The organism is Streptomyces sp. CNS606, assembly GCF_000426325.1.
On record NZ_AUFD01000005.1, the window covers coordinates 171,482 to 283,817 of the forward strand.

Consider the following 112,336-nt stretch of genomic DNA (forward strand, 5'->3'; position numbering starts at 1 on the left):
GAGAGCGTGCTCGCCGGTGTCCGTGCGCTGCAGCGGGAGATGCACGCCGTCGACGGCCCGGCCTGGGCCGCGGACCGCGTCGAAGCAGCCGCCCGCGGCTGACCCGCCGCGCGCCGGGGACCATGCGGAGCCCGGGGGCGGCGGAGCCCGCGCAGGAGGGGCCGTGCGAAGGTGGTCCGGATGACCACTCCACCCCGCGCAGGCAACGGACTCGTCTACGGATGCATGGGTCTCGGCGGCAGCTGGCAGCCGGAACCGTACGGTCCGGCCGACGTCGACGCCGCGGAGGTGGCGGTCGCGGCCGCGCTCGACAGCGGCATCACGACCTTCGACCACGCCGACATCTACCGGCACGGCAAGGCGGAGGCCGTCTTCGGCGAGGTGCTCGCCCGCAGCCCCGGCCTGCGTGAACGGCTCACCCTGCAGACCAAGTGCGGCATCCGTCTCCCCGACGACGACCGTCCGGGCCACTACGACCTGCGGGGCGCGTCCGTCGTGCGTCGCGTCGAGGAGAGCCTGACCCGGCTGCGCACCGACGTCGTCGACGTCCTGCTGCTGCACCGACCCGACCCGCTCGCCGACCCCGACGACGTCGCGGAGGCGCTCACCTCGCTGCACCGGCAGGGGCTGGTGCGCCGCTTCGGCGTCTCGAACATGAGCGGCCCGCAGATCGCCCACCTCCAGGCGTCGCTGCCCTTCCCGCTGGAGGTGAACCAGCTGGAGATGAGCCTGCACCACCGGGACTGGCTGGAGTCCGGCGTCGTGGTCAACACCGCAGAGGCCGCCGGCAACGGCTTCCCGCACGGGACCCTCGAGCACTGCCGGGCTCACGGGGTCGCGCTGCAGGCCTGGGGTTCCCTCGCCCAGGGCCGGTACACCGGCCGCCCGGCCACCCCGGAGGACCGGGAGACCGCGGCGCTCGTCCGGCGGCTGGCCCGGGAGAAGGGCACCACGCCCGAGACGGTGCTGCTGTGGTGGCTGCAACGCCACCCCGCGGCCGTCGTCCCGGTCGTCGGCTCCACCCGCCCGGAACGCATCCGTGCCTGCCGTGATGCGGCGCTGGCCGCGCCCCGCCTCGACCATCAGGAGTGGTACGACCTGTGGCTCGCCGCCCGCGGCGCCCCTCTGCCCTGACCGGTCGCGCCACCACGGCCCGCGCCACCACCGGATGGGCCCGCCGCGCGGGCCCGTTCGTCCGCTTCGGCTCACCTCCGGCGGCGCAGCGCGGCGGCGAGTTCCGCGCCGAGTGGCTGGGGCAGTCTGGTGCGGCCCTGTGCGGTGGCGACCAGGGCCATGGCGACGTCGCGCAATTTGGTGTTGGTGTGCTGCGAGACCTCCACCAGTACCTCCCAGGCGACCTGCGGAGGGCAGCGGGCCATCACCATCACCATGCCGCGTGCCTGGTCGATGACGCTGCGGCTCGCCATCGCGTGCCGCAGCTGCGTCACCTCGGTGCGCAGCCGGTCGATCTCCGCCTCCAACTCGGCCACGGTGAGGCCGCTTTCGGCCTCACCGTCGGCCGGCACCCGCGCCGGTGAGGTCACCTCGCGGTCGGCGGGGTCGATCGTGCTCATTCCTGATCCCTCGGGGGTGGTGACCGGAGACGACTCCGGTGCGAGGCGGTGGCGCCGGGGACCGGTCCGTCGGCGGCCGGCGGCGCGTGTCGCGCCGCCACGGACGTGCGGGCGTGCGGAAGGGCCGGCTGAAGGGCGCGTGACAGGGCGGAGGAAGGCCGGTGCTGCGGCGGAGAGAAGGGGCGCCGGGGGTGGGGGCCTGCCACGGCGGTGTGACGACCGTCGCCGGGGCCGGGCGGCTCGACCTCCCGGGCCGCTCAGGCGGGCACGGGCCGCCCCCCGTGGCTTCCGGAGCCGGGGAACGGGCAGGGCCGGGGGCGGCGCCGCGTGCGGGCGGCCGGCGGAACCGGTGTACTGATCACGGCGGGGTCCTCTCCCGTCCAACTGTCCGGACAAGCAGACAGCGCGGGAGAAGACACACCCGGCCACGGCGTCCCGAAGGTCCACGGGAGGCGCCCCGGCCTCGCACGGGGCCGCATCGGCTCCGCGCTGTGTGCCTCTCGATCTGAAGCACTAGAAGAAGTCGCCGCCCCCGCCGTGACCTGCGCGAACATCGCGCCGGTGAGGTGCCGGAGGAAGCAGAGACAGGCGTGGGAAGCCTACACCACCGGGAACGGAGTGATCTCGTTCCCGGTGGCCGGCTCCCGTTGTGCCGGGCGGCGGACCCGGCTACTTCGGGTCGTCGTCGAACCAGGCGTCGAGGACGGCGTCCAGGTCCTCTGCCCACTGCTGGAGGGTCTTGCGGGTCGGCGCGATGACCTCGGCGTCGAAGCGCCGGCGCGGATCGCGCGTGCCGACGGCGACCTCGAAGCGCTTCGCGAAACGGGAGGCGCCGATCTCGACGGAGCCGATGTCGGACCACCGGAAACGCGCCTCGGTGTCGTCCAGCCGGAAGACCACGCCGCGCCCGTCCGCGAGGATCGCCCCCCGGTGGTCCCGCACCTCGAACGCGGGCCCCTCGGGCGGCTCTTCGTCGTCGTGGGGGTCGTGTTCCGCCGGGCCGTCGGCGTCCGCGGTCCCGCCGTCGGCCTCGGCCTCGCGGTCGGTCTCGGCCTCGACGTCCGTCTCGGTGTCCGGCTCGTCGTCGCCCTTGACGTCGTCGGGGGCCGCGCCGGGGGAGTCGTCGGTCCGGGGCGGCTTCGGTGCCTGCGGCTCGTCGTCCGGTCCTCCGTCGGTGGCGGGCTCAGCCTCCGCCGCCGTCGCGTCGGGGGACTGCTGCCGTTCCGCCGCCGCGGTGGCCGGTCCGGGCAGGCCGGGGATGTGCGTCGGGTCCGTGCCGGCGCTGAGCACGGCCGGTTCGGGGGATTCAGGTCGTTGCTCCACGAGGGACAGTATGGCCGTGCCGCCACCCCCCGGGTCCAGCCGCCCCACCCTCCGGCGCGCGGCCGTGCGTCTGCGGCGTGTCCGGGCGCGTTCAGCCCAGCAGGTCGGCCTGGTCGGCCAGCGACCGCAGCCGTTCGGCCGGGTCGGGGACGAGCTTGCGCGTGGCGAGGTCGAGGATGCCGGCGAGGGCCGTGACCTCCGCGGCCACGGCGTCGTCCACGGTCAGGATCTCCTGCCGGATGCGGAACGTCCGGCTCCGGGTGAACTCGAACCGGCAGGTGACCCGTACCTCGTCGCCGCCGCGGAGCTCACGCCGGAATTTCAGCGTGGTCTCCAGCGCCACCGGCCCGACCCCGTCCGCCAGGAGCTTGTCCTGCGGCAGCCCGGCCGCCCGCAGCAGCTCCCACCGTGCGTGCTCGGCGTACTGGAGGTAGACGGCCTGGTTGAGGTGCCCCTGGGTGTCGAGTTCGTAGCCACGCACGGTGACCGGCACGGAGAACGTCATGCGGACGCCAACGTCCGCGCACCGGGGCATATTCCCGGGCTTCCGCGATCCGCTCCGCTCCTCTTGACGGGCTCCGGACAATCATTAAGGTCTAGACCAACGGTGAGGTTGGTCTGTTCCTTTGGCTGCTCCTGCGGACCCGCTCCGCCCCCACCGGACCCTGGCCCGTGCGTCCTCGACAGCGAAGGAGTCGGCATGAACCCGAAGCGAAGACTGGCGGCCGTGATCGGTGCGGGCATCGCACCCCTGCTCGCGGTGAGCCTCCCCGCCCAGACGGCCAGCGCGCACGGCTACGTCTCCACGCCCCCCAGCCGCCAGGCCCAGTGCGCGGCCGGCGACGTCGAGTGCGGCCAGATCAAGTACGAGCCGCAGAGCGTCGAGGGCCCCAAGGGCCTGCGCAGCTGCAGCGGCGGGAACCAGCAGTTCGCCGAACTCGACGACGACGGCAAGGGCTGGCGCGTCACACCGGTCGGCAGCTCGACGCACTTCTCGTGGACCCTGACGGCCCGCCACGCCACCAGCACCTGGCAGTACTTCGTCGGCGGCCAGCAGGTCGCCGAGTTCAACGACGGCGGCGCGCAGCCGGGCGCCACCGTCACCCACCGGGTCGACTTCGGCGGAATCTCCGGGCAGCAGAAGGTCCTCGCCGTCTGGAACATCGCCGACACGGCCAACGCGTTCTACGCCTGCATCGACGTCAACATCGGCGGCGGCGGCGACCCGGGCGACCCCGGCGACCCGGACCCGGGCGACTGCACCGCGCCCGCCTGGAACCCCACGGCCACCTACCTCGGCGACGACCGCGTCACCTGGGAGGGCCACACCTGGCGCGCCAAGTGGTGGGTCAAGGGCGACGAACCCGGCACCACCGGCGAGTGGGGCGTCTGGGAGGACCTCGGACCCTGCGCCTGACCCCTCACCGACCCGCGCCCCGGGGCCGACGCGCCCCACTCGTGTGGGAACGGCAACCCGATGGCCGTTCCCACACGACCGCGCACGCCCGGGCGCGGGCGCGGACGTCCGGCGCGCCGCGTCAGACCCCCGCGGCCGTACGGTCCAGGGCCAGCCGCGCGTAGAGCGCCGCACCGTCCGCCAGCACCGCGTCGTCGAACGCGGCGTGCGGTGAGTGGTTGTTCGCCGACGTCTCCGGGTCGGCCCCCGCGGGCGGGGCACCGAGCATCGTCATCGCCCCCGGCACCTCGTCCAGGACCCGCGAGAAGTCCTCGGCCCCGGCCAGCGGGTGCGCCATCGGCTCGAAACGCTCCTCCCCGTGCAGCTCGGCGACGGTCCGCTGAACGAACGCCGCCTCCCGGGCGTCGTTGACGGTCACGGGGTAGAGCTCGGTGAACTCCGCGTCCACCCGCAGCCCGTGGCCCGCGGCGATGCCCCGGCACAGCTCGACGGTTCCGTCCTTCAGCCTGGCCTGCGTGGCGGGGGAGAACGAGCGGACCGTCGCCTCGAAGGTGGCGGATTCCGGAATCACGTTCTGCTTGGTACCCGCGTGGAAGCTGCCGACGGTGAGCACGACCGGGTCGAAGACGTCGAAGGTGCGGCTGATCCAGGTCTGCAGCGCGGTCACCATCTCGCACGCCGCCGGCACCGGGTCGGCGGCGCGGTGCGGCATCGAGCCGTGCCCGCCCGCGCCCCGGACGGTCACGGTGAGCACGTTCGACGCAGCCATCGCCGGCCCCCCGCGGGTGAAGAACCGGCCGGAGGCGTGCCCCGCCGACAGCACGTGCACCGCGTAGGCGGCGACCGGGCGCGTCCCCGAAGCGTCCAGGACTCCGTCCTCGACCATCAGCCGCGCCCCGTCGAACCCCTCCTCGCCCGGCTGGAACATGAAGACGACGTCGCCCGCCAGCCGGTCCCGGTGCGAGGCCAGCAGGCGCGCGGCCCCGGCCAGCATCGCCGTGTGCAGGTCGTGGCCGCAGGCGTGCATCGTGGACCCGGTCCGGGAGGCGTAGTCGAGTCCGGTGCGCTCCGCGACCGGCAGGGCGTCCATGTCCCCGCGCAGCAGCACGGTGGGGCCCGGCCGCGCCCCGCGCAGCACCGCCGTCACGGAACTGAGGCGCCGTCCCGTCGTGACCTCCAGGCCCAGTCCGTCGATCTCGGCGAGCACCTTCTCCTGGGTGTGCGGGAGGTCGAGTCCGGTCTCCGGGTGCTGGTGCAGGGCGCGCCGCAGCCGTACCAGGTCGTCCTGGACGGCGGCGGCGTCCTCGCGCAGATTCATGATGTTCCTCCAGTCGCTCCGTACGGGGTCGGTCCGGCCGTCAGGCGTGCGCCGGGCGGCGGATGAGGAAGGTCGCTGCGAAGGAGACGGCGCACGCCGCCGCCGCGAGCCACGGCACCATCGCGATGTGCCCGGCGCCGGCGAGTGCCTCCGCGACCATCGGGAAGGTGCCGCCGAACAGCCCGACGGCGGCCGTGAACGGCAGGCCCATCGCGACCACCCTGATCTGCACCGGGAACAGCCGGGCGAAGAAGACGTTGAACAGCGCCAACGGCGCGGCCAGGCACAGCAGGTGCAGGACCGTCGCCACCCACACCGGCAGCACCTCGGCCTCCATCGCCTGGAAGACGGGCACGGTGCAGACGGCCAGCAGCCCCAGCCCGGTGCGCACGGTCCGGGTGGATCCGACGCGGTCCGCCAGGATGCCGGACGCGGCCATCGCGACGATCAGCAGCGTGAGCGGCACCAGCATGGCGGCCGTGCCCTCCGCGCCGGAGCTGAGACCGAGCCGTTCGGCGTACTGCGGCAGGTAGGTGGTGCCGAAGTAGTAGCTGACCGTGATGCCGAGCGTCGTGAGGAACACGGCGGTCATGTTCCGCGCCGAGACACGGAACAGCGCGCGCCGCTCCGCCGCCGCCACCGCGGACGGGGCGTCCGTCGTCCCCGCCGTGAACTCCTCGGACTCCCGCGCGGTGCGCCGCACCCACAGCGACAGCAGGCCCAGGAGACCCGCCACCACGAAGCCGATGCGCCAGCCGCCGTCCGCCACGCCGTCCTCGCCGAGCACGGCCAGCATCACCGTCAGCACGCCGAAGCACAGGATGTTGCCCAGGATGATGCCGCTGTAGCTGATGCCGCTGTAGAGGAAACGGAGCCGCTTCGGCGCGGTCTCGGTGACGTACGCGGCGACGCTCGGGTTCTCCCCGCCCATCGACAGGCCCTGGACCAACCGGATCGCGACCAGCAGGAGCGGCGCCATCACCCCGATCTGTGCCGCCGTGGGCAGCGCGGCCAGCAGGAACGACGCACCGGAGATGAGGATCATCGACAGCATCAGACCGAAGCGGCGCCCCCGCCGGTCGCTGATCCGGCCGATGACGTAGGAGCCGAAGGGCCGGACCACGAACCCGACCGCGAAACCCAGGTAGGCGCCCAGCAGCTTGGCCACCGGATCGTCGCCGGGGAACATCTCCGAGGCGAAGTACGGGGCGAGGACGGCGTAGATCGTCCAGTCGAACGACTCCACGACGCCGCCGACCGTGGCGGCCAGCAGCTCCCGCCGCCCGTTCCCGCCCGCCGCCCTCGGGCCCTTCGTCGCGGGCGGTGCGGCAGCCGCCTGTGCGGCTGTCGCCTGTGCGGACACCGAGCCGGCGTCGGCCATGGTGTGTCCCTCCCTGTCGGTGGAGTGCGGCGCGCCGACCGGGGCGTGTGCCCCGGAGCACGCGGGTTGCAGGAAAAGGTGGAGGGCGACGACGGATACGGGAAGGTCTACGCTGCACATTGCAGGAATCCCGCAGAATCAACGTCGGAACGCAGGATATGGACACTGCCGATCACTCTTCCGGGTCGACGGCCGGCCCTCTCAACGCCCACGACGAAGCGCTGATCCACGCGCTCCAGATGGCTCCCCGGGCCTCCTGGAGCCTGCTCGGCAAGGTCCTCGGAGCGGATCCCGTGACCGTGGCCCGCCGGTGGGAGCGGCTGCACGGCACCGGGCGCGCCTGGATCACCGCATACCCCGGGCTCTCCCTGCGCAAGAGCCTCGAAGTGGCGCTGGTGGAGGTCGACTGCCGGGCCGGGCGGGTCGAGGCCGTCGCCGACGCCCTCGCGCGGGAACCCCAGATCGTCACGGTCGAGCACATGGCGGGCGGCCGGGACCTGCTGGTCACCGTCTTCGCCCCCGGGCTCACCGGCATGTCACGGCTCATCCTGGACCGGATGTCCCGGCTGCCGGGAGTCGTCGGCACCCGCGCCCAGCTGGCCACCCAGGTGTTCGGCGACGGCAGCCGATGGCGGCTGCGGACCCTCACCGAGCAGCAGCAGAGCCGCCTGCGGGCCGCCGCGCCCGCGCCCGGCCCCGCCCCCGGTCCGGGCCCCGGCCCCGCTCCGGGTTCCGCAGCGGGCCGTACGACCCTGCGCCCGGACGCCGTGACCCGCGCGCTGATTCCCGCCGTCGCCGCCGACGGACGCCGCTCCGCGTCGGAGCTGGCCGCAGCGGCGGGCGTGAGCGCGGCGACGGTGCGGCGCAGGCTCCACCAGCTGATCGAGGCCCGCGACCTCGTACTGCGCTGCGAGGTCGCCCGCGAGCTCACCGAATGGCCGGTGTCGGCCACCCTGTGGGCGAGGGTCCCGGCCGACCGGGTCGCCGCGACGGCCCGCGGCCTGCTGTCCATGGCGGAGGTCCGCCTCTGCGCCTCCGTCACCGGACCGCAGAACCTCCTCTTCACCGTCTGGCTGCGTTCCGTCGCCGACGTGCAGCGCCTGGAGGCCCAGCTCGCCGAGCACCTGCCGGAACTGACCCTGGTGGACCGCGCCATCGCGCTCCGGCAGACCAAGCTGATGGGCCGCCTGATCAGCCCCGCGGGCCGCGCGGTGGACGTCGTCCCCCTGGACATCTGGGCCCCCGGCTGACCCCGCCCTGAGACCGGAGTTGGATAGCGGCTACAGAGACGAGTGCTGCTCGACCCGGCCTGCACGGCCGTCGCAATCTCGGAGTGGCGCGAAATACCCGCTTGTATGTTCTGCCCTCTTTCCTCCCCTGGGGTGTGGCGGGCACCGTGGTGCCCGCCGCGGGGGACTGCGAAAGGCGGGGGATGGGGCTCGGCACCGGTTTCGAGAACATTGACGACGGCGAGGCGCTCGCGGCGGGGCGCGAGAGGAGAGCGCGAGTCAGCCTCCGCAAGCCGCCCACGATGCCGAGGCCAACCTGCTCGCCGGAGGAGGCGGGCGCTCATGAGCAGCGGGACGCGACTCAGGTGTCACCGGAGAATGCGCTGTCCGACGTCGCCGGCTGGCTATGTGCTGCTGCGTACTTGCGGCACGACCATGTTGCTGCAGTCGCCCGGATCTGTTCGCGTTATGTGCGTGTCGCACCGCGCGCGTTGTGGATCGTCCTCACGCGTCGGCGAGTGAAGCGCAAGCCCGCGCTGAAGAAGATCGCTGTGCGTCTCACGGCTGACAAGGATCAGCCGGGCATCCTGCTCGGTCACGAATACGCGAGCTGGGTGCGGCGCCGAATCGCGGTTGGCCATCCGGTGCCGCCGCACGGCTTCCACCTGACTCCTGTACTTCAGACGGCTGCGACGGCAGAAGGACTCACTCATCTTCGACGGCTCCTGCTGTGCGTGGCCGTGGTCGGGACTACCGTCGCAGGCATCCGATTCGACCTCACTGCAGCCACCGCGGCTGCCCTCGCCGGAGGGTGGGCCGCCTGCTATATCGACCGGATGTGTGCACGCCGTCGAGTACGGATCGGCCGGTGGGCGTCTCGACGATCCGGTTCGGACCTGCGGTGGTGGGTGGGGCGGAAGCGCCGTCTAGCGCTCCATCGTTCCCCGCCATTCCGCGATGGCCGTGTGGTTCCCTACCGTCTCAACCTCCGCCGGTACCGGTCGCCCACCCATGCCGTCGTGGGTGCGGGGCGGCTTTGGTCGGAGCACGCGATCGGCATCGACGTGGCTCCGGCGGTGTCGGCCGATGTGGAGCAGAACGAGACAGAGGAGGAGCGTCTCGTTCGCCAGGTTTTTCGAAGCGTTGCCGACATGGTTCACGGCAATACCCGTGGTTTCGAGCCGTTCACTCCGGACGAGTTGCATCGCCACGTGGGTGAAGAGCTCGAGAAGCTGCTGGACCCGCAGTCGGACTACCAGCCTGAGAACCGGCTCGATACGTTCGATGTAGCAGCCGTGTCGGCGACGGGCTGGGATCGGATTAGTCAGGCCGAATGGGATTCTCTACAGACGTTGGCTGCCGACGGTGCCCAATCGTTTGGTGCGGCCCGGGAGACTCAACGGGCACGCAGGCTGTTGTGCACGCGCATTGTGTCCTGGGACGGAGACCTGGTCACGCTGCTGTACGTCAGTTTCGCATACGAGCACCACTATCTCCGGATCACGGTGCGCCCGCACGTGGTCAACCCTGTCAACACCCGGCTCAGGAAGGCGCTCGCGGCTGCGAGACGCAGCGGGCCGCGTCGAGAGGCTCAAGAGGCGCTCAATGCTCTTCTCGACGTGTTCGTGCTGCTCGGTCGGCTCCGCCGGCCTTTCACCCGTGCCCGTCCGGAGGAAGACAGGGAGGACCCCGCAAGCCTGCGAGAGGCATACTCCTGCAGTCATATGGACGACATGCTGCAGTACGACGACGCCAGGCGCCACGTCGCGTGGATGGAGCGCTGCGTCTTCCGAGCCGTCCTCGACTTCCTCCAGAAGAAGGGGGTTGATGTCAGCGCCTTCCTGAATCAAGCCACCTACATCCTCCAGAACTCCGGCGTCGTCAACACCGGAACCATGGGCGACGTGCAGAACCGACCCGGAGAATTCCACCCGACAGCGACGATGAACTCCACCCCCTTGACCGAAGGAGGCGCCTGATGAGCATCTTCAACCGCCGCTCAGCCGATCCGGCATCGCGCGGATTCCATAACTCCGGAGTGGTGAACTCCGGATCGATGGGCAACGTTCAGAACCAGCCGGGAGCTGTCGGCTCCCACCAACGCCAGATTGACGTCGCAGCAACTGAGGACGCTGTGGCGAAGTGGCCTCAGCTCATGGAGAACCTCGAGCAGGCCCTGACGGATGGGCAGAATCACGTCACCGATCCTGAAGTGTGCCGTTCCCTGCTCACGGTCCTCCGCGAGCAGGACCTCTCCCGCGCGGAGGACCAGCAGATGGCGCGATCGCTGCTCGGCAGACTCTCCGAGAGGTGTGGAGGGGCTCCCGGTATCTCGACCCTGATCGCTTCGGGAATGTCTCTGCTGAGCGTTGCTATGGGGTGAGATCCAGCTTGAACTGCGCGGGCAATCCCTCCTGGAGCACCGCGAGGCAACTGTCACTCTGGATGGTTCACGTCGTACTCCGCCCAGACCGTCTTGCCGGGCGCGCCGACGCGGCGGCGGTAGTCCCAGCGGGACGCGAGGGCGTCGACCAGGATGAGCCCGCGGCCCCGGGTGGAGTCGGTGCGCGGGGTCAGGGCGACCGGGAGGCGTTCGGAACGGGTGTCGGTCACCTCGACGCGGACGGTCGCCGGTCCCACCGTCGAGAGGTCGAGGCGGAAGTCCCGCCCGGCCACGCGACCATGGCACGCGGCGTTGTTGCACAGCTCCGCGACGATCAGCGTGAGCGCGTCGTGTGCGGTGCCGCCGTAGGGCAGCCCCCACGTGTCGAGCCATTCCCCGGCAAGGCGCCGGGCGAGCCGCGCTCCGCGCGGAGTGGAGCTGAAGAGCATGCTGAAGTGCCGTGCGGGCCGCAGGGCGCCGCTCCTGCGGCCCGAGGGGGCGGGGCGGACGGGGGAGGTGAACTCACTGGTCATGCCTTCACCGTTCCGCCCGACGGCGTAGCGTGACCAGGGGTGACCCGCTGCACATGAGCCTTTGTGTGCGGTGCCCTGCGGCCTGTGTGCGGTGAGCGGCGTGACGAGCCGTCACCTCCGGGTGTTGGCCGGTAGAGGCGGTTGCGTGGGGACGAGAGGTGCCATGGAGAACGGTGAGTACGAAGGCGCGGGAGACCGTCCGGACGACGAGGGCGGGACGGGCGTCGTCACCGCCTTCGGGCGGCAGTTGAAGCTGTTGCGGACGCGTGCGGGCCTGGACCGCTCCGAGTTCGGCGGCAGCACGGGCTATGCGGCCCCGACCATCGCGGCGTTCGAGCAGGGACGCCGCATCCCGCCGGCCCGGTTCATCGACCGGGCCGACGAGGTCCTGGACGCAGGGGGAGTGCTCAGGGCCCTGAGGGAAGAGGTGCTCCGGGCCCAGTACCCGTCGTACTTCCGGGACGCGGCAAGGCTGGAGGCGGGTGCCGTCGGAGTGTGCGTCTACGCGGCACACCTCGTTCCCGGACTGCTGCAGACAGAGGACTACGCCAGGGCGGTCTTCCAGTGGCAGCGGCCCTTGCTGGAGGAGGACGTGATCGAGCAGCGGCTCGCTGCCCGCATGGCACGCAAGGAGGTCCTGAGCCGTCACCCGGCTCCACTGCTGAGCTTCGTGATCGAGGAAGCCGTCCTGTACAGGACCGTCGGCGGCTCTGCGGTACTCGACGGGCAGCACGACCACCTTCTCGACCTCGGGCAAGCCCGCAACGTCGAGATCCAGGTCATGCCGACCACCTGCACGGATCATGCAGGTCTCGGTGGCCCGTTCAACCTGATCCAGACCGAGGACGGGCGCCGCATCGCCTACACGGAGGTTCAGGACGACAGCCGTCTCTACACGGACCGACGCAAGGTCCACGAACTGGAGGCGCGCTATAACCTGTTGAGGTCGCAGGCACTCACTCCCAGTGAGTCACTGGCCTTCATCGAGAAACTGCGGGGAGACGCATGACACTTCATGGCGCCGAGCCGACCGTGCCCGAGTCTGCTTGGTCGAAGAGCAGCTACAGCAGTGGCGGGGGCGGCGAATGCGTGGAGGTCGCAGCCGCTCTCGCCACCGTGCACGTGCGTGACTCGAAGGACCCTGACGGGCAGGTACTCACTGTCAGCCCGGCGGCCTGGAGCCCTTTCGTCCGGCTGGTCGGCGAACGGCTCGGCTGACGGTCTCGGCCTGCGGCTGGAAGGCAGGGTAAGGGCATGCCCGCGTACGAGACGATGCCGTTCCACCTGGAGACCGAGCGGCTGTGTCTGCGGCCGTGGGCCGAGTCGGACGCCGAACCGCTCCGCGACCTCCAGTCCGAGCGCGGCAACGGGACGCCGACCCTTGAGCACACCCGGGCGGTCATCGCGAAGCAGCTCGCCGCAGCGGCGACGACGGGGATCGCCCTGCTGCCCATCGAGCGCCGCAACGAAGGCGACTTCATCGGCTACTGGGGGCTGATCGTCGGTCGTACCACCGTGGAGGAGCCCGAGATCGCGTACGAGCTGTTCCGGCGCGTGCACGGGCACGGCTACGCCACCGAGGCGGCCACCGCGGTGCTCGGCGCCGCCACGGCCACCGGGCGGCAACGCCTCTGGTCCACCGTCGGCACGTGGAACACGCCTTCGCTCCGTGTCCTGGAGAAGCTGGGGTTCGAGCGGGACCACGTCTCCACCGAGGACAGCGGCGACGTCGTATGGCTCACCCGCGCGCTGTCGTGAAGCGGGCCGGCGCCCCGGGGCAACGGTGACCGCCTGCTCCGGGGCGGCGTGTACGGGCTCGCGGGCCGGTGACGGTGAAGCGTGGAGCCGTCGCCGGCCGTGACGAAGTGGCCGGCCCCTGTGAACCGCCTTATGGTCGATGCGTGGCGGAACCGAAGCGGCTCAGCCCCGACGACGCCCGGCTCCTGGCGCTCGAGTCGGCGGCGATCGCCGGCCACACGCTGAAGATGATCGTGGTCGAGCCCGGCCACGACGCGATGGACCTCGACCGGCTGCGCGCCCACGTCGATGCACGCCTCGGCGCCGGTTCACGTGGCCGCGAGCGGGTGGCGCTGCCCGAACCGCACTGGATCACCGACGACGCGTTCGACGTCGCCGCCCACGTGCGCCGCCGCGACGGCACGGCCGGGATCGACGAGCGCGGCGCGTGGGCGGTGGCGGGTGAGCTGATGTCCGAGCGCCTCGATCACCGTCGCCCGCTGTGGGCGTTCGACCTCGTCGGTCCGCTCGCCGACGGCCGCGAGGTGATCGTCTCGCGGATCCACCACGCCATGGCCGACGGCATCAGCTGCCTGCGGTTCCTCGACGAGGTCCTGTGGGAGCAGGCGGGCGGCGCCCCGCCTTCGCGCCGGGCCGCGCCCACCCCGTCGGCGCAGGAGGCGGTCCGCACGCGCCGTCACGAACTGCGACGGCTCCCGGCCACCCTGGTGCGCGAGTTCGGCCACCGGGCGAGGAGGTCCGCCCTCGACCGCGAGATCGGTGCCGCGCGCGAACTGGCCGTGACCTCCGTGCCGCTCGCCGAGCTGAAGGCGATCGGCGCCTCGCGACCGACCCGGGCCACGGTCAACGACGTCCTGCTCGCCTCCGTCTGCGGCGGTCTGCACGCCTGGCTGGACACCGTCGGCGGCCACGCCGTCCGGCTCCGCGCCCAGGTCCCGGTCAGCCTCCACCACCGTGAAGAGGACCCGGCCGACCTGGGCAACCGCGACTCGTTCCTGAACGTCGACCTGCCGCTCGCCGAGCGCGATCCGCTGGCCCGGCTCGACCGGATCAGCGGCGAGACCGCAGTCCGCAAGGCGGCAGGTGACGCTCAGGAGCTCTACGACCTGTTCCATGCGCTCGCCCGCTGCTCGCCGTTGGAGCGTGCCGCCGGACGCATTGCCGCCGGCCCGCACGAGTTCAGCCTCGCGATCTCCAACGTGCCCGGCCCGCGCGGCGCGCTCACGGTGGTCGGCCGGCCGGTGGGAGCCCTGCACTCGGTCGCCGAACCCGCGCAACGGCACGCCCTGCGGGTCTCGGCGCTCTCCTACGCGGGAACCGTCGCCGTCGGCGTGTGCACCGACCCCGAGGCACTGCCCGGCATCTCGGGCCTGGCCGACGCCATCGGCGCCTCCCTCACCGAACTGCGTCACGCCACGACCGCCTGAGCCAGCTGCGCGCCGCTTGGTTTCAGCGAAGCTGCGCCGCATGCATAGGTCTCGTTCTCGTCCGTTCGTGATGGCCATGAAGGCACAGAACTTCCCCGCTGACGAATCGTTGTCGGCTCGCGGCTCTTTGCAGTCTCGGGCCTGGTGGCGCCCCTCCTTCGCCGTCCCCCGCCGTAGCCTCGCGCGTACACTTCGACAGCTGAATATCCGGGACGGAGAGGCCCGTCGTGATCTGCGCCAGTGACGCCTTTCTCCCGGTTACATGCTACGCGCACGAATGAGCGACCCGCGGTGCCTGACCCCGGCGGCTGTCGGATAGTCGGTGTGTACGATGAGCTGTGCTGAATGAGGCGCCGATCAGCTCCAGTCGAGCCGGCGGTCGCCGCGCGAGTCGTCGACAGGGGATCACCACGTGACCGTGCAATGCTGTTCTGCCGTCCAGCCGACAATCAAGAGTCTTCCGATCCGGACTGCGACAGCCGTCGGTCAGCTACCTGTCGGTGATGGCTGCGGCGGTGAAGTGCGGTGAGAGTCGTGGTCACTCTAGCGGCGCCTCATGCCGATGGCTCTCTCCCGATCTGGGGGTGGGTTATCGTCGGCGTCCTTGGTGCGTTGGGAGCGAGCGCGCTGATCCTGTCTTTTGCCGAAGGAGTTAGAGGCCGCAAGGTTCCAGTGGGAACCCAGGAAAGGAAACTCACCGAGGACCTGAATGCGGCGCTCGTCGACAGGCGCGGCTATGTGCGACTCAGTCGTGGACGATACCCCAGCCTGACGGAAGCAGAGGCGGAGCGCATCGCGGCGCAATCCGGCTTCTCCAGGCAGAAATTCGGTACGAAGGCGGGGACCTGGTTGTTCCGGCCGGCGCGTGACCGGGCGGAGGACGGCACTCTCGTTCCGGGGTCCGGTGCCACTCCGGTGGGAGAGCGAGCGGATGGATGCTCCTCTCGTCCACGGAACACGGACGGGAGGATCATGGGGGGTACGTTGCTGCTCCTCGCCGGTGTAGCTGCAGCCCTCGCGCATATCACCAATTGGCTCAACGGGAACATGATCGAGTTCATCGAGCTCGGTGACGGGCCATCGCTCCTGGTGACGCACGCAGTCACCATTCTGGTGTTGGTTTGGGGTATCCGGATCACGTTTACGCCTCCCAAGCGGTAATCCCGTCCTGTGGGAGGCGCTGACGTCTGACTCATCCAGCGAGTCATGGAGGGGGAAATGTCAAGCTCCAGTTTTCAGGTCGATCTCGATGAGTTGCGCACGTTGAAGAGGAAGCTGCAAGACAGCAAGGAACGACTCGAGGAATCCCTTCGTCGCATGAAGGACACAGGGCCGAAGAATCTCGGTAAGCGATCTCTCGACAGTGCATGCGAAGACTTCGAGGATGACTGGGAGCACGGTCTCAACGAGACGAAGAAGCGGATCCAGACGCTGGAAGAAGGCGTCGATCGAATCCTGAGGAACTACGAAAAGACGGAAGCTGAGATTCAGAAGAGTCTGAGTTCGAGTACGGGGGGTCGGTAGTGAGCGAAGACTGGAGCGGGCTGGGGTGGAATCCAACCCCGGGGCATCCTCGCTTGGCGACGAACCTTGCGAACCACTTGAAGGGCACAGCAGAGGTTCTGAAGGAGACTCACAGCCTACTGGACTCCCTGCACAAGGAGAGTTCGCACTGGCGAGGCGACGCTCGAAACACTTTCGTCGAGAAGATGTCGGATCTCCCGAAGTACCTCGCTGACGCGAAGGACTCTCTGCGTTCTGCCGGGAAGGAGATCCAGTCGTGGAGCGACGACCTTGAAGAGATGAAGTCGAAGGCCGCGAGCTATGAAAGTGACGCGAAGGCGGCGCGTGGACGAGTTGCTGCCGAGGAGAAGAAATACGAGAACGCACGTAACGACCCGGACCTGCGTCTAGCGGGCCAGAGGTTCTCAACTCAGCCTGAACTCGACGACGCGCAGCGGCGGCTGGACCTCGCGAACGGTGAGGTTCAGTCGGCATGGAACCGTCTCGACGCCGCGCAGACGGAACTTCAGGACCTGATCGATGCTGCGGAGACGCTCGAACGGAACCACTCCGACACGGCGCAGACCCATGCCGACCAGATTCGTAAGCACGCTGCGGACTACGCCCCCGAGAGCGGCTGGCTGGACGGTCTCTCCGACTGGTGGGACAAGCACGGTGGTGACCTGCTGACTGTGGCGGCTACGGTGGCCGGCATCGTAGCCATCTTCGTGCCGCTGCTTGCTCCCGTGGCTATTGGTCTCAGCCTGGCCGCTGCAGCGCAGCACACCTATCAGTACTCGAAGAGCGGAAAAGACATGTGGCCGCCGACATCCAGCAACCTGGGTGAGTGGGCGACCATTGGCGGAGACCTTCTCGGAGCTGTTCCTGGAGTGGGCCCCGCCGTGCGCGGCGTCCGAGCCGGCATCGCTGCGACTCGAGGAGCCAACGGGGCGCGCCTGGGGGTGACCGGGGGGTCGCGAGCCGTTCAGGCCATGAAGAGCGGTGCTACTCACTTCAAGGAGTACGCCAAAGCGGCGGATCCCTCGAACCCCTTGTTCAACAAGCCCATTGGCTGGGCGACACGAGCCCTCGGAGGGTCGGATGCCGCAGCGGTGATGGTTCCGGACGTCACACAGGCTGTGGTGACCGGTGGTCTGGCGGCGCCGACCGCTGCCACGCTCTGGGACTCCAGTGACTCGACGGCCAACCTGGCGAAGTGGGGCACGGTGATCAATGACGGAGTCGTAGCGGGTGGGACGGTGGCAGGTCCACTCGGAAAGATCGGCGCGATCGCGAAGGCCCTGTGATGAGCGAGTTTCCGGACCGTGGCCAGTTCGCTGCGATACCCCTGCCTCTCTGGTACCGGGTGCCCGAGGGGTTCCATCCCATCGACCTGGAGCAAGACCCCGACGAACGTCTGGAACAGACGGCAGATGCCCTGGCCCGCGTCTATCCGTTGGCTACTCGTGAGCAGCTCGTCGCCACTACCCTGGGGTTCGAGCTGACGTTGGCGAGGGTTACTTCCGCTGGAGTGGTCTTCTTCAGCTCGTTCGTTCTCCGGACGGAAGAGGACGAGCTTGTCGCAGGCATTTGCCAGCTGTCCGTCGCCGAACGTCCACTTGGCGACCCGAACCTCTACCCGCTCAACGTCCTGGAAGCTGCGTCACCGCCCGAACAGGGTGTCCATCAGGGCATCGTGGAGCTTCCGGGAGGCCTCGCCGCCGTTACGGTCGCCGGTCACGAGACGTCGGTGCCCGGGGTGCTGTTCGGGGTCGAGGGCGTCGTCAGCTCCTTGGTTCGGACCGTCACCTTTCAGATGGCCATGCCGCACTCCCCGGAAGCGGTCACGATCTCCTTCGCCACCGAGGATCTGGAACACGATGACGAATTCCTCGAACTCGCCACGGTCTTCGCAGCCGGCGTTTCCTTCAGGCGACCCCCCGAGCCTCCGAGTGGGGAGGATGTCGCTGCGGCGGAGCGCGTTCAGAATGATGTGAGAGCGACTTTCGGCTGACCCGGAGGGGCGGCCCCAGGTGTCGGGGCCGCCCCTCCGCGTATGAGCCGCCGTCCTCAGGACTGGGGGCGGCTGCCGTGGTTGGCGCCGTTCTTGCGGCGGGCCTTCTTCTTGCGGCGACGCTTCGAGGACATCGCGACCTCCTGTTCCACTGGACTGATCGGTGCTGGATCAGGGGTATCACGTGGCGGTGTGCGCACGCGAAACCCGGGGGCCTGCCGGAGGGCTACTCGCGTTCCAGGGCGGCTTCCTCGAGGTCGAGTTCGCGCATGACGCGGCGCATGACCTCCTCGTCGATGCGGCGCTCGTTCCGGAGGCGGACGAAGACCTCGCGTTCGGCGGCGAGCATCTCGCGGCGCAGGCGGCGGTGGACGACGCTGGGGCGTTCGGCCCCTTCGGGTTCGGGGCGGCCGAGGCGTTCCCATGCGGCGTTGCTGCGGGCCTCCGCCTGGCGGCGCAGGCTGTCCAGGACGGGCTGGTGGGCGGGGGTGTCGTCGGCGAGGGAGTCGAGGCGCGCGAGTGCGGCGCGGGCCGCGTTGTGCTGGGCCTCCGCCTCGTGCAGACGGTCCAGGTAGTCCTCGCCGCCCTGGACGCCCAGGCGCCGGATGAGGGCGGGCAGCGTCGTGCCGTGCAGCAGCAGGGTGGCGACGGTGACGAAGAAGGCGAGGAAGACGATCTCCTCGCGGGCCGGGAAGGGCGCACCGGAGTCGACGGTCCGCGGGATCGCGAACGCGGCGGCCAGCGACACCACGCCCCGCATCCCGGCCCAGGAGAGCACGGTCGGGTACTGCCACGGCGGCGCCGGGTCGCGGGTGCGGAGGCGTGCGGAGAGCCGGCGGGGCAGGTAGGTGGCGGGGAAGACCCAGGCGAAGCGGGTCAGCACGATGACGACGGTGAGCAGCGCACCGGCCGCGAGGAGGTGTGGGAGGCCGGTGTCGAGGTCCTCGACGATGCCGCGGAGCTGGAGGCCGATCAGTGCGAAGACGAACGCCTCCAGGACGGTGTCCGCGGCCTTCCACACCGCCGCGTCCTGGAGTCGGGAGGCGGCCGCGACCTCCGGTGCGCGGTGGCCCAGGTAGAGCCCGGCGACGACGACGGCGAGCACGCCCGAGGCGTGCACCTCCTCGGCGACGAGGTAGGACCCGAAGGGCACCAGCAGGCCGAGCGCGCCGGCCAGGTCGCCGGGCAGTACCCGGCGGAGGCGGTGCACCGTCCAGCCGACGACCCAGCCGATCGCCGCCCCGCCCAGTGCCGCCAGCGCGAACACGCCGAGGCCGGACAGCAGCGTGTACCCGGCGCCGACGACGGAGGCGACCGCGACCCGGAACGCGGTGAGCGCGGTGGCGTCGTTGACCAGGCTCTCGCCGCTCAGCACGGTCATCACGCGGCGCGGCAGTCCCAGCCGGCGGCCGATCGCCGTGGCGGCCACCGCGTCCGGCGGGGAGAGGACGGCGCCGAGGACGAGCGCGGGACCGAGCGGCATCCCCGGCACGATCCACCACGCCGCCAGACCGATCATCAGCGTGGTGAACAGCACCAGGCCCACCGCCAGCAGGCCGATGGGCCGCAGGTTGTCGCGGAAGCGCAGATAGGAGCTGTCCAGCGCGGCCGAGTACAGCAGCGGAGGGAGGACGAGCAGGAGGACCAGTTCCGGTTCGATCCGGTAGTCCGGGATGCCGGGCAGGAACGAGAGCGCGAGCCCGACCGCGACGAGCAGCAGCGGGGCGGACACGCCGAGGCGGCGGGCCAGCGCGGAGACGGCCAGCGCTCCGGTCAGCAGCGCGATCAGCGCGGGGCCTTCCACGTCACGATCCTCCCGACGGCGCGTTCGTCGTACCGTTACAGCATGGCCGCCTGTCACGATCTCGCCGACGCGCCGGAGGACACCGCCCCGGCGCCGCCCACCGACGGCTGTGCGGACTGCCTCGCCGAGGGCCGCCGCGACTGGGTGCACCTCCGGCTCTGCCTCGCCTGCGGGCACATCGGCTGCTGCGACAGCTCGCCGGGCCGGCACGCCACGGTGCACTACGGCGCGGCCGGGCATCCCGTCGTACGGTCGTACGAGCCGGGCGAGGCCTGGCGCTGGTGCTTCACCCACGCGGCGATGGGATGAGCCCGGCAGCGGGGGAGCGCCCGGCGCGGGCGCGCGACCTCGGCCTGCTGGCGGACGCCGGCACACCGGGGCCGCTCGGCGCGATCACCGACGTGCCCGGCGTGGCCGTCGGGCACCGCACGCTGCGCGAGCCGCCGGACGTGCACACCGGGGTGACCGCGCTCGTGCCCGCCGGGATCGGTCCGGTCCCCGGCGGCCGGCGCCCGGCCGGGCTGTTCGCGGGAAACGGCTACGGGAAGCTGATCGGCGCCACGCAGGTCGCCGAGCTGGGCGAGATCGAGTCGCCCGTCGTCCTCACCTCCACGCTCTCCGCGTTCCGTGCGGCCGACGCCGTGGTCGGCTGGATGCTGGACCGGCCCGACTGCGCCGACGTGCTGTCGTTCAACCCGTTCGTCGGGGAGTGCAACGACGGCCACCTGTCCGACATCCGGCGCCGTCCCGTCCACGAGGAGCACGTGCGGGACGCGCTGGCCGCGGCACGCGGCGGTCCGGTCGAGGAGGGATGCGTCGGCGCCGGGACGGGCACCTGCGCGCTCGGCTTCAAGGCCGGTGTCGGCACCGCCTCCCGCCTCACGCGGGTCGACGGCGAGCAGGTCACGCTGGGCGTGCTCGTCCAGGCGAACTTCGGCGGCACGCTGCGCGTCGGCGGTGTGCCGGTCCGGCCGGAGGCGGAGCCGCCGCCGGACGACGGCTCCTGCATGATCGTCGTGGCCACGGACGCCCCGCTCGACGCCCGGCAGCTCACCCGGCTGGCGCGCCGCGCCGTCTTCGGACTCGCCCGCGTCGGGGCGTCCTACGGGAACGGCAGCGGCGACTACGCGCTCGCCTTCACCGTCCGCGAGAGCCCCATGTCCGTCCCGGACCGACACCTCGACCCGCTGTTCGTCGCCGCGCTGGAGGCCGTCGAGGAGTCGGTGCTCAACGCCCTGTGCGCGGCCGTCACCACGACGGGACGTCTCGGCCGGGTCGCCCGGGCCGTCCCCCACATCCGCCTGCGGGCGGCCGTGGGCGGGCCCTGAGCAGTCCCCGGACGCGTCCGGGCGCGGAGGCGGCACGCGAGGTGCGCGGGACGGACCGTTCGCCTCGGCGGCACTCTCGGGCCCTGGCCCGCGCACCGGCCGCCCGGCCCGGAAATCGCGGGTGCACCCGGCGGACGGCGGGGTACTCGGCGGCGCGCCAGGGTCCGGGGCGGATGTCCCGGAGGGGACCAGGCCGGCTGAGCGAGGGCGGACTCACCGGGAGACGCACCACGGCAGCGGGCCGTAGCCGACAGCCACCGCAGGAGGTGTGCCGTGAAAGCAGTCGTCTACAAGGAGCCGTTCGACGTCGCCGTGGAGGAGGTGCCGGACGCGAGGATCGAGCAGCCGACCGACGTGCTCGTCAAGGTCACCACGTCCTGCATCTGCGGCTCCGACCTGCACATGTACGAGGGGCGCACAGGCGCCGAGCCGGGCATCGTGTTCGGCCACGAAAACATGGGCGTCGTCGAGGAGGTCGGCTCCGGCGTCGCCACCGTGCGCAAGGGGGATCGCGTGGTGATGCCCTTCAACGTCGCCTGTGGCTTCTGCAAGAACTGCCTGGCGGGCCGGACGGGCTTCTGCCTCACCGTGAACGAGGGGTTCGCCGGCGGGGCGTACGGCTATGTCTCGATGGGGCCCTACCGGGGAGGGCAGGCGGAGTACCTGCGCGTGCCGTTCGCGGACTTCAACTGCCTCCAGTTGCCTCGTGGCGAGGAACACGAGAACGACTTCGCACTGCTCGCCGACATCTTCCCCACCGGCTACCACGCCACCGAACTGGCGCAGGTGTCGCCGGGCGAGACCGTGTGCGTCTTCGGTGCCGGGCCCGTGGGCCTGATGGCCGCCTACTCGGCGATGCTCCGTGGTGCCTCCCGCGTGTTCGTCGTCGACAGGCAGCCCGACCGGTTGCGGCTGGCCGAGCGCATCGGTGCCACACCGATCGACTACAGCAGGGCGGACGCTGCCGAGCAGATCAAGGAACACACCGGTGGCGAGGGCACCGACAAGGGCATCGACGCCGTCGGCTACCAGGCCACCGTGCCCAGTGGCGAGGAGCAGCCCGCCATGGTGCTCAACACCCTGGTGGAGTCCGTGCGGCCGACGGGCATGCTGGGGGTGGTCGGGCTCTACGTCCCCGCCGATCCAGGCGGCCCCACCGAGGCCGCGCAGCACGGCCAACTGCTGTTCGACGTAGGCCGGTTCTTCGAGAAGGGCCTGCGGATGGGTACCGGTCAGGCCAACGTCAAGGCCTACAACCGGCAGCTCCGCGACATGATCATCAGTGGCCGGGCGGAGCCGGGGTTCGTCGTCTCCCACCGCGTGCCCCTGGCGGAGGCTCCCGACGCGTACCGGCACTTCGACCACCGTGACGACGGGTGGACCAAGGTGCTGCTCGCGCCGGGCACCAACGGCGCGAAGGCGGCCTGACCGCCCACGGCCCGGGACGGCGACGGTCCTCGCCCACCGCTCCGGGCCCCGGCGACCGTACGGGTGATCACCCGTACGGTCGCGCCGCCGGGGTACCGGCTCTAGAGTTGAGTGGCGCATAGCACATAATTCGGGCGCCGCTCGGTCGCGCCGCGCCTCGCTCGTCCCCCAGGGAGGGCACATGAACCACATCTCGGTGAAGGTGGACGGCACCACGTACGAGGACGAGGTCGAGCCGCGGCTGCTGCTCGTGCATTACCTGCGCGACCGCCTCGGCCTGACCGGCACCCCCATCGGCTGCGACACCGGCAACTGCGGGGCCTGCACCGTCGACGTCGACGGCGAGAGCGTCAAGAGCTGCTCGGTGCTCGCCGTGCAGACCGACGGGTCCACTGTGACGACCATCCAGGGCCTGGCGTCCGACGGCGAACAGCACCCTCTCCAGGAGGCCTTCCACCGGCAGCACGCCCTCCAGTGCGGCTACTGCACGCCCGGCATGATCATGGCGGCACGCGACCTGCTCGCGGAGAACCCCGACCCCTCGCCCGACGACGTCCGGCAGGCCCTCGAGGGCAACCTGTGCCGCTGCACCGGCTACCAGAACATCGTCCGCGCCGTGCTCGCCGCAGCCGGCGAGCTGCGCCGCCGCAAGGCGCCGCCCGCGCCCGAGGACGGCGCTTCGCGCGACGTCGCGCCGGCCGGCACCGCGGCCACCGCCGCGCAGAGCGACACACGCGGAAAGAAGGCGTCGGTATGACCACGCAGGAACGCCCCGCCGAGGCACCGGAACGCGAGGTCGGCCGAGCGCGGGTGCGCCGCGAGGACGCCCGCCTGGTCACCGGCCAGACCACGTGGACGGACAACATCGCCCTCCCCGGCATGCTCCACATGACGCTGCTGCGCAGCCCCATGGCACACGCCCGCATCGACCGCATCGACGTCGCCCCCGCCCGGGAGAGGCCCGGAGTGGTGGCCGCGTTCAGCGGCCGGGACCTCGCCGCCGAACTGGGTTCGCTGCCCTGCGCCTGGCCGGTCACCGAGGACATCGTGCTGCCCGACCACCCGCCGCTCGCCGTGGACGAGGTGCGGCACGTCGGCGACCCGGTCGCCGTCGTCATCGCGCGCGACCGCTACGAGGCGGCCGACGCGCTGGAGGCCGTCGAGGTCGACTACACCCCGCTGCCGCCCGTCCTGGACATGGAGGCGGCGCTCGCCGAAGGGTCCCCGCTGGTCCACACCGACAAGGGCACCAACCGCTGCTTCGACTGGCCGCTGACCGCCGGCGACTACGACGACGCCCGCGGCCGCGCCGACGTCGTCGTCCGGCGCCGCTTCCGCCAGCAGCGGCTCATCCCGAACGCCATGGAGCCGCGGGCCGTGGTCGTCACCCCCCTGACCGCCTCGGGGGAGTACACCGTCCACTCCGCGACCCAGGTGCCGCACATCCTGCGCGTCATGCTGGCCATGGTCACTGGAATCCCCGAGCAGAAGCTGCGCGTCGTCGCGCCCGACGTCGGCGGCGGGTTCGGCTCCAAGCTCCAGGTGTACGGGGAGGAGGCGCTGGCCCTGGTCGTCGCACGGCGCCTGGGCCGCCCCGTGAAGTGGACCGAGTCCCGCTCCGAGGGCTACCAGGCCACCCACCACGGCCGCGACCAGATCCAGGACGTCGAGATCGCGGCGACCTCCGAGGGCAAGCTGCTCGGCCTCAAGGTCGACCTGCTCGCCGACATGGGCGCCTACCTGATGCTCGTCACCCCGGGCATCCCGATCCTCGGCGCGTTCATGTACCCCGCCATCTACAAGATGGACAGCTACGCGTTCCACTGCACCGGGGTCTTCACCACCAAGACCCCCACCGACGCCTACCGCGGCGCCGGCCGCCCCGAGGCGACGTACGCCATCGAACGGATCATGGACGACCTCGCCGCCGAACTCGGCCTCGACCCCGTCGAACTGCGCCGCCGCAACTGGATCGGCCGCGAGGAGTTCCCGTACACCACCGTCGCCGGGCTCACCTACGACAGCGGCGACTACGAGGCCGCCACGGACAAGGCCCTCGGCCTCTTCGACTACCGCCGCCTGCGCGACGAGCAGCGCGAACGCCACGACCGCGGCGACCCGGTGCGCCTGGGCATCGGCGTCTCCACGTACACCGAGATGTGCGGACTCGCGCCCAGCCGGGTGCTGCGCGACCTGCGGTACGCGGCCGGAGGCTGGGAGGCGGCGAGCATCCGCATGCTGCCGACCGGCAAGGTCGAGGTCGTCACCGGCACCAGCCCGCACGGGCAGGGCCACGTCACCTCCTGGAGCCAGATCGCCGCCGACGTGCTCGGCGTGCCCTTCGAGGACGTCGAGGTCGCGCACGGCGACACCCGCATCGCCCCCCAGGGCATGGACACCTACGGCTCCCGTTCCCTGGTCGTCGGCGGCGTCGCCGTGCACCACGCCGCGCGGAAGGTCGTCGAGAAGGCCCGGCGGGTCGCCGCCCACCTCCTGGAGGCCAACGAGGACGACCTGGAGTTCTCCGGCGGCGCCTTCGCCGTACGGGGCTCCCCGGAGGCGCGGAAGACGATCCAGGAGGTCGCCTTCGAGGCGTTCTCCTCCCACGACCTCCCCGACGGCATGGAACCCACCATCAACGCCGAGCACGTCCTCGACCCCGACAACTTCTCCTACCCGCACGGCACCCACCTGTGCGCCGTCGAGGTCGACACCGAGACCGGACGCGTCCGCATCCGCTCCTACGTGTGCGTCGACGACGTCGGCAAGGTGATCAACCCGATGATCGTCGAGGGGCAGGTGCACGGCGGACTCGCCCAGGGCATCGCCCAGGCGCTCTACGAGGAGGCCGTCTACGACACCGACGGCAACCTCGTCTCCGGCACCCTCGCCGACTACCTGGTGCCCTCCCCGCCCGACCTCCCGGACTTCGTCACCGACCGCACCGAGACCCCGGCGACCTCCAACCCGCTGGGCGTCAAGGGCGTCGGCGAGGCGGGCACCATCGCCTCCACCCCCGCCGTCGTCAACGCCGTCGTGGACGCGCTGCGCCCGCTCGGCGTGACCGGCATCGACATGCCCTGCACGCCGGAACGCGTCTGGCGGGCCGTCCAGGAAGCCCGCCGCGGCGCCCCGGAGGCGTCCGGCACCGAGGGAGGAACGGCATGATCCCCGCCGCGTTCGACTACGCACGGCCCGAAACCCTCGACGAGGCCGTCACCACCCTGGCCGAGGGCGGCGAGGACGCCAAGGCCCTCGCGGGTGGCCAGAGCCTGCTGCCGATGCTCCGGCTGCGCCTCGCCTTCCCGGAACTGATGGTCGACCTGTGCCGGGTCCCCGGCCTGCGGGGCGTCCGCGACGAGGGCGACCACCTCGCCATCGGCGCCATGACGACCCATCACGACGTGCTGGCCGACCCGCTGGTACGGCGGCACGCCGCGCTGCTCGCGAAGGCCACGGCGACCGTCGCCGACCCGGCGGTGCGGCACCGCGGCACCCTCGGCGGCTCCCTCGCGCACGCCGACCCGGCCGGGGACCTGCCCTCGGTGGTCCTCGCCATGGACGCCGAACTCGTCGCCGCGGGCCCGCGCGGCCGCCGTACCCTCCCGGCCCGTGACTTCTTCGACGACTACCTCCAGACCGCCCTCGAACCCGACGAACTGCTCGTCGAGATCCGGGTGCCGAAGACCGACGGCTGGGGCTTCCACTACGAGAAGTTCCACCTCTCCGCCCAGGCCTGGGCCGTCGTCGGGGTCGCCGCCCTGGTCCGCCGCGACGACGGACACATCGCCGAGGCGCGGGTCGGGCTGACCAACATGGGCCCCACCCCGCTGCGCGCCGCCGCCGCGGAGGCCGCCCTGGCCGGCGCCGACGCCACACCGGACGCCGTCGCCCGCGCCGCGGACCTGGCCGCGGAGGGCACCAGCCCCGCCGCCGACCTGGGCGCCACCCCCGCATACCGCGCCCACCTGGCCCGCGTCCTCACCCGCCGCGCGGTACTCGCGGCCGCGGGAGTGGAATGACGCGGCCCCCCGACGACAGCCCCCCGGCGGCACGGGAAGCGGCCCACGCGCCGGACGGCCCGCCGCCCGGCCCGGCCCCGGAACCGTCGATCCCCGGCGGGCCGGACGGCGTACGGGCGCGGCTGGAGGAGACCGGGTACCTCGTCGACGAGGGGCTCGCCATCGCCTGCCACCTCGCGCTCACCCTGCACCGTCCGCTGTTCTGCGAGGGCGACGCCGGCGTCGGCAAGACGGCCCTCGCCACCGCCCTCGCCCGCGCCCTGGACGCCGAACTGATCCGCCTCCAGTGCTACGAGGGCATCGACGTCTCCCAGGCCCTCTACGACTGGGACTTCCCCCGCCAGCTCCTCCACCTGCGCGCCGCCGAAGCCGTCGGCGCCACCGACGCCGACCGGCTGGAGAACGAGCTGTACGCCCGCCGGTTCCTCATCGCCCGCCCCCTGCTGCGGGCTCTGGAGACCCGGCCCGCCGTGCTGCTCGTCGACGAAGTCGACCGCGCCGACGACGAGTTCGAGGCGTTCCTGCTGGAACTCCTCTCCGACTACGCCGTCACCGTCCCCGAGCTCGGCACGCTGCGCGCCGAGACCCCGCCCGTCGTCGTCCTCACCTCCAACCGCACCCGCGAGGTGCACGACGCGCTCAAACGCCGCTGCCTGTACCACTGGTTCGACCACCCCGGCTTCCACCGCGAGCTGGCCATCGTCCGCAGCCGTCTGCCGCGCGTCACCGCACGCCTCGCCGCCCAGGTGACCGCCGCCGTGCAGGCCCTGCGCCGGGAGGACCTGCTCAAGCCGCCCGGCGTCGCCGAGACCATCGACTGGGCCGAAGCCCTCGACGCCCTCGGCGCCGACGAGCTCGACGCCGAACTCGCCGTCACCACCCTCGGGTCGGTCCTCAAATACCGCGAGGACATCGACCGGGCGCGTACCCTCGACCTCACCGCCGTCCTCGCCGCCCCCGGGGGAGCGTGACCGCCGTGCACCGCGAACCGGCAGCCCTCACCGCCGACGCCCCCGCCGTGCTGGTCGGCTTCGCCCGCGCCCTGCGCGCGGCGGGCGTGGACGCTGGACCCGACCGCGTGCAGACCTTCCTCACCGCCGCAGCCCACCTCCGGCCCGAGCACCGTGGCGACGTCTACTGGTCCGGACGCCTCACCCTGTGCGGCGAGGAGGACGACCTCGAACGCTACGACCGGGTCTTCGCCGCCTACTTCGCCCCGCGCGGCGACCGGCCCGGCCCTGTCCGCCGCACGCCGCCGCCCACCCGCCTGCACGTCGCGGACGACTCCGGGCCCGGACCCCGCGCCGACGGCGGGACCGACGACGCGCCCGGCCCGCCCGCAGCGGCCCTGGCCAGCACCGCCGAATTCCTCCGGCACCGCGACGTCGCCGCCCTCGACCCCGCCGAACGCGCCGCCCTGCGCCGCCTGCTCGCCGCGTTCGCCCTTCCCGGCGTCCAGCGCCGCACGCCCCGCCGCCGCCCGGCCGCGCGCGGCGACGTCGACCCGGGGCGCACCGTCCGCGAGCTGCTGCGCGCCGGCGGAGAACCCGCCCGGCTGCGGCACCGGGCACGAACCCGCACGCCGCGCCGCGTCGTCCTCCTCGTCGACGTCAGCGGCTCGATGACGCCCTACGCCGACGCGTTGCTGCGCTTCGCGCACGCCGCCTCGCACGGCGGGCGGCGCGGCCCCCGGGGCGCCGCCCGGGGCCGGGCCCGCGCCGAGGTCTTCACCCTCGGCACCCGCCTCACCCGGGTGACCCGCGAGATGAGCCACCGCGACCCGGACACCGCGCTCGCGGCCGTGGGAGCGGCCGTGCCCGACTGGAGCGGCGGGACCCGGCTCGGCCGCATGCTCCGCGGCTTCCTGGACCGCTGGGGTCAGCGCGGCACCGCACGCGGCGCCGTCGTCGTGGTGCTCTCCGACGGCTGGGAACGCGACGACCCCGCGCTGCTCGCGGCACAGATGAGCCGCCTGCACCGGCTCGCGCACCGCGTGGTGTGGGCCAACCCCCGCAAGGCCAGGCCCGGTTACGCACCCCTGGCCGCCGGGATGGCCGCCGCCCTGCCCCACGTCGACACCTTCGTCGAAGGGCACAGCCTGGCCGCTCTGGAACACCTCGCGGCCGTCGTGAGGGGAGCCGTCGATGCGTGAGATCCTTCCCGCCCTCCACCGCTGGTACGCCGCCGGCGAGGTGTTCGGGCTGGCCACCGTCGTGGACGTCAGCCGCAGCGCACCGCGCGGGCCCGGCGCCGCCATGGCCGTGGGCCCTGACGACGAGGTGGTCGGCTCCGTCTCCGGCGGCTGCGTCGAGGGCGCCGTCTTCGAACTCGCCAAGGACGTCGTCGAGACGGGCGAGGCACGCCTGCAGACCTTCGGCTACAGCGACGACGACGCGTTCGCCGTCGGCCTCACCTGCGGCGGCGAGATCACGCTGCTGGTGCGCCGCGTCTCCGCCGCGGACGACCCCGCGCTCGGCGACGTCGCCGCGTCCGTCGCCGCACACGAACCGGTCGCCCTCGCCACCACCCTGGACGGGCCCGCCCCGCGCGGCGCGGCGCTCGCCGTCTGGCCCGACCGGACCGCGGGGACGCTCGGCGCCGAAGGGCTCGACGCCGCCGTCACCGACGACGCCCGCGGCGAACTCGCCCAGGGCGCCACCGGCCGCCGCCACTACGGCCCGGAAGGCGAGCGCCGCCGCGACGACGTCGCGGTCTTCCTGCACTCCTTCGCCCCGCCGCCGCGGATGCTGGTGTTCGGGGCCATCGACTTCGCCGCCGCCGTCGCCCGCATCGGCGTCTTCCTCGGCTACCGGGTCACCGTGTGCGACGCGCGACCGGTGTTCGCCACCCCCCGGCGCTTCCCCGAGGGCGTGGAGGTCGTCGTGGAGTGGCCGCACCGCTACCTGGAACGGACCGAGACCGACGCCCGTACGGTCGTCTGCGTCCTCACCCACGACCCCAAGTTCGACGTGCCGCTGCTGGACGTCGCGTTGCGCGCGCCCGCCGCCTACATCGGCGCCATGGGCAGCCGCCGCACCCACGACGACCGGACCGCCCGGCTGCGCGACGCCGGGCTCGGGCCGGACGCACTGGGACGGCTGCGCTCGCCCATCGGCCTGGACCTGGGCGCCCGCACCCCCGAGGAGGTCGCCGTCTCGGTGGCGGCCGAGATCGTCGCCCTGCGCTGGGCCGGCAGCGGCGTGCCGTTGACCGAGACCGGCGGCGCCATCCACGAGACGAGGAGCTGAGGACACGATGGAACTGCGCCACGAGTTCACCGTTCCGGTGCCGGCCGACGAGGCGTGGCGCGTGCTGCTCGACATCGAGCGGGTCGCGCCCTGCATGCCCGGCGCCACGGTGAACAGCTTCGACGGCGAGACGATCGACGGCATGGTCAAGGTCAAGGTCGGGCCCATGTCGGTCACCTACCGGGGCACGGCCGCCTTCCGGGAGCGCGACGAGGCCCGGCGCCGCATCGTGCTGGCCGCCGACGGCAAGGAGGCACGCGGGCAGGGCACCGTACACGCCACCGTCACCGGCTCCCTCCTCCAGAACGGCGAGGGCGACGACGCCGTCACCACGGTGACCGTGACGACCGACCTGACGGTGACCGGGCGGCCCGCGCAGTTCGGGCGCGGCGTGATGGCCGAGGTGGGGGACCGGCTCATCGGGCGGTTCGCGGACTGCCTGGCCGGCGAGGTCGCCGGAACGCTGCCCTCCGAGGAGGAGGCGGCGGCGCACGGCGCGGCCGTACCCGCCGCGGGGGAGCCGCACCCGAACGGCGGGGCTCCGGCCGCGGTCGCCGGGGCGGCGGGCGACGAGGAACCGCTCGACCTGCTGCGCCTGGCCGGGATGCCCGTCGCCAAACGGGCCGCCGCGGCCCTCGCCGGCATGGCCGGGCTCGCCGCCCTGCTGTCCTACCTGCGCCGGCGCCGCAAGCCGCACCGCCTGGCCCGCGCCCGCCGCTGAACGTCACCCCTGCCGACGGAGCCGCCCGCCGGGCCGAGCGCGGCATGGACGTCGCGTAGGGGCCGCCGCCCGACCGACCGGAGAGGCAGCGGCCCGGGGCGCTCAGCGGACGGTGAGGACCACCTTGCCCCGGGCGCGGCGCTCGTCCAGCTCCCGGAGGGCCTCGGCCGCGCCGTCCAGCGGGTACGTCGCACCGAGCAGCGGGTCGAGGCGGCCCGCCTCCAGATGCGGCATCAGGCCGTCCCACTGCTCGCGCAGGTACGCCGGGCGAGGCAGCCAGAAGGCGCCCCAACCGACCCCCACGACCTCGATGTTGTTCAGCAGCAGCCGATTGACCTTCACCGTCGGGATCTCGCCGCCGGTGAAGCCGATGACCAGCATCCGCCCCTCGGGTGCCAGGCTGCGCAGCGAATCCGTGAACCGGTCGCCGCCCACCGGGTCGACCACCACGTCCACGCCGCGGCCGTCCGTGAGCGCCGCCACCGCCGAGCGGAACCCCTCGGCCGGCACCGTCTCGTGCGCCCCGGCCCGGCGGGCGGTCTCCGCCTTCGCGTCGGAGGACACCACCGCGATCACCCGCGCGCCCATGGCCCGCGCCAACTGCACCGCGGCCGTGCCGACGCCGCCCGCCGCCCCCTGCACGAGCACCGTCTCGCCGGCCCGCAGCCGTCCGCGCCGCACCAGGCCGAAGTGCACGGTCAGGTAGTTCATCGGCAGCCCCGCCCCCGCCGCGTACGACATGCCGTCCGGCAGGGGGAAGACCATCGCCGGGTCCACGGCGGCCTGTTCGGCGAAGCCGCCGAAGGCGGGGAACGCCGCCACCCGGTCCCCGGGCGAGAAGCCGGACCCCTCGGGTGCGCTGCGCACCGTCCCGGCGACCTCCGACCCGGGCACGAACGGCAGGTCCGGCTTGATCTGGTACTGACCGCGGGTCAGCAGCACGTCGGGGAAGGTCACTCCGGCGGCGTGCACGTCGATGACGACCCGGCCTGCGCCTGCCCCCGGGTCCTCGACGTCCGCGACGCCCACGTCGTCCGGGCCGGTCAGGGCGGTCACCTGCACTGCGCGCATCTGGGCGTTCCTCTCGTCACTCCGGTCGGCGGACCGGTCCGGGGCCGGTCTGTCCCGGACCCTAGCCCGAGGTCCGTGGCCGCACCAACCATTCCTCGCCCTCCCGCCCGGCGCCGGGGCCGCCGGAAAACCCCGTGGAACGGCCCCGGTCCGGGATGCGAGGGTGTCCGCACCGAGGGGTGTAGCTCAGCCAGGTCAGAGCAGCGGACTCCAAACCCGCGAGCCGCAGGTTCGAATCCTGCCGCCCCTGCTTCCGGCTCGCCTGCTTCCGTCCGCCGGCTTCCGCGCCGTCGCGTTGCGGCGCGCCCCCGTCAGGCGTCGGCGCCCACGTAGCTGCGCAGGTGACGGGCCGTGAGGGTGTCGCCGTGCGCGACCAACTCCGCCGGGGTGCCGGTGAAGACGACCTCGCCGCCGTCGTGGCCGCCTCCCGGCCCCAGGTCGATGAGCCAGTCCGCGTGCGCCATCACCGCCTGGTGGTGCTCGATGACGACCACCGTGTTCCCCGCGTCGACCAGCCGGTCCAGCAACGCCAGCAGCTGGTCCACGTCGGCCAAATGCAGCCCGGTCGTCGGCTCGTCCAGCACGTACGTCGCCGCCCTGGACGCCATGTGGATGGCGAGCTTGACCCGCTGCCGCTCGCCGCCGGACAGCGTCGTCAGCGGCTGGCCGAGGTGCAGGTAGCCCAGACCGACGTCCATCAGCCGGCCCAGGACGGTGTGCGCCTGCCCGGAGGGGAAGAAGTCGTGCGCCTCGGCGACCGACATGCCCAGCACCTCGCTGATGTTGCGGCCGCGCAGCGTGTAGCCCAGCACCTCCGGGGTGAAGCGCCTGCCCTCGCACTGCTCGCACACCGAGGCCACGCCCGCCATCATCGCCAGGTCGGTGTAGACCAGCCCGATGCCGTTGCACTTCGGGCAGGCGCCCTGCGAATTGGCGCTGAACAGGGCGGGCTTGACGCCGTTCGCCTTCCCGAAGGCGGTGCGGATGTGGTTGAGCAGCCCGGTGTACGTCGCCGGGTTGCTGCGCCGGGAGCCACGGATCGGCGACTGGTCGGCCACGACCACGCCGTCCCGTCCGGGCAGCGAGCCGTGGATCAGCGAACTCTTGCCCGACCCGGCGACACCGGTCACGACGGTCAGCACACCCATCGGGACGTCCACGCTCACGTTCTTCAGGTTGTGCAGCGAGGCGCCCTCGATCGACAGCTGCCCGGTGGGCTTGCGCACCTCCTCACGCAGCCGCACCCGGTGTCCGAGGTGCTCGCCCGTCAGCGTGCCGGACCGGCGCAGCCCCGCCACGTCGCCCGTGTAGCAGATCCGGCCGCCCTCGCTGCCCGCGCCCGGACCGAGATCGACGACGTGGTCGGCCATGGCGACGACCTCCGGCTTGTGCTCCACCACCAGCACGGTGTTGCCCTTGTCGCGCAGCCGCAGCAGCAGGCCGTTCATCCGCTGGATGTCGTGCGGGTGCAGGCCGATGGTCGGCTCGTCGAAGACGTAGGTGACGTCGGTGATGCTGGAACCGAGGTGGCGCACCATCTTCACCCGCTGCGCCTCGCCGCCGGACAGGCTGGCCGAGGCGCGGTCCAGGCTGAGGTAGCCCAGGCCGATCTCCACCAGCGACTCCAGCAGGTGCCGCAGACTCGCCAGCATCGGCGCCACCGATGGCCCGTCGACGCCGCGCAGGAACGCGGTGAGGTCGCTGATCTGCATCGCCGAGCACGCCGCGATGTTCACCCCGCCGATCCGGGACGAGAGCGCGGCGGCGTTCAGCCGGGTGCCGCCGCAGGCGCGGCAGGCCGTGAACTTCACGGCGCGGTCGACGAAGGCGCGGAGGTGGGACTGCATCGAGTCCCGGTCCTTGCTGAGGTAGACCCGCTGCACCTTCGTCAGCAGGCCCTCGTAGGTGATGTTGTGAGACCCGATCTTCAGCTTGGTGGCCGGCTTGTGCAGGAAGTCCTCCCACTCGGTCTCGGTGAAGTCCTCGAGCCGGGTGTCCGGGTCGTACAGGCCGGACTCCGCCAGCACCTGCCAGTACCAGGAGCCGACCGAGAAGCCGGGAGCCCTCACCGCGCCCTCGTTCAGCGACAGGCTCCGGTCCAGCAGTTCGTCCAGGTCGATGTCGGAGACCTCGCCGACGCCCTCGCAGTCCGGGCACATCCCGTCGGGGGTGTTGAAGCTGAAGGCGGTGGACGGGCCGACGTAGGGGGTGCCGAGGCGGCTGAAGACGATCCGCAGCATGGTGTACGCGTCGGTCGCGGTGCCGACCGTGGAGCGGGAGTTGGCACCCATCCGCTCCTGGTCCACCACGATCGCCGCGCTGAGGTTGTGCAGGCCGTCCACGTCCGGACGGCCCAGGCTGGGCATGAAGGACTGGATGAACGCGGTGTACGTCTCGTTGATCAGCCGCTGCGACTCGGCTGCGATGGTCCCGAACACCAGCGAGGACTTCCCGGAGCCGGAGACGCCGGTGAACACGGTGAGCCGGCGCTTGGGCAGGTCCAGCGACACGTCCCGCAGGTTGTTCTCCCGCGCTCCCCGCACCTGGATGAACCCGTGCCCGTCCGCGGGGTGGACGGGGCCCGATGCCCCGGACTGCGGGGCGGGCCCGGAGAGTCCGGGATCTTCGGAGGGTCGGGGATCTGCGGACGGTACGGGCAGTCCGGGCTCGGCGGGTGCGGGCGGCATGGGCGGATCCCCCTGACGGTGGCGGCTGAGCGGTGCTGCGGCGGACCGGCGCGTCCCGGCCCGCACCCCGCAGCGTCGCCCAACCTACCGACCGCCACTGACAACCCGCCTGACGTGCGGTTCCACCGCCCGCGGGGCGCGCTTCACCCGTCGCCGCAGCCGTCCGGCCGGTGCGGACAGCCGTCGGCTCAGACCTTCTCGAGCGGCCGGTGCGGTGCGGCGGGGAGCTCGACGGCGATCGGGTCGCCGGGGCGCACCACGCCGCCGGCCCGGACCACACCCATGATCCCGGACTTGCGCACCAGACCGCCGTCCTCGTCCCGGTGGACCATGCGCTTGAGCAGGCCGTCCTGGAAGCCGTCGATCTGGACGCACGGGTTGCGCAGCCCGGTCACCTCCACGACGGCGTCCGCGCCGAGCCGCAGCAGCGTGCCGGTCGGGAGGGCGAGCAGGTCGACGCCTGCCGTCGTGACGTTCTCCCCGAGATCGCCGGGGCGCACCGCGAAGCCCTCGGCGGCCACCTCGGCGAAGAGCTCCTCGTGGATGAGGTGGACCTGCCGCAGGTTCGGCTGCGTCGGATCCTTCGCCACCCGGGAGCGGTGCCTCACGGTCTCCCCGGCGTGCACGTCGCCCTCCACGCCGAGCCCGGCCAGGAGCGTGACGCTCGCCCGGTTCGGTTTGGTGAACGCGTACTCCGGGTTGCTGCTGACCGCCCTGACCGTTCCGCCCGTCATCCGGACCCCCTCGCATCGCGGTGCCTGAAGGCACATGACCGCCTCCGATCCTAGTCCCGCCCGCCGACGCGTCACGGAGGCGGCGGGCTCCGGGAGGCAGGCGGAGCACAGAGCACCCCTGGCACACGGTTAACGCGGTGTCATGGGATTGCTACAGTCGGATATCATGTCGCCCGCGACACGGCCCGGGGGTGGGGAAGAGACGTGAGCATCGACAGGGAGATGCGGCGGCAGTGCGGCACGGTGCTCCGCCTGTCGGGAATCGACCGGCTGCCCGACCCCGTCACGCCGGCGGACCTGTTCGGCGCCCTGTGCGCCGGGATGACCGCCCAGCGCGGCCGGCCGGTGCAGTTCCGGCTGGTGCCCTTCCCCGCCGGTACCGCCAGCGGGCTGTGGCTGGCGACGGACGACCGGGACCTCGTCGTGGTCGAGGAACGCACCGACCCGGACCACCAACTCCTCATCCTCGCGCACGAGTTCGGCCACATGGTGCGCGGTCACGCCGGGCACCGGCTGGACGGGGCGGCGGTCGCCGCGAGGCTGCTCGCCGACGACGTCGACCTGCGGCAGACGGTGGCCCGGGTCGCCGCCCGCACCCATCTCGGCGAGCCGGAGGAGCGGGAGGCCGAAGCGTTCGGACTGCTGCTGAGCACCCGCTGCCGCGCCGTGCTCCAGGGCCGGGGGCAGCGTGGCGACGGACCCGGCGGCCGGATCGGCACCTCGCTGGGCTACCGCGCCCGGCTGGACTGACGGCGTGCACGCCCTCGCGTACTACGTCCCGGCCGCCGTCGCCGCCACCGCGTTCCTCTGCCGGCTGCCCGGGCTCGTCCGCGACCGGCGCGATCCGCTGATGCTCTCCGTCGGCGGCCTGCTGCTCATCGCCGCCGCCGTGTTCTGCCTCGCCGCACCGCCGACCATCGCCGCCGTCAACGACGTCACCGGCGTCCCCAACTTCTCCGCCCCGCTGGTGTACTCGGTGCTCACCGCGTTCTGCGCGAGCTGCCTGATCCTCGTCGTCAACTGGCGCGGCGGGGACCCGCGGGCCGTCCGCCGCGCGACGCGCTGGTGCCTCGGCGTCTACAGCGCGGTCGTCGTGGCGCTGGTGGTGCTGTTCGCACTCGCGGAGGCCCCCGTCGAACGGCTCCGCGACCTCGACACCTACTACGCGCGCACGCCCTTCATGCGCGAGATGATCGTGCTGTACCTCACCGCGCACAGCGTCGCCGTCGTCGCCACCACCGTGCTGTGCTGGCGCTGGGTGCGGCACATCCACGGCTGGCTGCGCGCCGGCGTCGTCCTGATGGTCCTCGGCTACCTGCTGAACATCGTCTACGACTCGGTCAAGTTCGCGGCCGTCCTCGCCCGCTGGGCCGGCCGCGACTGGGACTGGCTGAGCACCGACGTCGCGCCGCCCGTGGCCTCGCTGTCCGGCGTGGTCATCGGGATGGGTTTCCTGCTGCCGATGACCGGCCAGCGGGCCTCCGCGCGATGGCGGGCGCACCGCACCTACCGGCGGCTGGAGCCGCTGTGGCGGGAGCTGCGCGACGCCGTGCCCGGCACGGGAGTGGTCCGCATGCCCCGCTGGTCCCCGCCCGAACTGCTGCTGACCCAGCGCCGCGCCGACATCCACGACGGACTGCTGTTGCTCACTCCGTACTTCGACGCGGACCTCCGGCGCCGCGCGCACGCGACCGCCCTGCGGTACGGGGCGACGCCGCAGGAGGCCGACGCCATCGCCGACGCCGCCGTCACGGTGGTCGCCGTCCGGGCCAAGACCGGCCGCCCGCCATCGTTACCCGCGGCCGCGCAGGGCGGAGACCCTCAGCCCTTCGCGCCCGAGCGCCCGTTCGACCTCGTCGAGGTGTCCGGGGCACTGCGCCACCCCGTCGTTGCAGATCTCCGTCATCGCGCGGACCGGCAAGGAAGCGTCGCCGCCTCATGAACGAGACCCCGGCCCCCGCACCCCCCGGAGACAGAACCGGCCCCGGCAGGGCCGTCGTCGTGGGCGGCAGCCTCGCCGGCATGCTCGCCGCCGCCGCCCTCGCCCGGCGGGCCGACGAGATCACCGTCGTGGAACGCGACACCCTGCCCCGGCACCCGCAGTCCCGCCGGGGACTGCCGCAGGCCGCACACGTGCACCTGTTCATGCCGGGCGGCGTGCGGGCCATGGAGCGGCTGCTCCCCGGCGTGACGGAGCGTCTGGAGGAGCGCGGGGCACGGCGCCTGGCGATGCCCACCGACATGCTCGTGCAGTCGCCGCAGGGCTGGTTCCCCCGCTGGCCGCAGACCCACAGCATCCTGCTGTGCAGCCGCGACCTGCTCGACCAGGTGGTGCGCCGTGAACTGGCCCGGCAGCACCCCCACGTGGCCGTGCTCGACAGCGCGGAGGCGCTCGGCCCCACCGGGGACGCACGCCGCGTCACCGGCCTGCGGCTGCGCACCGCCGGCGGCGAACGCACCCTCGGCGCCGACCTCGTGGTGGACGCCTGCGGGCGCGGGTCGCGCGCCCCCGCCTGGCTCGCCGGGCTGGGGGCCGCGGTTCCGCGGGAGACCCGGCTGGACACCGGCCTGGTGTACGCCACCCGCTGTTACCGGGCGCCCGAGGGCACCGAACCCTTCCCCGTCGTCTTCGTCCAGGCCGATCCGCGCTCCGGCGTCCCCGGGCGGGGTGCCGTCCTCGAACCCGTGGAGGGCGGGCGCTGGCTGGTGACGCTCTCCGGGACCCGCGGCGGCGAGCCGACGGCAGACCCGGACGCCTTCGTGGACTTCGCCCGCTCCCTGCGCCACCCCGTCGTGGGAGACCTGATCGCCGGCGCGGAACCGCTCACCGGCGTGGTCGTCACCCGCACCACCGCCAACCGCCGCCGGTACTTCGAGCGGCTGTCCGCGTGGCCCGACGGGTTCGTGGTCGTCGGCGACGCGGTGGCCGCGTACAACCCGGTCTACGGGCACGGCATGGCGGTCGCCGCGCAGGGCGCGGCCGCGCTCGGCGACACGGTCTCCGCGTGGGGCCTGCACGCCCCCGGTACGGCGCGGCGGGCCCAGCGGGCCGTCGCGCGGCACGCCTCCGCCGCCTGGGACCTGGCCGTCGGCCAGGACGTCTTCTACCCCGGCGCCGCCGGGCGGCGTCCCACGATCCGGGAGCGGCTCGCCGCCCGCTTCGTCGGCCGGCTGATGTCCACCTCCACCGGTTCCGGCGAGACGGCCCGGGCCGTCAACGACGTGATGACGCTGGAGAAGCCGCCCGCCAGCCTGCTCCGGCCGCGGGTGCTGGCGGCCGCGCTGCGCGGCCCGCGTGCGCCCGCCCCGCCGGGGCCTCCGCTGACCGCACGGGAGCGGGCCGCCGCACGGCTCAGTCCGGGCCCCCGGTCCGCCGCCTGACCTGGTGCGGCGGCTGCTGCGGGCGCGGCGGCGGCTCCGCTCCGGGAGCCGCCGGACCGTCGGCCGGTTGCGGTTCCCCCTCCAGTACGTTCTCGACGATCCGGGTCACGGCGGCCAAGCCCTCGGGCGACAACTCCAGTGCGCGCAGGGCGAGGTGGCGCACGCCCAGGTTGTGCGCCACCCGGGCGAGCTGGATCTCGGCGTCCGTGCCCGCGGCCGTGGGGTCGTCGAGGAAGTAGGCGACGGGGACGCCGAAGAACCGTGCCAGCGCGGCGAGCAGTTCGGTGGCGGGATTCCGCTTGGTGCCCTTGCGGAGCGCCGACAGGTAGGCGCCGCCCACCCGGATGCCCGGGTTGGCCCTGCGGATCGCCGTGGCGACCTCCTCGTTGGTGTAACGGCGGCCCCCGGCGCCGTGCGGTCGGATGTCCTCGAACAGCCGGTCCAGGTGCTCGGCCAGCGTCGGTCGCCCCTCCTGCTCGGGCACCGCTCCCTCACCTCCACGACGCACCGCTCGATCTCCCGACGATCTCACGTCGTCATTTTCAACCAGTGGTTGACATGAGCGGTCGTCACAAGTCTAGACTCACACAGTGCGACTGCTCAACTACGGGTTGAGTGGAACGGGTTGATGCACCAGACGGAAGTTGTTGCCGTTCACGGGGCGACGCGCAGCAGACCCGCGCTTCCCTCACGTCGGGAGAGGCCATCGATGACCACCGCTCACCGGGCGGCCGAGGAACACCCGGCGCCGTCCCCCGCCGACGCGTACTGCGAGACGTGCCGCAAACCCCTCGTCGACGGGCTCACCGGGGTGCTCGACCGGCACGAGTGGGACCGGCGCGCGACGGAGGCCGTCGCGGCCGCGCGGAACGGCGGCCTGCCGGTCGCACTGATCCTCGTCGACCTCGACTCCTTCAAGAGCGTGAACGACACCTACGGCCACCTCGCCGGTGACGCCGTGCTGCGCGCCGTCGCCGGCGTCCTCGCGGACGTCGAGGGCGGCATCGTCGGCCGCTACGGCGGTCACGCGGGCGACGAGTTCCTGATCCTGCTGCCCGGCGCCACGGCCGCCCAGGCGGCCGTCACGGCCCGTCGAACCCAGGCAGCCGTCCGGGCGCTGGTGATCCCGGCGCGCGCCAGCCGCAGCGCGACCGTCACCATCGACGGGCAGACCGTCTCCATGGGCATCGCCGCGGAGCAGTCCGCCGCCGGTGCAGCGGTGCGCACCGGCGCCGACGCGGTCTGCGACCTGCTGCTGGACGCCGACGTCGGCCTGCGGGCCGCGAAGCGGGCCGGCGGCGACCTCGTCTGCGGCGTGGACGGCGCCCCGGGGGAGGCGGCCGGGTCGTCGCTGCCGCGGCCCCGGCGCTCCCGCGTCCGGCGGCCGGCGCGACCCGTGCGCGGCGGCGGGGCGGGCGCTCCGGTGGGTGTTTCCGGGGGCGGTCCCGGTGCCGACGAGGTGCGGATACCCCTCGCCTCCTTCGGGCAGGACGCCCGCGGCGGGCCCGACGAACTCGTGCTCAGCTCCGCCGCGGCGGAGCACCTGCACCGGGTGCTCACCGAGGCGCTGGGGCGGCCACCGTCGCCACGCGTCGGGTTACCGTGAAGTAACCTCTGTCGGGTCCGCGGATTCCACGAACGGAGACACCGTGCCCCACCCCGACCGTACGGCGCGCCGCCTGGCGGCGCTGCTCATCGGTGCCGGCGCCCTGCACTTCGCTCGCCCGGAGCCGTTCGACACGATCGTCCCGCGGTCCCTCCCGGGTCCGCCCCGCCGCTGGACCCACCTGAGCGGCGCGGCCGAACTCGCCGTCGGCGCGGCCGTGGCCCACCCCCGCACGCGCAGGCTGGGCGGCTACGCGGCGGCGGCGCTCTTCGCGGCCGTCTTCCCGGCCAACGTCCGCATGGCCCGGGACTGGCGGGACCGCCCGGCGCCCCTCCGGTACGGCGCCTACGCCCGCCTCCCCCTGCAGGCCCCGCTGGTCCTCTGGGCCCTCCACGTCGCCCACCACGCGGAGCGCTGAGGCGCCCGCGCCCGGCGGGTCACGCGTCGACGTACAGGCAGAACGGGTGGCCGGCGGGGTCGAGCAGGACCCGCACGTTCGGCTGGGGCTGGTGGGAGGCCGGCTCGGCGCCCAGTTCGCGGGCGTGGGCCACGGCCGCGGTGAGGTCGGACACCTCGAAGTCGAGGTGCATCGTGATGCGCGGCTCGCCCTCCCGTGCCGGCCAGACGGGCCGCACGTACCCCGGCGCGTGCTGGAAGCCGAGATAGGCGACCCCGTCCGGCGGGATCAGCGCCGCGCCGTCCGCGTCCTCCTTGGCCAGCTCCCAGCCGAGCAGCTCGGCGTAGAAGCGGGCCAGGGCGTGCGGGTCCGGGCACTCCAGGACCGGCCCCCAGTAGTCGGCCCGTGCCGCCCGCGGCGCGCCAGGCGCCGCGACCCGTCGTCCCCGCATACCCCCGTCACCCTTCCCCGGCGACCGCCCCGGTGCCCGCATCCGACGACGTCCCGCCGGCGCGCAGCACCAGCGCGTACGAACCCAGCCCCGTCATCCGGCCCGCATCCAGCGCCTGTTCGCCGACCAGGACGGTGAGCAGCGCGCCGGACTCCGGGTCGAACTCGGCGTCGGTCGCCTCGCCCACCTCCTCGCCCCGGTCGGTCAGCACCCGTTTGCCGAGCACCTCGCCGTGCTTGACGGCGTGCTTGCTCAGCGCGGGCCCCTCGGCCGTCTCCGTGCCCTCCGCCGCGTCCGCGGGGGCGACCACCGCCATCACAGCGTCGGCGCCCACCGCCCGCACGCGCGCCCACGGCAGCACCGCGCCACGCCCTCCGGGGCGCCGCAGCCGCAGCGCGGCGAGCTGCGGTTCGTCCGGGCGCACCACGAAGCCGGACACCGTGCCCAGCGTCGACGCGTCGTCGACGCCCACCACCTTCCGGCCCAGCGCCTGCGTCAGCAGCATCACGGCGCTCCCTTCCGGAGCCGTTCACGGAAGGCCCGGACCGTCTCGGCGAAACCCGGCAGGTCCTCGGCGACGAACTCGGCCGCGACGGCCGGCACCACCAGCGACTCGCCGGAGACGGCGAGCGTGTCGGGCAGCGACAGGTAGACGCGGCGCTCCTGGCGGCCCAGTGCCGCCGTCGAGGCGATCTCGTACCCCACGGCCTTCGCGACCCCGGCACCCGTCTCGAGGACCACGTCGACGACCTCGCCCAGATCGGTGCCGTCGTCGGTCAGCACGCGCGCGCCCAGCACGTCCCCGCCCCGGGCCTCCGCCCGCGCCACGACGTCGCCCCGGCTCTCGAACACGTCCTCGTCCCGGATCATCACCGCGTCCCGGCCCAGGGCGTGGACGCCGGACCACGGCAGGCTCCTCCGCTTGGGACCGGAGAACAGACCGCGCCCGCTGAGCGTGAAACCGGCGACCGCGCCCGCCGCGCGGTCGAACACGGTGTCCTTGATCTGCGCCACCGCCTCGCCGCCCAGGGTCACCACCGGCCGCTGCGTCAGCTCGCCTGCGAGCAGCAGGGCGGTCACCTCGGACCCCTCCGGCCGCCGCGGCCGCGCCCGGTCGCGATCACGCCGCCCTGCCGCCTCCGCGCCTGCACCCACAGCAGGGAGCCGGCGAGGACGGCCGCGACCACCACGATCAGGACCACCCAGAGCCACCAGTCCATCGCTCGTCCCTCCGCATCACGGGGAAAGGGCCGGCACGGGCCCGTGCACAAGCCCTTCCCATGATCGGACGCCGGGCGCGCGCTGTCCACGGGGGCGGGACGCGGGCGGCCGGGCCGGGGCCGCGGCCCCGGCCCGGCACGGCGCGCGCCTCCCCGCAGCCGCCCCTACGCTCGAGCCCGGGACCGCCCAGCGAAGGGGATGCCATGGCCGCCGCCACCGTCGCCGACCAGCTCGTCCAGGTGCTGATCCAGTCGGGTGCCCGCAGGGTCTACGGAGTCGTCGGCGACAGCCTCAACCCGCTCGTCGACGCCATCCGCCGCTCCGGCGGTGCACTGGAATGGGTGCACGTGCGCAACGAGGAGGCCGGGGCCTTCGCCGCGGCCGCCGAGGCGCAGGTGACCGGCCGGCTGGCGGCGTGCGCCGGTTCCTGCGGCCCGGGCAACACCCACCTCGTCCAGGGCCTGTACGACGCCCGCCGCAGTGCCGCCCCCGTGCTCGCCGTCGCCTCCCACATCCCGGCCGTGCAGATCGGCACCGGCTTCTTCCAGGAGACCCACCCCGAGCAGCTCTTCGGCGAGGCCGCCGGCTGGTGCGAGCTGCTCTCCCAGCCGGAGCAGATGCCCCGCCTGGCGCGCATCGCCGCCCAGCACGCGCTCGGCGGCTCCACGGTGTCGGTGCTGGTGCTGCCCGGAGACGTCGCGGCGAAGCCCGCCCCGCTGCCCACCGGGCAGAGCGCGCCCACCCCGGCGTGCGGCACCGTCGTCCCGGCGCCGCACGCCGTCGAGGAGCTGGCCGGGGTGCTCAACGCGTCGCGGAAGGTCGCCCTCTTCTGCGGAGCCGGGGTCCGCGGCGCCCACGGGCAGGTGATGCGGCTGGCGGAGACGCTCCACGCGCCCGTCGGGCACACGCTGCGCGGTAAGGAGTGGGTGCAGTACGACAATCCGTACGACGTCGGCATGATCGGTCTGCTCGGCTACGGCGCCTGCCACGACGCCGTGCACGAGGCCGACCTGCTCGTGATGCTGGGCACGGACTTCCCCTACGACGCGTTCCTGCCGCAGGCGCACACCGTGCAGATCGACCACGACGCGCGGCGCCTGGGCCGCCGCACCCCGCTGCGGCTGGCCGTGCACGGGGACGTCGCCGCCACCCTGGAGGCCGTGCTGCCCCTGCTGCGCCCGTCCGCCGACGGGCGGTTCCTGGAGTCGATGCTGCGCCGCCACGAACGGGCCCTGACCACGGCGGTCGAGGCGTACACGCGCAACGTCGACCACCACGTGCCGATCCACCCCGAGTACGCCGCCAGCGTCCTGGACCGCCTCGCCGCCGACGACGCGGTGTTCACCGTCGACACCGGCATGAACAACGTGTGGGCGGCCCGGTACCTCACGCCCAACGGCCGTCGGCGCGTCATCGGTTCGTTCTCGCACGGCAGCATGGCCAACGCCCTCCCGCACGCCGTCGGCGCGGCGTGCGCCGACCCCGCGCGGCAGGTGGTCGCCCTCTGCGGGGACGGCGGACTGGCCATGCTGCTCGGCGAACTGCTGACGGTGCGGCAGTACGACCTGCCGGTGAAGATCGTGGTCTTCAACAACGCGTCGCTCGGCATGGTCCGGCTGGAGATGATGGTCGACGGCTTTCCCGCCTACGGCACCGACAGCCCCGCCGTCGATCACGGCGCCCTCGCGGAGGCCGCAGGCATCCCCGCCTGGCGCGTCGAGCAGCCCACCGGCGTGGCCGACGCGCTCCGCGAGGCCTTCGCCACGCCGGGCCCCGCCCTGGTCGAGCTGGTCACCGACCCCAACGCGCTGTCCGTGCCGTCACACGTCAGCCTGCAGCAGGTGCGTGGCTTCGCCCTGGCCGCCGGGCGGACCGTGCTGGAGGGCGGCGTCGGCGACATGCTGAACCTCGCCCGTGCCAACCTGCGCAACATCCCCCGGCCGTAGCGGGCGGAGGGGCTGCGAGGGCGGGCAGGCTGCGAGGGTCAGGCCGAGGTGCGCGCGACGGGGTCGCAGGCTCACTTCAGCAGCCGCGACATGCGCCGGTCCGCCAGCGGCCGGCCGCCCGTCTGGCAGGTGGGGCAGTACTGGAGCGAGGAGTCGCTGAACGACACCTCCCGCACGGTGTCGCCGCACACCGGGCAGGGCAGCCCGGTACGGCCGTGCACCCGCATGCCGGTCTTCTTCTCCGCCTTCAGGTCGCCGGCCGCCAGCCCCCGGGACCGCTCCACCGCGTCCCGCAGCGTGCCGACGACGGCGTCGTAGAGCCGGTCCGTCTCCTCCTCGGTGAGGTCGGCGGCGAGGCGGAACGGCGACATCCGCGCCACGTGCAGGATCTCGTCCGAGTACGCGTTCCCGATGCCGGCGATCGTGCTCTGGTCCCGCAACAGGCCCTTGGCCTGACGCCGTTCACCGCGCAGCAGTGCGCCGAACGCCTCCCGGGTGAAGCCCTCGCCGAGCGGGTCGGGTCCCAGCCGGGCGACGCCGGGCACCTCCTGCGGATCCCGCACCAGGTAAACCGCGAGACCCTTCCGGGTGCCGGCCTCGGTCAGGTCGAACCCGTCGCCCCCGGCGCCCGTCGCCGGGTCGTCGGCCAGCGCCATGCGCAGCGCCAGCGGCCCCCGCCCGGGGCGGGGCGGTGCGGCCGGCAGCGCGTCCTGCCACCGCAGCCACCCCGCTCTGGCCAGGTGCACCACCAGATGCAGCGCGCCGCCGTCCCCCGACCAGGCCAGGTCGAGGAACTTGCCGTGCCGCCCGGCCCCGGAGAAGGTACGGCCGTGCAGCGTCGCCGGCGGCGGGTCGTACGTCTTCAGCACGCTCACCGCCACCGGCAGCACGCGGTCGACCGTGCGGCCCGCGAGCCGTTCGGTCAGAAAACCGCGCAGCGCCTCGACCTCGGGCAGCTCCGGCACGGGGAACCTCCGGTGGTGCGCCGGCCGTCAGGCCAGCTTGGCCGACAGGGTGATCTCGGTACCCGTCAGCGCCTGGCTGACCGGGCAGTTCTTCTTGGCGTCCTCGGCCGCCGAGACGAAGGCGTTCTCGTCGAGGCCCGGCACCTCGCCCTCGACGGTCAGGTGGACGCCGGTGATGCCGGTGCCCGGCTGCAGGGTCACCTCGGCCTGCGTGGTGAGGCGGGTGGGCGGCGTGCCCGCCTTGCCCAGACCGGCGGACAGCGCCATCGAGAAGCAGCTCGAGTGGGCGGCCGCGATCAGCTCCTCCGGGCTGGTCCTCCCGTTCGGCTCCTCCGCACGCGACGGCCAGGAGACCGGCTGCGAACCGATGCCGGACGAGTCGAAGGTGACGGTTCCCTCGCCGTCCTGCAGAGCGCCGTTCCATACGGTGTGTGCGGTGCGCGTGGTGGCCACGATCAGTCCTTCCCTCTCATCCGTCCGGTCTGCGGGGCGCGGCAGCAGCCGCGGCGTCCCCGCGCCCCCGATCCTCTGCCCCCACGGGCGTGAAGTCGAGCGCGGCACGCGGCCGGAGCGTTCCCGCGCCGTCGTCGCGTCTTCGCCCCACGGCCACCGGGGGAGAGGCCGGCGGCGGAGTTCAGGGGGCCCACACCCCGGGTCCCCTGTCCTGTCACGTCGAATCCAGGCCGGTCCGGCATCAACGGGGGCATGACCACCACCGCTCCGCCCCCGCCCGCCGCCGCACCCACCCGCTACACCGTCTCCCTGGCCCGGGACGAGGCCCAGGTACGCGCCGCGCAGCGCCTGCGCCACGACGTCTTCGCCGGTGAGCTGGGAGCCCGGCTCACCGGCCCGGAACCGGGCCTCGACATCGACCCGTTCGACGCCTACTGCGACCATCTGCTGGTGAACGACACCCTCACCGGGGAAGCCGTCGGCACCTACCGGCTGCTGCCGCCCGAACGCGCCCGGATCGCGGGACGCCTCTACGCCGAGACCGAGTTCGACCTCTCCGCGCACGCGGGCCTGCGGCCGGACCTGGTCGAAGTGGGCCGCTCCTGCGTGCACCCCGCCCACCGCGACGGCGGTGTCATCTCCCTGATGTGGGCCGGCATCGCCCGCTACCTCACCGACCGCGGACTCGACTGGCTGGCCGGCTGCTGCTCGCTGCCGCTCGCCGACGGCGGCGCGGAGGCGGCCGCCGTATGGCGGACCGTGGCCGCACGCCACCTCGCGCCCGAGACGTACCGCGTGCGCCCGCACCTGCCCTGGCTGCCGCCGCGGAGCCACGACACGGCACCCGTCGCGGCGCACCGGCTGCCGCCGCTGCTCCGGGGCTACCTGCGGCTCGGCGCCCAGGTGTGCGGCCCGCCCGCGCACGACCCCGCGTTCGGCGTGGCCGACCTGTACGTGCTGCTCGACGTGCGCCGCATCAGCCCCCGCTACCTGCGGCACTTCCTCTCCCTGGTCCCCGCGTGACCGGCGCGGGCGTGACCGGCGCGGGCGGGGACGGCTGCCGGGGGAGCGGCACCCGAGCCGGGCCACACCCCTGGCTGCCCGTCCCGGCGTGCACCACCGCCCGCTGCCTGCCCGCCGCCACGCCCCTCGTCGGCCCCGCCCGGCGCCTGGCCCGGTGGGGCGCGCTGGCCGCCGTCCTCGCCGCGGGCCTCGTCTGCGCCCCCGCGGTCCGCGGGCGGCCCGTCGCAGCGGCCGCCGCCCGCCTCTGGGCCCGGACCCTGCTGCGCGCCCTCGGCGTCCACCTGCGGCCGACCGCCGTCCCGCCCCCCGCCGGGCCGGTGCTGGTGGTCGCGAACCACATCTCGTGGCTGGACGTCGTGCTGCTCGCGGCCGTACGGCCCGGACGGATGCTGGCCAAGGCGGAGATCGCGGGCTACCCGGCGCTGGGCCGGCTGGCCGCCTGGGGCGGCACGGTGTTCGTGGACCGGGCACGTCTCCGGGCGCTGCCCGGCACGATCGCCGCACTGGCGCGGCTCCTGCGCGCGGGATCCACCGTGGTGGCCTTTCCCGAGGGCGGCACGTGGTGCGGCCGCGGCCGGGGAGGCCGGTACCGGAACGCCGTCTTCCAGGCGGCCCTGGACGCCGGGGTGCCGGTGCAGCCCGTCGCCGTCCGCTACCTCCGGCGCCCGCCCGGCGCCGGGAGTCGTTCGCCGCGGGGCGGCGGGCGCCCGGACGGCACCGCGACCGTCGCCGCGTTCGTCGGCGACGACACCCTGCTCGCGTCCCTGCGCCGGGTGATCGCCGCGCGGGGACTGGCCGCCGAAGTCGCGGTGCTGCCGGTGATACCGGCCGGCGCGCACCGCTCCCGCGCCGCACTCGCCGGGGCGGCCGGGCGGGCGATCATCCGTGCGGGTAACCTCCCCTTCCCGGGCCACCGCAGGGGGCCGGGGGAAGGGGAAGGTGAGGTTCGGCGATGGCCGCGCACGGGGACGACCAGGTGGACGGCTCGGAGGAGCGCCGGGGGGAGGACCGTACCGTCGAGGAGCCCGCGGGTGCCGGCGCCGCGCCGCCCGTCTCGCTGACCACGAAGAGCCCGCCGACGCCTCCCGGCACCGCATCCCAGGACGGGCCCGGCGAGGCGTCCGACGGGGACCGCGAGTGCGACGGGGGCGACGCGGAAGGCGACGAGGACGAGGCCGAACTCCCGGAACCGCGCACGGGAATGACGCCGCGTCAGGCGCGCCGGGTGCGCGCGGTGGTGTCCGGTGTGGTCATGTGCGTCGTCGCCGTGGCGCTGGTGCTGCGCCTCGGCAGCGCCCCGTCCCTGCTGACCGTCGGCGGCTACGGCGTCGCCCTCATACTCTCCGGCACCGCGATCGTGCTCAGCCGCCGCGGCCGCACCCGTGTCGCCACGGCCGTCCTGGCGTGCGGATTCGTCACCATCATCCTCGCCGAACGGGCCCTGGCCGGCGCCTGACGTGACGTCCCCGCCCGCCCGGGAACCGTCCGGACGGGACGCTGGCGCGGCGCCACCGCGTGGGCTAGGTTCCGTGCCCATGACAGGCATGGGCAAGCTGAGGCGTACGGTGTCGGCCACGGTGTGCGGGGCGGTGACGGTCGCGTTGCTCGGCACGGGCGCGGCCACCGCGGACGAGCGGGGCGCGCGCGAGGCGCGCGGCGACCTCGCGAGGCTGCTGGGCGGCGCGGATTCGGGCTCCGTCTGGTCGCTGAAGGACACCGGTACCGACTCCCGCTTCCGCGGCCTGGACGCGGTCGACCGCCGGACCGCCTGGGTGGCGGGCAGCGGCGGCACGGTGCTGCGCACCACGGACGGCGGCCGCGGCTGGCAGGACGTCTCTCCGCCCGGGCAGGAACTGGAGTTCCGCGACGTGGAGGCCTTCGGCGCGCGCAGCGCCGTGGTGCTGGCGATCGGGGCGGGGGAGGACTCCCGGGTCTTCCGCACCGACGACGGCGGCGCCACCTGGAAGGAGACCTTCCGCAACGACACGCCCACGGCGTTCTACAACTGCATGACCTTCTTCGACCGGCGTCACGGACTGGCCGTGAGCGACCCCGTCGACGGCCGTTTCCGCATCCTGTCCACCGACGACGGCGGCCGGAGCTGGGAGGTGCTCCCCGACGACGGCATGCCGCCCGCGCAGACCGGCGAGTACAACTTCGCCGCCAGCGGCCAGTGCCTGGTCGCTCACGGCTCCCGCGACGTGTGGATGGCCGGCGGAGGCGCGGAGACGGCCCGGATCTACCACTCCGCCGACCGCGGCCGCACCTGGACCGTCTCCGACGCCGCGATCCCGGCCGGCGAACCGGCCCGGGGCGTCTTCGCCCTCGCCTTCCGCGACCGGCGGCACGGCCTCGCGGTGGGCGGCGACTACGAGCCGGGCGAGCCCTCGCCGAACGCCTCCGCCGTCAGCACCGACGGCGGCGCCACCTGGCGGGTCAGCGACCGTCCGGTGCCCGAGTACCGTTCCGGCGCCGCGTGGCTGCCGTGCTCCCGTCACCTCGCGCTGGCCGTCGGCCCCACCGGCACCGACGTCACCCTGACCGGCGGCCGCACCTGGCACACCGTCGACGACGGCTCGTTCGACACGGTCGACTGCACCGCCGACCTCGCCTGCTGGGCGTCCGGCGAGGACGGCCGCGTCGCCCGTCTGGGCTGGTAGCGCGCTCACCGCGGCGCGCTCTGCCGCCGGACGCCGGACGCCGGGACCGCCCCTGGCCCTGGCCCGGGCCCGGCGTCCGGCATCCGCGTCCGGCGGGGATACTGGACGGATGGACGATGCGGCGGTGGCGGCGTACCTGGAGCGGATCGGAGCCGAGCGCCCGGAGGGCGCGACGGCGGAGGCACTGCGGGACCTGCACCGCCGTCACCTGACCACCGTCCCCTTCGAGAACCTGTCGATCCACCTGGGCGAGGACATCGTCCTCACCGACGAGGCGCTGGTGGACAAGATCGTCGGCGCCCGGCGGGGCGGCTTCTGCTACGAGCTCAACGGGGCCTTCGCCGCGCTGCTGGACACCCTCGGCTACCGGGTGACCCGGCTCGCCGCGCGGGTGTTCTCCGACGGGCGCCCCGGCATCCCGTACGACCACCTGGCGCTGCGCGTCGAGGCCGCCGACGGATCGGCGTGGCTGGCCGACGTCGGGTTCGGCAAGCACAGCCACCACCCGCTCGACCTGGCCGGGACCGGTGACCAGCACGACCCCGGCGGGACGTTCCGGCTGGTCCCGGCCGCCGAGGGCGACCTGGACGTGCTCCAGGACGGCAGTCCGCAGTACCGGTTGGAGCGACGGGCCCGCGCGCTCCGGGACTTCGAGGTGGGCTGCTGGTACAACCGGACCTCGCCGCGGTCGCACTTCACACGCTCCCTGGTCTGCTCCCGGCTCACCGCTGAGGGTGGACGGGCCACCCTCAGCGGCCGGACCCTGGTCCTCAGCGCGCCCGACGGCCGGCGGGAGGAACGCGAACTCGCGGACCAGGACGAGGCGCTGGCCGCCTACCGCGACCACTTCGGCCTCGCCCTGGACCGCGAACCCGTGCTGCTCAGCGCGTCACGACCGTGAAACCGCCGGGAGCCAGGGCCACCCTCACCTCCGTACCGGGCCGGCTGTGCGACCGGTCCACGAGGCGGCCGGTCGCGTCGTGGACGCTCACGGTCGCCGGGCCGTCGCCGGGCACGGCGAGCATCACCGTGCGGCGGTCGGTGGCGAAGCTGCGCAGCAGGGCGCGGCCGTGCCGGCCGTCCTCGCTCGCCGTCACCAGGTGCTCGACCAGCGGTTGCAGCACGACCGCGTCGACCCGTGCCTCCGCGCCGCCCGTGCTGCGCGCCGTGACCGTCAACTCCCCCTCGCCGTCGGCCAGTACGCGAGGCAGGGTGACCATCTCCAGGGCTCCCGGTACGGCGGTGACGCCCTGCGTCCCGGCACCGTCGTGCCGCACCGTGCCCAGCGTCCGCCCGTCGCCGTCGCCGTCGCCGTCGCCGTCGCGCCAGCGCGTGTCCCCACCCGTGCGGTTCTCCGCCCGGTGCACGACGGGGAGCACGAGCCGGTCCTGCCCGCCGGCTTCGCCCGCGCCCACGCGCAGTCGCCCGCCGTCGGCCAGGGCGACGTAGGCGCCGCCGCTCCATTGACTCTCGCCGGTCCAGGCGGACCCGGGGGTCACGACCCGGGCCCCCTCGCCGGGACGGGCGTCCTCGGCCTCGACCGTCCGCCCCGTCTCCCGCGCCGTCACCCGGGCGACCCGGGCGCCGTCGCGCACGCCCGGGGCGTCGTCCAGGGCGAGCATCGTCAGCAGTCCGTGGATGGTCGACTCGGCACCGGAGTTGCGGTTCACCGTGCCGTCGGCGTTCACCCCGTCGTAGGTGCGGCCGGTCGCCGGGTCGTACATCCGGGCGCCGGCCGGGTTGGCGCCGAAGTACCAGGACGCCGCCGCGGCCGCGACGGCGCGCAGGCCGGGGCGCCCGGTCTCCCCGGCGACGGCCAGCAGGGTCTGCACCCGTGAGTCGGCGCCGTAGGCGATCTGCGAACGGTCGCCCGGGGTGGGGAGCCACCCGTTGTCCGGCCCCCCGGCGACCAGCAGGTGCGGGGTGAAGGAGGCGGCGTCCCGGACGGCGGGCCGCAGCAGCGTGCGGTCGTCCAGCACGTCGGCGGCGCGGGCCAGCCCGGCGGGGGCGAGGCCGCCCCAGCCGTGCCACATCGTGCGGGACTTCGCCCACGGCAGGACCGCGCCGAACGGCCACGTGCGGGTGCCGCCGGCGGACTGCTCGGCGACCCCGCGGGCGAACTGCCGCAGCGCGCGCCGTACCGCGCGGTCCTCTCCGTCCTCCCCGCCCTCGCCGACCTCGTCGCCGCTTCCGTCCTCCGCGGCCTCGAGGTACGCCGACAGGCCCAGCAGCGCCTCGCCCGTGGCGTCCGCGCCGTCCGCGATGAGCCAGGCCGGCACCCGCCGTCCGTCGGCCCGCAGGTACGTGTCGTAGTGCGGGTCCAGCACCTGCCGGTCCAGCGCGTCCACGGCCAGCAGCAGCCGTTCACGCAGGAAGCGGGCGAAGTCCGGGTCGGTGTCCTTCAGCGCCGCGTACCCCTCGCCGAGCGCCCACACCGTGCGGGCCAGCCAGTACGAGGGCGCCGAGTCGGAGGGGTCGGGCTCCTCCTTCGGCTCGGCGCTGCGGTTGAGGGTGCCGTCCGGCTGCATCCAGAGCACCACGTTCCCGGCGTCCGGGCCGGTGGTGGTCTGGAGATAGGTCAGGCCGCGCAGCAGGTCGCGGGCGGCGCGGCGGCTGTGCTCGTCGCCGTGGGCCCGGTGGTGCCGCAGGTGGACGACGGCCGCGCGGGAGACGTCGTCCGCGTTGAAGGCGCCCTGCGACCAGGTGCCGGTCTTCTCGTCGTACGTACCGCCGCCGATCCTGCGGTACGGGCCGTCCGGATGGGCCGGGTCCGGTTCCGCGTACGTCCACAGCACGCCGACCGGCTCGTCGGCGGGCCCGTACGTGGAGTGACCGTCCTGGACGGGCGGAGTGACCGAGTCCCGGAGGAAGTCCAGGTGCGCCAGGTTGGTGAGGCGGTCGTGCCGCCCGGCCGCCGAGCCGGCCGGGCGCAGCTCGGGAACGGCCGCCGGGGCGACCGCGACGCCGGTCACCAGACCCAGTGCCACCAGCAGCGACACCGTCACGCCGCGCCCTCGCACGGCTCTTGCTGAACGTACCCGCATGCCCGGCCTCCGCTGTCCTCGGGGCAGATCGTGTCGGGGTAGGTCCTATCTTCAAACCGGTTTGAAAACAAGGCGCGGAACGTCTTGACAGGGAAACGTTCAAACCGGTTTGGTAACCCACGAGCACCACGCAGCGTGACCGCCGCCCGAGGTCCCCACGGCCCTCCGGCGCCCCGCAGACCGCCCGCCGACCCCGGCCCGCCTGGAGAGCCCGTGCGCAGAAGCCCGACGATCGCCGACGTCGCCCGCGCCGCGGGCGTCTCCAAGGGCACGGTGTCCTTCGCGCTCAACGACCGGCCCGGCGTCGCCCCGGCCACCAAGGCCCGCATCCTCGCCGCCGCCGAGGAACTGGGCTTCCGCCCCAGTCACCGGGCCCGGGCGCTGTCCCATTCCCGCGCCTTCGCGCTCGGCCTGGTGATGGCCCGCCCGCCCGAACTGCTCGGCGCCGACCCGTTCTTCCCCGCCTTCATCGCCGGCGTCGAGACCGAACTGGCCGAGGCCGGGTACGCCCTGCTGCTGCGCGTGGTCACCGGCGGGTGGGAGGAGGAGGCCGAGGGCTACCGGCGGCTCGCCGCCGACGGCCGCGTCGACGGGGTGTTCCTCACCGACCTGCGCGTCGGGACCGACCCGCGGCTGAAGCTCCTGACCGATCTGCGACTTCCCGCCGTCACCCTGCAACTCCCCCACGCCGACGCGCCGTTCCCGGCCGTCACGCTGGACGAGCGCAGCGGCGTCAGCGCCGTCGTCGAGCACCTCGCCGGGCTCGGCCACCGGCGCATCGCGCACGTCGCCGGACCGCAGGAGTTCGTGCACGGCAGCGGCCGTCGCGCCGCCTTCCGGGAGGCGATGACGGGCCTCGGCCTGCCGCCCGGCCCGGAGGTCGTCGGCGACTTCACCGCGGCCGGCGGCGCCACCGCCACCCGCGGGCTCCTCGCATCCCCCGAGGCACCCACCGCCATCGTCTACGCCAACGACCTGATGGCCATCGCCGGCATCACGGTCGCCCACGAGCGGGGCCTGCGCATCCCCGACGACCTCTCCGTCACCGGCTTCGACGACACCGAACTCGCCGGCCACGTCCATCCGCCGCTGACGACCGTGCGGGTGGACGCGCTCGGCATGGGCCGGGCCGCCGCCCGCCTGCTCCTGCGCCACGTGGAACAGCCGGACGGCGGCACCACGGACCACGTCGCGCTGCCGCCCGCAGAGCTCGTCCCACGGCGCTCCACCGCACCGCCGCGGAGCACCCCCGGCACGCCCGCCTCCCCGCCCCCGCTCTCCCCACCCTCCGCGCCCACCGCACCCGAACCAGGGAGTCCCGCATGAAACGCGCCCGCGCCCTTCCCCTCGCCGCCGCACTGCTGGTGCTGCCACTGGCGGCCTGCGGCACCGGTTCCGGCCAGAGCAGCGACGAGGCCGCGAAGTCCCGGGGGCCGATCAAGATCTGGTACGCCAACAACCCGGAGGAGATCGCCTGGGCCGAGCAGATGGTGAAGGCGTGGAACGCCGACCATCCGGACCAGAAGGTCACCGCCCAGGAGATCCCGGCCGGCAAGTCCTCCGAGGAGGTCATCGGCGCCGCCATCACCGCGGGCAACGCGCCCTGCCTGGTCTTCAACACCGCCCCGGCCGCCGTGCCGAAGTTCCACAAGCAGGGCGGGCTGGTGCCGCTGAACGACTTCCCCGGCGCCGCCGAGCACATCGAGAAGCGTTCCGGGGCGCTCGCCGGTCAGTACACCTCCGAGGACGGCAAGTACCACCAGCTGCCGTGGAAGTCCAACCCGGTGATGATCTCCTACAACAAGAAGGTCTTCGAGAAGGCCGGACTGGACCCCTCGGACCCGCGCCTCGCCACCTACGACGACGTCCACGCCGCCTCGAAGAAGCTGGTGGAGGACGGCGGCGTCAAGGCCGCCCTCTGGCCCGCTCCCAGCTCCGAGTTCTTCCAGCCCTGGTTCGACTTCTACCCGCTGTTCGCCGCGGAGAGCGGCGGCAGCCAACTCCTCGAGGACGGCGAGGCCACCTTCGACGGCCCCGAGGGGCGGCGCGTCGCCGACTTCTGGCACACCATGTACGCCGAGGGGTACTCGCAGAAGGAGAAGTACAACGGCGACGCCTTCGCCGACGGCGAGGCCGCGATGACCATCGCCGGCCCGTGGGCGCTCAAGGTGTACGACGGCAAGGTCGACTTCGGCACGGTGCCCGTCCCCACCTCGAAGGGCGTTCCGGCCGAGCAGACCCGCACCTTCAGCGACGCCAAGTCCGTCGGCATGTACACCTCCTGCCAGAACCGGGCCACCGCCTGGGACGTGCTGAAGTTCGCCACCGGTGAGCAGCAGGACGGCAAGCTGCTGGAGCTGACAGGCCAGATGCCCGTGCGCGAGGACCTCACCACCGCGTACGCGGACTTCTTCGAGAAGAAGCCGCAGTACACCCCGTACGCCGAGGCCGCGTCCCGCACCGTCGAGGTGCCCAGCGTGCCCAACTCGATCACCGTCTGGCAGACCTTCCGCGACGCCTACTCGCGCTCGGTGATCTTCGGCAAGGAAGACCCGTCCGACGCGCTGCGGAAGGCCGCGGACCAGGCCGAGAAGCTGGCGGCGCGGCAGTGACGCGCGGCGGAGCCCGGCCCGGGGCGGCGCGGCGGCCCACGGGGGGCGCCCTGGGCCGCAACCTCCTCGGGCTGGGGTTCGTCGGCCCCTACCTCGCCTTCGTGGCCGTGGTGTTCGCCTATCCCTTCGGCTTCGCGGTGTGGATGTCCTTCCACGACTACTTCTTCGCCGCGCCCACCGCGGTCGTCGAGCACCCCTTCGTGGGCCTGGACAACTACGCGACGGTGCTGACGGACCCCGACGTCCGGCAGGCGTTCGGCAACGTGATCGTCTTCCTGCTCATCAACGTGCCGCTGACGGCCGGTCTCTCCCTCGTGCTGGCCGCCGCCCTCAACGCCAAGCTGCCGCTGCGCGCCTTCTTCCGCGCCGCCTACTACGTGCCCTACATCACGGCCTCCGTCGCGGTGGTGGGCGTGTGGCTCTGGCTGTTCAGCACCGGCGGACTGGTCAACGAGGTGCTCGGCCCGCTCGCCCCCGAGCCGTCCTGGCTGGTCAACAGCACCCTGGCCATGCCGCTGATCGCCGTGTTCGTCGCCTGGAAGCAGCTCGGGTTCTTCATCATGCTCTACCTCGCCGCGCTGCAGAACGTCCCGAAGGAGCTGTACGAGTCCGCGGGCATCGACGGCGCCTCGCGGCTGCGCACGTTCTGGGCGGTGACCGTCCCCGGCGTACGGCCCGCCACCACGCTGGTCGTCATTGTCGCGACCATCACCGGCGCCAACCTGTTCACCGAGCCCTACCTGCTCACCGGGGGCGGCGGACCGGACGGCGCCTCCGCCTCGCCGGTGCTGCTGATGTACCAGCGCGGCATCGAGCAGGGGGAGCCGGACGTGGCGGCCGCGATCGGCGTGCTGCTCGTGCTCTTCGTGCTGCTGGTGTCGCTGGTCAACCGCAAGCTGCTGGAGAGGGGCTGACACGGCATGCACGCCACCACCGCCGCCGCCACCACCGGGCCCGTCCGGCGTCGCGGCAGGAGCCGGACCGTACGCCTGCTGCTGCTGACCGCCGGCGCCGTCGTCTTCCTCTTCCCCTTCGCCTACATGGTGATCGGCTCGCTGCAGCCCGAGCCCAGCTCCGACCCGTCGGCGATCGTGCCCGACCCGTCGTCCCTGACCTTCGCCAACTACGCGGCCATCAACGAACGGGTGCCGCTGCTGCGGGCGCTGGCCAACTCCGGCGTCTTCACCGGGGGAGTGCTGCTGTGCACCGTCGTGTTCGGCCTGATGGCCGGATACGCCCTGGCCCAGATGCACTTCCGGGGGCGCGGCGCGGTCTTCGGCACCGTGCTGTTGGTGCAGCTCGTGCCGTTCCACCTGTTGATGATCCCGCTGTACGTCCTGATCGTGCGCGGCTACGGCCTCGCCGACACCCACCTCGGGATGATCCTGCCGTTCGCGATCAACTCCACGGCGGTGTTCGTCTTCCGGCAGTTCTTCCTCCAGCTCCCGCGCGAGCTGTTCGAGGCCGCCCGGATCGACGGCGCGAGCGAGCTGAAGATCATGCTGCGGATCGCCGTCCCGCTGTGCAGGCCCGCGCTGCTGACGACCGTTCTGCTCACCTTCATCGGTCCGTGGAACGAGTTCCTGTGGCCGTTCCTGGTCACCAAGGACCCGGACATGCAGCCGCTCGCGGTCGCGCTCGCCAACTACATCTCCAACGTCGCCGGGCGGGCAGCCAACCCGTACGGCGCGATCCTCGCCGGGGCGTGCGTCCTCGCCGGCCCGGCCGTGGCGCTGTTCCTCGCGTTCCAGCGCCGCTTCCTGTCCACCGACATCGGCTCAGGCGTGAAGGGTTGACCTCTTGAGCACCGACATCTCCACTCGCACCGACATCCCCTACACCCTCACCCGCCTCGGCATCGTCATGGCGCCCGACCCCGCGGACCCGAACGAGGCCGAAGGCGTCCTCAACCCGGCCAGCGGACGCACCCCCGACGGCCGGCTCCACCTGCTGCCCCGCATCGTGGCGGAGGGCAACGTCTCCCGTGTGGGCCTCGCGGAGGTGACCCTCACGGACGGCGTGCCCACGGGCGTCGAGCGGCGCGGCGTCGTCCTCGCCCCCGACGAGGGCTGGGAGCGCGGGCTGAACAACGCGGGCACCGAGGACCCGCGCATCACCTGGGTGCCGCGCCTCGGCCTGCACGTGATGACCTACGTCGCCTACGGGCCGCTCGGCCCGCGGCTGGCCTTCGCCGTGTCCGAGGACCTGCGCGACTGGCGGCGCCTGGGGCCCATGCACTTCGCCTACCAGGCCGGCCTGGACACCGACCTGAACCTCTTCCCGAACAAGGACGCCGTCCTCTTCCCCGAGCCGGTGCCCGGCCCCGACGGCGAACCCGCCTACGCCATGCTGCACCGTCCGATGTGGGACCTCGGCTGGTTCCGCGACGGCGAGGGCGTCCACCTCCCGGCCGGGGTCACGGACGACCGCCCCGGCATCTGGGTGTCGTACGTGCCCGCCGCCGAGGTGGAGCGAGACGTCACCGCGCTGGTGCGGCTGCGCGACCACCGGCTGGTGGCGCTGTCCGAACACCCCTGGGAGGAGCTGAAGATCGGCGCCGGCCCGGCACCGATCCGGGTCGAGGAGGGCTGGCTGCTCCTCCACCACGGCGTCGCCGGGGCGATGGCCGACAGCCACGACCCGCAGGACCAGCAGCGGCTCACCTACTCCGCCGGCGCGATGATCCTCGACCCCGAGGACGTCAGCCGGGTGCTGGCCCGCAGCGACGCGCCGATGCTCGCCCCGGAGACCGAGGAGGAGAAGTCCGGCACCGTGCCCAACGTCGTCTTCCCCACGGCGATCGAAGAGGTCGACGGAGTCCGGTACGTGTTCTACGGCATGGCCGACGCGCACATCGGCGTCGCCCGCCTGGACCGCGTCGGCGGCTGACCGCGGGCAGCGTTAGGGTGCGCGGTCATGGACGTGATCACCGGCCGCGGGACGCCGCCCGGCGCGCCCTGGCCGCGCACCGAGGCGGAGGCGCTCGCCGTGCAGGACGCGATGCGGCAGCGGGTCGAGCGCGCGGACCGGGCTCCGGCCCCCGGCGCCCCCGGGACGCTCGTCACCGGCGTCGACGTCGCCTACGACGACGACCGGGACGCCGTGGCCGCCGCGGCCGTCACCCTCGACGCGGCGACCCTGGAGGTCGTCGAGCAGGCCACGGCACGGGCCCGGGTGGCGTTCCCCTACGTGCCGGGGCTGCTCGCCTTCCGCGAGATTCCCGCCGCGGCCGACGCGTTGTCCCGGCTGCGGCACCGGCCCGGCCTGCTCGTCTGCGACGGGTACGGGCTGGCGCACCCGAAGCGCTTCGGACTCGCCAGCCACCTCGGCGTGCTGACCGGCGTCCCCTCGATCGGGGTGGCCAAGTCGCCCTTCCTCTACCGGCACGGTCCGGTGGGGGAGGAGCGCGGCGACGGCGCACCGCTGCTGGACGGCGAGGAGGAGGTCGGGTGGGCGCTGCGGACCCGGGCCGGGGTGAAGCCGGTCTTCGTGTCCGTCGGCCACGCGGTGTCCCTGCGCGCCGCGTGCGCGCACGTGATGGCGCTGGCGCCGCGGTACCGGCTGCCGGAGACCACGCGGCGCGCGGACGCCCTCTGCCGCGCCGCGTTGCGCGCGGCGCCGTAGCGCCCCCGGCCCCGCCCGGTCACCGCTGCCGGGGACGGCCCTGCGACCCCGGACCGCAGGTCGGGCCGAGGTCGGGCCGAGGTCGGGCCGAGGTGAAGAAGCCCGATACGGGGGCCGATACGGGGCGCATGTCGGCGGGGGCGCGTACCGTGAGGGCGTGAGCCCCAAGAAGGAGACGCCCGGACCCCCGCCGAAGGCGGCGGTGCGCGCACGCGACGCGGTGCGGGACTTCGCGCTCGGCCTGCCCGGCGCGGCCGAGGAGTTCCCGTGGGAGGACGACGCCGTCGTCAAGGTCAACAAGAAGATCTTCGTCTTCCTCGGCAACGACGGCGGCGACTACCCCCTCGGCGTCACCCTCAAGCTCCGGGATCCCGACCTCCACGAGCACGCGCTGTCCTTCCCCGGGGCGGCGCCCGCCGGCTACGGCCTGGGACGGTCGGGATGGGTGTCCGTGCCGCTGGAGGAGAAGGGTGCGCCCGCCCCGGACCTGCTGTGCGAGTGGACCGAGGAGAGCTACCGCCTCATCGCGCCCAAGAAACTGGTGGCACTCCTCGACTCCAGGTGAGGCGGGGGACCGAAACCGGCCGCGCGGCCTAATCTGTGCGCCTCCACAGCGCGAACAGGGAGGCGCACGTGACGGACGGGCAGAGCAGCGCAGGCGGGGTCGCCGTCGTACTGGGCGGGAGCATCGCGGGGCTGCTGGCCGCGCAGGCGCTCACCGAGGCGTACGGCGAAGTGATCGTGTGCGACAGGGACGCACTCCGCACCGAAACGAGTTCGGAGCCGCGGCGCGGGGTACCGCAGGGGCGGCACGCGCACGGCCTGCTCGCCGCGGGCCGGGAGGCCATCGAGGAGCTGCTGCCGGGTGCCACCGGCGAACTCGTGGCGGCCGGTGTGCCGACCGGCGACGTCCTCGGCGACCTGCGGTTCTTCACCATGGGCCGCCGCCTGAAACAGACGCCCATCGGGCTGACGGGCCTCGCCGCGAGCCGCCCGTTCCTGGAGAGCTACGTGCGCCGCCGTCTCGCCGCCCATCCCGGCGTCCGGTTGCGCGAACGCACCGAGGTGGTGGGCCTGGAGGCATCGGACGACCGCACCCGGGTGACCGGCGTACGGGTGCGGCCGCTCGCCGAGGGCGCCGCGGAGGAGAGCCTCGCCGCCGACCTGGTCGTGGACGCGACCGGCCGCGGCTCGCGCACGCCGCACCGGATCGCCGAGCTGGGCTACGACGAGCCCGTCGAGGAACGGGTGGGCGTCGACCTGGCGTATGTCACCCGGCACTACCGCCGGGAGCCGGGCATGCTCGACGGCGACGTGGCGGTGATCCTCGGGCCCACACAGGACAGCCTGCGTGGCGCGTTCGTGCAGGTCGTCGAGGGTGACCGGTTCGTCGTCACGCTCTTCGGGCTGCTCGGCGACCACCCGCCCACCGACGACCAGGGCTACCGCAACTTCGCCAAGTCGCTGTCCCGGCCGGACGTGCACGAGGTGGTGGAGGCCGCGGAGCCGCTCGACGACCCGGTGCTGCACCGCTTCCCGTACAGCGTGCGCCGCCGGTACGAGCGGCTGCGCCGGTTCCCGGCGGGGCTGCTGGTGGTCGGCGACGCCGTGTGCAGCTTCAACCCGCTCTACGGGCAGGGGATGAGCGTCGCCGCCCTCCAGGCGCGGGTGTTGCGGCGACAGCTGGCCGGAGGGGCGGCACCGGATTCCAAACGCTTCTTCTCGGACATTCGGCCGGTTGTGGACGCCCCGTGGCAGATGGCCGCCGGGGCGGACCTCGCCTTCCCGGGCGTCGAGGGGCGTCGGACCGCCGTGAACGGACTGGTCAACCGCTATATGGCCCGCCTGCAGGCGGCGGCCGAGCACGATGCCTCAGTGGCCCGGACCTTCACCCGTGTGTCCAATCTGCTCGATCCGCCGAGCCGGCTCATGCGGCCCGACATGGCCCTCCGTGCGCTGGTGGGAGGCGGGTCGCGGACGTGACCGGAAACACACCTTGCCGCCGCTTTGCCATTCCGTGATGCTGGCTAACGCCTGGCGCAGACATGTCAATGTAAGCGCTGGGCAACGGCCGTCCCCACCGGCCGTTCCCCCACATCACCGGAGGATTTCCGTGAGGATCAGATTCGCAGGGCGCGCGCGCACCATGGCAGTGGCCACCGGACTCCTGGCGGTCGGCGCGCTCGTCACCCCCACCGCGGCAGCGGTCGAGAACGACGGCCCCAAGGCCACGGCGGCTCAGCTCAAGGCGGTCGACAGCGCCGTGCTGAAGTCGGACATCGCGGGTACCGCCTGGTACACCGACGCGAAGTCCGGCAAGGTCGTCGTCACCGTCGACAGCACCGTGAGCAAGGCGGAGATCGCGAAGATCAAGCAGACCGTCAGGACGGACTCCGCACTCGAGATCAACCGCACCAAGGGCGAGTTCACCAAGCTGATCGCCGGCGGCGAGGCCATCACCACCGGCGGCGCCCGCTGCTCGCTCGGCTTCAACGTGCAGAACGGCAGCGGCACCAAGTACGCGCTGACCGCGGGTCACTGCACCAACATCGGCAGCTCCTGGTCCATCGGCACCCGCGCCGGCACCAGCTTCCCGGGCAACGACTACGGCATCATCCAGCACTCCAACCCGGGTGCCGCGGACGGCCGTGTCTACCTGTACAACGGCAGCTACCAGGAGATCACCGGGGCCGGGAACGCCTCGGTCGGCCAGTCCGTCCAGCGCAGCGGCTCCACCACCGGCCTGCACGGCGGCTCCGTCACCGGCCTCAACGCCACGGTCAACTACGGCGCCGACGGCATCGTGTACGGCATGATCCAGACCAACGTGTGCGCCGAGCCCGGCGACAGCGGCGGCGCCCTGTTCTCCGGCAGCACCGCGCTCGGTCTGACCTCCGGCGGCAGCGGCAACTGCTCCTCCGGCGGCACCACCTTCTACCAGCCGGTCACCGAGGCGCTCAGCGCCTACGGCGTCAGCATCATCTGACGGGCAGTACACCAGCACCTCCGCACCACACGGCGGGCCGTCCCTCGGGGCGGCCCGCCGTCGTGTGTCCGGCGGGGCTTGTGCGAGGGCAAGCGGCTGCTTAGCATCATCGGTGTTACATCATTGGTGTCATACAGATGGTCGACGGGCGTGCCGCCGCCGCCCGGAACCGGCTGGGGGTTCGATGACTGCGGAGCACGGCACGGCCCGGGACACCGGCGTAGGCGGTCCGCTGGCGGGTGTCCGGGTGGTGGAACTGGCCGGAATCGGCCCCGGCCCGTTCGCCGCCATGCTGCTCGCCGACCTCGGGGCCGACGTGGTCCGCGTCGACCGGCCGGGCGGGCCCGTGCTCGGCATCGACCCGGCCGCCGACCTGACCAACCGCAACAAGCGGTCCGTCGTCCTCGACCTCAAGACCCCCGCAGGCGTCGCCGCCGTGCTGGACCTGGCCGAACGCGCCGACCTGCTCGTCGAGGGCAACCGGCCCGGGGTGGCCGAGCGCCTCGGCGTCGGTCCCGACGAGTGCCTCGCCCGCAACCCCCGCCTGGTCTACGGCCGGATGACCGGCTGGGGACAGAACGGGCCGCTCGCCCCGCGCGCCGGACACGACCTCGGCTACATCGCCGTCACCGGCGCCCTCGGCCTCGCCGGACCGGCCGGCGGACCGCCGTACGCCCCGGCCAACCTGCTCGGCGACTACGCCGGCGGCTCGCTCTACCTGGTGATCGGTCTGCTCGCCGCCCTCCAGCACGCCCGCACCCCCGGCGGCGCAGGCCAGGTCGTCGACGCCGCCATCGTCGACGGCACCAGCCACCTCACGACCATGATCCACGGCATGCTGGGCGCCGGCAGCTGGCAGGACGCCCGCGGCGCCAACCTGCTCGACGGCGGTGCACCGTTCTACGGCACCTACGCCACCGCGGACGGCGGGCACATGGCCGTCGGAGCCCTGGAACCCGCCTTCTACGCCGAGTTCCTGGACCGCCTGGGCCTCGGCCCCCACGAGCTGCCGCCGCGCGAGGACCCCACCCGGTGGGCGGAACTGCGCGAGCAGATCGCCGCCCGCTTCCGCACCCGTACCCGCGACGAGTGGAGCGACGCCTTCGCCGGTTCGGACGCCTGCGTGGCGCCCGTCCTCTCCCTCACCGAGGCCCCCCGGCACCCGCACCTCGCCGCCCGCGGCACCTTCGTCGAGCACGACGGCCGCGTCCAGCCGGCCCCGGCACCCCGCTTCTCCGCCACGCCCGGAGCCGTGCGCACCCCGCCCGCCCGGCCCGGTGCGCACGCCGCCGAAGTGGCCCGCGACTGGGACCTGCCGGCACACGCCACCCCGTGGAAGGAAGCCACCGCCTGATGCAGCGACAGATCTTCACCCCGGACCACGAGGCGTTCCGGCAGACCGTGCGCACCTTCCTCGCCAAGGAGGTCGAGCCGCACTACGCGCAGTGGGAGCGGGACGGCATCGTCTCCCGCGAGGCCTGGCGCGCCGCAGGGCGGCAGGGCCTGCTCGGCCTCGCCGTCCCCGAGGAGTACGGCGGCGGCGGGGAGCCCGACTTCCGCTACGCCGCCGTGCTCGCCGAGGAGTTCGCCCGCGCGGGAGCCCCCGGCCTCGCGATCGGCCTGCACAACGACGTCATCGGCCCCTACCTGACCTCGCTGGCCACCGATGAGCAGAAGCGTCGCTGGCTTCCCGGTTTCTGCACCGGTGAGAGGATCACCGCCGTCGCCATGACCGAACCCGGCGCCGGCTCCGACCTCCAGGGCATCCGCACCACCGCCGAGGACCGCGGCGACCACTGGCTGCTCAACGGCGCCAAGACCTTCATCTCCAACGGCATCCTCGCCGACCTCGTCGTCGTGGTCGCCAGGACCACTCCGGAGGGCGGCGCCAAGGGCCTGAGCCTGCTCGTCGTCGAACGCGGCGCGCCGGGCTTCACCCGCGGCCGCAACCTCGACAAGGTCGGCCAGAAGTCCCAGGACACCGCGGAGCTGTTCTTCGACGACGTCCGCGTGCCCAAGGACAACCTGCTGGGCGAGCTCCACGGCGCCTTCGTCCACCTGATGACCAACCTGGCGCAGGAGCGGCTGACCATCGCGGTCTCCGCCGCGGCGGCCGCCGAACACGTGCTGGACCTCACCACGGCCTACGTGAAGGAGCGCCAGGCGTTCGGCCGTCCGCTGGCGAAGCTCCAGCACGTCCGGTTCCAGATCGCCGAGATGGCCACCGAGTGCGCCGTCACCCGGGCCTTCGTCGACCGGTGCATCGCCGACCACGCGGCCGGCACCCTGGACGCGGCACACGCCTCCATGGCCAAGTACTGGGCCACCGAACTCCAGGTGCGCGTCACCGACCGCTGCCTCCAGCTCCACGGCGGTTACGGCTACATGAACGAGCAGCCCGTCGCCCGGGCGTACACCGACGCGCGCGTCCAGACCATCTACGGCGGCACCACCGAGATCATGAAGGAGATCATCGGCCGCTCCCTGCTCTCCTGACGATCCGGCGACCCCGACCCGACCGGATCCCGGACCCCCTTCCCGAGCACGCACGAAAGGCTGCTGACCTTGAGCACCGAAGCGTACGTCTACGACGCCATCCGCACCCCGCGCGGGCGCGGCAAGGCGAACGGCGCCCTGCACGGCACCAAGCCCATCGACCTGGTCGTCGGGCTGATGCACGAGATGCGCCGCCGCAACCCCGGCCTGGACCCGGCCGCCATCGACGACGTGGTGCTCGGCGTGGTCGGGCCCATCGGCGACCAGGGCTCCGACATCGCGAAGATCGCCGCCATCGCCGCCGGGCTGCCCGACACCGTGGCCGGAGTGCAGGAGAACCGCTTCTGTGCCTCCGGCCTGGAAGCCGTCAACCTCGCGGCGGCCAAGGTCCGTTCCGGCTGGGAGGACCTCGTCCTGGCCGGCGGGGTGGAGTCCATGTCCCGCGTGCCGCTCGGCACCGACGGCGGCGCCTGGGCCATGGACCCCATGACCAGCTTCGAGACGGGTTTCGTCCCGCAGGGCATCGGCGCCGACCTCATCGCCACCATCGAGGGCTTCAGCCGCCGCGACGTGGACGAGTTCGCCGCGCTCTCCCAGGAGCGGGCGGTGGACGCGTGGAAGGAGGGGCGCTTCGAGAAGTCCGTCATCCCGGTGAAGGACCGCAGCGGCCTGGTCGTGCTGGACCGCGACGAGCACATCCGCCCCGGCACCACCGCCGACACCCTCGCCGGGCTCAAGCCCTCCTTCGCCGACATCGGCGACCTCGGCGGCTTCGACGCCGTCGCCCTCCAGAAGTACCACTGGGTCGAGAAGATCGACCACGTCCATCACGCGGGCAACTCCTCCGGCATCGTGGACGGTTCGTCGCTGGTCGCCATCGGCAACGCCGAGGTCGGCACGCGGTACGGCATGCGGCCGAGGGCACGCATCGTCTCCGCCGCCGTTTCCGGCGCGGACCCGACGATCATGCTGACCGGACCCGCACCCGCGTCGAAGAAGGCCCTCGCGAAGGCGGGTCTGAGCATCGACGACATCGACCTGGTCGAGATCAACGAGGCGTTCGCCGCGGTCGTGCTCCGCTTCGTCCGCGACATGGGCCTCTCCCTGGACAAGGTCAACGTCAACGGCGGCGCCATCGCGATGGGCCACCCGCTCGGCGCCACCGGTGCGATGATCCTCGGCACGCTCGTGGACGAGCTGGAGCGGCGCGACCAGCGGTACGGCCTCGCCACGCTCTGCGTGGGCGGCGGCATGGGCTGCGCCACCGTCGTCGAACGCCTCTGAAACGCCGGACCGCCCCCTTCGCCACCCCTTACGGAGTTCACACCGCCATGGCAGAAACCGCCGCGTCCTCCACCATCCGCTGGGAGCAGGACGACACCGGAATCGTCACTCTCGTCCTCGACGACCCCGACCAGTCCGCCAACACCATGAACGAGGCGTTCAAGGCCTCGCTCGCCGCGACCGCCGACCGTCTGGAGGCCGAGAAGGACTCCGTGCGCGGCATCGTCGTCACCTCCGCCAAGAAGACCTTCTTCGCCGGCGGCGACCTGCGCGACCTGATCCGGGCCCGACCCGAGGACGCCCGGCGGGTCTTCGACGCCGGCATGGGCATCAAGCGCGACCTGCGCCGCATCGAGACCCTCGGCAAGCCCGTCGTCGCCGCGCTCAACGGCGCCGCGCTCGGAGGCGGTCTGGAGATCGCCCTCGCCTGCCACCACCGGGTCGCCCTCGACGCGCGGGGCTCCAAGATCGGGTGCCCGGAGTCCACCCTCGGCCTGCTGCCCGGAGGCGGCGGAGTGGTCCGCACCGTCCGCCTGCTCGGCATCGCCGACGCGCTGCTGAACGTCCTCCTGCAGGGGCAGCAGCACCGGCCGGAGAAGGCGAAGAAGGTCGGACTGGTGCACGAGGTGGTGCAGACCGAGGAGGAGATGCTGGCCGCCGCCCGCGCCTTCATCGACGCGCACCCGGAGTCCGCCCAGCCCTGGGACACCCCCGGCTACCGGATTCCCGGCGGCACCCCCTCGAACCCGAAGTTCGCCGCCAACCTGCCCGCCTTCCCCGCCAACCTCAGGAAGCAGACCAGCGGCGCCCCCTACCCCGCGCAGCGGAACATCCTCGCCGCCGCCGTCGAGGGCGCGCAGGTCGACTTCGAGACCGCGCAGGTCATCGAGAGCCGGTACTTCACCGAACTGGTCACCGGCCAGATCGCCAAGAACATGATCCAGGCGTTCTTCTTCGACCTCCAGGCCATCAACTCCGGCCGCAGCCGCCCCGACGGCGTCGAGGAACGGACCGTGCACAAGGTCGGAGTGCTGGGTGCGGGCATGATGGGCGCCGGTATCGCCTACACCTGCGCCCGCGCCGGCATCGACGTCGTCCTCAAGGACGTCTCCCGGGAGGCCGCGGAGAAGGGCAAGGGCTACGCGGTGAAGCTGGAGGACAAGGCGCTGTCCCGCGGCCGCACCACCGAGGAGAAGCGCGCGGCGCTCCTGGCCCGCATCACCCCGACCGCCGACCCGCAGGACCTCGCCGGCTGCGACGCCGTCATCGAGGCGGTGTTCGAGGATCCGGCGCTCAAGCACAAGGTGTTCCAGGAGATCGAGGACGTCGTCGCCCCCGACGCCCTGCTGTGCTCCAACACCTCCACCCTCCCCATCACCGCGCTCGCCGAAGGCGTGCAGCGGCAGGAGGACTTCGTCGGCCTGCACTTCTTCTCGCCGGTCGACAAGATGCCGCTGGTCGAGATCATCAACGGCGCCCGCACCGGTGACGCCGCGCTCGCCCGCGCCTTCGACCTGGTGCGGCAGATCCGGAAGACCCCCATCGTCGTCAACGACTCGCGCGGCTTCTTCACCTCCCGCGTCATCGGCCACTTCATCACCGAGGGCGTGGCCATGCTCGCGGAGGGCGTCGAGCCCGCCACCGTCGAACAGGCCGCCGCCCAGGCCGGCTACCCCGCCAAGGTCCTCTCGCTGATGGACGAGCTGACTCTGACTCTGCCCCGCAAGATCCGCAACGAGACCCGGCAGGCGCTCGAGGCGGAGGGCAGGACCCTGCCGGACCATCCGGCGGACGCGGTGATCGACCGGATGGTCGACGAGTTCGGCCGCACCGGCCGCAGCGGCGGCGCCGGCTTCTACGACTACGACGAGGACGGGAAGCGCCTCGGCCTCTGGCCCGGACTGCGCGAGCACTTCGGTGCCGGCACCCGGGCGGGGGAGCGGACGGACCTGGCCGAACTCCAGGAGCGCATGCTGTTCGTCGAGGTGCTGGACACCGTCCGCTGCGTGGAGGAGGGCGTGCTCACCTCCGTCGCCGACGCGAACATCGGCTCCGTCATGGGCATCGGCTTCCCGCCGTGGACAGGTGGCGTCCTCCAGTACGTGAACGGGTACGCGGGCGGCCTGCCCGGCTTCGTGACCCGCGCCCGCGAGCTGGAGGCCCGCTACGGCGAGCGGTTCGCCGTACCGCCGCTGCTCGCGGCGAAGGCGGAGAAGGGCGAGACCTTCACCGACACGCCGTAGGGCCCGGCCGCCGGTTCAGCCGTCCCGTGGTCCGTCGCCCCCCGCCGGGGCACGGGACGGCGCGCCCTCAGGCGCGGCCTCGGCGGGGAACACCTCGCGCAGCTCCTCCTTCATGGAACGCTGGAAGGCGGTGACGAGCGCCTGCACCACCATCGGCTGCATGTGCGCGGACAGCGACTTCATCCGGGCGACCTGCTCCGGGTCGTCCTCCCGCTCGCGGTAGGGCTGCCACACCTCGTCGCGGAAGAGCGTGCTCAGCGCACGCGCCGCCGACCGGGTGTGCTCCAGCATCACGTCCCGCGCCGCGAGGATGGCCTGCTGCGAGATGGGCACGTCCAGCAGCCGGACGCCCAGGTGGATCATGCCCGGGTCGACCCGGAACAGGTCCGGGTCACCGGTCGGCTCCAGCACGCTCAGCGCCTCCAGTCGCCGCAGGTCGTCGTCCGTCAGCGCTCTGCCGACACGGCTCTCCAGCTGTCCGCGCGTCGCCTCGTCCACGGTGTCGGGCATCCAGGAGGCGACCATCGCCCGGTGCAGGGCCAGCTCGTGCGGGGAGATGTCGTCCGGCAGACGCTGGAGGTAGCGCTCGATCGCGGCGAGGGTCATGCCCTGCGCCTGCAGTTCCTCGATGAGCGCCAGCCGCGACAGGTGGTCCGGGCCGTACCGGCCCACCCTGCGGGGGCCGATGGCGGGCGGCGGGAGCAGCCCCCGGGTGCTGTAGAAACGGATGGTGCGCACGGTGACCCCGGCACGCGCCGCCAGCTGGTCGACGGTCAGCGCGTCCGCCTCCGGCGGCGCGCCGCGCGCGGCCCGTGCACGGTCCCGGCCGTCCTCGTGCTCGTCCATCGCCGGCGCCTCTCCGTTCCTCGCTGACCGCCCGTGGTGCAACAGTATGGCTGTCTCACCATCACTGTAAAAGCCTGCGGGAGTCGGTCGCGCAGGCGCATCATGGGAACGTGCACGAGGACACCGCCGCCGCACGGCCGGTGCGGCGCCCGCCGCTGGAGCCCGGGCCGCCGCCGCCCGGCGGCCTGCTCTGGGACCTGACCGGCGACGTGCGCACCGTGCTCACACTGCCGCCCGCGATGGCCCTCCAGGTCGCCCACCCCGCCGTCGGCGCGGGCGTCGACGAGCACTCCGTCTTCCGCACCGACCCGTGGGGCCGCGCCCGGCGGTCGCTGGACAGCGTGCTGCTGTGGGTCTACGGCGGCGACCGGGCGCGGGAGGAGGGGCGACGGCTGCGCACCCTGCACGCCGGCGTCCGCGGCACGGACGCGCACGGACGGTCCTACCGGGCCCTCGACCCCGCGACGTACGCCTGGGTGCACGCCACCGGCTTCCCGGTGATGCGGCACGCCCGCGGCTACCTCGGCCGTCCGTTCACCGAGGAGGAGGAGCGTCGGCTGTACGCCGAATGGCTCCAGGTGGGCCGCGTGCTGGGCCTCCGGGACCGCGACATGCCGCCGACCCCCGCCGCGTTCTGGCCCTACTACCGGCGGATGCTGGACGACGAGATCGAGAGCACTCCCGTGCTGCGCGAGCTGGTCTCGCTCACGGCCGCCGTACCCGCACCGACCGGTGGTCCGGCGGCGCTGCGGGCGCCACTGCGGGTGTTGTGGCCGCTGCTGCGGCCGCCGTTCCTCCGGCTGCGGGCGTTCGTCACCGTCGGGCTGCTGCCGCCCGAGGCGCGGCAGGCCGCCGGACTGCCCTGGACGCCCCGGCAGGAGCGGCGGCTGCGCCGCTTCGGGTGGGCCGTGCGCGTGACCGCGGCCGTCCTGCCGGAACGGCTGCGGTACTTCCCCGCGGCCCGGCGTGCCCGCGCGCAGCACCGCGCGGGCACGTACCCCGGCTGACGCCCCCGAGGAGCACCCTCAGCGGTGGCCGTGGCCTCCCTCGTGGGCGGCCTGGATCTTCTTCCACGACTCCGGCTGGTCCGGCACTCCCGCGGACGCGGCGCTGCGGTCGGCTCCGCCGGCCCCGCCGTTCGGCCCGACGGCCGGCTTCGACGGCTGGAACAGCCAGGTGTCGAACAGCGCGTCGAGCTGTGCGCCGGACTTCCGCTCGGTGTAGGCGACGAACTCGTCGATCGACGCGTCACCGCCGGCGTGCTTGCGCTGCCAGCCCTTCAGTACGGCGAAGAAGTCCCGGTCCCCGATCTCGGTGCGCAGCGCCTGGAGGGCCATCGCGCCGCGGTTGTAGACCGCGCCGTGGAACTGGTTCTCCGGGCCCGGGTCGCCGGGTTCGACCGTCCAGAAGTCGTCGTCGGCGGGCACGGAGGCGTAGGCGTAGGCCGCCAGTTCCTCGACCGTGCCCTCACCGGCGTGTTCCGACCACATCCACTCCGCGTAGCTGGCGAAGCCCTCGTTGAGCCAGATGTCGCTCCAGCGTTCCAGTGACACGCTGTTGCCGTACCACTGGTGCGCCATCTCGTGCACCACGACCGAGACGTTGGAGCCGTGCTGGAACTTGCGCGGGCTGTAGAAGGGCCGGGTCTGGGTCTCCAGGGCGTAGCCGGTGTCGGTGTCGGGCACGTAGCCGCCGATCGCGTGGAACGGGTAGGCGCCGAAGTATCCCTCCAGCCACTCGGTGACCTCGCCGGTGCGCTCGATGCTGGCGCGCGCCGCGCCCTCGTGCGGGCCCAGTGCGCGGCTGTAGGCGTTGAGCACGGGCAGTCCGCCGGCGGTGGTGTCGGTGGTGAGGTCGAACTCTCCCACCGCCAGCGTCGCCAGGTAGGTGGCCTGGGGCTCGGTCGACCGCCAGTTCCAGCGGGTCCAGCCGGCCTCGGAGCGCTGCGAGGCGAGCACGCCGTTGCTGACGGCCTGGGTGCCGTCCGGGACGGCGACGCTGACGTCGTAGGTGGCCTTGTCGGTCGGGTGGTCGTTGCTGGGGAACCACCACCAGGCGGCCTCCGGCTCGTTGGCCGCCACGCCGCCGTCCGGGGTGCGGTGCCAGGAGGTGAAGCCGTTCACCTCCACCTCCGACGGCGTGCCGGCGTAGCGGACGACGACGGTGGCGTGCTGCCCGTTCGTCAGCGGCCGGTCGGGCGTCACCTCCAGTTCGTGGGCGCCGGTCGCGGCGACGTCCGCGACGCGGCCGTTCACCCGGACCTCGCGGACGTCCAGGGCGAAGTCGAGGTTGAAGCGGGAGAGGTCCTGGGTGGCCTTCACCAGGAGGGTGGCGGTGCCCTTCAGGCGGTCGTTCCGCGGCTGGTAGCGCAGCCGCAGGTCGTAGTGCGCGACGTCGTAGCCGCCGTTGCCGTAGTCGGGGTAGTAGGGGTCGCCCACCCCGGGCGCCCCGGGCGTGGGCTCGGCCGCCGACGCCGGGATCGCCAGCATCAGGGTGGCCGCGGCCGCGGCCGGGGCGAGGAAGGTTCTGCGCACGAGTCCTCCAACTCGGTGGGGATTGCGAAGACGTGGAGGTGTCTATCGCTGCTACCCGCGTCATGTCCATGGCGCCTTGGTCTCCGGGGGAGCACACCCCCGTGGGCCCCGGTCCGGGCCGCACGGAGCCTCCCGGGACGGCGCGGGCGTCAGCCGCGCCGGTCTCCGAGGGCCGCGCGCACCAGGTCGGCCGCCTCCCGTGCGGAGCCCCAGGACGCGGTCACGCCCGCCCCGCCGTGGCCGTACTGGTGTACGCACACGCTGCCTCCGGGCAGCTCCTCGCGTTCCAGGCGGACCCCGGCGGCGCGGCACGGACGCAGCCCCACGCGGTGTTCCATGACCGGGGCGTCGGCCACCGCGGGATGGACGCGGGCGCAGCGCTCGCGTATCGCCTCGGCCGTCGCCGGGTCCGGCATCGTCCCCTCGGCGCCCTCCTCCGCCGTACCGCCGAGGATCAGCCCGTACGGCTGCGGCAGCAGGTAGGTGGAGACCGACGCCCCCGGTTCCGACGACACGTGCCAGTCCCGGACGCCGGGATTCTCCACGACGAGCAACTGACCGCGCACCGCGGTCATCGTGGCGTCTCCCGCCAGCTCGCGGGCGCCCAGTCCGGTGCAGTGGACCACCACCGGCGCCTCCTCACCGGCTTCGGCCAGCGAGGAGACGTCCCGCTGTGCGTACCGCCCGCCGGCCGCCTCCAGGCGTCCTCGCAGATACGGCAGATAGGTCGTCATGTCGACAAGCGGCGTCCGGCACCGCTCGCCGACCAGCGCCGACCAGCGTGCCGGCGTGTCGTCCATGGCCATGCGGCCCGGCACGAGCCGGACGCCGGTCTCCGCCGGACGCTCGGCCAGCCAGGTCAGGGTGCGGAAGCCGTGCACCGCCCACTCCAGCGCCCGTTCCGCCGGCTCGATCCGGTACGGCCAGCACAGTCCGCCCGCCACCGCGGACGTCGTGTGCTCGGCGGGCTCGCGGCTCCAGACCCGGACGCGCACGCCCTCCTCGGCCAGGACGACCGCCGTCGTCAGCCCGATGACACCGCCTCCGACGACCAGCACTTCTCGCATGCGCGCACGATACGTCACCCCTCCCAAAGTTCCTCGGGATCGACGGTGGCGAGTGCGCCGTCCAGCCGCAGCCACCGGGTCGGCTCGATCGCGTGCAGGAACGGCAGGTCGTGACCGGCCACGATCAGCGCCCCCTCGTAGGACCGCAGCGCGTCGGTGAGCTGCCGGACGCTCGCCATGTCGAGGTTGTTCGTCGGCTCGTCCAGCATCAGCAGTTGCGGCGCCGGCTCGGCGAGCATCACCGCCGCGAGCGTCGCCCGGAAGCGCTCGCCCCCGGACAGCGTGCCCACGACCTGCTCCGCGCGCTTCCCCTTGAACAGGAAGCGGGCCAGCTTCGCCCGGATGCGGTTGTCGGTCGCCCCCGGGGCCAGCCGGGCCACGTTCTGCACCAGGCTCAGCGACTCGTCCAGCAGGTCCAGTCGTTGCGGCAGGTAGCGCAGCGGCACGTGCGTGGTCAGCTCGCCGCCCTCCGGCGGGATCAGCCCGGCGATCGTGCGCAGCAGCGTCGACTTGCCGGCGCCGTTGCGTCCGGTCAGCGCGATCCGCTCCGGGCCGTGCAGGTCCAGATGAGCGCGCGCGCCGTACCGCAGCTCGACCTCACTCGCGGTGAGGACCTGCCGCCCCGCGGGCACGGCCGTGAACGGGAGGTCGACCCGGATCTCGTCGTCGTCGCGCACGGCCGCGGACGCCTCGTCCAGCCGCTCCCTGGCCTCCTCCAGCCGCTGCTCGTGCAGGATCCGGTGCCTGCCCGCCGACTCCTGCGCCGAGCGCTTGCGCAGCTTCATCACCGCACGGGGCTCGCGTTTGGCGGCGTACATCTTGTCGCCGTAGCGGACGCGCTTGGCCAGCTTGGTCTGCGCCTCCGCGAGTTCGCGCTTCTGCCGTCGCAGGTCGCCCTCGGCGACGCGCACCATGCGCTCGGCCGCCTCCTGCTCGGTGGCCACGGCCTCCTCGTACGCCGACAGGTTGCCGCCGTACCAGTGCACCTCGCCGGCCCGCAGGTCGGCGATCTGGTCGACCAGTTCGAGGAGTTCCCGGTCGTGGCTGACCACCACCAGCACGCCGCTCCACGACGCCACCGCGTCGTACAGCCGCCGCCGGCCCTCCCGGTCCAGGTTGTTCGTCGGCTCGTCCAGCAGCAGGACGTCTGGGCGCCGCAGCAGCAGCGCCGCGAGCCGCAGCAGCACCGACTCGCCGCCGGACACCTCGCCGAGGGTGCGGTCCAGGGTGATGTGGGTCAGGCCGAGCTGGTCGAGCGTCGCCCGGGCGCGCTCCTCCACGTCCCAGTCGTCGCCGACCGCGGTGAAGTGCGCCTCGCTCGGGTCGCCCGCCTCGATGGCGTGCAGCGCCGCCCGGGTCCCGGCGATGCCCAGCGCCGCGTCGACGCGCTGGCCGGTCTCCAGGGTGAGGTCCTGGGGCAGGTAGCCGACCTCCCCGGCCACCCGCACGCTGCCCTCCTGCGGCGCCAGCTCCCCGGCGACCAGCTTGAGCAACGTCGACTTCCCGGTGCCGTTGACGCCGATCAGCCCGGTGCGGCCCGGCCCGACGGCCAGGTCGAAGCCGTCCAGCACGGACGTGCCGTCCGGCCACGCGAAGGACAGGCGGGTGCAGGTGAGGGATGTGGCGGGTGCGGACATGCGGTTCTCCGGTCGCGTCGTCCTGGAAAGGGGGGCAGCGCTGGGAGACACCGGCACCCGCGGAGCAGGCCGCGCGGGAGGAGGAGACCGGCCGGAGGGGGCCGCTCGCTTCCGAGGTCGCACTCGTGGCACGCACGCCCTACGGCGGTGCACACGGTGTCTCCGACCTCAGACGAGCAACGGCCTCTCCTATCGACGGCAACAGGGCCGAGGAGAACGCTACGGCTCCCGCACCGGCCGTGCAACGGCATTTATCCGGTGTCGCCGCCTCTCACGCCGTGCCAGGGTGGGCCGTCGCGACGAGGGAGCGGACATGCGTGAGCTGTATCCGGAGATCGAGCCGTACGAGCACGGCATGCTCGACGTGGGGGACGGCGACCACGTCTACTGGGAGGTGTGCGGCAACCCCGACGGCAGGCCCGCGCTGGTGGTGCACGGCGGGCCCGGATCCGGCTGCCGCCCCCGTCATCGCCGCTACTTCGACCCCGAGCGGTACCGGGTGGTCCTCTTCGATCAACGGGGCTGCGGGCGCAGCACACCGCACGCCGGGGACCCGTCGACCGGCGTGCGGCACCACACGATCCACCACATGATCGCCGACATGGAGCTGCTGCGCACGCACCTCGGCATCGACCGGTGGCTGCTGGAGGGCGGCTCGTGGGGCTCCACGCTGCTCCTCGCCTACGCCCAGCGGCACCCGGAACGGGTCACCGGGATCGTCGTTCCCGCAGTGACCACGACCCGCCGCTCCGAGATCGACTGGCTCTACCGGGGCGTGGGCCGCTTCTTCCCCCGTGAGTGGGAACGCTTTCTCGCCGGGGCCCCCGGGACACCGCCCGACGGAGACGTCGTCGGCGCCTACGCCGCCCTGACGGAGCATCCGGACCCGGCCGTACGGGACCGGGCGGTCCAGGAGTGGTGCGCCTGGGAGGACGCCGTCGTCTCCGGGGAGACGCACGGCGCCCCCGGCCCGTACGGCGACCGGCCCTCCGCGGACCGCATCGCCCTGGTGCGCCTGTGCGCCCACTACTTCTCGCACGGCGCCTGGCTGGAGGAGGGACAACTGCTGCGTGAGGCCCACCGCCTGGCCGGCATCCCCGGCGTGCTGATCCACGGCCGGCTCGACCTGGGCAGCCCCCTGGCCACCGCCTGGGAGCTCTCCCGCGCCTGGCCGGAGGCGGAACTGCACGTGGTGGAGGACGCGGGCCACCTGGGCGGCGGGACGACCCGCGACATCCTGCTCGCCGCGCTCGACCGGTTCGCCCGGAGCTGAGCAGCCGTACGGCCCGGAGCAGCCGTACGGCCCGCACGGACGGCTCCGCCCAGCTCCGCACGGCCCCGGTCAGCCGCCGGTGACCAGCCGCCCGCCGGCCAGCACGGCCCGCACCTCGCGCAGCGCCTCCAGGTCGGCGAGCGGGTCGCCGTCCACCAGCAGAAGATCCGCGCGGTAGCCGTCCGCGAGGCGCCCGGTGTCGTCGCCCAGCCCCACCGCGGCCGCGGCGTCGGCCGTGGCCATGGCCACCACGCGGGACGGCGGCAGGCCCAGATGGACGAAGAAGCCCAGGCTGGACACCAGGTCGTCGAAGACGGCACCCGGCACGCCCGCGTCGGTGCCGGAGATCAGCTGCACGCCCTGCTCGTGCATCCAGCGCACCCGGCCGAACATCTCCTCCGCCCGCTCCGGCCCGAACCGTTCGGCGAACGCCCGCCAGCCGGGGCTGGCCGCCGGGCACACGGCGATGCCGCCCGCGGCGATGTCGGCGACCACGTCCTCACGGACGTCGAAGCCGCCGCGCCCCATCCACGTGCAGTGCTCGATGGTGTCCACGCCCGCCGCCACGGCCGCCGCGATGCCGTCCGCGCCGTGCGCGTGGGCGGCCACGGGCAGGCCGTGCGCACGGGCCTCCTCGACCACCGCCCGCAGCTCCTCCGGGGAGAACTGGGCCTCCCAGATCGCCGGGCCGCCCTGAGTCAGCCCGCCGCCGGTCGCCATCACCTTGATGACGTCGGCGCCGTCCTTCGCGTTGCGCCGCACCGTCTCGCGGATCGCCTCCTCGCCGGAGACCTCGCCGCCGAGGAACCAGCAGTGGCCGCCGGGCACGGTCAGCGGCGCACCGGCCGCGAGGACCCGCGGACCGCTCACGGCCCCGGAGGCGACGGCGTCCCGCAGCCGCAGCGCCAGACCGCCCCGGTCGCCCAGATCGCGCACGGTCGTCACACCGGTGGCCACCATCCGCCGGGCCCGGTCGGCCATGGCGAGCAGCAGCGCGGTGTCGTCCGCCTCGCGCAGCGACGTCACCGGGTCGGGCCCGGCGTCGAAGCACAGGTGCACGTGGGTGTCGATCAGGCCGGGCAGCAGGGTGCCCTCCGGGCGGGCGAGGCGCACGGCGCCGTCCGACGCCCGGGCCTCGACCTCGGCGCGCGGTCCGGCGGCGACGATGCGGTCGCCGCGGACGAGGACCGCGCCGTCCGGCGTGCGGTCGCCGTCCGGTCCGGAGAGCAGCTGTCCTGCCGACACCAGGAATTCCATGGGCGGTACGTCCCCCTTGTCGGGTCGGGTCGGTCCTGTCGGTCCGGGTGAGCGGGTCGCGGGGGGGGGGCCGACGCCTCAGCGGGCGGCGGCGTGGAAGGCGTCGGAGAGGGTGACGAGCTGACGGGCGTCCCCTTCGAGGGTGTCCTCCGCGGGCATCGGCAGCAGCACGGCCTTCGAGGGCGCGGTTCTGGACGGCGCCGGGGCACCCGCCGCGTGGTCGTGCAGCGCGGCCCGCAGCCGCGCGGCCAGGTCGGCCGCCCAGCCGTCGGACGGTTCCGGGCGTGCCGGGGGAGCGGCGTCCCGCGCGCCGTCCGGTGCGCCGCCGGCGTCCGGACGCGCCAGGTACGGGCTGATGCGCACCAGCCCGTCGCGGCACTCGATGACCCGCCGGTAGTAGCGGCGGTGCACGCCGCGCAGCAGCAGCCGGTCCCCCCAGGGCCGGGTCGGCACCCGGGTCAGCTCGTCCTCCGGGAACGCCTGGTGCAGCGCGGCCCACAGCGGACGCAGCCGGTGGTAGGCCCGCCGGTGCCGCCACCACAGCCGCAGCGCCGCGATGCGGGTCGCCGCGCCCGGGTAGCTCACACCGATCACGAACACGGGCACGGCGATCGACAGCGTGAGGTTGGCGCCGGTCAGCAGCGGCGACTCGTCCGGGCCGCCGGCCCACCGCACCACGACGAACACCTGGCGCACCACGTCGGCCAGCACCATGGCCGCCATCGCCACGGCGGTCAGCCGCAGCCCGGTGGCCAGCGACCCCTGCGAGAGGCGGATGTAGCGGTACGTCCACCACAGGGCCATCGCCAGGGCGTACCCCAGGTACAGGCCCGCGGAGAGGTAGAAGCCGGCCACGCCGGCGATCTGCATGTCCGCGGTGTCGTAGGTGCCGCCGCGCGCACCGGGCGGGGTGGCGGCCATCGACACCGCCGCGAGCCCCGCGGCCACGCCCAGCGGCACCAGTTCCAGGCGGGCCCGTCGCCGGCCGCGCGCCGGGTCGAGGGCGGCCGAGTGCAGGTAGAAGCACATCAGGAAGTACACGCAGCACAGCAGCAGCACGTTCTGCAGCAGCTCCGCCGCCCCCGCGCCCAGCAGCCCGTCCGCCGCCCGGGCGCCCGGCCCCGTGCCGAACGGGAACGCCAGCGCGGCGGACACCAGGCACAGCGTCACCGACCGCAGCGGCAGGTCCGCCGGGGCGCGCGAGAGCTGGTAGCCCTTCCACGCGACGGCCGCCACCAGCAGCACGCCGAGTACCGCGGTCATGTCACAACCACCCCTGCCGGTCGCCCAGCGCCGTCTGCACCCGCTGCAGCGCGGGGTTCTTCGACGCCCGGGGCGTCACGTGGTCCAGCACGGACGCCCACTCCAGGATGATGGTGGCCACCAGTTCGGCCTCCCGCTCGTGCTCCTCGTCGTACGACGTGCGGCGCAGCGCCCGCCGGACCGCCCCCAGGGAGAGGTCCCCGGGCGCCGACCGCCAGAACTCCGGATCGTCGTCGTCGCTGCGGTGGTCCGCCAGGATGTGGCCCACCTCGTGCAGGATGATGTGGTCCTGGTGGGCCTTGCTGGTCTCCTTCTGGTACAGGATGTGGTCCGTGGTGTCCGTGGCCACCCAGAGCCCGAACGGTCCCGGGGCCGGCAGCGCGTAGGGCAGAAGCCGGATCGGCCGGCCGCGCTTCTCGCCCAGCAGGCGGCACAACTCCTCCACCCGCAGCGGCGGTTGCACCCCCAGTGAGCGCAGTTCGCGCCTGCACCGCCGCCGTAGCTCTCGCTCCTTCACCCCTCGCTCCCCACCCGGTCGTGTCTGAGCCCCCGCCGCGAAACTACACCTTCGCCCCCGCGCGGACCACGGGTGGGCGCCCTGAGCTGCACGTCCGCGGCCCGGAAAACCCTTCGCGGAGTGAGGGACCGGTGGCGTACGGTCCTGGCGCGAGAGAGAGGCCGAGGGAGGAACGCGTGACGCCGGAGGAGATCGTCGGACTGCTGGCCGAGCCGGGGCGGCTGCGGGTGTTCTCCGCGGTCGTGCTGGGTGCCGGGACGCCGTCCGAGGTGACGGACCGGGCCGGGATCCCGCCGAGGGAGGCCGGGGCGGCGCTGCGGCGTCTCCAGGAGGGCGGGCTCGTGGAGGCCGTCGGCGGACGGCTGGTGGCGCGGGCCGCGCAGCTCAAGGACACCGCCCGGCGGGCCGCCCGGAGCGAGGACTCCGCACGGCCCGCCGTGGACCACGGCTCCGGCGACGCACGCGTCGAGACGCTGCTGCGCACCTTCCTGCGGGACGGCGGCGACCGCATCCGCAGCCTGCCCCGGCAGTTCGGGCGGCGGCGCATCGTGCTGCACCACCTGGCGCGGCGGTCGTTCGAGACGGGCGCCGCCTACCCGGAGCGGGAGGTGAACGCCGTCCTGCGCGGATGGTGCGAGGGCGCCGAGGTCGACCACGTGACCGTGCGGCGGTACCTCGTCGACCACTGCCTGCTGAGCAGGACGGACGGCGTCTACCGGCTGCGGGAGGACGCTCCGGCCGTGCTCTGACCACCCGGTCACGACAGTTCGCGGGTCAGCGGTTCGCGCGGGCGGCCCTGCGTGCGGCGCGGGCGGCCAGCCGCTCGTCGAACTTCCGCGCCTCGTCGTCCAGGCCGTTCATGAACAGCCCGAGTTCCTCCTGCGCCTTGAGACCTTCGGGGCCGAGGCCGTCGATGTCCAGCACCTTCAGGAAGCGCAGGACCGGCTGGAGCACGTCGTCGTGGTGGATGCGCAGGTTGTAGATGCCGCCGATCGCCATCTGCGCGGCGGCGCGCTCGAACCCCGGCATGCCGTGACCGGGCATCCGGAAGCCGACCACCACGTCGCGCACCGCCTGCATCGTCAGGTCGGGAGCGATCTCGAACGCCGCCTGCAGCAGGTTGCGGTAGAAGACCATGTGCAGGTTCTCGTCCGTGGCGATACGGGCGAGCATCCGGTCGCACACCGGGTCGCCGGACTGGTGGCCGGTGTTGCGGTGGGATATGCGGGTCGCCAGCTCCTGGAAGGAGACGTAGGCGACGGAGTGGAGCATGCTGTGCCGGTTGTCGGACTCGAAGCCCTCCGACATGTGCGCCATCCGGAAGTTCTCCAGCTGCACCGGGTCCACCGCGCGTGAAGTGAGCAGGTAGTCCCGCATCACGATGCCGTGCCGGCCCTCCTCCGCGGTCCAGCGGTGCACCCAGGTGCCCCAGGCGCCGTCGCGCCCGAAGAGGCTGGCGATCTCGTGGTGGTAGGAGGGCAGGTTGTCCTCGGTGAGCAGGTTGACCACGAGTGCGGTCCGGCCGATGTCGGTGACCTTCGACTGCTCCGGCGCCCACGGCTCGCCCTCCAGCGGACCGTCGAAGTTGCGGCCGTCGCTCCACGGCACGTACTCGTGCGGCATCCAGTCCTTCGCCACCGCCAGGTGCCGGTTCAGCTCCTTCTCCACCACCTCCTCCAGCGCGTAGAGGAGCCGGGCGTCGGTCCAGCCGTCCGTACCGGCGTGCTGTCGGGTGGTGACGGTCACGGATGCTCCTGACGTGCGGGTGCGATTCACCTACGGCTGCGTAGGTTACGAGACCGTAAGTTATTACCGTCGGAACAAGCAAGAGCGGCCCGGTGACCAGGTACTACGCTCGGTTTTGTGGAATCCCGCCTTGCACACGAGGACATGCCGCTGTTCGTCTACGGAACGCTCTGCTTCGAGGAGGTGCTGCGGGCCCAGCTGGGGAGGGTCCCGCACGCCGAGCCGGCCGCGCTGGCCGGCTGGCGGGCCGCGGCGCTGGCGCGGCGGCCCTACCCGGGGCTGGTGCCCGCACCGGGCGGCCTCGCGCGGGGGCGCCTGCTGCGGGGACTGACGCCCGACGAGTCCGCGGTGCTCGACGCGTTCGAGGGGGCGGAGTACACGATGCGCGCCGTCGCGGTGGACGGCGGGCGTGCGGCCCGCACGTACGTGTGGCGCGGCGGCGACGTGCTCGCCGAGGACTGGGATGCGGAACGCTACGCGGAGCGCGTCATCGAGACGTACGGCCGCTGAGTTCTCCCCCGCCCCAGCCCCAGCCCCGGTGCCGGCCCTCTGTCCCTGCCCTGCTGGGTGACGCGTCCGTCGGAGAGGGCCGTGCGCAGCGGCGGGGAAGGGTGACCGTACCGGGCTCGTGTGTGAACGTGTCCATCACGAGCCACTCGTCCAGCTCGGGGTCGTAGAGGTTCTGCACGCCGAACTGCAGGACCTGCCAGAAGGTGGTCCGGTCCTTCTGGTCGACGTAGACGTCCCCGAGCGCCAGCGGGAACCGCAGGTGGTTCCCGGGTGGCGCCTCCGGCACCACGATTCCGACCCGCCAGTGGTGCACGTACCGGTCCGGCCGGTCCGGGCCCTGCTGGAGGACTTCCCGCCCGACGAACCGGGCGTCCTCGAAGAGCTCGTTCAGGTCGTCCCGGGTGAACCCGGGGATCCGTGAGCACGGATGCTCGGTGAGCCCCGGCCACTTGTAGGTCAGGGTGTAGAGCGTGCCGCGGTGGATCAGGTTGGTGAACCAGATCGGGTGGTCCGGCCCGCCCGCGGTCATCTGACTGTCGCCGTCCCGTCCCTCCCAGGTGAACGGGACGGTGATGCCGAGGTCGCGGACGATCCACGCGCCCTCGCCCCGGAAGTCGCGGGGGAGGCGGGGAGGGCGCGGCGCGGGCGGACCGGGTCGTTCCGCCGTCCCGGTCGCGAGGGACGCGGCGGCCGCGCGTGGTGAGCCGTCGTCCGCCGGCGGGAGCAGCGCCGGGAGGAGGGCGATCGCTCCCGCGAGAACGGCGGACGTCAGCGCCCGGCGTGTGGGTGTCCAGCTCATCATGTCCCTCGACCGTGTGTCAGGCGCCGTCCGGGCGCGGGCCGCGAACGCGGCGATGCCGCCCGCCCACCGGCTCCGGGCCACAAACGCACCGAAGCGGGACATTGTCTACCAGACGAGGTCGGAGATGACGGCGCAGGCGAGCCGTGCGCCGCGGCGAGCCGTCTTCTGCTTCCCCTGTTCGGCGGGGTGAGGGACGCGGCCGGGGCCGTGCACGGGAGCACCGCTCCCGCGCACGGCCCCGGCGCGCGAGCACGGACTAGCGGAGGCCCGCCCGGCGGAGCGCCTCGGCCATCTCGTTGTTGACCGGTGCGGGGCGCTGGTCGCGGTCCCGGCGGGGACGGCCACCGCCGCCCTGCCGCTGGCGCGGCGCGGAGCCCTTGCGCCGGTCACCCCCGCCCCGGCGGCCTTCGCCGCCCTTCGCGGCACCCGCGCCGGCCTCGTCCTCCAGCCGCAGCGTCAGCGAGATCCGCTTCCGCGGCACGTCGACGTCCAGCACCTTGACCTTCACGATGTCGCCGGGCTTGACCACGTCCCGCGGGTCCTTGACGAAGGAGCGGGACATGGCGGAGACGTGCACCAGACCGTCCTGGTGGACACCCACGTCGACGAAGGCGCCGAACGCCGCGACGTTGGTGACGACGCCCTCCAGCACCATGCCGCCGGCCAGGTCGCCGATCTTCTCCACGCCCTCCTTGAAGCTGGCGGTCCGGAAGGCGGGACGCGGGTCGCGGCCGGGCTTCTCCAGCTCCTTGAGGATGTCGGTCACCGTCGGCAGGCCGAACGCGTCGTCGACGAAGTCGGACGGCTTCAGCGCGCGCAGCGCCGTCGCGTTGCCGACGAGGGACGGGACATCGGTCCCGGCGGTCTTCACCATCGTGCGGACCAGCGGGTACGCCTCGGGGTGCACCGATGAGGCGTCGAGCGGGTCGTCGCCGCCGCGGATGCGGAGGAAGCCCGCGCACTGCTCGAACGCCTTCGGGCCCAGCCGCGCGACGTCCTTGAGAGCCTTGCGGTCGCGGAACGGTCCGTTGGCGTCCCGGTGGGCGACGATGTTCTCGGCGAGGCCGCCGCCGATGCCGGAGACCCGGGAGAGCAGCGGCGCGGAAGCGGTGTTCACGTCCACCCCGACGCCGTTCACGCAGTCCTCGACGACCGCGTCCAGCGAACGCGAGAGCTTCACCTCGGACAGATCGTGCTGGTACTGCCCCACGCCGATCGACTTGGGGTCGATCTTCACGAGTTCGGCCAGCGGGTCCTGGAGGCGCCGGGCGATGGAGACGGCGCCGCGCAGCGAAACGTCCAGCTCCGGCAGCTCCTGGGAGGCGTAGGCGGAGGCGGAGTACACCGAAGCGCCGGCCTCGGAGACCATCACCTTGGTCAGTTTCAGCTCCGGCCGCCTGGTGAGGAGTTCGCCGGCCAGCTTGTCCGTCTCGCGGGAGGCGGTGCCGTTGCCGATGGCGACCAGGTCGACGTCGTGCCGCTCCGCCAGCGCCGACAGCCGCTCCAGGGCCTCGTCCCACTTCTTCTGCGGGGCGTGCGGGTAGATCGTGTCGGTGGCGGCGACCTTGCCGGTGGCGTCGACCACGGCGACCTTCACGCCCGTACGCAGCCCCGGGTCCAGTCCCATCGTGGCGCGGGTGCCGGCCGGTGCGGCCAGCAGCAGGTCGCGCAGGTTGGCGGCGAAGACCCGCACGGCCTCGTCCTCGGCGGCCGTGCGCAGCCGCAGGCGCAGGTCGATGCCGAGGTGCACCTGGATGCGGGTGCGCCAGGCCCAGCGGACGGTGTCGGCCAGCCAGCCGTCGGCGGGACGGCCCTGGTCGCGGATGCCGAAGTGGTTCGCGATGCTGCGCTCGTACGCCCCCGGGGCGCCGTCGGCGGGCGCGTCCGCGGGGTTCTCGGGCTGGAGCGCGAGGTCGAGGACCTCCTCCTTCTCGCCGCGCAGCAGTGCCAGCACCCGGTGGGAGGGCAGCTCGGTGAAGTCCTCGGAGAAGTCGAAGTAGTCCTTGAACTTGGCGCCCTGCTCCTCCTTGCCCTCGCGGACGGAGGAGGCGACGCGGCCCTTCTCCCACATGCGTTCGCGCAGTTCGCCGATCAGGTCGGCGTCCTCGCCGAAGCGTTCGGTGAGGATCGCGCGGGCGCCCTCCAGCGCGGCCCCGGCGTCGCCGACGCCCTTCTCGGCGTCCACGAACGCGGCGGCCGCCGCCTGCGGTTCGTTCGAGGGGTCGTTCAGCAGCCCGTCGGCGAGGGGTTCGAGGCCGGCCTCGCGCGCGATCTGCGCCTTGGTCCGGCGCTTGGGCTTGAACGGAAGGTAGATGTCCTCCAGGCGGGCCTTGGACTCGGCCGCGCGGATGCGGGCCTCCAGGGCGTCGTCGAGCTTGCCCTGCGACCGCACGGACTCCAGGATCGCCGCGCGCCGCTCCTCGAGCTCACGCAGGTACCGCAGCCGCTCCTCGAGGGCGCGCAGCTGCGCGTCGTCGAGCATCTCGGTGGCTTCCTTGCGGTACCGGGCGATGAAGGGCACCGTCGAACCGCCGTCGAGCAGCTCGACCGCGGCCTTCACCTGCCGCTCCCGTACGCCCAGCTCCTCGGCGATCCTGCCTTCGATGGTGGTCGTCACGTTGATCCGTTCCGCCGTCCCGTTGCTGTTCCCCGCCCGGGGGTTGTCCCGGGTGAGGTACGCATTCTGGCAGGTGCCGCGGCCGGGACGGCGGCCGGACGCGCGCGGACCGCCGGACCGGTACGGGGCCGGTGCCGGCGGTCCGCGCGGCGCGGGGGATTCTCAGACCCGGCGGCCGCCGCGGGACATGCCGCCGAACAGCCGCGCCACCGCGCGGAAGGGAAGGGTCACGACCGTGGCGATGGCGCCGCCGATCATGCGGAAGATGTCAGCTATCGCACGCATGGCTGCCGGGTCCCCGTCTCGTGCCGGGCCAAACAACGGCGGCCGCGCCGCGCCCCGTCGGGCGACGGATCAGCCCTTGCCGAACACCTCGCCGGGGAACGCCCCGTTGCCGAGTGCGGTGGCAGTGAAGCCGCCGGCGAGTTCGGTGAGACGGGCGGTGCCGTCGGCGCCCAGCGCGGCGTACGGGCGCCCGTCCAGCCGGTCGGTCTCCGTCTCCAGCCGCTTGCGCAGCGTCAGTCCGGATTCGGTGAGGTCGCCCGCCTCGTCGAGGAGTCCCCGGTCCCGCAGCCGGTCCTGGGCGCCGTGCCAGTCCTGCTCGTTGTAGCCGCGGGTGGTCAGCAGGAACGACGGCACCATGCCCCGTCCGGACGCGGAATGGCTGACCAGGGCTTCCAGCGGGTCGAGTTCGGCGTGCTGGAGCACGGCGATGTGCGCGTCGCCGCGGTGCTCCCGCAGCAGCGTGGCGGCGTGCCAGAGCGCCAGGTGGGCGTCGTCGGGCACGGGCAGGTCGGCGTGCGCGGCGTACAGCGGCCGCCCGGGTCGGGTGCAGCCCTCGGCGGCGCGCAGCGCCAGGTCCGCGGCCTCGCGCATCTGAGGTGAGGCGACGGCGTCGTCGCCCAGCAGCCGCCGCAGCATGGCGTCCACCGCACGCATCCGGGCGGCCAGCACGGTCGACGGTGAGGCGAAGTCCCACACCTCGGGCAGGAAGCGGGAGATCAGGTGGTGGCTGAAGTTGTAGAAGGCGGCCGTCACCGTTCCGGCGGAGACCGCGCCCATGGCGGCGGCGCGTCCGGCGAAGTAGACCGCGCTGGGGTCCTCGATGCCGTACGGCGCCAGCTCCTTGGCCAGATCGGGGGCGAAGTAGACGGCGGAGTGCAACGGGTTCAGCGCGTTGTGGCAGTGGCGGCCGGCTCGGTCGTCGGGTGTCGTCGTCATGCCCGCACGTTACCGATTGGTAATCCTCGGGGGGAAGGGCCGTCCCCCGCGAACATGTGAGGTCACGTGCTCCAGGTGAAGCGCGGTTCACGCCGCTCCAGGAAGGCGGCGACCCCCTCGGCCGACTCGTCGCTCGCCGCCGCCTCGCGCGACCAGTGGGCGACCCGTTCCCGGTCGCCGTGCCCGTCGGCGAACTCCTTGGCGGCGGCCTGGGTCAGCTGGGAGCGGGAGACGAGCAGGCGGGTGTACGCGGCGGTGCGGGCGTCGAGGGCGTCACGCGGATGCACCTCGTCGACCAGGCCGCAGCGCAGTGCGCGTTCGGCGCCGATCAGCTCGGCGGAGAACAGCAGGTGCTTCGCGGTGGACGGTCCCACCAGCCGGACCAGCCGCTGGGTGGCCGAGGCGGGGTAGACGATGCCCAGTCGTGCAGGGGTGATGCCGAAGAGCGCGTCCTCGGCGGCGAACCGCAGGTCGCAGGCGGCGGCGAGCTGTGCCCCGCCGCCCACGCAGTGACCGCGGACCACGGCGAGGGTCGGCTTGGGGAACGTTGCCAGCGCCTCCTCCGCGGCGAGGGCGAGGTTCCTGCCCTCGTCGGCGGACGCGCGGAGCGTGCCGATGTCCGCGCCGGCGCAGAAGGTGTCGTGCGCGCCGGTCAGCACCATCACGCGTACGGCGGCGTCGGCCGCCAGCCGGTCCAGGAGCGGCGGCAGCGCGCGCCACATGGCGGGCGTCATCGCGTTCCGTTTGGCCGGGTGGTCGATGGTGACGGTCGCGACGCCGTCGGCGTACGCGGTGGCCAGCTGCATGAGTCCGATCGTATCCGCCGGGCTGTCAGGCACCGTCCGGGCGCTGGTGCATTTCCGGTCATGGAAGGCCATGAATCGAAAGTCGAGTGTCACATGCCGTCGATAGGTGACGACTTGCGGTCAGCCGGTCGGTTCGGGGGTGTGAGCTATCAACACTCGATGCAAGAACAGATGCAAGAACGCAGCGTGGAGGGAGCGGGGTGCGGCAGATGGACATCCGCGGGAGTGAGCCGCCGACGGCCGGTGGCGGTGCCCCGGTGGCGACGCCGGTGCAGGAGTGCGCCCGGCCGGCGAGCTACGAGGGCACCTGGCGCCTCACCGCTCCCGCGCTCGACTCGTCCGTGCCGCAGCTGCGGCACGCCGTACGCGACCTGGTGCGCCGGCAGCGCGCGCCGGTCACCGACGACATGCTGCAGGGGCTGCTGCTCATCCTCTCCGAGCTGGTCACCAACTCGGTGCGGCACGCGGCGCTCCTCTCCCCGGAGATCGGCGTCGAGGTGTCGCTGGGCTCGGGCTGGGTCCGGATCGCCGTGGAGGACGCACACCCGTACCGGCCCAAGGCGCTGGAGGCCGACCCGGACCAGCAGCACACCGGCGGCCGCGGCCTGCTCCTGGTGAAGACGATCACCGCCGAGGCGGGCGGCCTGTGCGACGTGGAACAGACCGGGGCGGGCGGCAAGGTCATCTGGGCGGCGTTCCCGCTCCCGCCGGGGGCCTGACCGCCGGGCTCCCGCCCGGGGCCTGGCCGTCGGGCGGGAGCGGCGCGCCCGCCGGGTGGCGGGCGCGTGCGCGGCCGGGGCTACCAGCCTGCCGCGCCGCCCGTCACCTCGCGGATCGCCGGCCGCGCGGCGTCCAGCACGGTCATGAACCACGCGGAGAAGGTGTCCTCCGCGTGCCGCTTCTCCAGCTCCGCCGGCGTCACGAACGCCGTCTCCGCGATCTCCTCCGCGTCCGGACGCAGCCGGTCCCGCACCACCCCGGCGAACAGGTGGTTGAACTCCTTCTCCACCAGCCCCGACGCCGGGTCCGGGTGGTGGTAGCGGACCGTGCCGGCCTCCCGCATCGAGAACGGCGCCACGCCCAGCTCCTCGCCCACCCGCCGGGCCGCCGCCGCGAACGGCGGCTCGCCCGGATAGGGGTGGCCGCAGCAGGTGTTGGACCAGACGCCGGGGGAGTGGTACTTGCCCAGCGCGCGCCGCTGGAGGAGCAGCCGGCCCGTGTCGTCGAGGAGGAAGACGGAGAACGCCCGGTGCAGCCTGCCCGGCGGCACGTGCGCGGAGAGCTTCTCCGCGGTGCCGGTCGTCGTGCCGTCCTCGTCGACCAGTTCGAGCAGGATGGGTGCTGCTGGGCTGTTCGCCATGTTCGTCCTTCTCCAGGTGGTATCCGGCTGCTCGCCCAGTGTGCCGCACCTCAGTGGCACAGCCGCACTTCGTGTGCCGCATGTCCGTGCGGCTCGAGCTGGAACGTGCAGTGCTCGACGTCGAAATGCGCCCCCAGGCAGCCCTGCAGCTCGTGCAGGACGCGTTCGTGCCCCATCGCGTCCAGCACCTCCTGGCTGACGACGACGTGCGCCGACAGGACGGGCATGCCCGAGGTGATCGTCCACACGTGCAGGTCGTGCAGGTCCTCCACGCCGGGCACCGCCAGGATGTGGGCCCGCACCTCGGCCAGGTCCACGTCCTTCGGCGCGGCCTCCAGCAGCACGTCCAGGGCCTCCCGCGCCAGCCGCACCGTCCGCGGGACGATCATCAGTCCGATCAGCAGCGAGGCGATCGGGTCGGCCGCCTCCCAGCCGGTCAGCATCACGGCCACCGCCGAGACGATCACCGCCAGCGAGCCGAGGGTGTCCGCCAGGACCTCCAGGAACGCGCCGCGCACGTTCAGGCTCTCCCGCTGCCCGCGCAGCAGCAGTGCCAGCGACACGCTGTTCGCCACCAGGCCGACCACGCCGAAGACCAGAGTGAGTCCGCCGTCCGTCCCGGCCGGGGTGAGAAAGCGCTGCACCGCCTCGTACAGAATGTAGCCGCCCACGCCCAGCAGCAGCACGCAGTTGGCCAGCGCGGCGAGGATCTCGGCCCGCGCGAAGCCGTAGGTGCGCCGCTCGCTGCTCGGACGGTTCGCGAAGTGGATCGCCAGCAGCGCCATGCCCAGGCCGAGGGCGTCGGTGGCCATGTGGCCCGCGTCCGCCAGCAGGGCGAGCGAATCGGCCAGGAGGCCGCCGGCGACCTGCACCGCCGCCATGGTCAGGGTGATGCCCAGGGCGATGCGCAGCCGGGTGCGGTGCGCCGCCGAAACGGTGCCTCCCGAGCCCGCCCCGAGCCCGCCGTGATCGTGCCCCGCACCCATGCGCCGCCTCCGTCGCTCGACTCGGAATGTCTCCAGGCGGTCCCCAGTGAACTACGGGCGGGGGGTAGGGGCAACGCGACGCTGAACACCGTTGTCATGTGCTCTGACCTGGCGTTTTCTTCCGCGTTCAGCCCGCCGGGCCAGAGCCCCGGGAGCGCGGTCAGGGGTGGCGGAGCCGCCATCCCTCCCAGGCGGAGACGATCATGTCCCGCACGTCGTGCCGCGGCTTCCAGCCCAGCTCCCGCCGGATCAGCTCCGCCGAGGCGATCACCCGGGCGGGGTCGCCCGGACGGCGTGCGACCACCCGCGGGGCCGGCTCCCGCAGACCCGTGACGTCGGCCACCAGGCCGGCGATCTCGTGCACCGAGACTCCCGTGCCGGTGCCGATGTTCACCGTCAGGTCCTCCGCGCCGGAGCCCGCCTCGCCCGCCTCCGCCACGTGCCGGGCCGCGACGACGTGCGCGTCCGCCAGATCGGCGACGTGCACGTAGTCGCGGATGCAGGTGCCGTCCGGCGTCGGGTAGTCGTCGCCGAAGACCCGCGGCGCCTCGCCGCGGGTGAGGGCCTCGAAGAACATCGGGATGACGTTGCTCACGCCCACGTCCGACAGCTCCGGTGCGGCGGCTCCCGCGACGTTGAAGTAGCGCAGGCACGCCGTCGCGAGCCCGTGCCGGCGGCCCGTGGCGCGCACCAGCCACTCACCGGCCAGCTTGGTCTCCCCGTACGGGTTCATCGGCACGCACGGGGTGTCCTCCGTGACCAGGTCCACGTCCGGCATGCCGTACACCGCGGCCGACGAGGAGTACACGAACCGGTCCACGCCTGCGGCGACGACCGCCTCCAGCAGCACCGTCAGCCCGTGCAGGTTCTCCCGGTAGTACCGCAGGGGCTGCTCGACCGACTCGCCGACCTGCTTGCGCGCCGCCAGGTGGACCACGCCCCGCACCTCGTGGCCGGCGAGCGTCCGGTCCAGCAGGTCCCGGTCCAGGACGGAGCCCACGACGACCGGAACCTCCGCGGGAAGCCGCTCCGGCAGTCCGCTGGAGAGGTCGTCGAGCACGACGACCCGCTCGCCGGCGGCGCCCAGCGCACGGACGACGTGCGCGCCGATGTAGCCCGCGCCACCTGTGATCAACCACGTCATGGCGGCACCCTATCCGCCGGACCGGGCCGGAACCGCCGGGCGCCCGCGCGTCGTCCCTAGTCCGTGGCGCCCCGTCCGGCGGCGCCCGGGCCCTTCCGTCCGGCACGCGGTGTCCCGGCGAACGCGCGATGAACGGCGCACGTCGTTGATCCGATAGCCTCATGGCCGATGCCGCCCCGCCGCGTCCCCGGTGCGGGCGTGCCCTGCCGCTGCCCGGCTGCCCGACGCCCGGCGCGGCGACCTGCCGCACGTCAAGGAGTGAGTTCCGCTGCCGACCGCCATCCTCACCGGTCCACCGGTCGACGGGTCGTCACTCGAGGACGGCCTGCGGACCCTGGGCTTCGACGTCCGCACGGCCGCCGACGCCGCCGCCGCCGCGGCCGAGGTGCGGCGGGTCCCGGCCGGTGAGCGCGTCGCGCTGGTCGACGCCCGGTTCGTCGGCCACCTGCAGAGCCTCCGGCTCGCCCTGACCGACCCCCGCTTCCCCGCCGCCGCGGTGCCCGGTGCCCTGACGGCCCAGCCACAGGCCCGGCCGGCACTGCTCCGCGCGCTGGACGGACAGGCCGCGCCCGCGCCCGGGGGCGCGCGGCACGGCGGCCTCACCGCCGCAGGCACCGTGGGGACGCCGCACGCCGACGGTCTCGCGTCCGAGGGTGCCGGCGCGCGCACCGGCACCCTCGACGGCCCCCGTCCGGCCGCGGACGGCGGCCCCGCGATCCCCGCACAGCCAGGAGAAGGACGCGGCCGCGTCCCGGGCCCCGCCGGCGGCGCGGACGACGACGGCGCACCCGCACCCTCCGCCTCTCCGGGCGCGACCGAGCGCGGCATCGGAGCTTCGGAGACGGACGCCCCCGTGGACGACCTGCTCGCGGACGAGGGGCCGGGTGCGGCGCCGTCCCGCGCCGCGTCCCCACCCGCCGAACCCGGCACCGGCACCCTCCCGGACGCCCTCGCCGCGACCCTGGACGCCGGAGACGACCCCGTGCAGCGCCCGGCGCTCGGCGTCCTCGTCGCCGAGGTGCCCGACGGGCCGGACGCCCGCCGGGCAGCCGAGGAGGCGGTGGCCGGCGTCGACGAGGAGGCCGTACGGCTGCGGGGCGCGGTGAAGCCGCGCGACGGCTTCTTCACCACGTTCGCGATCAGCCCGTACTCCCGCTACCTGGCACGCTGGTGCGCACGCCGCGGACTGACCCCCAACCAGGTCACCACCGCGTCCCTCGTCACCGCCCTGATCGCCGCCGCCTGCGCCGCCACCGGCACCCGCGCCGGGTTCGCCGCGGCCGGGGTGCTGCTGCTCGGCTCGTTCGTGCTGGACTGCACCGACGGACAGCTCGCCCGCTACTCCCTGCAGTACTCCACCCTCGGCGCCTGGCTCGACGCCACCTTCGACCGGGCCAAGGAGTACGCCTACTACGCGGGTCTGGCGCTGGGTGCGGCGCGCGGCGGCGACGACGTGTGGGCGCTCGCGCTGGGGGCCATGGTGCTCCAGACCGTGCGCCACGTCGTGGACTTCTCCTTCACCGAGGCCAACCACGACGCCGCCGCCAACACCAGCCCCACGGCCGCCCTCTCCGGACGCCTGGACCGGGTCGGCTGGACGGTCTGGGCGCGCCGCATGATCGTGCTGCCCATCGGCGAACGCTGGGCGCTGATCGCCGTCCTCACCGCCTTCACTTCGCCGCGCGTGACGCTGACCGTGCTGCTCGTGGGCTGTGCGCTGGCCGCCTGCTACACCACCGGCGGGCGCGTACTGCGCTCGGTCACCCGGCGGGCACACCGCACCGACCGCGCGGCCCGCGCGCTGGCCGACCTCGCCGACACCGGCCCGCTGTCCGGGGCCGTCGCCCGCCTGGCCGGCGCCGGAGCCGTGCGCGGCCCGCTGGCACCGGTGCTCGCCGTGCTGGGCGCAGCGACGGTGACCGGCGCCGCGTTGTGGGCACCCCTCGGCAGCTGGTGGCCGGTGCTCGCGGCCGCCGGATACGTCGTGCTCGCCGGGCTCGCCGTCGCCGCCCCGCTCAAGGGCGCGCTGGACTGGCTGGTCCCGCCGCTGCTGCGGACCGCCGAATACGCCACCGTGCTCGTTCTCGCCGCCCGGTCCGAGGTGAACGGCGCCCTGCCCGCCGCTTTCGGACTGGTGTCCGCGGTCGCCTACCATCACTACGACACGGTGTACCGCATCCGCGGCGGCACCGGGGCGCCACCGGCCTGGCTGGTGCGCGCGACAGGGGGGCACGACGGGAGGACGTCGGCGGTCACGGTTGCCGCCGCGCTGCTCCTCGGGGGAACGGGCCAAGGCTTCACACTCGCGCTGACCGCGCTCGCCGTGGTCATCGCCGTGGCGGTGCTCGTCGAGAGCGTCCGCTTCTGGGTGTCCGCCTCCGCGGGCGGAGCACCCGCCGTACACGACGAAACAGGAGAACCCGCATGATCGGCCTCGTGCTGGCCGCCGGCGCCGGACGGCGTCTGCGCCCCTACACCGACACCCTGCCGAAGGCCCTGGTGCCGGTCGACGGCGACACCACCATCCTCGACCTGACCCTCGGCAACTTCGCCGAGATCGGCCTGACCGAGGTGGCGATCATCGTGGGCTACCGCAAGGAGGCGGTGTACGAGCGCAAGGAGGCCCTGGAGCAGAAGTACGGCCTCACGCTCACCCTCATCGACAACGACAAGGCCGAGGAGTGGAACAACGCCTACTCCCTGTGGTGCGGGCGTGACGCCATCAAGCACGACGTGGTCCTCGCCAACGGCGACACCGTGCACCCGGTCTCCGTCGAGAAGACCCTGCTCGCCGCGCGCGGCGACGGCCAGAAGATCATCCTCGCCCTCGACACGGTGAAGCAGCTCGCCGACGAGGAGATGAAGGTCGTCGTGGACCCCGCCAAGGGCGTCCAGAAGATCACCAAGCTGATGGACCCGTCCGAGGCCACCGGCGAGTACATCGGCGTCACCCTCATCGAGGGCGCCGCGGCCGACGAGCTGGCCGACGCCCTGAAGACCACCTTCGAACGCGACCCCGACCTCTACTACGAGGACGGCTACCAGGAGCTGGTCGACCGCGGCTTCAAGGTCGACGTGGCCCCCATCGGCGACGTGGCCTGGGTCGAGATCGACAACCACGACGACCTCGCCAAGGGCCGGGAGATCGCATGCCGGTACTGACGAGGCTCATCCCCTCGCCAGTCGTCGTCGACATCCGGCCCGGTGCGCTGGACGACCTGGCCGACGTCCTCGCCGACCAGCGGATCTCCGCCATCGGCAAGCTGGCCGTCGCCATCAGCGGCGGTTCCGGGGCCAAGCTGCGCGAGCGGCTGGCCCCGGCACTGCCGGGCGCCACCTGGTACGAGGTGGGCGGCGGCACCCTGGACGACGCGATCAAGCTGGCGGACGCCATGAAGTCCGGCCACTACGACGCGGTGGTCGGCCTGGGCGGCGGGAAGATCATCGACTGCGCGAAGTTCGCGGCGGCCCGCATCGGCCTGCCGCTCGTCGCGGTCGCCACCAACCTCGCCCACGACGGCCTGTGCTCGCCCGTGGCCACCCTCGACAACGATGCGGGCCGCGGCTCGTACGGCGTGCCCAACCCGATCGCGGTCGTCATCGACCTCGACGTGGTCCGTGAGGCGCCCGTGCGGTTCGTGCGCTCCGGTATCGGCGACGCGGTGTCCAACATCTCCTGCATCGCCGACTGGGAGCTGGCCAACCGGGAGACCGGCGAGTCCATCGACGGCCTCGCCGCCGCCATGGCCCGCCAGGCCGGCGAGGCCGTGCTGCGGCACCCCGGCGGCGTGGGCGACGACGACTTCCTCCAGGTGCTCGCCGAGGGCCTGGTGCTCACCGGGATCTCCATGTCGGTCGCGGGCGACAGCCGTCCCGCGTCCGGGGCCTGCCACGAGATCAACCACGCGTTCGACCTCCTCTACCCCAAGCGCGCGGCCAGCCACGGCGAACAGGTCGGCCTGGGCGCGGCGTTCGCCATGCACCTGCGCGGCGCCGAGGAGGACTCCGCGTACATGGCCGAGGTGCTGCGCCGGCACGGCCTGCCGGTGCTGCCGGAGGAGATCGGCTTCAGCGTCGAGGAGTTCGTCCGGGCGGTCGAGTTCGCACCGCAGACCCGTCCGGGCCGCTACACCATCCTCGAACACCTCGACCTGTCCACCGACCAGATCAAGGACGCGTACGCCGACTATGCCAAGGCCATCGGTAGCTGAACTCCGCCCGGTCGTGCACCCCGAGGGGGTGAAGGACCGGCGCAGCGGTGAGCACTGGGCGGGACGCCTCTACATGCGTGAGGTGTCCCTCCGCGTCGACCGGCACCTGGTCAACACGCGGGTCACGCCCAACCAGCTCACCTACCTGATGACGCTCGCCGGTGTCCTCGCCGCCCCGGCCCTGCTGGTCCCCGGCATAGCCGGGGCGGTGCTGGGCGTGGTGATGGTCCAGCTGTACCTGCTGCTCGACTGCGTGGACGGCGAGATCGCCCGCTGGAAGAAGCAGTACTCGCTCGGCGGCGTCTACCTGGACCGGGTCGGCGCCTACCTCTGCGACGCCGCCGTTCTCGTCGGACTCGGCCTGCGCGCCGCCGACCTGTGGGGCGAGGGCCGGGCCGAGTGGCTGTGGGCGTTCCTCGGCACGCTCGCCGCGCTCGGCGCCGTCCTGATCAAGGCGGAGACCGACCTCGTCGGCGTCGCCCGGCACCAGGCCGGGATGCCGCCGGTGCAGGAGGCGGCGTCCGAGCCGCGGTCGTCCGGCCTGGCACTGGCCCGCAAGGCGGCGGCGGCGCTGAAGTTCCACCGGCTGATCCTCGGCATCGAGGCGTCCCTGCTCATCCTGCTGGTGGCCGTGCTGGACGCCGTGCGCGGCGACCTGTACTTCACCCGGCTCGCGGTGGCGGTGCTGGCGGGCATCGCCCTCCTCCAGACGGTGCTCCACCTCGTGTCCGTCCTCGTCTCGAGCAGGCTGAAGTGAGCGCGCGCGAGAAGGCCCCGGCGGCCGGTGTGACCGTCGGGGCGGTCGTCATCACCATGGGCAACCGCCCCGACGAGCTGCGCGCCCTCCTCGACTCGGTCGCCGCGCAGGAGGGCGCCCCGGTCGAGATCGCGGTGGTCGGTAACGGGGCGCCGCTGCCCGCGTTGCCGGCGGGTGTACGGACGGTCGAGGTTCCGGAAAATCTCGGCATCCCCGGCGGCCGCAACGTCGGCATCGAGGCGTTCGGCCCCGGCGGCCGGGACGTCGACGTGCTGCTGTTCCTGGACGACGACGGCCTGCTGCCCCGCAAGGACACCGCCCGGCTGTGCCGGGAGGCGTTCGCCGCCGACCCGGAGCTGGGCATCGTCAGCTTCCGCATCGCCGACCCGGACACCGACGTCACCCAGCGCCGCCACGTCCCCCGGCTGCGCGCGTCCGACCCGCTGCGGCCGTCCCGCGTCACCACCTTCCTGGGCGGCGCCAACGCCGTCCGGACCGCCGTGTTCCAGCAGGTCGGCGGCCTGCCGGACGCCTTCTTCTACGCCCACGAGGAGACCGATCTCGCCTGGCGGGCGCAGGACGCGGGCTGGGCCATCGACTACCGGCCGGACATGGTGCTGCACCACCCGACGACGCTGCCCAGCCGGCACGCCGTCTACCACCGCATGGTGGCCCGCAACCGCGTCTGGCTGGCCCGCCGCAACCTCCCCGCCCCGCTGGTGCCCGTCTACCTGGGCGTATGGCTGCTGCTGACGCTGGCCAGGCGCCCGTCGCGGCCGGCGCTCAAGGCGTGGCTGGGCGGGTTCAAGGAGGGCTGGACCACCCCGTGCGGGCCGCGCAGGCCCATGAAATGGCGCACCGTGTGGCGCATGACGCGACTGGGCCGACCGCCGGTCATCTGACAAGCTCGGATCTGAGAACATCGGGTCTTCCGAGTCACTGGACAGTGTGAGGACGAAAGTTTCAACGTGAGCGAGACAACGCACGACGGTGCGGTCGCCGTGAACCCCCCGCCATCACCGGACGACGGCCTGTCCCCGGCCGAGCTGGCGGCGAAGTACGGCCTGACGGTCAGTGGCAGGCGGCCCTCCCTGCCGGAGTACGTCCGGCAGCTCTGGGCCCGGCGCCACTTCATCCTCACCTTCTCCCGCGCGAAGCTGCACGCGCAGTACGCGCACGCCAAGCTGGGGCAGCTGTGGCAGGTGACCACGCCACTGCTGAACGCGGGCGTGTACTTCCTGATCTTCGGCATGCTGCTGCAGGTCGATCGAGGAGTTCCGGGTGGCCAGGACAACTATGTGCCCTTTCTCGTGACGGGCGTCTTCGTCTTCACGTTCACCCAGACATCGGTACTCAGCGGCGTTCGGGCCATTGCGAACAACCTCGGACTTGTCAGGGCACTCCACTTCCCCCGTGCGGCCTTGCCGATCTCCTTCTCGTTGCAGCAGCTGCAGCAGTTGCTCTACTCGATGATCGTGCTGGCCGCGATCCTCGTCGGTTTTGGGGAGTTCCCCGACTGGTCGTGGTTCCTCATCGTCCCCGCGCTGGCCATGCAACTGGTGTTCAACACCGGCCTTGCCCTCGTCTTCGCGCGCCTGGGCAGCCACACTCCCGACCTTGCCCAACTGCTGCCGTTCGTGCTGCGTACGTGGATGTACGCGTCCGGCGTGCTCTTTCCCCTGCAGCACATCATGGAGAAGAAGGCCGGAGCGCCGCCTTGGCTGGTGGAGACCCTCCAGTACAACCCCGCGACGCTCTACATGGACCTGATGCGCCGGGCCCTTATCGACGACTACACGATGGCGTACGTGGCGCCGTGGGGCTGGCTGGCAGCTCTGGGCTGGGCGTTGCTGATCGGCGCCTTCGGATTTGTGTTCTTCTGGAAGGCGGAGGAGCGTTATGGCCGTGGCTGAGAAGTCCAGGGAAACGGAGGCGTCGGCCCCCGCACAGTCACGGGTGCCGACCGTGATCGCCGAGAACCTGCACATCGTCTACCGCGTCAACGGTCCTTCGAAGGGCAAGGGCAGCGCCACCGCGGCCCTGAGCAGGATGCTGCGGCGCGACCCCGACCGGGGGGTCCGCAGGGTGCACGCCGTGCGCGGCGTCAGCTTCACCGCTTACCACGGCGAGGCCATCGGCCTCATCGGCTCCAACGGCTCGGGCAAGTCCACCCTGCTCAAGGCCATCGCCGGCCTGATTCCCGCCGAGAGCGGCACGGTCTACAGCGACGGCCAGCCTTCGCTCATCGGTGTGAACGCCGCACTGATGAACGACCTCACCGGCGAGCGGAACGTCATACTCGGCGGGCTCGCGATGGGCATGACCCGCGAGCAGATCCGGGAGCGCTACCAGAGCATCGTCGACTTCTCGGGCATCAACGAGAAGGGCGACTTCATCACGCTGCCGATGCGCACCTACTCCTCCGGCATGTCGGCCCGGCTGCGGTTCTCCATCGCCGCGGCCAAGGAGCACGAGGTGCTGATGATCGACGAGGCGCTGGCCACCGGCGACCCGCGCTTCCGCAAGCGGTCCGAGCGCCGCATCGCGGAGATGCGGAAGAAGGCGGGGACCGTCTTCCTGGTCAGCCACAACAACAAGTCCATCCGGACCACCTGCGACCGGGTGCTCTGGCTGGAGCACGGCGAGCTGCGGATGGACGGCCCGACCGAGGAAGTCCTCGAGGCGTACCAGGAGTTCAACGGCAAGTAGCCGCAACGCGTCGGGCCCGCACCCTCCGGAGGACCGGAGGGTGCGGGCCCGACGCGTGTGCGCTCAGACGCCGGCCGGGGTGCGCTCCCGTTCCGCCGCGGGCGCGGTGCCGCCGCCCTCATCGAGGCCGACGCGGCCGTGCACCCGGCGCAGCCAACGCGGCGCGTACCAGGCGTGGCGGCCGAGCAGCCGCATCGCGGCGGGGACCAGCACGCCCCGCACCGCGACGGCGTCGATGAGGATGGCCAGCCCGCTGCCGAGGCCGAACATCTGCAGGAAGCTCACCTCCCCGCTGACGAAGGCGAAGAAGCTCACCGCCAGCAGCCCGGCGGCCATGGTCACGATGCGCCCGGTCCGGGCGAGACCCCTGGTCACCGCCGTGGTGTCGTCGGCGCCCGCGTCGTGCAGCTCCTTGATGCGGCTGGTCACGAACACCTCGTAGTCCATGGACAGCCCGAAGACGATGCAGAACAGCAGCACCGTCATGGACGTGTCCATGGGCATCGGGGTGAAGCCGAGCAGGTCCGACAGGTGTCCGTCCTGGAAGATCCACACCATGGCGCCGATGGCGGCGGTCAGGCTCACCGTGTTGAGGACCAGGGCCCGCAGTGGCTGGACGACGCTCCCGGTGAAGAGGAACAGCAGGACGAGGGTGGTGCCGACCACCATGCCGATCGCGGCGGGAAGCCGGTCGGCGATGGCCTGCCTGGAGTCGACGAGCTGCGCGTCCGTGCCGCCGACGAGGGTGCCGACGCCTCCCGGACCGTCGACGGCCCGCACCTCGCGCACCAGGTCCTGCGCCTCGGCGGACTTGGGCTCCAGGGTGCTGACGACGGTCACCCGCTGTGCGTCCGGCCGGGCGAGGGCCTCGGCCGCCTGGCCCGGGGGAGTGGCACGGCCGTCGGTGTAGACGCCGGTGCTCGCCTGCACGCGCGCCACGCCGTCCAGCCGCGACAGCCGTTCGGCGTACGGCGCCAGCTCGCTCGCGGGGACCGCGCCCTCGGTGACGACCTGGATCGCTCCGGCGTCGTTGCCGGGGAAGCCTTCCGCGACCGCGGTGGAGACCTGCCGGCTCTGCGCCTGCTCCGGCAGGACCCGCTCGTCGGGCGTGCCGAACGTGGCGCCGAGCAGCGGGCTCGCCGCCAGCAGCAGGACCGCGAGCACCGGCAGCGCGGTCAGCGCGGGGCGCCGCATGACCAGGCGGGCGAGGCGTCCCCACACCGGGGCGTCGGCGCGTCGCACGGTCTTCGCCCAGGGCACCCGTCCCGCGTTGACGCGGTGTCCGAGGACGGCCAGCAGGGCGGGTACGACGATCAGCGCGGAGAGTGCGGCGATCGCCACCACGCCGATGCCCGCGTAGGCGAACGAGCGCAGGAAGAACTGCGGGAACAGCATGAGCGCGGACAGTGCCGCGATCACCGTGGCCGCCGAGAAGGCGATCGTGCGCCCCGCCGTGGTGACCGTCGTGCGCAGCGCCGCGGGCACCTCGTCGCCCTCGGCCAGCCGCTCCCGGAACCGGCTGACCAGCAGCAGTCCGTAGTCGATGCCGAGGCCCAGGCCGAGCGCGGTGGTGAGGTTGACCGAGAACACGGAGACGTCGGTGAGCGAGCCGAGCACGTACAGCTCGGCGAAGGTGCCGAGGATCGCGATCAGCCCGATGGCCAGCGGCAGCAGCGCCGCGACCACGCTGCCGAAGGCGATGACCAGCAGGATCAGGGTGAGCGGCACGGCGATGGCTTCGGCCAGCGCCAGGTCCTCCGAGACCTGGGAGGTGATGTCGTTGTTGAGCGCGGCGAAGCCCCCGGCCTGCACGGTGACCGCGCCGCGGTCGCCGGCCCACTCGTCCGTCACGGTCTTCGCCCGGTCGGCGAGGGTGGTGCTGTCGCCCTCCACGTGGGCGAGGATCAGCGCCCGGTCTCCGTCCCCGGAGGCGAGCGCGGGGTCGGAGGTGGTGAACCAGGAGACGACGCGGGTGACGTGCGGCGCGTCCTGGACGCCCGCGGTGAGCTCGCGTCCGGCGTCCTGTGCGGCGGGGGAGTCGAGGCCGTCCTCGGCCCGGACCAGCAGTACCAGGTTGGTGTCGCCGCCGAACTTCTCCTCGATCACCTGCTGGGCGCGGCTGGAGGGTGCGTCCGGGTCCTCGAACCCACCGCCCTGGAGCTTTCCGAACGCGCCGAAGCCGACGGCTCCCATGGCCACCACCGCGACCAGAGCGAGGAGCAGGAGTGCGCGGGCCCGGCGCAGGGCGAGCGCGGCGATGCGATCCAACACGGTGGGATCCCCCTTCATGTTTACGCTGTCAACATCCACTCAAGCAGGCGATGTTTATGCTGTCAACATCGGGCAGGATGGAAGGCATGGGAGAGACCTCGGGGAAGACCGGTCACCGCGCCGCCTACCACCACGGCGATCTGCGCAACGCGCTCATCGACGCCGCGACGGACCTGGCCCGGGAGGGCGGACCGGACGCCGTCGTACTGCGGGCGGCCGCCCGGCGGGTCGGCGTGTCGCCCACCGCGGCCTACCGCCACTTCAACGGTCAGGGCGACCTGCTCTTCGCGGTGAAGGTGTGCGGCCAGCGGCACCTCGCGGAGTCCATGGCCGCCCCGGGTGAACTCGGTCCGGACGCGACCGGCGACGAGGTGGAGGACGCCGTCCTCGCGATGGGGCGCGGCTACATCTCCTTCGCCCTGCGGGAGCCGGGCCTGTTCCGTTCCGCGTTCTGCGACACGCCCGAGCTGGCGATGGTGCTCAACGAGAACGGCGTGCCCAGCCCTTCGTCCGGCGAGTGGCAGTTCCGCTCCTTCGAGATGCTGATCGACGTTCTCGACCGGCTCGTCGCCTGCGGCCGGATGCCCGCCCGTCGGCGCCCGGGTGCGGAGGTCGCCGCCTGGTCGACGGTGCACGGCCTGTCCGTGCTGCTGCTCGACGGTCCGTTCGCGCAGCTTCCGGACGACCGGCGGGAGGCCGCCGTGGACCGCACGCTGCGTACGCTCCTCGCCGGATTCACCGCTCCCTGAGTGTTGTCGTGTGAGCGGGTGGGAGCCGGGTTCGCGGGCGGGCACCTCCGATGGGCGTGTCCGAAATGGGGCATACTGTCATGAGGGTGTAGAAACGGACATGTGACGGTTCCGGATCATGGCAGCCCGCGGTGACCGCGCAAGCGGACGCACGGACGCGCGCCGTGCTCGACAAGGCCGCGCACGAGAACTTCCCGGTCGCGCCCCGGATGCTGCCCAAGGCCTGGCGCCGCGACCTGATGGCCGTCTACGGCTTCGCCCGGCTGGTGGACGACATCGGCGACGGCGACCTCGCCCCCGGCGGCCACGACGCCGCACTGCTCGGCATCGGACCGGAGAGGGCCCACGACCGGCTGGCCCTGCTCGACGCCTTCGAGGCGGACCTGTACCGCGCCCTCCACGCCGCGACGGGCCGCCCGGACACCACGGGCGCGGGACCGCCCCGCCACCCGCTGCTCGCCGCGCTCGTCCCGACCGTACGGGCCCACGCACTCGGCCCCGAGCCCTTCCTCGGCCTGATCGAGGCCAACCGGCAGGACCAGAAGGTCCGCCGCTACGAGACCTTCGCGGACCTCGAACGCTACTGCGAACTGTCCGCCAACCCCGTCGGCAGACTGGTGCTCGCCGTCACCGGCACCGCCACCCCCGAACGCCTCCGCCACTCCGACGCGGTGTGCACCGGCCTGCAGATCGTCGAACACCTCCAGGACGTCGCCGAGGACCTGCACCGCGACCGCGTCTACCTCCCCGCCCGGGACATGCGGCGCTTCGGGGTCACCGAGACGGACCTGGCCGCCCCCACGGCCGGCGCCCCCCTGCGGGCCCTCATCGCCTTCGAGTGCGAGCGCGGACACCGGCTGCTCGACCAGGGCACCCCGCTGGTCCGCAGCGTCCGCGGCAGGCTCCGCCTGCTGCTCGCCGGCTACGTCGGCGGGGGACGGGCGGCGCTCGCCGCGATCCGGCGCGCCGGCCACGACGTACTGCCCGGACCCCCCGCACCCACCAAGGCCGGCCTGCTGCGCGGCGCGGGTGCGGCCCTGCGAAGAGAGGGGTGACCGAACCACCGTGGTCACAGCCCAGTGCGAACTCCGGCTGTCCCCGCCCGTCCTCGCCGCCTACACGTACTGCGAGGCCGTCACCGGCAGCCAGGCCCGGAACTTCTCCTACGGCATCCGCCTGCTGCCGCCGGGCAAGCGACGTGCCATGTCCGCCCTCTACGCCTTCTCCCGCCGGATCGACGACATCGGCGACGGCCCGCTCGGCGCCGCCGCCAAGGAGACGCGGCTTGCAGAGGCGCGCGCCGTCCTCACCCGGGTCCGCGGCGGCGGCGTGTCCGAGGACGACACCGACCCGGTCGCCGTCGCCCTCGGACACGCCGCCGGCAGCTACCCCATCCCCCTGGACGCGCTGGACGAGCTGATCGACGGCGTCCTCATGGACGTGCACGGCCGCCGCTACGAGACCTGGGAGGAACTGCGCGAGTACTGCCGCTGCGTGGCGGGCACCGTGGGGCGGCTTTCGCTCGGCGTCTTCGGCACGGCCGCCGGCCTGGGCGCCGGAGCACGGGGCGGCGCGCGCGAGTCGGCTCGCGCCGCACAGTACGCCGATACGCTCGGCCTCGCCCTCCAGCTCACCAATATCCTCCGCGACGTCAGGGAAGACGCAGAGAGCGGACGCACCTATCTGCCCACCGAGGACCTCGACACCTTCGGCTGCTCCGGCGGCTTCTCCACCGACTCGCCACCCCCCGGCGCCGACTTCGCCGGACTGATCCACTTCGAGGTGCGGCGTGCCCGCACCCTCTTCGACGAGGGGTACACCCTGCTCCCCATGCTCGACCGCCGGTCCGGCGCCTGCGTCGCCGCCATGGCCGGCATCTACCACCGCCTCCTGGACCGCATCGCCCACGACCCGCTCGCCGTGCTCCGCGGTCGCGTCTCCCTGCCCTCCCGCGAGAAGGCCTACGTCGCGCTGCGCGGGCTCGCCGGCAGCGACAGCAGACAGGCCGCCCGCAACGCCCGCCGCGCCCTCACCCCGCGGAGCGGCGCATGAGCCGCAGCCCGCAGCCGCACCCCTCGGCGGCGCCCGAGCCCCCGCCGGAACGGCGCGCCGTCGTCGTCGGCGGGGGACTCGCCGGCACGACGGCCGCGCTGAACCTCGCCGACGCCGGACTGCACGTCACGCTGCTGGAGTCCCGGCCGCGCCTGGGCGGACTGGCCTTCTCCTTCCGCCGCGACTCGCCGGCCGGTCCGCTCACGGTCGACAACGGCCAGCACGTGCACCTGCGCTGCTGCACCGCCTACCAGTGGTTCCTCGGCCGTGTCGGCGGGACGCGCCTCGCTCCCGTCCAGCGGCGGCTGGACGTCCCCGTCCTGGACGCGGCGACCGGCCGGCTGGGACGGCTGCACCGCACGACCCTGCCCGTCCCGCTGCACCTGGCGGCGAGCCTCGCCGGCTACCCGCACCTCTCGCCCACAGAACGGGTGAGCGCCGCGCGGACGGCACTCGCTCTGCGCAGCCTCGACCCCGCCGACCCCGACCTGGACCGCACCGACTTCGCCTCCTGGCTGCACCGCCGGGGCCAGACACCCCATGCCGTCGAGGCCCTCTGGGACCTGGTGGGCGTGGCCACCCTCAACGCGCGCGCCCCGCACGCCTCCCTCGCGCTCGCCGCGAAGGTCTTCCGCACCGGCCTGCTGTCCGCGCCCGGCGCCGCCGACATCGGAGCCGCCCGCGTCCCGCTCGGCGACCTCCACGACACGCTGGCCCGCGCCGCCCTGGACCGCGCAGGCGTGGACGTCCGGCTGCGCGCCCGCGTCCGCGACCTCACCCCCGCCGGGCCCCCGCCGGGCCGCCCCGCACCCTGGCGGGTGACCGCCGACAGCGGCCCCGGCCCGTCCGAGGAGTTCACCGCCGGCACCGTCGTCCTCGCCGTGCCGCACCGCGAGGCGTACCGGCTGCTGCCCGACGGCGCCCTGCCCGAAGCACGCCGCCTGCTCTCGCTCGGCGACGCGCCCATCCTCAACGTCCACGTCGTCTACGACCGGCCGGTGCTGCGCCGTCCCTTCTTCGCCGCCCTCGGCAGCGACGTCCAATGGGTCTTCGACCGCACCGAGCCCTCCGGCCTCACCGGCCCCGGCCAGTACCTCGCCCTCTCCCAGTCCGCCGCACACGACGACATCGACCGCCCCCTGAAGGACCTCCGCGCCCGCTACCTGCCCGCGCTGGAACGCCTGCTGCCCGCCGCACACGGCGCGCGGGTGCGCGACTTCTTCGTCACCCGGGAGCGCACCGCCACCTTCGCGCCCGCTCCCGGCACCGCCCGGCTGCGCCCCGGAAGCCGTACCCGGCTGCCCGGTGTCCAGCTCGCCGGAGCGTGGACCGATACTGGCTGGCCAGCAACCATGGAGAGCGCCGTACGGAGCGGCCTCGCCGCCGCGCGGGCGGCCCTCGACGCCGCAGGCCGCCCGCACGACGCAGATCCATCGCACCGCATCGAGAGAAGGGCCGTGGCATGAGCGCCACCACCGAACGCGCAGAAGAGGCCGCCGCGCCGGCGGACCGGGGGAGCGGCACGGCCGGAGCGGGCCTGCCCGAGGGCCCCAGCGCGGCCGACACCGCCAAGGTCACCGCCCTGCTGGAACGCGGCCGCGCCCTGTCCACGCCCGTGCTGCGCGCCGCCGTCGGCCGGCTCGCCTCCCCGATGGACACCGTCGCCGCCTACCACTTCGGCTGGATCGACGCCCACGGCGACCCCGCCGACGGCGACGGCGGCAAGGCCGTACGTCCCGCCCTGGCGCTGCTCTCCGCCGAGGCCGCCGGCGCCGCCGCCGAGACGGCCCTCCCCGGAGCCGCCGCGGTGGAGCTGGTGCACAACTTCTCGCTGCTGCACGACGACCTGATGGACGGCGACGAGCAGCGCCGCCACCGCGACACCGTGTGGAAGGTGCACGGCCCCGCCCAGGCGATCCTCGTCGGCGACGCGCTGTTCGCCCTGGCCGGAGAAATACTGCTGGAACTGGGCACCCCCGAGGCGGGCCGCGCCACCCGGCGGCTCACCGCGGCTTCCCGCAAGCTGATCGACGGTCAGGCCCAGGACATCTCCTACGAGCACCGCGAACGGGTCACCGTCGAGGAGTGCCTGGAGATGGAGGGCAACAAGACCGCCGCCCTCCTGGCGTGCGCCACCTCCATCGGGGCCGTCCTCGGCGGCGCCGCCGAGGACACCGCCGACGCCCTGGAGGACTACGGCTTCCACCTCGGTCTGGCCTTCCAGGCCGTCGACGACCTGCTCGGCATCTGGGGCGACCCGGCCGCCACCGGCAAGAAGGCATGGAGCGACCTGCGGCAGCGCAAGAAGTCGCTGCCGGTCTCCGCCGCCCTCGCCGCGCCCGGCGACGCCGCCCGCCGCCTCGCCGAGCTGATGACGGCCGACGCCAAGAAGAGCCAGGCCGAGTTCGAGGACTTCGACGAGGCCGAGTTCGCCGCCCGCGCCGCCCTCATCGAGGAGGCCGGCGGCCGCGCCTGGACGGAGCAGGAGGCCCGCCGCCAGCACGCCGGGGCGCTGCGGGCCCTGGACCGCGTCGCCATGCCCGGCCACGTGCGCGAGCAGTTCACGGCGCTCGCCGACTTCGTGGTCGTGAGACAACGGTGAGGAAGGGGTAGGTATGACCACCACAGCCGGGAGCGGCAGCGCCGCCGTCCCCGCCGCCACGCTCGGACAGGTGCACGGCACCCCGCTGCGGAGAACCGCCGAGGACGCCGCCGCCCGCGCCGTCGAGCACCTGCTGGCCCGTCAGGACACGGCGGGCTGGTGGAAGGGCGACCTGGAGACGAACGTCACCATGGACGCCGAGGACCTGCTGCTGCGCGAGTTCCTCGGCGTGCAGGACGCCAAGCTCACGGAGGCGAGCGCCCGCTGGATCCGTTCCCGGCAGCGCGAGGACGGTGCCTGGTCCACCTTCCACGGCGGCCCCGGCGACGTCTCCACCACGGTCGAGGCGTACGTCGCGCTGCGTCTGGCCGGCGACGACCCGGCGGACGCGCACATGGCGCGGGCCTCCGCCTGGGTGCGCAGGCGCGGCGGCGTCGCCACCGCCCGCGTCTTCACCCGCATCTGGCTGGCCCTGTTCGGCTGGTGGCGCTGGGAGGACCTGCCGGAGCTGCCGCCGGAGCTGGTCTACCTGCCCCGCTGGTTCCCGCTCAACATCTACGACTTCGGCTGCTGGGCGCGGCAGACCATCGTGCCGCTCACCGTCGTCTCCGCGCACCGCCCGGTGCGGCCGGCCCCGTTCGCGCTGGACGAACTGCACCGCGACCCCGCCCGGCCCTGCCCGCCTCGCGGTCGTACGGCCTCCGCGTTCACCTGGGACGGCGTCTTCCAGCGCCTCGACCGCGCGCTGCACGCCTACCGGGGCGTCGCGCTGCGGCCGCTGCGCCGCGCCGCCCTGCGGGACGCCGGCCGGTGGATCGTCGAGCGCCAGGAGAACGACGGCTGCTGGGGCGGCATCCAGCCTCCGGCGGTGTACTCCGTCATCGCGCTGCGGCTCCTCGGCTACGACCTGGACCACCCGGTGCTGCGCGCCGGGCTGGAGTCCCTGGACCGCTTCGCCGTGTGGCGGGAGACCCCCGACGGGCCGGTCCGCATGGTCGAGGCCTGCCAGTCACCGGTGTGGGACACCTGCCTGGCCACGCTCGCCCTCTCCGACGCCGGCCTCCCCGCCGACCACCCCGCGCTGCTGAAGGCCGGCGACTGGATGCTGGGCGAGGAGATCACCCGGCCCGGCGACTGGTCCGTGCGCAGACCCGGACTGCCGCCCGGGGGCTGGGCGTTCGAGTTCCACAACGTCACCTACCCCGACCTCGACGACACCGCCGAGGTGGCGCTCGCGCTCCGACGCCTGCGGCACCCCGACCCGTCACGGATCGACGCCGCCGTCGCCCGTGCCGTGCGCTGGTCGCTGGGCATGCAGTGCCGGGACGGGGCCTGGGGGGCGTTCGACGCCGACAACACCAGCAGCCTCCCCAACCGGCTGCCGTTCTGCGACTTCGGCGAGGTCATCGACCCGCCGTCGGCCGACGTCACCGCGCACGTGGTGGAGATGCTGGCCCACGAGGGCCGTGCCGACGAGCCCGCCACCCGGCGCGCCGTGCGCTGGCTGCTCGCCGAACAGGAGGCGAGCGGAGCCTGGTTCGGCCGCTGGGGCGTCAACCACGTCTACGGCACCGGCGCCGTCGTGCCCGCACTCGTCGCGGCCGGCGTCCCCGACGGCCATCCGGCGATCCGCCGCTCCGTCGCCTGGCTGGAGAAGGTCCAGAACGACGACGGCGGCTGGGGCGAGGACCTGCGCTCCTACCCCGAGCCCGACTGGGTCGGCCGCGGCGCCTCCACGGCCTCCCAGACCGGCTGGGCGCTGCTGGCCCTGCTCGCCGCCGGCGAACGGGACGGCCAGGCCGCCCGCCGGGGCGTGGAGTGGCTGGCCCGCACCCAGCGGGAGGACGGCTCCTGGGAGGAGCCGTGGTTCACCGGCACCGGCTTCCCCTGGGACTTCTCCATCAACTACCACCTCTACCGGCAGGTGTTCCCGCTGATGGCACTGGGCCGCTACCTGCACGGCAACCCGGAGCCCCGGGCCGCGGCGTGAACGGGCGGTCCGGTCCCGTGCCCGCCCCGCCGCCCGGGGCGGGCACCCGGCGGCCTGCCGCCGCGCCGCTGCTGGTCGCCTGCGCGCTCGGCGTCGAACGGTTCGCGCTGACCCGCCGCACCGGCCCCCGCACCGGCCTCGCCGTCGGCCCGGGTCCCGTGACGGTGCTCCGCACCGGCATGGGACCCGCGGCCGCCCGCGGGGCCCTGGCGCGGGCCCTGCGGGACGAGCCGGTGCCGGGGGGCACCGCCGTGGTCGCCGCGGGGTTCTGCGCCGGGCTGCTGCCCGGGATGCGCCCCGGCGACCTCGTCCTCGCCGACGACACCCGCGACGCCGCCGGCCGTACCCCGTGCACCGGGAACACGCCGCTCGCCCGCGCCCTGGCGGAGCTCGGCACCGTGCACACCGGCCCGATCGCCGGATCCGGCCACGTCGTGCGCGGCGGCCGGCGCGACGCGCTGCGCGGCACCGGAGCGGTCGCCGTGGACATGGAGTCCGCCGCGACGCTGGCCGCCGCCGTCCGTGGCGCCCCGGACCGCCCGGTGACCGCCGTACGGGTGGTGGTGGACGCTCCCGGGCACGAGCTGCTGCGGATCGGGACGCTGCGGGGAGGAATATCGGCATTCCGTGTCCTGTGCACCCTGCTGCCGGCGCTCCTCGCCTGGCACCGATCCCTGCCGCTCTCCCGGAGGTGAGCCGCCATGGCCATGCCGCTCCGTCAGACCGTCCGCATCGGCACCTACCTGGCCCAGCAGAAGCTCCGCAGGCGGGACAAGTTCCCGCTGATCGTCGAACTGGAGCCGCTCTACGCCTGCAACCTGGCCTGCGAGGGATGCGGCAAGATCCAGCATCCGGCGGGCGTGCTCAAGCAGCGCATGCCGGTCGCGCAGGCGGTCGGTGCCGTCCTGGAGTCGGGCGCGCCGATGGTGTCGATCGCGGGCGGCGAGCCGCTGATGCACCCGCAGATCGGCGAGATCGTGCGGCAGCTCGTCGCCCGCCGCAAGTACGTCTTCCTGTGCACCAACGCGATGCTGCTGCGTAAGAAGATGGACCTCTTCACTCCGTCGCCGTACTTCGCGTTCGCGGTGCACATCGACGGGCTCCGCGAGCGCCACGACGCCTCGGTGGCCAAGGAGGGCGTCTTCGACGAGGCGGTGGCCGCGATCAGGGAGGCCCAGCGGCGCGGCTTCCGGGTCACCACCAACTCGACGTTCTTCAACACCGACACCCCGCAGACCGTCGTGGACGTCCTCGACTACCTCAACGACGAGCTGAGGGTCGACGAGATGATGATCTCGCCCGCCTATGCCTACGAGAAGGCCCCCGACCAGGACCACTTCCTGGGCGTCGAGCAGACCCGCGCGCTCTTCCGGAAGGCCTTCGCGGGCGGCAACCGCCGCCGCTGGCGGCTCAACCACAGCCCGCTCTTCCTCGACTTCCTGGAAGGCCGGGCCGACTTCCCCTGCACCGCGTGGGCGATCCCCAACTACTCCCTCTTCGGCTGGCAGCGCCCCTGCTACCTGATGAGCGACGGCTATGTGGCCACCTACCGCGAGCTGGTGGAGGAGACCGACTGGGAGGCGTACGGCCGCGGCCGCGACGCGCGGTGCGCCAACTGCATGGCGCACTGCGGGTACGAGCCGACCGCCGTGCTGGCGACGATGGGCTCGCTCAGGGAGTCGCTGCGGGCCGTGCGCGAGACCGTGGGCGGCTCGAAGGCGTGAGCCGCGCCGCCCGGCGTGCTCAGTCCTCCAGCAAGCGTGCCCGGAGCCGTTCGCGCGTCCCGTCGGCCAGCTTCAGGCCCTCCCCGAGGTAGCTCTCGACCCCGCCCCACGTCTCCTCGATGGCGTCGTACGCCGCCGCGAGGTAGGAGGGGCGGGCGTCGAAGAGCGGTGCCAGCAGTTCCATCACCTCGGGCGACAGCCCGCCCTCCGCCCCCTCGGAACGGTGCACCTTGTAGCGGCGGTGCGGCGAGTTCGACGTGAGGTAGTCCGCCTCGATCGCCTCCCGGTCCACGCCGACCGCGAGCAGCGTCACGGCGACGGAGAGGCCCGCACGGTCCTTGCCCGCGGCGCAGTGCATCAGGGCGGGCAGGCTGTCCTCGGCCATGGCGTGCAGCACCCGGCTGTGCTCGCCCGTCCGGTGCCGGATGATCGACCGGTACGAGGCGGTCATCCGGCCGGCCGCCTGCCCGTCCGAGAGCGCCCGGCGCAGCTGCGCCATGTCCCCGTCCCGCACCATCCGCCAGAACTCCGCGCCCTCCGCCGGGTCCGTCAGCGGAATGTTGACGTTGCGGACGCCCGGCAGCCGGGCGTCCGGCCCTTCCAGGGCCTGGTCGGCCGCGTTGCGGAAGTCGAAGACCGTGTGCAGCCCCAGCCCGCCGAGGAACTCCACGTCTTCCGCGGTTGCGTGCGCCAGATGGCCGCTGCGGAACAGGACGCCCGGACGCACCCGGCGCCCCTCGGCGGCCGGCAGCCCGCCCACGTCGCGGAAGTTGCGCACCCCGGTCAGCTTCGGCTCGGCGGACTGCTGCGTCACATGCGCTCCCTGAGGGTCGGCCCCGGCCCGGTGGGCGGTCGGCGGATGGCTCGATTCCGGCCCTCCCGACGATACGGCACTCGCACAGGGGTTCACGTTCCGTGGCGAGGCATATACCGTACGGGCATGCGTGCCGATTCAGACATCCCGGGCTTAGGCTGCTGCGTTCCGGACGACTCCCCGGTGTCGTTCCGCCGCCCGGCGGCCGCTGTCCTTCGCCGGGTCAACTCGTGTACGCCGCGCCGGGGTTGCGCTCCGCATGCTTCCCCTCTCAGGGCCTCGGGCGTCACCCGATCGGGTCTGGCGAGGGTGGCGAACGGCGCGGAGACGACTCTGTGTGGTCGCGGGGGCGTATAGCGTGACGGTTCTCCGCTGTCCCGCCTTCCCCCGAGTCCCCGAGGACGTTGCCCATGCCTGACCTCGCCGACGCCCTGCGCCCTCTCGTGGAGGCGGCGCTGGTGTGCGTGCTGGTCGCACTGTCCCTGCGGCTGCGTACCCTGCGCCGGCTGCGCCGCGAACTGGCGGAGTCCCGCGCGGAGGTGCGAGCCGGGCAGGACGAACTGGCCCGGCACCGGGCCCGGGTGCTGCCCGACGCGCTCGCCGAGGCCCACCAGCAGGCGGAGGAGGCGACACAGGGCCTGCTGCGCTCGGTGGCCCGCACGGTGCAGGGGCTCGCCAACAGCCAGCAGAAGAAGATCACCGACATGCTGCGGCGCCACGACGACCCCGACTTCGTCGAGGACCTGCTCGTCGTCGACCACACCAACGCCCAGATCCTCCGCCGGTCCGCCGGGATCACGGTGGTCTGCGGCTCCTGGCCCGGGCGCCAGCACGACGCCACCCCGCTGGTCGACGTGGTGCGCGGCGCGGTGGGCCGCATCCTGGACTACCGGCGCGTCCAGCTCGTGCGGGTGGAGGACGGCAGGGGCGTCGTCGGCCGCGTGGTCGAGGGGCTCGTCCTCACGCTCGCCGAACTCCTGGAGAACGCCACCCGTTACTCCAACCCCAGCACGCTGGTGCAGGTGCACGTCCAGCTCACGCACCACGGGCTGGCCGTCGTCATCGAGGACGCCGGCATCGGGCTCAACCCGGCCGAGCGGGAACGCGTCGCCCGCGTCCTCGCTCCCGACGGGCCCGCGCCGGACCTGACCGGACTCGGCAACCCGCCGCACTTCGGACTGGTCGTGTGCGCCCTGCTGGCCCGCCGCTACGGCTTCACCGTGCACGTCGACGGCAGCTCCGCCTTCGGCGGCGTCCGGGCCGTGGTGAACCTGCCCAGCGACCTGCTCACCGACGCCCTCCCGCCGCCCGGCCACGACGACGCGGCCGTCCCCGCCGTGGCCCCCGCTGCGCCGGCACCGCCGCCGCAGCGCACCGCCCCCTCGGTGCCGGCACCGGCGCCGGCACCGGCACCGCGCCCGCAGCGCACCGCCGCCGCGGACCCGCCCGTCACCGCCGTCGGACTGCCCCGGCGCGTCCCCCGCACCGACGGCGAGGAGCCGCCCGCACCCCCGCCCGGGCCGCCCGCCACGGCGGACCCCGAACCGTCCCCGGCGCCGCTCGGCGGCTTCCTCCGCGGCAGCCGGGCCGCCAGCCACGCACGACCGACCACCGAAGGGAACCCAGAGCCATGACCGACAACCGTGACGCCTGGATGCTCCGCCAGGTACTGGATCAGCCCGGTGTGCTCGATGCGATCCTCGTCTCCGCGGACGGCCTCCTGCGGGCCTTCTCGCCCGGCCTGGACCGGGACGACGCCGAGACCGTCGCCGCAGCCCTGGCCGGCGTGCAGGCGACCAGCCGGGCCACCGCGCGGTTCTGCCGGGCCGAAGAGGGCTCCTGGGAGCAGTCCCTGGTGCAGTTCGGAGGCGGCTTCGTGCTCACCGTCCGGGCCGGGGAAGGGATGTTCATGTCCGTCGCCACCGGCGCCGACGCCGACATCGAGGCGGTCGCCTACCGCATGCACCAGGTCGTCGGGCAGATGGGCCGGGAGCTGGTCAGCCCGCCCCGGCAGAGCGTGGGCAGTCCACGGTGAGCCGCCCGCGCCGCCGTGCGGACCTGGTCCGCGCCTACGTCATCACCGGCGGCCGGGCCCGGCCCACCCGCAACACGCACGTGCTGGACGTGGTCACCCTGGTGACGGCGACGCCCGACCGCACAACCGCCGGGCTGGCCCCCGAGCAGCGGGCGGCCGTGGACATGGTGCGCGGCGGCTTCCTCTCCGTCGTCGAACTCGCCAGCCATCTCGGGCAGCCGCTCACCGTGACCCGCGTCCTGCTCTCCGACCTGCTGGACACCGGCCACCTGGTCACCCGGCTGCCCGAGGCCCGGACACCGGAACCCCTCAGCGAGGTGCAGATCCTGGAACGCGTCCTGGCCGGCCTCCACGCCCTCTGAGCCGCCGACAGGCCGCGCCTCCCCGCGTCCGCCGCCCCACCAGGCCCACCACCAGCCCCACCAGCCCCACCGCATGCCGCACCTGGAGCCTCCGTGACGACCCCACACCACCCCGCGACCGCGCCGCGGACCGGCGGCCGCTGCCCGGTGGCGGCCCCGGCCCTGCACGGCCCCCGCTTCGCCGCCGACCCCGACGCCGCCTACGCGGCGCTCCGCGACCGCGGCCCGGCCCACTGGGTCGAACTCGCCCCCGGCGTCGAAGCCGTCCTGGTCACCGACTACGACGTCGCCCTGTACGTGCTGCGCAGCCCCTGGTTCAGCCGGGACGCCCGCCGCTGGGCCGCCATGGCCGAGGGACGGGTGCCCTTCGACAACCAGGTGGTCCCGATGATGGGCTGGCGGCCCAGCCTGCTCTTCGCCGACGGGGAACGCCATCTGCGGCTGCGCACCTCCGTCGACGACACCCTGGCCCGCGTCAACCCGCACCGGCTGCGTCGCTACGTCCAGCGCAGCGCCGTCGCGCTCATCGACTCCTTCGGCCCGGACGGCGGCGCCGACCTGGTCGGCGGTTACGCGGACCGGCTTCCCGTCCTCGTCCTCGCCCAGCTCTTCGGCTGCCCCGACGAGATCGCGACCCGGATGGCCGCCGCCTTCCGCAGCATGATCGACGCCGAACCGGCCGCCGCCCAGCAGGGCAGCGCCGACCTCGCCCGCTGCCTCGGCGACCTGGTGGCCGCCAAACGCCGCACCCCGGGCGCCGACGTGACGTCCTGGCTGCTCAACCACTCCGCGTCACTGAGCGACGAGGAGACCATCCACCAGCTGGTCGCGCTGCTGGGCGCCGGTACCGCCCCGCAGTCCGCGTGGATCTCCACCTCCGTGCTGCTGCTCCTCACCGACGACCGGTTCGGCCACGACCTCACCGGCGGCAGCCTCACCGTCGTCGACGCGCTGAACGAAGTGCTGTGGACCCGACCGCCGATGTCCAACTACTGCTTCCACTACGCCGTCGCCGACCAGGTCCTCCGGGACGTCCGCGGCCGCGAGTTCGCGGTGCCGCCCGGCGTGCCGGTGCTGGTCTCGCACGCCGCCGCCAACACCGACCCGGCGGTCGCCGCGCACGGCGCGCTCGCCGCCAACCACTCCCATCTGGCCTTCAGCGCCGGCCCGCACCTGTGT

The 112,336-nt window shown here is 73.4% G+C and carries 109 protein-coding genes and 1 tRNA gene (2 of these 110 cut by a window edge); 72 read left to right on the plus strand and 38 right to left on the minus strand.

The features are described 5' to 3' along the window. Both K304_RS0100785 and K304_RS0100790 read left to right on the plus strand, forming a co-directional pair. Positions 1–102, plus strand: the final stretch of a protein-coding gene (locus K304_RS0100785) for a macrolide family glycosyltransferase (protein ID WP_037788903.1). Its footprint begins 1,104 nt before the window's first position; 102 of the gene's 1,206 nt are visible here — the last part of the coding sequence; the start codon falls outside the window, past its left edge; its stop codon occupies positions 100–102. A gap of 78 nt (positions 103–180) precedes the next feature. Further along, positions 181–1,134: an aldo/keto reductase gene (locus K304_RS0100790; protein ID WP_027762184.1), complete on the plus strand. Its 954-nt coding sequence runs from the start codon at positions 181–183 to the stop codon at positions 1,132–1,134. A gap of 71 nt (positions 1,135–1,205) precedes the next feature. Here K304_RS0100790 and K304_RS0100795 read toward each other — a convergent pair whose 3' ends face one another. The 3 genes from K304_RS0100795 to K304_RS0100805 all read right to left on the minus strand — a co-directional run bounded on the left by K304_RS0100795 (position 1,206) and on the right by K304_RS0100805 (position 3,402). Further along, on the minus strand, positions 1,206–1,574 hold the full coding sequence (locus tag K304_RS0100795; RefSeq protein WP_078528192.1) for an ANTAR domain-containing protein: 369 nt from the start codon (positions 1,572–1,574) through the stop codon (positions 1,206–1,208). Positions 1,575–2,243: 669 nt separating this feature from the next. Further along, positions 2,244–2,897 carry a hypothetical protein gene (locus K304_RS0100800; RefSeq protein WP_027762186.1) on the minus strand — a complete coding sequence of 218 codons (654 nt, stop codon included), beginning with the start codon at positions 2,895–2,897 and terminating at the stop codon, positions 2,244–2,246. 91 nt (positions 2,898–2,988) lie between these two features. Then, entirely contained in the window at positions 2,989–3,402 is a 414-nt protein-coding gene (locus tag K304_RS0100805; protein ID WP_027762187.1) for an acyl-CoA thioesterase, read from the minus strand. Positions 3,403–3,597: 195 nt separating this feature from the next. Between K304_RS0100805 and K304_RS0100810 the strand changes: the two genes are divergently transcribed. Beyond that, positions 3,598–4,314 (plus strand): lytic polysaccharide monooxygenase, encoded by a 717-nt coding sequence (locus K304_RS0100810; RefSeq protein ID WP_027762188.1) that lies wholly within the window; start codon positions 3,598–3,600, stop codon positions 4,312–4,314. A gap of 121 nt (positions 4,315–4,435) precedes the next feature. Here the strand turns inward: K304_RS0100810 and K304_RS0100815 are convergent, their stop codons facing one another. Beyond that, a complete protein-coding gene (locus K304_RS0100815) occupies positions 4,436–5,632 on the minus strand; it encodes a M20 family metallopeptidase (RefSeq protein ID WP_027762189.1) in 1,197 nt (398 codons plus the stop codon). A 40-nt stretch (positions 5,633–5,672) separates the two neighbouring features. Next, on the minus strand, positions 5,673–7,013 hold the full coding sequence (locus tag K304_RS26600; RefSeq protein ID WP_078528196.1) for an MFS transporter: 1,341 nt from the start codon (positions 7,011–7,013) through the stop codon (positions 5,673–5,675). A gap of 158 nt (positions 7,014–7,171) precedes the next feature. Between K304_RS26600 and K304_RS0100825 the strand changes: the two genes are divergently transcribed. The 3 genes from K304_RS0100825 to K304_RS26605 all read left to right on the plus strand — a co-directional run bounded on the left by K304_RS0100825 (position 7,172) and on the right by K304_RS26605 (position 10,625). After that, the gene (locus tag K304_RS0100825) at positions 7,172–8,263 is read left to right on the plus strand and encodes an Lrp/AsnC family transcriptional regulator (protein ID WP_027762190.1); all 1,092 of its coding nucleotides are present in this window, start codon (positions 7,172–7,174) and stop codon (positions 8,261–8,263) included. A gap of 182 nt (positions 8,264–8,445) precedes the next feature. Next, a complete protein-coding gene (locus tag K304_RS33195) occupies positions 8,446–10,221 on the plus strand; it encodes a hypothetical protein (protein WP_158687281.1) in 1,776 nt (591 codons plus the stop codon). Next, complete coding sequence (locus tag K304_RS26605; RefSeq protein WP_158687282.1) at positions 10,221–10,625, plus strand: hypothetical protein; 405 nt, start codon at positions 10,221–10,223, stop codon at positions 10,623–10,625. Before K304_RS33195 ends, K304_RS26605 begins: the two co-directional genes overlap by 1 nt. Positions 10,626–10,678: 53 nt before the next feature. Here K304_RS26605 and K304_RS26610 read toward each other — a convergent pair whose 3' ends face one another. After that, positions 10,679–11,158: an ATP-binding protein gene (locus tag K304_RS26610; RefSeq protein WP_037788908.1), complete on the minus strand. Its 480-nt coding sequence runs from the start codon at positions 11,156–11,158 to the stop codon at positions 10,679–10,681. A 163-nt stretch (positions 11,159–11,321) separates the two neighbouring features. On the opposite strand from K304_RS26610, the gene K304_RS0100845 reads away from it, so the two are divergent. The 7 genes from K304_RS0100845 (at position 11,322) to K304_RS0100880 (ending at position 17,860) form a co-directional block, all read left to right on the plus strand. After that, positions 11,322–12,167 (plus strand): Scr1 family TA system antitoxin-like transcriptional regulator, encoded by an 846-nt coding sequence (locus tag K304_RS0100845; RefSeq protein ID WP_027762193.1) that lies wholly within the window; start codon positions 11,322–11,324, stop codon positions 12,165–12,167. Then, entirely contained in the window at positions 12,164–12,376 is a 213-nt protein-coding gene (locus K304_RS0100850; protein WP_027762194.1) for a DUF397 domain-containing protein, read from the plus strand. Before K304_RS0100845 ends, K304_RS0100850 begins: the two co-directional genes overlap by 4 nt. 36 nt (positions 12,377–12,412) lie before the next feature. After that, the gene (locus K304_RS0100855) at positions 12,413–12,916 is read left to right on the plus strand and encodes a GNAT family N-acetyltransferase (RefSeq protein ID WP_027762195.1); all 504 of its coding nucleotides are present in this window, start codon (positions 12,413–12,415) and stop codon (positions 12,914–12,916) included. A 143-nt stretch (positions 12,917–13,059) separates the two neighbouring features. Next, on the plus strand, positions 13,060–14,343 hold the full coding sequence (locus K304_RS0100860; protein ID WP_027762196.1) for a wax ester/triacylglycerol synthase domain-containing protein: 1,284 nt from the start codon (positions 13,060–13,062) through the stop codon (positions 14,341–14,343). Between the two features lie 1,218 nt (positions 14,344–15,561). After that, entirely contained in the window at positions 15,562–15,867 is a 306-nt protein-coding gene (locus K304_RS0100870) for a hypothetical protein (protein WP_027762198.1), read from the plus strand. Further along, a complete protein-coding gene (locus K304_RS0100875; protein WP_486591535.1) occupies positions 15,867–17,153 on the plus strand; it encodes a putative T7SS-secreted protein in 1,287 nt (428 codons plus the stop codon). The genes K304_RS0100870 and K304_RS0100875 overlap by 1 nt, the downstream gene beginning before the upstream one ends. Next, a complete protein-coding gene (locus tag K304_RS0100880; RefSeq protein WP_037788912.1) occupies positions 17,153–17,860 on the plus strand; it encodes a hypothetical protein in 708 nt (235 codons plus the stop codon). Before K304_RS0100875 ends, K304_RS0100880 begins: the two co-directional genes overlap by 1 nt. Positions 17,861–17,916: 56 nt before the next feature. Here K304_RS0100880 and K304_RS33835 read toward each other — a convergent pair whose 3' ends face one another. Both K304_RS33835 and K304_RS0100890 read right to left on the minus strand, forming a co-directional pair. Continuing rightward, a complete protein-coding gene (locus K304_RS33835; RefSeq protein WP_370443954.1) occupies positions 17,917–17,994 on the minus strand; it encodes a 50S ribosomal protein bL37 in 78 nt (25 codons plus the stop codon). A 92-nt stretch (positions 17,995–18,086) separates the two neighbouring features. Then, entirely contained in the window at positions 18,087–19,664 is a 1,578-nt protein-coding gene (locus tag K304_RS0100890) for a Na+/H+ antiporter (RefSeq protein ID WP_027762201.1), read from the minus strand. Positions 19,665–19,706: 42 nt separating this feature from the next. Between K304_RS0100890 and K304_RS0100895 the strand changes: the two genes are divergently transcribed. The 10 genes from K304_RS0100895 to K304_RS0100940 all read left to right on the plus strand — a co-directional run bounded on the left by K304_RS0100895 (position 19,707) and on the right by K304_RS0100940 (position 30,411). Next, positions 19,707–19,973, plus strand: a complete 267-nt coding sequence (locus K304_RS0100895; protein WP_037788914.1) for a UBP-type zinc finger domain-containing protein — start codon at positions 19,707–19,709, stop codon at positions 19,971–19,973. Further along, the gene (locus tag K304_RS0100900; protein ID WP_027762202.1) at positions 19,970–20,992 is read left to right on the plus strand and encodes a P1 family peptidase; all 1,023 of its coding nucleotides are present in this window, start codon (positions 19,970–19,972) and stop codon (positions 20,990–20,992) included. Before K304_RS0100895 ends, K304_RS0100900 begins: the two co-directional genes overlap by 4 nt. A 273-nt stretch (positions 20,993–21,265) precedes the next feature. Then, entirely contained in the window at positions 21,266–22,420 is a 1,155-nt protein-coding gene (locus K304_RS0100905; protein ID WP_027762203.1) for a glutathione-independent formaldehyde dehydrogenase, read from the plus strand. Between the two features lie 181 nt (positions 22,421–22,601). Next, positions 22,602–23,177: a (2Fe-2S)-binding protein gene (locus tag K304_RS26615; protein WP_078528203.1), complete on the plus strand. Its 576-nt coding sequence runs from the start codon at positions 22,602–22,604 to the stop codon at positions 23,175–23,177. After that, positions 23,174–25,588 (plus strand): xanthine dehydrogenase family protein molybdopterin-binding subunit, encoded by a 2,415-nt coding sequence (locus K304_RS0100915; RefSeq protein ID WP_027762204.1) that lies wholly within the window; start codon positions 23,174–23,176, stop codon positions 25,586–25,588. The genes K304_RS26615 and K304_RS0100915 overlap by 4 nt, the downstream gene beginning before the upstream one ends. After that, complete coding sequence (locus K304_RS0100920) at positions 25,585–26,442, plus strand: FAD binding domain-containing protein (RefSeq protein WP_027762205.1); 858 nt, start codon at positions 25,585–25,587, stop codon at positions 26,440–26,442. The genes K304_RS0100915 and K304_RS0100920 overlap by 4 nt, the downstream gene beginning before the upstream one ends. Then, complete coding sequence (locus K304_RS26620) at positions 26,439–27,413, plus strand: AAA family ATPase (RefSeq protein WP_051307607.1); 975 nt, start codon at positions 26,439–26,441, stop codon at positions 27,411–27,413. The genes K304_RS0100920 and K304_RS26620 overlap by 4 nt, the downstream gene beginning before the upstream one ends. Next, on the plus strand, positions 27,410–28,594 hold the full coding sequence (locus K304_RS0100930) for a vWA domain-containing protein (RefSeq protein ID WP_486591536.1): 1,185 nt from the start codon (positions 27,410–27,412) through the stop codon (positions 28,592–28,594). The genes K304_RS26620 and K304_RS0100930 overlap by 4 nt, the downstream gene beginning before the upstream one ends. Then, entirely contained in the window at positions 28,587–29,690 is a 1,104-nt protein-coding gene (locus tag K304_RS0100935; RefSeq protein WP_027762207.1) for an XdhC/CoxI family protein, read from the plus strand. The genes K304_RS0100930 and K304_RS0100935 overlap by 8 nt, the downstream gene beginning before the upstream one ends. 7 nt (positions 29,691–29,697) lie before the next feature. After that, on the plus strand, positions 29,698–30,411 hold the full coding sequence (locus tag K304_RS0100940; RefSeq protein WP_027762208.1) for an SRPBCC family protein: 714 nt from the start codon (positions 29,698–29,700) through the stop codon (positions 30,409–30,411). 102 nt (positions 30,412–30,513) lie between these two features. On the opposite strand, the gene K304_RS0100945 is transcribed toward K304_RS0100940, so the two are convergent. After that, positions 30,514–31,482, minus strand: coding sequence for an NADPH:quinone oxidoreductase family protein (locus K304_RS0100945; protein ID WP_027762209.1), 969 nt, complete (start codon positions 31,480–31,482; stop codon positions 30,514–30,516). A 175-nt stretch (positions 31,483–31,657) separates the two neighbouring features. Between K304_RS0100945 and K304_RS0100950 the strand changes: the two genes are divergently transcribed. Beyond that, positions 31,658–31,732 (plus strand) — tRNA-Trp (locus K304_RS0100950). Between the two features lie 61 nt (positions 31,733–31,793). Here the strand turns inward: K304_RS0100950 and K304_RS0100955 are convergent. Both K304_RS0100955 and K304_RS0100960 read right to left on the minus strand, forming a co-directional pair. Next, positions 31,794–34,169 carry an excinuclease ABC subunit UvrA gene (locus K304_RS0100955; protein ID WP_027762210.1) on the minus strand — a complete coding sequence of 792 codons (2,376 nt, stop codon included), beginning with the start codon at positions 34,167–34,169 and terminating at the stop codon, positions 31,794–31,796. A gap of 188 nt (positions 34,170–34,357) precedes the next feature. Beyond that, positions 34,358–34,903 (minus strand): MOSC domain-containing protein, encoded by a 546-nt coding sequence (locus K304_RS0100960; RefSeq protein ID WP_027762211.1) that lies wholly within the window; start codon positions 34,901–34,903, stop codon positions 34,358–34,360. 222 nt (positions 34,904–35,125) lie between these two features. On the opposite strand from K304_RS0100960, the gene K304_RS0100965 reads away from it, so the two are divergent. Genes K304_RS0100965 through K304_RS0100975 form a run of 3 tightly spaced genes read left to right on the plus strand, consistent with a single transcriptional unit; the run spans position 35,126 to position 38,284 of the window. After that, the gene (locus K304_RS0100965) at positions 35,126–35,653 is read left to right on the plus strand and encodes a hypothetical protein (RefSeq protein WP_027762212.1); all 528 of its coding nucleotides are present in this window, start codon (positions 35,126–35,128) and stop codon (positions 35,651–35,653) included. A gap of 4 nt (positions 35,654–35,657) precedes the next feature. Continuing rightward, positions 35,658–36,845 (plus strand): MAB_1171c family putative transporter, encoded by a 1,188-nt coding sequence (locus K304_RS0100970; protein WP_027762213.1) that lies wholly within the window; start codon positions 35,658–35,660, stop codon positions 36,843–36,845. Further along, positions 36,842–38,284 carry an FAD-dependent monooxygenase gene (locus tag K304_RS0100975; protein ID WP_051307609.1) on the plus strand — a complete coding sequence of 481 codons (1,443 nt, stop codon included), beginning with the start codon at positions 36,842–36,844 and terminating at the stop codon, positions 38,282–38,284. Before K304_RS0100970 ends, K304_RS0100975 begins: the two co-directional genes overlap by 4 nt. Here the strand turns inward: K304_RS0100975 and K304_RS26625 are convergent. After that, complete coding sequence (locus K304_RS26625) at positions 38,256–38,768, minus strand: helix-turn-helix domain-containing protein (protein WP_051307611.1); 513 nt, start codon at positions 38,766–38,768, stop codon at positions 38,256–38,258. The two genes, K304_RS0100975 and K304_RS26625, sit on opposite strands and share 29 nt — an antisense overlap. A 225-nt stretch (positions 38,769–38,993) precedes the next feature. Here K304_RS26625 and K304_RS31530 point away from each other — a divergent pair, with 225 nt between their 5' ends. Next, positions 38,994–39,890: a GGDEF domain-containing protein gene (locus tag K304_RS31530; protein ID WP_051307613.1), complete on the plus strand. Its 897-nt coding sequence runs from the start codon at positions 38,994–38,996 to the stop codon at positions 39,888–39,890. A 43-nt stretch (positions 39,891–39,933) separates the two neighbouring features. Continuing rightward, the gene (locus K304_RS0100990; RefSeq protein ID WP_027762215.1) at positions 39,934–40,308 is read left to right on the plus strand and encodes a membrane protein; all 375 of its coding nucleotides are present in this window, start codon (positions 39,934–39,936) and stop codon (positions 40,306–40,308) included. Positions 40,309–40,327: 19 nt separating this feature from the next. On the opposite strand, the gene K304_RS0100995 is transcribed toward K304_RS0100990, so the two are convergent. The 4 genes from K304_RS0100995 to K304_RS33545 are packed head-to-tail and all read right to left on the minus strand — an operon-like array spanning position 40,328 to position 41,958. Next, the gene (locus tag K304_RS0100995) at positions 40,328–40,738 is read right to left on the minus strand and encodes a VOC family protein (RefSeq protein WP_027762216.1); all 411 of its coding nucleotides are present in this window, start codon (positions 40,736–40,738) and stop codon (positions 40,328–40,330) included. A 7-nt stretch (positions 40,739–40,745) separates the two neighbouring features. Beyond that, positions 40,746–41,243: a hypothetical protein gene (locus K304_RS26635; RefSeq protein ID WP_158687283.1), complete on the minus strand. Its 498-nt coding sequence runs from the start codon at positions 41,241–41,243 to the stop codon at positions 40,746–40,748. Further along, complete coding sequence (locus tag K304_RS0101005; RefSeq protein WP_027762217.1) at positions 41,243–41,818, minus strand: PRC-barrel domain-containing protein; 576 nt, start codon at positions 41,816–41,818, stop codon at positions 41,243–41,245. The genes K304_RS26635 and K304_RS0101005 overlap by 1 nt, the downstream gene beginning before the upstream one ends. Then, positions 41,815–41,958 (minus strand): hypothetical protein, encoded by a 144-nt coding sequence (locus tag K304_RS33545; protein WP_199779543.1) that lies wholly within the window; start codon positions 41,956–41,958, stop codon positions 41,815–41,817. Before K304_RS33545 ends, K304_RS0101005 begins: the two co-directional genes overlap by 4 nt. Before the next feature lie 204 nt (positions 41,959–42,162). Between K304_RS33545 and K304_RS0101015 the strand changes: the two genes are divergently transcribed. Continuing rightward, positions 42,163–43,905, plus strand: coding sequence for a pyruvate dehydrogenase (locus tag K304_RS0101015; protein ID WP_027762218.1), 1,743 nt, complete (start codon positions 42,163–42,165; stop codon positions 43,903–43,905). A gap of 71 nt (positions 43,906–43,976) precedes the next feature. On the opposite strand, the gene K304_RS0101020 is transcribed toward K304_RS0101015, so the two are convergent. Then, positions 43,977–44,870 carry a DNA-formamidopyrimidine glycosylase family protein gene (locus K304_RS0101020; protein ID WP_027762219.1) on the minus strand — a complete coding sequence of 298 codons (894 nt, stop codon included), beginning with the start codon at positions 44,868–44,870 and terminating at the stop codon, positions 43,977–43,979. Between the two features lie 27 nt (positions 44,871–44,897). Next, on the minus strand, positions 44,898–45,323 hold the full coding sequence (locus K304_RS0101025) for an OsmC family protein (RefSeq protein ID WP_027762220.1): 426 nt from the start codon (positions 45,321–45,323) through the stop codon (positions 44,898–44,900). A gap of 252 nt (positions 45,324–45,575) precedes the next feature. Here K304_RS0101025 and K304_RS0101030 point away from each other — a divergent pair, with 252 nt between their 5' ends. The 5 genes from K304_RS0101030 (at position 45,576) to K304_RS0101050 (ending at position 49,907) form a co-directional block, all read left to right on the plus strand. Next, positions 45,576–46,346: a GNAT family N-acyltransferase gene (locus K304_RS0101030; RefSeq protein WP_037788917.1), complete on the plus strand. Its 771-nt coding sequence runs from the start codon at positions 45,576–45,578 to the stop codon at positions 46,344–46,346. Next, entirely contained in the window at positions 46,343–47,407 is a 1,065-nt protein-coding gene (locus K304_RS26640; RefSeq protein WP_486591537.1) for a lysophospholipid acyltransferase family protein, read from the plus strand. The genes K304_RS0101030 and K304_RS26640 overlap by 4 nt, the downstream gene beginning before the upstream one ends. Further along, complete coding sequence (locus K304_RS33840; RefSeq protein ID WP_486591538.1) at positions 47,299–47,802, plus strand: hypothetical protein; 504 nt, start codon at positions 47,299–47,301, stop codon at positions 47,800–47,802. The genes K304_RS26640 and K304_RS33840 overlap by 109 nt, the downstream gene beginning before the upstream one ends. 88 nt (positions 47,803–47,890) lie before the next feature. Continuing rightward, positions 47,891–49,006, plus strand: coding sequence for a DUF6242 domain-containing protein (locus K304_RS0101045; protein ID WP_051307617.1), 1,116 nt, complete (start codon positions 47,891–47,893; stop codon positions 49,004–49,006). A 109-nt stretch (positions 49,007–49,115) separates the two neighbouring features. After that, a complete protein-coding gene (locus tag K304_RS0101050) occupies positions 49,116–49,907 on the plus strand; it encodes an arylamine N-acetyltransferase family protein (RefSeq protein WP_027762223.1) in 792 nt (263 codons plus the stop codon). Here the strand turns inward: K304_RS0101050 and K304_RS0101055 are convergent. Beyond that, the gene (locus K304_RS0101055) at positions 49,888–52,011 is read right to left on the minus strand and encodes a hypothetical protein (RefSeq protein ID WP_051307619.1); all 2,124 of its coding nucleotides are present in this window, start codon (positions 52,009–52,011) and stop codon (positions 49,888–49,890) included. The genes K304_RS0101050 and K304_RS0101055 overlap by 20 nt on opposite strands. Before the next feature lie 252 nt (positions 52,012–52,263). On the opposite strand from K304_RS0101055, the gene K304_RS26650 reads away from it, so the two are divergent. The 13 genes from K304_RS26650 (at position 52,264) to K304_RS0101120 (ending at position 67,295) form a co-directional block, all read left to right on the plus strand. Beyond that, on the plus strand, positions 52,264–53,376 hold the full coding sequence (locus tag K304_RS26650) for a LacI family DNA-binding transcriptional regulator (RefSeq protein ID WP_078528209.1): 1,113 nt from the start codon (positions 52,264–52,266) through the stop codon (positions 53,374–53,376). Then, entirely contained in the window at positions 53,373–54,662 is a 1,290-nt protein-coding gene (locus tag K304_RS0101065; RefSeq protein WP_027762225.1) for an extracellular solute-binding protein, read from the plus strand. Before K304_RS26650 ends, K304_RS0101065 begins: the two co-directional genes overlap by 4 nt. Beyond that, entirely contained in the window at positions 54,659–55,576 is a 918-nt protein-coding gene (locus K304_RS0101070) for a carbohydrate ABC transporter permease (protein WP_027762226.1), read from the plus strand. Before K304_RS0101065 ends, K304_RS0101070 begins: the two co-directional genes overlap by 4 nt. A 6-nt stretch (positions 55,577–55,582) precedes the next feature. Beyond that, the gene (locus tag K304_RS0101075; protein WP_078528212.1) at positions 55,583–56,458 is read left to right on the plus strand and encodes a carbohydrate ABC transporter permease; all 876 of its coding nucleotides are present in this window, start codon (positions 55,583–55,585) and stop codon (positions 56,456–56,458) included. A gap of 67 nt (positions 56,459–56,525) precedes the next feature. Next, positions 56,526–57,551 (plus strand): glycoside hydrolase family 130 protein, encoded by a 1,026-nt coding sequence (locus K304_RS0101080; protein ID WP_078528297.1) that lies wholly within the window; start codon positions 56,526–56,528, stop codon positions 57,549–57,551. Between the two features lie 27 nt (positions 57,552–57,578). Continuing rightward, positions 57,579–58,286: a deoxyribonuclease V gene (gene nfi, locus K304_RS0101085; protein ID WP_027762229.1), complete on the plus strand. Its 708-nt coding sequence runs from the start codon at positions 57,579–57,581 to the stop codon at positions 58,284–58,286. 220 nt (positions 58,287–58,506) lie between these two features. Next, positions 58,507–58,851 carry an MmcQ/YjbR family DNA-binding protein gene (locus K304_RS0101090; protein ID WP_078528300.1) on the plus strand — a complete coding sequence of 115 codons (345 nt, stop codon included), beginning with the start codon at positions 58,507–58,509 and terminating at the stop codon, positions 58,849–58,851. A 68-nt stretch (positions 58,852–58,919) separates the two neighbouring features. Further along, positions 58,920–60,269 carry an FAD-dependent monooxygenase gene (locus K304_RS26655; protein WP_037788920.1) on the plus strand — a complete coding sequence of 450 codons (1,350 nt, stop codon included), beginning with the start codon at positions 58,920–58,922 and terminating at the stop codon, positions 60,267–60,269. A gap of 163 nt (positions 60,270–60,432) precedes the next feature. Continuing rightward, positions 60,433–61,272, plus strand: coding sequence for an alpha-lytic protease prodomain-containing protein (locus tag K304_RS0101100; RefSeq protein WP_051307621.1), 840 nt, complete (start codon positions 60,433–60,435; stop codon positions 61,270–61,272). A 184-nt stretch (positions 61,273–61,456) separates the two neighbouring features. Further along, entirely contained in the window at positions 61,457–62,626 is a 1,170-nt protein-coding gene (locus tag K304_RS26660; protein WP_051307623.1) for a CaiB/BaiF CoA transferase family protein, read from the plus strand. After that, the gene (locus tag K304_RS0101110; RefSeq protein ID WP_027762232.1) at positions 62,626–63,768 is read left to right on the plus strand and encodes an acyl-CoA dehydrogenase family protein; all 1,143 of its coding nucleotides are present in this window, start codon (positions 62,626–62,628) and stop codon (positions 63,766–63,768) included. The genes K304_RS26660 and K304_RS0101110 overlap by 1 nt, the downstream gene beginning before the upstream one ends. Positions 63,769–63,837: 69 nt before the next feature. Continuing rightward, complete coding sequence (locus K304_RS0101115; protein ID WP_027762233.1) at positions 63,838–65,052, plus strand: acetyl-CoA C-acetyltransferase; 1,215 nt, start codon at positions 63,838–63,840, stop codon at positions 65,050–65,052. Positions 65,053–65,099: 47 nt separating this feature from the next. Then, on the plus strand, positions 65,100–67,295 hold the full coding sequence (locus K304_RS0101120) for a 3-hydroxyacyl-CoA dehydrogenase NAD-binding domain-containing protein (RefSeq protein ID WP_027762234.1): 2,196 nt from the start codon (positions 65,100–65,102) through the stop codon (positions 67,293–67,295). A 15-nt stretch (positions 67,296–67,310) separates the two neighbouring features. On the opposite strand, the gene K304_RS26665 is transcribed toward K304_RS0101120, so the two are convergent. Further along, positions 67,311–68,141, minus strand: a complete 831-nt coding sequence (locus K304_RS26665) for a MerR family transcriptional regulator (RefSeq protein ID WP_078528217.1) — start codon at positions 68,139–68,141, stop codon at positions 67,311–67,313. Between the two features lie 110 nt (positions 68,142–68,251). On the opposite strand from K304_RS26665, the gene K304_RS0101130 reads away from it, so the two are divergent. After that, a complete protein-coding gene (locus tag K304_RS0101130; RefSeq protein WP_486591539.1) occupies positions 68,252–69,148 on the plus strand; it encodes an oxygenase MpaB family protein in 897 nt (298 codons plus the stop codon). Positions 69,149–69,166: 18 nt separating this feature from the next. On the opposite strand, the gene K304_RS0101135 is transcribed toward K304_RS0101130, so the two are convergent. From K304_RS0101135 to K304_RS0101145, 3 genes are all read right to left on the minus strand, one after another. Then, positions 69,167–70,675 (minus strand): M1 family metallopeptidase, encoded by a 1,509-nt coding sequence (locus K304_RS0101135; protein WP_027762237.1) that lies wholly within the window; start codon positions 70,673–70,675, stop codon positions 69,167–69,169. 149 nt (positions 70,676–70,824) lie between these two features. Further along, a complete protein-coding gene (locus K304_RS0101140; RefSeq protein WP_037788923.1) occupies positions 70,825–71,742 on the minus strand; it encodes an FAD-dependent oxidoreductase in 918 nt (305 codons plus the stop codon). A gap of 14 nt (positions 71,743–71,756) precedes the next feature. Beyond that, positions 71,757–73,379: an ABC-F family ATP-binding cassette domain-containing protein gene (locus K304_RS0101145; RefSeq protein ID WP_027762239.1), complete on the minus strand. Its 1,623-nt coding sequence runs from the start codon at positions 73,377–73,379 to the stop codon at positions 71,757–71,759. Positions 73,380–73,692: 313 nt separating this feature from the next. Here K304_RS0101145 and pip point away from each other — a divergent pair, with 313 nt between their 5' ends. Beyond that, positions 73,693–74,652, plus strand: a complete 960-nt coding sequence (gene pip, locus K304_RS0101150) for a prolyl aminopeptidase (RefSeq protein WP_027762240.1) — start codon at positions 73,693–73,695, stop codon at positions 74,650–74,652. Positions 74,653–74,721: 69 nt separating this feature from the next. On the opposite strand, the gene K304_RS0101155 is transcribed toward pip, so the two are convergent. The 3 genes from K304_RS0101155 to K304_RS0101165 all read right to left on the minus strand — a co-directional run bounded on the left by K304_RS0101155 (position 74,722) and on the right by K304_RS0101165 (position 77,689). Beyond that, positions 74,722–75,909 (minus strand): amidohydrolase family protein, encoded by a 1,188-nt coding sequence (locus tag K304_RS0101155; RefSeq protein WP_037788925.1) that lies wholly within the window; start codon positions 75,907–75,909, stop codon positions 74,722–74,724. A gap of 78 nt (positions 75,910–75,987) precedes the next feature. Then, positions 75,988–77,172: an MAB_1171c family putative transporter gene (locus K304_RS0101160; protein ID WP_027762242.1), complete on the minus strand. Its 1,185-nt coding sequence runs from the start codon at positions 77,170–77,172 to the stop codon at positions 75,988–75,990. Position 77,173: 1 nt separating this feature from the next. Further along, positions 77,174–77,689, minus strand: a complete 516-nt coding sequence (locus K304_RS0101165; RefSeq protein ID WP_027762243.1) for a hypothetical protein — start codon at positions 77,687–77,689, stop codon at positions 77,174–77,176. 176 nt (positions 77,690–77,865) lie between these two features. On the opposite strand from K304_RS0101165, the gene K304_RS0101170 reads away from it, so the two are divergent. Continuing rightward, entirely contained in the window at positions 77,866–78,438 is a 573-nt protein-coding gene (locus tag K304_RS0101170; RefSeq protein ID WP_027762244.1) for a DUF2087 domain-containing protein, read from the plus strand. Between the two features lie 25 nt (positions 78,439–78,463). Here the strand turns inward: K304_RS0101170 and K304_RS0101175 are convergent, their stop codons facing one another. After that, the gene (locus K304_RS0101175; RefSeq protein WP_027762245.1) at positions 78,464–79,435 is read right to left on the minus strand and encodes an acyl-ACP desaturase; all 972 of its coding nucleotides are present in this window, start codon (positions 79,433–79,435) and stop codon (positions 78,464–78,466) included. A 117-nt stretch (positions 79,436–79,552) separates the two neighbouring features. Here K304_RS0101175 and K304_RS26670 point away from each other — a divergent pair, with 117 nt between their 5' ends. After that, positions 79,553–79,945, plus strand: a complete 393-nt coding sequence (locus K304_RS26670; protein WP_199779544.1) for a gamma-glutamylcyclotransferase family protein — start codon at positions 79,553–79,555, stop codon at positions 79,943–79,945. On the opposite strand, the gene K304_RS0101185 is transcribed toward K304_RS26670, so the two are convergent. The 5 genes from K304_RS0101185 to K304_RS0101210 all read right to left on the minus strand — a co-directional run bounded on the left by K304_RS0101185 (position 79,923) and on the right by K304_RS0101210 (position 85,391). Next, positions 79,923–80,747: a hypothetical protein gene (locus K304_RS0101185; protein ID WP_027762246.1), complete on the minus strand. Its 825-nt coding sequence runs from the start codon at positions 80,745–80,747 to the stop codon at positions 79,923–79,925. The genes K304_RS26670 and K304_RS0101185 overlap by 23 nt on opposite strands. A 256-nt stretch (positions 80,748–81,003) precedes the next feature. Then, positions 81,004–83,364: a Tex family protein gene (locus K304_RS0101195; RefSeq protein ID WP_027762247.1), complete on the minus strand. Its 2,361-nt coding sequence runs from the start codon at positions 83,362–83,364 to the stop codon at positions 81,004–81,006. 162 nt (positions 83,365–83,526) lie between these two features. Continuing rightward, positions 83,527–83,649, minus strand: a complete 123-nt coding sequence (locus K304_RS33845; protein ID WP_281727954.1) for an LPFR motif small protein — start codon at positions 83,647–83,649, stop codon at positions 83,527–83,529. Between the two features lie 69 nt (positions 83,650–83,718). Continuing rightward, a complete protein-coding gene (locus K304_RS0101205; protein ID WP_027762248.1) occupies positions 83,719–84,585 on the minus strand; it encodes an SCO6745 family protein in 867 nt (288 codons plus the stop codon). 62 nt (positions 84,586–84,647) lie between these two features. Continuing rightward, the gene (locus K304_RS0101210) at positions 84,648–85,391 is read right to left on the minus strand and encodes an enoyl-CoA hydratase/isomerase family protein (RefSeq protein ID WP_027762249.1); all 744 of its coding nucleotides are present in this window, start codon (positions 85,389–85,391) and stop codon (positions 84,648–84,650) included. A gap of 209 nt (positions 85,392–85,600) precedes the next feature. Between K304_RS0101210 and K304_RS0101215 the strand changes: the two genes are divergently transcribed. After that, a complete protein-coding gene (locus K304_RS0101215; RefSeq protein WP_078528309.1) occupies positions 85,601–86,110 on the plus strand; it encodes an ATP-binding protein in 510 nt (169 codons plus the stop codon). 80 nt (positions 86,111–86,190) lie between these two features. Here the strand turns inward: K304_RS0101215 and idi are convergent, their stop codons facing one another. From idi to K304_RS33850, 4 genes are all read right to left on the minus strand, one after another. Beyond that, the gene (gene idi, locus K304_RS0101220; RefSeq protein ID WP_027762251.1) at positions 86,191–86,751 is read right to left on the minus strand and encodes an isopentenyl-diphosphate Delta-isomerase; all 561 of its coding nucleotides are present in this window, start codon (positions 86,749–86,751) and stop codon (positions 86,191–86,193) included. A gap of 50 nt (positions 86,752–86,801) precedes the next feature. Next, on the minus strand, positions 86,802–87,737 hold the full coding sequence (locus K304_RS0101225) for a cation diffusion facilitator family transporter (protein WP_027762252.1): 936 nt from the start codon (positions 87,735–87,737) through the stop codon (positions 86,802–86,804). A gap of 160 nt (positions 87,738–87,897) precedes the next feature. Next, the gene (gene galE, locus K304_RS0101230; protein WP_027762253.1) at positions 87,898–88,881 is read right to left on the minus strand and encodes a UDP-glucose 4-epimerase GalE; all 984 of its coding nucleotides are present in this window, start codon (positions 88,879–88,881) and stop codon (positions 87,898–87,900) included. Between the two features lie 310 nt (positions 88,882–89,191). Further along, a complete protein-coding gene (locus K304_RS33850; protein ID WP_486591540.1) occupies positions 89,192–89,326 on the minus strand; it encodes a hypothetical protein in 135 nt (44 codons plus the stop codon). Positions 89,327–89,596: 270 nt separating this feature from the next. On the opposite strand from K304_RS33850, the gene K304_RS0101235 reads away from it, so the two are divergent. From K304_RS0101235 to K304_RS0101265, 7 genes are all read left to right on the plus strand, one after another. Then, a complete protein-coding gene (locus tag K304_RS0101235; protein ID WP_078528313.1) occupies positions 89,597–91,309 on the plus strand; it encodes a CDP-alcohol phosphatidyltransferase family protein in 1,713 nt (570 codons plus the stop codon). Continuing rightward, positions 91,306–92,043 carry a phosphocholine cytidylyltransferase family protein gene (locus tag K304_RS0101240; protein ID WP_027762255.1) on the plus strand — a complete coding sequence of 246 codons (738 nt, stop codon included), beginning with the start codon at positions 91,306–91,308 and terminating at the stop codon, positions 92,041–92,043. The genes K304_RS0101235 and K304_RS0101240 overlap by 4 nt, the downstream gene beginning before the upstream one ends. After that, a complete protein-coding gene (locus K304_RS0101245) occupies positions 92,031–93,092 on the plus strand; it encodes an iron-containing alcohol dehydrogenase family protein (protein WP_027762256.1) in 1,062 nt (353 codons plus the stop codon). The genes K304_RS0101240 and K304_RS0101245 overlap by 13 nt, the downstream gene beginning before the upstream one ends. Continuing rightward, complete coding sequence (locus K304_RS0101250) at positions 93,070–93,849, plus strand: CDP-alcohol phosphatidyltransferase family protein (protein WP_078528223.1); 780 nt, start codon at positions 93,070–93,072, stop codon at positions 93,847–93,849. Before K304_RS0101245 ends, K304_RS0101250 begins: the two co-directional genes overlap by 23 nt. Before the next feature lie 56 nt (positions 93,850–93,905). After that, entirely contained in the window at positions 93,906–94,751 is an 846-nt protein-coding gene (locus tag K304_RS0101255) for a glycosyltransferase (protein WP_051307704.1), read from the plus strand. A gap of 66 nt (positions 94,752–94,817) precedes the next feature. Further along, positions 94,818–95,762 carry an ABC transporter permease gene (locus K304_RS0101260; RefSeq protein WP_027762259.1) on the plus strand — a complete coding sequence of 315 codons (945 nt, stop codon included), beginning with the start codon at positions 94,818–94,820 and terminating at the stop codon, positions 95,760–95,762. Next, positions 95,749–96,558, plus strand: coding sequence for an ABC transporter ATP-binding protein (locus K304_RS0101265; protein ID WP_051307626.1), 810 nt, complete (start codon positions 95,749–95,751; stop codon positions 96,556–96,558). The genes K304_RS0101260 and K304_RS0101265 overlap by 14 nt, the downstream gene beginning before the upstream one ends. A 63-nt stretch (positions 96,559–96,621) precedes the next feature. Here the strand turns inward: K304_RS0101265 and K304_RS0101270 are convergent, their stop codons facing one another. Further along, a complete protein-coding gene (locus K304_RS0101270; RefSeq protein WP_027762261.1) occupies positions 96,622–98,829 on the minus strand; it encodes an MMPL family transporter in 2,208 nt (735 codons plus the stop codon). 86 nt (positions 98,830–98,915) lie between these two features. On the opposite strand from K304_RS0101270, the gene K304_RS0101275 reads away from it, so the two are divergent. The 8 genes from K304_RS0101275 (at position 98,916) to hpnH (ending at position 107,946) form a co-directional block, all read left to right on the plus strand. Then, positions 98,916–99,578: a TetR/AcrR family transcriptional regulator gene (locus tag K304_RS0101275; RefSeq protein ID WP_027762262.1), complete on the plus strand. Its 663-nt coding sequence runs from the start codon at positions 98,916–98,918 to the stop codon at positions 99,576–99,578. A gap of 131 nt (positions 99,579–99,709) precedes the next feature. Then, a complete protein-coding gene (gene hpnC, locus K304_RS0101280; protein ID WP_027762263.1) occupies positions 99,710–100,633 on the plus strand; it encodes a squalene synthase HpnC in 924 nt (307 codons plus the stop codon). Positions 100,634–100,643: 10 nt separating this feature from the next. Further along, positions 100,644–101,630: a presqualene diphosphate synthase HpnD gene (gene hpnD, locus K304_RS0101285; protein WP_078528226.1), complete on the plus strand. Its 987-nt coding sequence runs from the start codon at positions 100,644–100,646 to the stop codon at positions 101,628–101,630. Beyond that, the gene (gene hpnE, locus K304_RS26680; protein WP_051307628.1) at positions 101,627–103,096 is read left to right on the plus strand and encodes a hydroxysqualene dehydroxylase HpnE; all 1,470 of its coding nucleotides are present in this window, start codon (positions 101,627–101,629) and stop codon (positions 103,094–103,096) included. The genes hpnD and hpnE overlap by 4 nt, the downstream gene beginning before the upstream one ends. Further along, positions 103,093–104,232: a polyprenyl synthetase family protein gene (locus K304_RS0101295; RefSeq protein WP_078528229.1), complete on the plus strand. Its 1,140-nt coding sequence runs from the start codon at positions 103,093–103,095 to the stop codon at positions 104,230–104,232. Before hpnE ends, K304_RS0101295 begins: the two co-directional genes overlap by 4 nt. Positions 104,233–104,245: 13 nt before the next feature. Then, the gene (shc, locus tag K304_RS0101300; protein ID WP_027762266.1) at positions 104,246–106,222 is read left to right on the plus strand and encodes a squalene--hopene cyclase; all 1,977 of its coding nucleotides are present in this window, start codon (positions 104,246–104,248) and stop codon (positions 106,220–106,222) included. Positions 106,223–106,239: 17 nt separating this feature from the next. Beyond that, positions 106,240–106,917, plus strand: a complete 678-nt coding sequence (locus K304_RS0101305) for a phosphorylase family protein (protein WP_051307705.1) — start codon at positions 106,240–106,242, stop codon at positions 106,915–106,917. Positions 106,918–106,923: 6 nt separating this feature from the next. After that, entirely contained in the window at positions 106,924–107,946 is a 1,023-nt protein-coding gene (gene hpnH / locus K304_RS0101310; protein WP_027762268.1) for an adenosyl-hopene transferase HpnH, read from the plus strand. Between the two features lie 19 nt (positions 107,947–107,965). On the opposite strand, the gene K304_RS0101315 is transcribed toward hpnH, so the two are convergent. Beyond that, positions 107,966–108,760 (minus strand): tyrosine-protein phosphatase, encoded by a 795-nt coding sequence (locus K304_RS0101315; RefSeq protein WP_027762269.1) that lies wholly within the window; start codon positions 108,758–108,760, stop codon positions 107,966–107,968. A gap of 410 nt (positions 108,761–109,170) precedes the next feature. On the opposite strand from K304_RS0101315, the gene K304_RS26685 reads away from it, so the two are divergent. From K304_RS26685 to K304_RS26690, 4 genes are all read left to right on the plus strand, one after another. Then, positions 109,171–110,394: an ATP-binding protein gene (locus K304_RS26685; protein ID WP_051307630.1), complete on the plus strand. Its 1,224-nt coding sequence runs from the start codon at positions 109,171–109,173 to the stop codon at positions 110,392–110,394. Next, complete coding sequence (locus K304_RS0101325) at positions 110,391–110,795, plus strand: roadblock/LC7 domain-containing protein (protein WP_027762270.1); 405 nt, start codon at positions 110,391–110,393, stop codon at positions 110,793–110,795. Before K304_RS26685 ends, K304_RS0101325 begins: the two co-directional genes overlap by 4 nt. Beyond that, a complete protein-coding gene (locus K304_RS0101330; RefSeq protein WP_027762271.1) occupies positions 110,792–111,157 on the plus strand; it encodes a DUF742 domain-containing protein in 366 nt (121 codons plus the stop codon). The genes K304_RS0101325 and K304_RS0101330 overlap by 4 nt, the downstream gene beginning before the upstream one ends. A 93-nt stretch (positions 111,158–111,250) precedes the next feature. Beyond that, positions 111,251–112,336, plus strand: partial view of a cytochrome P450 gene (locus K304_RS26690; protein ID WP_078528232.1) — the 5' portion only. 198 nt of this gene lie beyond the right edge of the window; only the first 1,086 of its 1,284 coding nucleotides appear in the window; its start codon is at positions 111,251–111,253; the stop codon falls past the right edge of the window.

What these genes read in the sequence shown, in the direction of transcription:
- K304_RS0100790 (WP_027762184.1), top strand. Translation starts at nt 181, where the DNA reads ATGACCACTCCACCCCGCGCAGGCAACGGACTCGTCTACGGATGCATG.
- K304_RS0100795 (WP_078528192.1), bottom strand. Translation starts at nt 1,574, where the DNA reads ATGAGCACGATCGACCCCGCCGACCGCGAGGTGACCTCACCGGCGCGG.
- K304_RS0100805 (WP_027762187.1), bottom strand. Translation starts at nt 3,402, where the DNA reads ATGACGTTCTCCGTGCCGGTCACCGTGCGTGGCTACGAACTCGACACC.
- K304_RS0100810 (WP_027762188.1), top strand. Translation starts at nt 3,598, where the DNA reads ATGAACCCGAAGCGAAGACTGGCGGCCGTGATCGGTGCGGGCATCGCA.
- K304_RS0100815 (WP_027762189.1), bottom strand. Translation starts at nt 5,632, where the DNA reads ATGAATCTGCGCGAGGACGCCGCCGCCGTCCAGGACGACCTGGTACGG.
- K304_RS26600 (WP_078528196.1), bottom strand. Translation starts at nt 7,013, where the DNA reads ATGGCCGACGCCGGCTCGGTGTCCGCACAGGCGACAGCCGCACAGGCG.
- K304_RS0100825 (WP_027762190.1), top strand. Translation starts at nt 7,172, where the DNA reads ATGGACACTGCCGATCACTCTTCCGGGTCGACGGCCGGCCCTCTCAAC.
- K304_RS33195 (WP_158687281.1), top strand. Translation starts at nt 8,446, where the DNA reads ATGGGGCTCGGCACCGGTTTCGAGAACATTGACGACGGCGAGGCGCTC.
- K304_RS26605 (WP_158687282.1), top strand. Translation starts at nt 10,221, where the DNA reads ATGAGCATCTTCAACCGCCGCTCAGCCGATCCGGCATCGCGCGGATTC.
- K304_RS26610 (WP_037788908.1), bottom strand. Translation starts at nt 11,158, where the DNA reads ATGACCAGTGAGTTCACCTCCCCCGTCCGCCCCGCCCCCTCGGGCCGC.
- K304_RS0100845 (WP_027762193.1), top strand. Translation starts at nt 11,322, where the DNA reads ATGGAGAACGGTGAGTACGAAGGCGCGGGAGACCGTCCGGACGACGAG.
- K304_RS0100850 (WP_027762194.1), top strand. Translation starts at nt 12,164, where the DNA reads ATGACACTTCATGGCGCCGAGCCGACCGTGCCCGAGTCTGCTTGGTCG.
- K304_RS0100855 (WP_027762195.1), top strand. Translation starts at nt 12,413, where the DNA reads ATGCCCGCGTACGAGACGATGCCGTTCCACCTGGAGACCGAGCGGCTG.
- K304_RS0100870 (WP_027762198.1), top strand. Translation starts at nt 15,562, where the DNA reads ATGTCAAGCTCCAGTTTTCAGGTCGATCTCGATGAGTTGCGCACGTTG.
- K304_RS0100880 (WP_037788912.1), top strand. Translation starts at nt 17,153, where the DNA reads ATGAGCGAGTTTCCGGACCGTGGCCAGTTCGCTGCGATACCCCTGCCT.
- K304_RS33835 (WP_370443954.1), bottom strand. Translation starts at nt 17,994, where the DNA reads ATGTCCTCGAAGCGTCGCCGCAAGAAGAAGGCCCGCCGCAAGAACGGC.
- K304_RS0100895 (WP_037788914.1), top strand. Translation starts at nt 19,707, where the DNA reads ATGGCCGCCTGTCACGATCTCGCCGACGCGCCGGAGGACACCGCCCCG.
- K304_RS0100900 (WP_027762202.1), top strand. Translation starts at nt 19,970, where the DNA reads ATGAGCCCGGCAGCGGGGGAGCGCCCGGCGCGGGCGCGCGACCTCGGC.
- K304_RS26615 (WP_078528203.1), top strand. Translation starts at nt 22,602, where the DNA reads ATGAACCACATCTCGGTGAAGGTGGACGGCACCACGTACGAGGACGAG.
- K304_RS0100915 (WP_027762204.1), top strand. Translation starts at nt 23,174, where the DNA reads ATGACCACGCAGGAACGCCCCGCCGAGGCACCGGAACGCGAGGTCGGC.
- K304_RS0100920 (WP_027762205.1), top strand. Translation starts at nt 25,585, where the DNA reads ATGATCCCCGCCGCGTTCGACTACGCACGGCCCGAAACCCTCGACGAG.
- K304_RS26620 (WP_051307607.1), top strand. Translation starts at nt 26,439, where the DNA reads ATGACGCGGCCCCCCGACGACAGCCCCCCGGCGGCACGGGAAGCGGCC.
- K304_RS0100935 (WP_027762207.1), top strand. Translation starts at nt 28,587, where the DNA reads ATGCGTGAGATCCTTCCCGCCCTCCACCGCTGGTACGCCGCCGGCGAG.
- K304_RS0100940 (WP_027762208.1), top strand. Translation starts at nt 29,698, where the DNA reads ATGGAACTGCGCCACGAGTTCACCGTTCCGGTGCCGGCCGACGAGGCG.
- K304_RS0100945 (WP_027762209.1), bottom strand. Translation starts at nt 31,482, where the DNA reads ATGCGCGCAGTGCAGGTGACCGCCCTGACCGGCCCGGACGACGTGGGC.
- K304_RS0100955 (WP_027762210.1), bottom strand. Translation starts at nt 34,169, where the DNA reads ATGCCGCCCGCACCCGCCGAGCCCGGACTGCCCGTACCGTCCGCAGAT.
- K304_RS0100960 (WP_027762211.1), bottom strand. Translation starts at nt 34,903, where the DNA reads ATGACGGGCGGAACGGTCAGGGCGGTCAGCAGCAACCCGGAGTACGCG.
- K304_RS0100965 (WP_027762212.1), top strand. Translation starts at nt 35,126, where the DNA reads ATGCGGCGGCAGTGCGGCACGGTGCTCCGCCTGTCGGGAATCGACCGG.
- K304_RS0100975 (WP_051307609.1), top strand. Translation starts at nt 36,842, where the DNA reads ATGAACGAGACCCCGGCCCCCGCACCCCCCGGAGACAGAACCGGCCCC.
- K304_RS31530 (WP_051307613.1), top strand. Translation starts at nt 38,994, where the DNA reads ATGACCACCGCTCACCGGGCGGCCGAGGAACACCCGGCGCCGTCCCCC.
- K304_RS0100995 (WP_027762216.1), bottom strand. Translation starts at nt 40,738, where the DNA reads ATGCGGGGACGACGGGTCGCGGCGCCTGGCGCGCCGCGGGCGGCACGG.
- K304_RS26635 (WP_158687283.1), bottom strand. Translation starts at nt 41,243, where the DNA reads ATGCTGCTGACGCAGGCGCTGGGCCGGAAGGTGGTGGGCGTCGACGAC.
- K304_RS33545 (WP_199779543.1), bottom strand. Translation starts at nt 41,958, where the DNA reads ATGGACTGGTGGCTCTGGGTGGTCCTGATCGTGGTGGTCGCGGCCGTC.
- K304_RS0101015 (WP_027762218.1), top strand. Translation starts at nt 42,163, where the DNA reads ATGGCCGCCGCCACCGTCGCCGACCAGCTCGTCCAGGTGCTGATCCAG.
- K304_RS0101030 (WP_037788917.1), top strand. Translation starts at nt 45,576, where the DNA reads ATGACCACCACCGCTCCGCCCCCGCCCGCCGCCGCACCCACCCGCTAC.
- K304_RS33840 (WP_486591538.1), top strand. Translation starts at nt 47,299, where the DNA reads ATGGCCGCGCACGGGGACGACCAGGTGGACGGCTCGGAGGAGCGCCGG.
- K304_RS0101045 (WP_051307617.1), top strand. Translation starts at nt 47,891, where the DNA reads ATGGGCAAGCTGAGGCGTACGGTGTCGGCCACGGTGTGCGGGGCGGTG.
- K304_RS0101050 (WP_027762223.1), top strand. Translation starts at nt 49,116, where the DNA reads ATGGACGATGCGGCGGTGGCGGCGTACCTGGAGCGGATCGGAGCCGAG.
- K304_RS0101065 (WP_027762225.1), top strand. Translation starts at nt 53,373, where the DNA reads ATGAAACGCGCCCGCGCCCTTCCCCTCGCCGCCGCACTGCTGGTGCTG.
- K304_RS0101075 (WP_078528212.1), top strand. Translation starts at nt 55,583, where the DNA reads ATGCACGCCACCACCGCCGCCGCCACCACCGGGCCCGTCCGGCGTCGC.
- K304_RS0101080 (WP_078528297.1), top strand. Translation starts at nt 56,526, where the DNA reads ATGGCGCCCGACCCCGCGGACCCGAACGAGGCCGAAGGCGTCCTCAAC.
- nfi (WP_027762229.1), top strand. Translation starts at nt 57,579, where the DNA reads ATGGACGTGATCACCGGCCGCGGGACGCCGCCCGGCGCGCCCTGGCCG.
- K304_RS0101100 (WP_051307621.1), top strand. Translation starts at nt 60,433, where the DNA reads ATGGCAGTGGCCACCGGACTCCTGGCGGTCGGCGCGCTCGTCACCCCC.
- K304_RS26660 (WP_051307623.1), top strand. Translation starts at nt 61,457, where the DNA reads ATGACTGCGGAGCACGGCACGGCCCGGGACACCGGCGTAGGCGGTCCG.
- K304_RS0101110 (WP_027762232.1), top strand. Translation starts at nt 62,626, where the DNA reads ATGCAGCGACAGATCTTCACCCCGGACCACGAGGCGTTCCGGCAGACC.
- K304_RS0101120 (WP_027762234.1), top strand. Translation starts at nt 65,100, where the DNA reads ATGGCAGAAACCGCCGCGTCCTCCACCATCCGCTGGGAGCAGGACGAC.
- K304_RS26665 (WP_078528217.1), bottom strand. Translation starts at nt 68,141, where the DNA reads ATGGACGAGCACGAGGACGGCCGGGACCGTGCACGGGCCGCGCGCGGC.
- K304_RS0101140 (WP_037788923.1), bottom strand. Translation starts at nt 71,742, where the DNA reads ATGCGAGAAGTGCTGGTCGTCGGAGGCGGTGTCATCGGGCTGACGACG.
- K304_RS0101145 (WP_027762239.1), bottom strand. Translation starts at nt 73,379, where the DNA reads ATGTCCGCACCCGCCACATCCCTCACCTGCACCCGCCTGTCCTTCGCG.
- pip (WP_027762240.1), top strand. Translation starts at nt 73,693, where the DNA reads ATGCGTGAGCTGTATCCGGAGATCGAGCCGTACGAGCACGGCATGCTC.
- K304_RS0101155 (WP_037788925.1), bottom strand. Translation starts at nt 75,909, where the DNA reads ATGGAATTCCTGGTGTCGGCAGGACAGCTGCTCTCCGGACCGGACGGC.
- K304_RS0101160 (WP_027762242.1), bottom strand. Translation starts at nt 77,172, where the DNA reads ATGACCGCGGTACTCGGCGTGCTGCTGGTGGCGGCCGTCGCGTGGAAG.
- K304_RS0101185 (WP_027762246.1), bottom strand. Translation starts at nt 80,747, where the DNA reads ATGATGAGCTGGACACCCACACGCCGGGCGCTGACGTCCGCCGTTCTC.
- K304_RS33845 (WP_281727954.1), bottom strand. Translation starts at nt 83,649, where the DNA reads ATGCGTGCGATAGCTGACATCTTCCGCATGATCGGCGGCGCCATCGCC.
- K304_RS0101205 (WP_027762248.1), bottom strand. Translation starts at nt 84,585, where the DNA reads ATGACGACGACACCCGACGACCGAGCCGGCCGCCACTGCCACAACGCG.
- K304_RS0101210 (WP_027762249.1), bottom strand. Translation starts at nt 85,391, where the DNA reads ATGCAGCTGGCCACCGCGTACGCCGACGGCGTCGCGACCGTCACCATC.
- K304_RS0101215 (WP_078528309.1), top strand. Translation starts at nt 85,601, where the DNA reads ATGGACATCCGCGGGAGTGAGCCGCCGACGGCCGGTGGCGGTGCCCCG.
- idi (WP_027762251.1), bottom strand. Translation starts at nt 86,751, where the DNA reads ATGGCGAACAGCCCAGCAGCACCCATCCTGCTCGAACTGGTCGACGAG.
- K304_RS0101225 (WP_027762252.1), bottom strand. Translation starts at nt 87,737, where the DNA reads ATGGGTGCGGGGCACGATCACGGCGGGCTCGGGGCGGGCTCGGGAGGC.
- galE (WP_027762253.1), bottom strand. Translation starts at nt 88,881, where the DNA reads ATGACGTGGTTGATCACAGGTGGCGCGGGCTACATCGGCGCGCACGTC.
- K304_RS0101240 (WP_027762255.1), top strand. Translation starts at nt 91,306, where the DNA reads ATGATCGGCCTCGTGCTGGCCGCCGGCGCCGGACGGCGTCTGCGCCCC.
- K304_RS0101245 (WP_027762256.1), top strand. Translation starts at nt 92,031, where the DNA reads ATGCCGGTACTGACGAGGCTCATCCCCTCGCCAGTCGTCGTCGACATC.
- K304_RS0101250 (WP_078528223.1), top strand. Translation starts at nt 93,070, where the DNA reads ATGCCAAGGCCATCGGTAGCTGAACTCCGCCCGGTCGTGCACCCCGAG.
- K304_RS0101255 (WP_051307704.1), top strand. Translation starts at nt 93,906, where the DNA reads ATGGGCAACCGCCCCGACGAGCTGCGCGCCCTCCTCGACTCGGTCGCC.
- K304_RS0101265 (WP_051307626.1), top strand. Translation starts at nt 95,749, where the DNA reads ATGGCCGTGGCTGAGAAGTCCAGGGAAACGGAGGCGTCGGCCCCCGCA.
- K304_RS0101275 (WP_027762262.1), top strand. Translation starts at nt 98,916, where the DNA reads ATGGGAGAGACCTCGGGGAAGACCGGTCACCGCGCCGCCTACCACCAC.
- hpnE (WP_051307628.1), top strand. Translation starts at nt 101,627, where the DNA reads ATGAGCCGCAGCCCGCAGCCGCACCCCTCGGCGGCGCCCGAGCCCCCG.
- K304_RS0101295 (WP_078528229.1), top strand. Translation starts at nt 103,093, where the DNA reads ATGAGCGCCACCACCGAACGCGCAGAAGAGGCCGCCGCGCCGGCGGAC.
- shc (WP_027762266.1), top strand. Translation starts at nt 104,246, where the DNA reads ATGACCACCACAGCCGGGAGCGGCAGCGCCGCCGTCCCCGCCGCCACG.
- hpnH (WP_027762268.1), top strand. Translation starts at nt 106,924, where the DNA reads ATGGCCATGCCGCTCCGTCAGACCGTCCGCATCGGCACCTACCTGGCC.
- K304_RS26685 (WP_051307630.1), top strand. Translation starts at nt 109,171, where the DNA reads ATGCCTGACCTCGCCGACGCCCTGCGCCCTCTCGTGGAGGCGGCGCTG.
- K304_RS0101325 (WP_027762270.1), top strand. Translation starts at nt 110,391, where the DNA reads ATGACCGACAACCGTGACGCCTGGATGCTCCGCCAGGTACTGGATCAG.